Origin of the sequence: Sphingobium sp. EP60837 (genome assembly GCF_001658005.1) — a bacterium.
Classification (GTDB): domain Bacteria; phylum Pseudomonadota; class Alphaproteobacteria; order Sphingomonadales; family Sphingomonadaceae; genus Sphingobium; species Sphingobium tyrosinilyticum.
The window spans coordinates 115,343-230,685 of record NZ_CP015986.1; the positions used below are offsets into that span (position 1 = coordinate 115,343).

General features: G+C 61.6%; 97 protein-coding genes and 2 tRNA genes (2 of these 99 running past the window's edge). 57 read left to right on the forward strand and 42 right to left on the reverse strand.

The features are described 5' to 3' along the window. A protein-coding gene (gene pelF, locus EP837_RS00535) for a GT4 family glycosyltransferase PelF (protein WP_066523699.1) crosses the window boundary here: on the forward strand, positions 1 to 120 show its final stretch. 1,374 nt of this gene lie to the left of the window's left edge; only the last 120 of its 1,494 coding nucleotides appear in the window; its start codon lies off the left edge, out of view; its stop codon occupies positions 118 to 120. A 12-nt stretch (positions 121 to 132) separates the two neighbouring features. Here pelF and EP837_RS00540 read toward each other — a convergent pair whose 3' ends face one another. From EP837_RS00540 to EP837_RS00575, 8 genes are all read right to left on the reverse strand, one after another. After that, a complete protein-coding gene (locus EP837_RS00540; RefSeq protein ID WP_066523700.1) occupies positions 133 to 1,449 on the reverse strand; it encodes an HlyD family type I secretion periplasmic adaptor subunit in 1,317 nt (438 codons plus the stop codon). Positions 1,450 to 1,525: 76 nt separating this feature from the next. Continuing rightward, the gene (locus EP837_RS00545) at positions 1,526 to 3,271 is read right to left on the reverse strand and encodes a type I secretion system permease/ATPase (protein WP_082919512.1); all 1,746 of its coding nucleotides are present in this window, start codon (positions 3,269 to 3,271) and stop codon (positions 1,526 to 1,528) included. Positions 3,272 to 3,383: 112 nt separating this feature from the next. Then, positions 3,384 to 4,838, reverse strand: a complete 1,455-nt coding sequence (locus EP837_RS00550; RefSeq protein WP_066528415.1) for a cobyric acid synthase — start codon at positions 4,836 to 4,838, stop codon at positions 3,384 to 3,386. A 62-nt stretch (positions 4,839 to 4,900) separates the two neighbouring features. Beyond that, positions 4,901 to 5,122, reverse strand: a complete 222-nt coding sequence (locus EP837_RS00555; protein ID WP_066523702.1) for a hypothetical protein — start codon at positions 5,120 to 5,122, stop codon at positions 4,901 to 4,903. A gap of 26 nt (positions 5,123 to 5,148) precedes the next feature. Next, positions 5,149 to 6,408: an N-succinylarginine dihydrolase gene (locus tag EP837_RS00560; RefSeq protein WP_066523704.1), complete on the reverse strand. Its 1,260-nt coding sequence runs from the start codon at positions 6,406 to 6,408 to the stop codon at positions 5,149 to 5,151. Then, positions 6,405 to 7,424, reverse strand: coding sequence for an arginine N-succinyltransferase (locus EP837_RS00565; protein ID WP_066523706.1), 1,020 nt, complete (start codon positions 7,422 to 7,424; stop codon positions 6,405 to 6,407). The genes EP837_RS00560 and EP837_RS00565 overlap by 4 nt, the downstream gene beginning before the upstream one ends. Positions 7,425 to 7,437: 13 nt before the next feature. Then, entirely contained in the window at positions 7,438 to 8,643 is a 1,206-nt protein-coding gene (locus EP837_RS00570) for a hydrolase (RefSeq protein ID WP_066528416.1), read from the reverse strand. A 52-nt stretch (positions 8,644 to 8,695) separates the two neighbouring features. Further along, positions 8,696 to 9,181, reverse strand: a complete 486-nt coding sequence (locus tag EP837_RS00575) for an RNA pyrophosphohydrolase (protein ID WP_066523708.1) — start codon at positions 9,179 to 9,181, stop codon at positions 8,696 to 8,698. A 183-nt stretch (positions 9,182 to 9,364) separates the two neighbouring features. Between EP837_RS00575 and EP837_RS00580 the strand changes: the two genes are divergently transcribed. After that, positions 9,365 to 10,741: a cryptochrome/photolyase family protein gene (locus EP837_RS00580; RefSeq protein WP_066523710.1), complete on the forward strand. Its 1,377-nt coding sequence runs from the start codon at positions 9,365 to 9,367 to the stop codon at positions 10,739 to 10,741. 33 nt (positions 10,742 to 10,774) lie between these two features. Next, on the forward strand, positions 10,775 to 12,040 hold the full coding sequence (locus EP837_RS00585) for an SAM-dependent methyltransferase (RefSeq protein ID WP_066523712.1): 1,266 nt from the start codon (positions 10,775 to 10,777) through the stop codon (positions 12,038 to 12,040). 3 nt (positions 12,041 to 12,043) lie between these two features. On the opposite strand, the gene EP837_RS00590 is transcribed toward EP837_RS00585, so the two are convergent. Beyond that, positions 12,044 to 12,754 carry an SDR family NAD(P)-dependent oxidoreductase gene (locus EP837_RS00590; protein WP_066523714.1) on the reverse strand — a complete coding sequence of 237 codons (711 nt, stop codon included), beginning with the start codon at positions 12,752 to 12,754 and terminating at the stop codon, positions 12,044 to 12,046. A gap of 98 nt (positions 12,755 to 12,852) precedes the next feature. Continuing rightward, positions 12,853 to 14,331: an amidophosphoribosyltransferase gene (gene purF / locus EP837_RS00595; protein ID WP_066523716.1), complete on the reverse strand. Its 1,479-nt coding sequence runs from the start codon at positions 14,329 to 14,331 to the stop codon at positions 12,853 to 12,855. Between the two features lie 183 nt (positions 14,332 to 14,514). On the opposite strand from purF, the gene ccmC reads away from it, so the two are divergent. The 8 genes from ccmC to EP837_RS00630 all read left to right on the forward strand — a co-directional run bounded on the left by ccmC (position 14,515) and on the right by EP837_RS00630 (position 21,427). Then, a complete protein-coding gene (ccmC, locus tag EP837_RS00600; protein WP_066523718.1) occupies positions 14,515 to 15,237 on the forward strand; it encodes a heme ABC transporter permease CcmC in 723 nt (240 codons plus the stop codon). Positions 15,238 to 15,241: 4 nt separating this feature from the next. After that, a complete protein-coding gene (locus EP837_RS21845) occupies positions 15,242 to 15,373 on the forward strand; it encodes a hypothetical protein (protein WP_257784360.1) in 132 nt (43 codons plus the stop codon). Further along, on the forward strand, positions 15,370 to 15,816 hold the full coding sequence (ccmE, locus tag EP837_RS00605; RefSeq protein WP_066523720.1) for a cytochrome c maturation protein CcmE: 447 nt from the start codon (positions 15,370 to 15,372) through the stop codon (positions 15,814 to 15,816). The genes EP837_RS21845 and ccmE overlap by 4 nt, the downstream gene beginning before the upstream one ends. A 46-nt stretch (positions 15,817 to 15,862) precedes the next feature. Further along, positions 15,863 to 17,794, forward strand: a complete 1,932-nt coding sequence (locus EP837_RS00610; protein WP_066523722.1) for a heme lyase CcmF/NrfE family subunit — start codon at positions 15,863 to 15,865, stop codon at positions 17,792 to 17,794. Continuing rightward, positions 17,791 to 18,318, forward strand: coding sequence for a redoxin family protein (locus EP837_RS00615; RefSeq protein WP_066528417.1), 528 nt, complete (start codon positions 17,791 to 17,793; stop codon positions 18,316 to 18,318). The genes EP837_RS00610 and EP837_RS00615 overlap by 4 nt, the downstream gene beginning before the upstream one ends. Next, entirely contained in the window at positions 18,315 to 18,725 is a 411-nt protein-coding gene (locus tag EP837_RS00620; protein ID WP_066523723.1) for a cytochrome c-type biogenesis protein, read from the forward strand. Before EP837_RS00615 ends, EP837_RS00620 begins: the two co-directional genes overlap by 4 nt. Beyond that, complete coding sequence (locus EP837_RS00625) at positions 18,722 to 19,357, forward strand: tetratricopeptide repeat protein (RefSeq protein WP_066523726.1); 636 nt, start codon at positions 18,722 to 18,724, stop codon at positions 19,355 to 19,357. The genes EP837_RS00620 and EP837_RS00625 overlap by 4 nt, the downstream gene beginning before the upstream one ends. 141 nt (positions 19,358 to 19,498) lie before the next feature. After that, a complete protein-coding gene (locus tag EP837_RS00630) occupies positions 19,499 to 21,427 on the forward strand; it encodes a potassium transporter Kup (protein ID WP_066523728.1) in 1,929 nt (642 codons plus the stop codon). A gap of 61 nt (positions 21,428 to 21,488) precedes the next feature. On the opposite strand, the gene EP837_RS00635 is transcribed toward EP837_RS00630, so the two are convergent. After that, complete coding sequence (locus EP837_RS00635; RefSeq protein ID WP_066528420.1) at positions 21,489 to 21,953, reverse strand: Hsp20 family protein; 465 nt, start codon at positions 21,951 to 21,953, stop codon at positions 21,489 to 21,491. 455 nt (positions 21,954 to 22,408) lie between these two features. On the opposite strand from EP837_RS00635, the gene EP837_RS00640 reads away from it, so the two are divergent. Beyond that, complete coding sequence (locus tag EP837_RS00640) at positions 22,409 to 23,659, forward strand: lipoprotein-releasing ABC transporter permease subunit (RefSeq protein ID WP_066523733.1); 1,251 nt, start codon at positions 22,409 to 22,411, stop codon at positions 23,657 to 23,659. Continuing rightward, positions 23,652 to 24,341 carry an ABC transporter ATP-binding protein gene (locus tag EP837_RS00645; RefSeq protein WP_066523735.1) on the forward strand — a complete coding sequence of 230 codons (690 nt, stop codon included), beginning with the start codon at positions 23,652 to 23,654 and terminating at the stop codon, positions 24,339 to 24,341. Before EP837_RS00640 ends, EP837_RS00645 begins: the two co-directional genes overlap by 8 nt. Here EP837_RS00645 and EP837_RS00650 read toward each other — a convergent pair. Further along, the gene (locus tag EP837_RS00650) at positions 24,327 to 26,135 is read right to left on the reverse strand and encodes a diguanylate cyclase (RefSeq protein WP_066523736.1); all 1,809 of its coding nucleotides are present in this window, start codon (positions 26,133 to 26,135) and stop codon (positions 24,327 to 24,329) included. The two genes, EP837_RS00645 and EP837_RS00650, sit on opposite strands and share 15 nt — an antisense overlap. Before the next feature lie 190 nt (positions 26,136 to 26,325). Here EP837_RS00650 and dnaE point away from each other — a divergent pair, with 190 nt between their 5' ends. Continuing rightward, entirely contained in the window at positions 26,326 to 29,868 is a 3,543-nt protein-coding gene (gene dnaE, locus EP837_RS00655; protein ID WP_066523737.1) for a DNA polymerase III subunit alpha, read from the forward strand. Between the two features lies 1 nt (position 29,869). Here dnaE and EP837_RS00660 read toward each other — a convergent pair whose 3' ends face one another. The 4 genes from EP837_RS00660 to EP837_RS00675 are packed head-to-tail and all read right to left on the reverse strand — an operon-like array spanning position 29,870 to position 34,003. Next, entirely contained in the window at positions 29,870 to 30,937 is a 1,068-nt protein-coding gene (locus tag EP837_RS00660) for a PA0069 family radical SAM protein (protein ID WP_066523739.1), read from the reverse strand. A 44-nt stretch (positions 30,938 to 30,981) separates the two neighbouring features. Further along, the gene (gene moaB / locus EP837_RS00665; RefSeq protein WP_066523741.1) at positions 30,982 to 31,509 is read right to left on the reverse strand and encodes a molybdenum cofactor biosynthesis protein B; all 528 of its coding nucleotides are present in this window, start codon (positions 31,507 to 31,509) and stop codon (positions 30,982 to 30,984) included. Beyond that, positions 31,509 to 33,296 carry a lytic transglycosylase domain-containing protein gene (locus tag EP837_RS00670; RefSeq protein WP_066523743.1) on the reverse strand — a complete coding sequence of 596 codons (1,788 nt, stop codon included), beginning with the start codon at positions 33,294 to 33,296 and terminating at the stop codon, positions 31,509 to 31,511. Before EP837_RS00670 ends, moaB begins: the two co-directional genes overlap by 1 nt. Beyond that, positions 33,293 to 34,003: a uracil-DNA glycosylase family protein gene (locus EP837_RS00675; RefSeq protein WP_066523745.1), complete on the reverse strand. Its 711-nt coding sequence runs from the start codon at positions 34,001 to 34,003 to the stop codon at positions 33,293 to 33,295. Before EP837_RS00675 ends, EP837_RS00670 begins: the two co-directional genes overlap by 4 nt. Before the next feature lie 141 nt (positions 34,004 to 34,144). Here EP837_RS00675 and EP837_RS00680 point away from each other — a divergent pair, with 141 nt between their 5' ends. The 8 genes from EP837_RS00680 to EP837_RS00715 are packed head-to-tail and all read left to right on the forward strand — an operon-like array spanning position 34,145 to position 43,730. After that, the gene (locus tag EP837_RS00680; RefSeq protein ID WP_066523747.1) at positions 34,145 to 35,797 is read left to right on the forward strand and encodes an electron transfer flavoprotein-ubiquinone oxidoreductase; all 1,653 of its coding nucleotides are present in this window, start codon (positions 34,145 to 34,147) and stop codon (positions 35,795 to 35,797) included. Between the two features lie 16 nt (positions 35,798 to 35,813). Next, complete coding sequence (locus EP837_RS00685) at positions 35,814 to 37,445, forward strand: tetratricopeptide repeat protein (RefSeq protein WP_225870559.1); 1,632 nt, start codon at positions 35,814 to 35,816, stop codon at positions 37,443 to 37,445. Further along, complete coding sequence (locus EP837_RS00690; protein WP_066523749.1) at positions 37,432 to 38,301, forward strand: 4-(cytidine 5'-diphospho)-2-C-methyl-D-erythritol kinase; 870 nt, start codon at positions 37,432 to 37,434, stop codon at positions 38,299 to 38,301. The genes EP837_RS00685 and EP837_RS00690 overlap by 14 nt, the downstream gene beginning before the upstream one ends. Continuing rightward, complete coding sequence (locus tag EP837_RS00695) at positions 38,298 to 39,014, forward strand: N-formylglutamate amidohydrolase (RefSeq protein WP_066523751.1); 717 nt, start codon at positions 38,298 to 38,300, stop codon at positions 39,012 to 39,014. The genes EP837_RS00690 and EP837_RS00695 overlap by 4 nt, the downstream gene beginning before the upstream one ends. Positions 39,015 to 39,060: 46 nt before the next feature. Beyond that, entirely contained in the window at positions 39,061 to 40,782 is a 1,722-nt protein-coding gene (gene ilvD / locus EP837_RS00700) for a dihydroxy-acid dehydratase (protein ID WP_066523753.1), read from the forward strand. Beyond that, positions 40,763 to 41,137: a hypothetical protein gene (locus EP837_RS00705; protein WP_066523755.1), complete on the forward strand. Its 375-nt coding sequence runs from the start codon at positions 40,763 to 40,765 to the stop codon at positions 41,135 to 41,137. The genes ilvD and EP837_RS00705 overlap by 20 nt, the downstream gene beginning before the upstream one ends. Next, positions 41,134 to 42,525: an NAD(P)H-hydrate dehydratase gene (locus tag EP837_RS00710; protein WP_082919514.1), complete on the forward strand. Its 1,392-nt coding sequence runs from the start codon at positions 41,134 to 41,136 to the stop codon at positions 42,523 to 42,525. Before EP837_RS00705 ends, EP837_RS00710 begins: the two co-directional genes overlap by 4 nt. Then, the gene (locus tag EP837_RS00715; RefSeq protein WP_066523761.1) at positions 42,522 to 43,730 is read left to right on the forward strand and encodes a class I SAM-dependent RNA methyltransferase; all 1,209 of its coding nucleotides are present in this window, start codon (positions 42,522 to 42,524) and stop codon (positions 43,728 to 43,730) included. The genes EP837_RS00710 and EP837_RS00715 overlap by 4 nt, the downstream gene beginning before the upstream one ends. 68 nt (positions 43,731 to 43,798) lie before the next feature. On the opposite strand, the gene EP837_RS00720 is transcribed toward EP837_RS00715, so the two are convergent. From EP837_RS00720 to EP837_RS00730, 3 genes are all read right to left on the reverse strand, one after another. Then, positions 43,799 to 44,989 carry a type III PLP-dependent enzyme gene (locus EP837_RS00720; RefSeq protein ID WP_066523763.1) on the reverse strand — a complete coding sequence of 397 codons (1,191 nt, stop codon included), beginning with the start codon at positions 44,987 to 44,989 and terminating at the stop codon, positions 43,799 to 43,801. A gap of 148 nt (positions 44,990 to 45,137) precedes the next feature. Further along, a complete protein-coding gene (locus EP837_RS00725; RefSeq protein WP_066523765.1) occupies positions 45,138 to 46,310 on the reverse strand; it encodes a carboxynorspermidine decarboxylase in 1,173 nt (390 codons plus the stop codon). A gap of 130 nt (positions 46,311 to 46,440) precedes the next feature. Continuing rightward, a complete protein-coding gene (locus EP837_RS00730) occupies positions 46,441 to 47,646 on the reverse strand; it encodes a saccharopine dehydrogenase family protein (RefSeq protein ID WP_066523767.1) in 1,206 nt (401 codons plus the stop codon). 277 nt (positions 47,647 to 47,923) lie between these two features. Here EP837_RS00730 and EP837_RS00735 point away from each other — a divergent pair, with 277 nt between their 5' ends. Continuing rightward, positions 47,924 to 48,709, forward strand: a complete 786-nt coding sequence (locus tag EP837_RS00735) for a hypothetical protein (RefSeq protein ID WP_082919515.1) — start codon at positions 47,924 to 47,926, stop codon at positions 48,707 to 48,709. Positions 48,710 to 48,747: 38 nt separating this feature from the next. Here the strand turns inward: EP837_RS00735 and EP837_RS00740 are convergent, their stop codons facing one another. Next, entirely contained in the window at positions 48,748 to 49,098 is a 351-nt protein-coding gene (locus EP837_RS00740) for a GFA family protein (RefSeq protein WP_066523770.1), read from the reverse strand. A gap of 312 nt (positions 49,099 to 49,410) precedes the next feature. Here EP837_RS00740 and EP837_RS20910 point away from each other — a divergent pair, with 312 nt between their 5' ends. Next, the gene (locus tag EP837_RS20910) at positions 49,411 to 49,857 is read left to right on the forward strand and encodes a hypothetical protein (RefSeq protein WP_156518350.1); all 447 of its coding nucleotides are present in this window, start codon (positions 49,411 to 49,413) and stop codon (positions 49,855 to 49,857) included. Positions 49,858 to 49,860: 3 nt separating this feature from the next. Here the strand turns inward: EP837_RS20910 and EP837_RS00750 are convergent, their stop codons facing one another. The 4 genes from EP837_RS00750 to murI form a co-directional block, all read right to left on the reverse strand. After that, complete coding sequence (locus EP837_RS00750) at positions 49,861 to 51,444, reverse strand: cisplatin damage response ATP-dependent DNA ligase (RefSeq protein ID WP_066523772.1); 1,584 nt, start codon at positions 51,442 to 51,444, stop codon at positions 49,861 to 49,863. A gap of 103 nt (positions 51,445 to 51,547) precedes the next feature. Further along, on the reverse strand, positions 51,548 to 52,540 hold the full coding sequence (locus EP837_RS00755) for a ligase-associated DNA damage response exonuclease (RefSeq protein ID WP_066523775.1): 993 nt from the start codon (positions 52,538 to 52,540) through the stop codon (positions 51,548 to 51,550). Between the two features lie 320 nt (positions 52,541 to 52,860). Then, complete coding sequence (gene hemA, locus EP837_RS00760; protein ID WP_066523777.1) at positions 52,861 to 54,081, reverse strand: 5-aminolevulinate synthase; 1,221 nt, start codon at positions 54,079 to 54,081, stop codon at positions 52,861 to 52,863. A gap of 152 nt (positions 54,082 to 54,233) precedes the next feature. Further along, positions 54,234 to 55,037, reverse strand: coding sequence for a glutamate racemase (murI, locus tag EP837_RS00765; protein WP_066523779.1), 804 nt, complete (start codon positions 55,035 to 55,037; stop codon positions 54,234 to 54,236). Between the two features lie 300 nt (positions 55,038 to 55,337). Here murI and EP837_RS21490 point away from each other — a divergent pair, with 300 nt between their 5' ends. From EP837_RS21490 to topA, 4 genes are all read left to right on the forward strand, one after another. Next, complete coding sequence (locus EP837_RS21490) at positions 55,338 to 55,499, forward strand: hypothetical protein (RefSeq protein WP_225870611.1); 162 nt, start codon at positions 55,338 to 55,340, stop codon at positions 55,497 to 55,499. Between the two features lie 167 nt (positions 55,500 to 55,666). Beyond that, positions 55,667 to 56,266, forward strand: coding sequence for a glycerol-3-phosphate 1-O-acyltransferase PlsY (gene plsY, locus EP837_RS00770; RefSeq protein ID WP_066523781.1), 600 nt, complete (start codon positions 55,667 to 55,669; stop codon positions 56,264 to 56,266). Then, positions 56,263 to 57,345: a DNA-processing protein DprA gene (gene dprA, locus EP837_RS00775; RefSeq protein ID WP_066523783.1), complete on the forward strand. Its 1,083-nt coding sequence runs from the start codon at positions 56,263 to 56,265 to the stop codon at positions 57,343 to 57,345. Before plsY ends, dprA begins: the two co-directional genes overlap by 4 nt. Before the next feature lie 74 nt (positions 57,346 to 57,419). Further along, positions 57,420 to 59,969, forward strand: coding sequence for a type I DNA topoisomerase (topA, locus tag EP837_RS00780; protein ID WP_066523785.1), 2,550 nt, complete (start codon positions 57,420 to 57,422; stop codon positions 59,967 to 59,969). 143 nt (positions 59,970 to 60,112) lie between these two features. Here the strand turns inward: topA and era are convergent, their stop codons facing one another. The 3 genes from era to lepB all read right to left on the reverse strand — a co-directional run bounded on the left by era (position 60,113) and on the right by lepB (position 62,587). Then, a complete protein-coding gene (gene era, locus EP837_RS00785; protein ID WP_066523787.1) occupies positions 60,113 to 61,021 on the reverse strand; it encodes a GTPase Era in 909 nt (302 codons plus the stop codon). 73 nt (positions 61,022 to 61,094) lie between these two features. Then, a complete protein-coding gene (gene rnc, locus EP837_RS00790) occupies positions 61,095 to 61,766 on the reverse strand; it encodes a ribonuclease III (protein WP_082919517.1) in 672 nt (223 codons plus the stop codon). Beyond that, positions 61,763 to 62,587, reverse strand: a complete 825-nt coding sequence (lepB, locus tag EP837_RS00795) for a signal peptidase I (RefSeq protein WP_066523789.1) — start codon at positions 62,585 to 62,587, stop codon at positions 61,763 to 61,765. The genes rnc and lepB overlap by 4 nt, the downstream gene beginning before the upstream one ends. A gap of 179 nt (positions 62,588 to 62,766) precedes the next feature. Here lepB and pgi point away from each other — a divergent pair, with 179 nt between their 5' ends. Both pgi and gor read left to right on the forward strand, forming a co-directional pair. After that, positions 62,767 to 64,272, forward strand: a complete 1,506-nt coding sequence (gene pgi, locus EP837_RS00800) for a glucose-6-phosphate isomerase (protein ID WP_066523790.1) — start codon at positions 62,767 to 62,769, stop codon at positions 64,270 to 64,272. 94 nt (positions 64,273 to 64,366) lie between these two features. Next, positions 64,367 to 65,713, forward strand: coding sequence for a glutathione-disulfide reductase (gor, locus tag EP837_RS00805; protein ID WP_066523791.1), 1,347 nt, complete (start codon positions 64,367 to 64,369; stop codon positions 65,711 to 65,713). 37 nt (positions 65,714 to 65,750) lie between these two features. Here the strand turns inward: gor and EP837_RS00810 are convergent, their stop codons facing one another. Together EP837_RS00810 and EP837_RS00815 are read right to left on the reverse strand one after the other, a co-directional pair. Next, positions 65,751 to 66,467 (reverse strand): 2OG-Fe dioxygenase family protein, encoded by a 717-nt coding sequence (locus EP837_RS00810; RefSeq protein ID WP_066523792.1) that lies wholly within the window; start codon positions 66,465 to 66,467, stop codon positions 65,751 to 65,753. Positions 66,468 to 66,540: 73 nt separating this feature from the next. Next, positions 66,541 to 67,956, reverse strand: a complete 1,416-nt coding sequence (locus tag EP837_RS00815; RefSeq protein WP_066528432.1) for a helix-turn-helix domain-containing protein — start codon at positions 67,954 to 67,956, stop codon at positions 66,541 to 66,543. A gap of 123 nt (positions 67,957 to 68,079) precedes the next feature. Between EP837_RS00815 and EP837_RS00820 the strand changes: the two genes are divergently transcribed. From EP837_RS00820 to EP837_RS00840, 5 genes are all read left to right on the forward strand, one after another. Further along, positions 68,080 to 69,612 (forward strand): acyl-CoA carboxylase subunit beta, encoded by a 1,533-nt coding sequence (locus EP837_RS00820; protein WP_066523793.1) that lies wholly within the window; start codon positions 68,080 to 68,082, stop codon positions 69,610 to 69,612. A 61-nt stretch (positions 69,613 to 69,673) separates the two neighbouring features. Beyond that, positions 69,674 to 70,111 (forward strand): methylmalonyl-CoA epimerase, encoded by a 438-nt coding sequence (gene mce, locus EP837_RS00825; protein WP_066523794.1) that lies wholly within the window; start codon positions 69,674 to 69,676, stop codon positions 70,109 to 70,111. A gap of 165 nt (positions 70,112 to 70,276) precedes the next feature. Then, positions 70,277 to 72,430 carry a methylmalonyl-CoA mutase gene (gene scpA, locus EP837_RS00830; RefSeq protein ID WP_066523795.1) on the forward strand — a complete coding sequence of 718 codons (2,154 nt, stop codon included), beginning with the start codon at positions 70,277 to 70,279 and terminating at the stop codon, positions 72,428 to 72,430. Beyond that, complete coding sequence (gene bioB, locus EP837_RS00835; RefSeq protein ID WP_066523796.1) at positions 72,427 to 73,428, forward strand: biotin synthase BioB; 1,002 nt, start codon at positions 72,427 to 72,429, stop codon at positions 73,426 to 73,428. Before scpA ends, bioB begins: the two co-directional genes overlap by 4 nt. Positions 73,429 to 73,578: 150 nt before the next feature. Next, positions 73,579 to 75,564 carry an acetyl-CoA carboxylase biotin carboxylase subunit gene (locus EP837_RS00840; protein WP_066523797.1) on the forward strand — a complete coding sequence of 662 codons (1,986 nt, stop codon included), beginning with the start codon at positions 73,579 to 73,581 and terminating at the stop codon, positions 75,562 to 75,564. Positions 75,565 to 75,672: 108 nt separating this feature from the next. Here the strand turns inward: EP837_RS00840 and EP837_RS00845 are convergent, their stop codons facing one another. Beyond that, the gene (locus EP837_RS00845) at positions 75,673 to 76,758 is read right to left on the reverse strand and encodes an alpha/beta hydrolase (protein WP_082919518.1); all 1,086 of its coding nucleotides are present in this window, start codon (positions 76,756 to 76,758) and stop codon (positions 75,673 to 75,675) included. A 138-nt stretch (positions 76,759 to 76,896) separates the two neighbouring features. Here EP837_RS00845 and EP837_RS00850 point away from each other — a divergent pair, with 138 nt between their 5' ends. Further along, positions 76,897 to 78,489 carry an MFS transporter gene (locus EP837_RS00850; RefSeq protein WP_066523798.1) on the forward strand — a complete coding sequence of 531 codons (1,593 nt, stop codon included), beginning with the start codon at positions 76,897 to 76,899 and terminating at the stop codon, positions 78,487 to 78,489. A gap of 40 nt (positions 78,490 to 78,529) precedes the next feature. After that, positions 78,530 to 79,576 (forward strand): alanine racemase, encoded by a 1,047-nt coding sequence (alr, locus tag EP837_RS00855; protein WP_066523799.1) that lies wholly within the window; start codon positions 78,530 to 78,532, stop codon positions 79,574 to 79,576. Between the two features lie 60 nt (positions 79,577 to 79,636). On the opposite strand, the gene EP837_RS00860 is transcribed toward alr, so the two are convergent. Together EP837_RS00860 and EP837_RS00865 are read right to left on the reverse strand one after the other, a co-directional pair. Then, positions 79,637 to 80,809: an acetyl-CoA C-acetyltransferase gene (locus EP837_RS00860; protein ID WP_066523800.1), complete on the reverse strand. Its 1,173-nt coding sequence runs from the start codon at positions 80,807 to 80,809 to the stop codon at positions 79,637 to 79,639. A gap of 45 nt (positions 80,810 to 80,854) precedes the next feature. Next, the gene (locus tag EP837_RS00865) at positions 80,855 to 81,943 is read right to left on the reverse strand and encodes an alpha/beta fold hydrolase (protein WP_082919519.1); all 1,089 of its coding nucleotides are present in this window, start codon (positions 81,941 to 81,943) and stop codon (positions 80,855 to 80,857) included. Between EP837_RS00865 and phaR the strand changes: the two genes are divergently transcribed. Both phaR and proS read left to right on the forward strand, forming a co-directional pair. Further along, the gene (phaR, locus tag EP837_RS00870; protein WP_066523801.1) at positions 81,942 to 82,544 is read left to right on the forward strand and encodes a polyhydroxyalkanoate synthesis repressor PhaR; all 603 of its coding nucleotides are present in this window, start codon (positions 81,942 to 81,944) and stop codon (positions 82,542 to 82,544) included. The genes EP837_RS00865 and phaR overlap by 2 nt on opposite strands. A gap of 81 nt (positions 82,545 to 82,625) precedes the next feature. Further along, on the forward strand, positions 82,626 to 84,152 hold the full coding sequence (gene proS, locus EP837_RS00875) for a proline--tRNA ligase (RefSeq protein ID WP_066523802.1): 1,527 nt from the start codon (positions 82,626 to 82,628) through the stop codon (positions 84,150 to 84,152). A gap of 93 nt (positions 84,153 to 84,245) precedes the next feature. Here proS and hslU read toward each other — a convergent pair whose 3' ends face one another. Then, positions 84,246 to 85,547, reverse strand: coding sequence for an ATP-dependent protease ATPase subunit HslU (gene hslU / locus EP837_RS00880; RefSeq protein WP_066523803.1), 1,302 nt, complete (start codon positions 85,545 to 85,547; stop codon positions 84,246 to 84,248). A gap of 94 nt (positions 85,548 to 85,641) precedes the next feature. Next, positions 85,642 to 86,208, reverse strand: coding sequence for an ATP-dependent protease subunit HslV (gene hslV, locus EP837_RS00885; RefSeq protein WP_066523804.1), 567 nt, complete (start codon positions 86,206 to 86,208; stop codon positions 85,642 to 85,644). 172 nt (positions 86,209 to 86,380) lie between these two features. Here hslV and EP837_RS00890 point away from each other — a divergent pair, with 172 nt between their 5' ends. Then, the gene (locus EP837_RS00890; protein WP_066523805.1) at positions 86,381 to 86,569 is read left to right on the forward strand and encodes a hypothetical protein; all 189 of its coding nucleotides are present in this window, start codon (positions 86,381 to 86,383) and stop codon (positions 86,567 to 86,569) included. Positions 86,570 to 86,590: 21 nt separating this feature from the next. Here EP837_RS00890 and EP837_RS00895 read toward each other — a convergent pair whose 3' ends face one another. Further along, positions 86,591 to 86,716 carry an entericidin A/B family lipoprotein gene (locus tag EP837_RS00895; protein ID WP_066523806.1) on the reverse strand — a complete coding sequence of 42 codons (126 nt, stop codon included), beginning with the start codon at positions 86,714 to 86,716 and terminating at the stop codon, positions 86,591 to 86,593. 135 nt (positions 86,717 to 86,851) lie between these two features. Between EP837_RS00895 and EP837_RS00900 the strand changes: the two genes are divergently transcribed. From EP837_RS00900 to EP837_RS00920, 5 genes are all read left to right on the forward strand, one after another. Next, positions 86,852 to 86,926: transfer RNA gene (locus EP837_RS00900), tRNA-Val, on the forward strand. Positions 86,927 to 87,003: 77 nt separating this feature from the next. Then, on the forward strand, positions 87,004 to 89,238 hold the full coding sequence (locus EP837_RS00905) for a S9 family peptidase (RefSeq protein ID WP_197486291.1): 2,235 nt from the start codon (positions 87,004 to 87,006) through the stop codon (positions 89,236 to 89,238). Positions 89,239 to 89,337: 99 nt separating this feature from the next. Continuing rightward, positions 89,338 to 90,363, forward strand: coding sequence for an aspartate-semialdehyde dehydrogenase (locus tag EP837_RS00910; protein WP_066523807.1), 1,026 nt, complete (start codon positions 89,338 to 89,340; stop codon positions 90,361 to 90,363). Between the two features lie 9 nt (positions 90,364 to 90,372). After that, complete coding sequence (locus EP837_RS00915; protein ID WP_066523808.1) at positions 90,373 to 91,065, forward strand: DUF2238 domain-containing protein; 693 nt, start codon at positions 90,373 to 90,375, stop codon at positions 91,063 to 91,065. Further along, positions 91,062 to 91,823 (forward strand): alpha/beta fold hydrolase, encoded by a 762-nt coding sequence (locus EP837_RS00920; protein WP_066523809.1) that lies wholly within the window; start codon positions 91,062 to 91,064, stop codon positions 91,821 to 91,823. The genes EP837_RS00915 and EP837_RS00920 overlap by 4 nt, the downstream gene beginning before the upstream one ends. Before the next feature lie 38 nt (positions 91,824 to 91,861). On the opposite strand, the gene EP837_RS00925 is transcribed toward EP837_RS00920, so the two are convergent. Both EP837_RS00925 and EP837_RS00930 read right to left on the reverse strand, forming a co-directional pair. Beyond that, complete coding sequence (locus EP837_RS00925) at positions 91,862 to 93,316, reverse strand: AMP nucleosidase (RefSeq protein ID WP_066523810.1); 1,455 nt, start codon at positions 93,314 to 93,316, stop codon at positions 91,862 to 91,864. An 80-nt stretch (positions 93,317 to 93,396) separates the two neighbouring features. Beyond that, positions 93,397 to 93,879 carry a peroxiredoxin gene (locus EP837_RS00930; protein WP_066528444.1) on the reverse strand — a complete coding sequence of 161 codons (483 nt, stop codon included), beginning with the start codon at positions 93,877 to 93,879 and terminating at the stop codon, positions 93,397 to 93,399. A gap of 135 nt (positions 93,880 to 94,014) precedes the next feature. Here EP837_RS00930 and EP837_RS00935 point away from each other — a divergent pair, with 135 nt between their 5' ends. From EP837_RS00935 to trxA, 10 genes are all read left to right on the forward strand, one after another. Further along, positions 94,015 to 94,575: a YqgE/AlgH family protein gene (locus EP837_RS00935; protein WP_066523811.1), complete on the forward strand. Its 561-nt coding sequence runs from the start codon at positions 94,015 to 94,017 to the stop codon at positions 94,573 to 94,575. A 184-nt stretch (positions 94,576 to 94,759) separates the two neighbouring features. Continuing rightward, complete coding sequence (locus EP837_RS00940) at positions 94,760 to 95,296, forward strand: hypothetical protein (protein ID WP_066523812.1); 537 nt, start codon at positions 94,760 to 94,762, stop codon at positions 95,294 to 95,296. Positions 95,297 to 95,416: 120 nt separating this feature from the next. Further along, positions 95,417 to 96,826: an adenosylhomocysteinase gene (gene ahcY / locus EP837_RS00945; RefSeq protein ID WP_066523813.1), complete on the forward strand. Its 1,410-nt coding sequence runs from the start codon at positions 95,417 to 95,419 to the stop codon at positions 96,824 to 96,826. A 188-nt stretch (positions 96,827 to 97,014) separates the two neighbouring features. Next, positions 97,015 to 99,363 (forward strand): sensor histidine kinase, encoded by a 2,349-nt coding sequence (locus tag EP837_RS00950; protein ID WP_066523814.1) that lies wholly within the window; start codon positions 97,015 to 97,017, stop codon positions 99,361 to 99,363. Next, the gene (gene tsaE, locus EP837_RS00955; protein ID WP_066523815.1) at positions 99,356 to 99,814 is read left to right on the forward strand and encodes a tRNA (adenosine(37)-N6)-threonylcarbamoyltransferase complex ATPase subunit type 1 TsaE; all 459 of its coding nucleotides are present in this window, start codon (positions 99,356 to 99,358) and stop codon (positions 99,812 to 99,814) included. The genes EP837_RS00950 and tsaE overlap by 8 nt, the downstream gene beginning before the upstream one ends. After that, positions 99,811 to 100,797, forward strand: a complete 987-nt coding sequence (locus EP837_RS00960; protein ID WP_066528447.1) for an aminoglycoside phosphotransferase family protein — start codon at positions 99,811 to 99,813, stop codon at positions 100,795 to 100,797. Before tsaE ends, EP837_RS00960 begins: the two co-directional genes overlap by 4 nt. Then, positions 100,794 to 101,504: a nucleotidyltransferase family protein gene (locus EP837_RS00965; RefSeq protein ID WP_066523816.1), complete on the forward strand. Its 711-nt coding sequence runs from the start codon at positions 100,794 to 100,796 to the stop codon at positions 101,502 to 101,504. The genes EP837_RS00960 and EP837_RS00965 overlap by 4 nt, the downstream gene beginning before the upstream one ends. Continuing rightward, positions 101,497 to 104,472, forward strand: a complete 2,976-nt coding sequence (addB, locus tag EP837_RS00970) for a double-strand break repair protein AddB (RefSeq protein WP_066523817.1) — start codon at positions 101,497 to 101,499, stop codon at positions 104,470 to 104,472. The genes EP837_RS00965 and addB overlap by 8 nt, the downstream gene beginning before the upstream one ends. Further along, the gene (gene addA / locus EP837_RS00975) at positions 104,453 to 107,893 is read left to right on the forward strand and encodes a double-strand break repair helicase AddA (RefSeq protein ID WP_066523818.1); all 3,441 of its coding nucleotides are present in this window, start codon (positions 104,453 to 104,455) and stop codon (positions 107,891 to 107,893) included. The genes addB and addA overlap by 20 nt, the downstream gene beginning before the upstream one ends. 30 nt (positions 107,894 to 107,923) lie before the next feature. Further along, positions 107,924 to 108,244 (forward strand): thioredoxin TrxA, encoded by a 321-nt coding sequence (gene trxA, locus EP837_RS00980; protein ID WP_066523819.1) that lies wholly within the window; start codon positions 107,924 to 107,926, stop codon positions 108,242 to 108,244. 78 nt (positions 108,245 to 108,322) lie between these two features. Here the strand turns inward: trxA and EP837_RS00985 are convergent, their stop codons facing one another. Together EP837_RS00985 and argJ are read right to left on the reverse strand one after the other, a co-directional pair. After that, positions 108,323 to 109,135 carry an inositol monophosphatase family protein gene (locus EP837_RS00985; RefSeq protein WP_066523820.1) on the reverse strand — a complete coding sequence of 271 codons (813 nt, stop codon included), beginning with the start codon at positions 109,133 to 109,135 and terminating at the stop codon, positions 108,323 to 108,325. Next, entirely contained in the window at positions 109,135 to 110,361 is a 1,227-nt protein-coding gene (gene argJ, locus EP837_RS00990; protein WP_066523821.1) for a bifunctional glutamate N-acetyltransferase/amino-acid acetyltransferase ArgJ, read from the reverse strand. The genes EP837_RS00985 and argJ overlap by 1 nt, the downstream gene beginning before the upstream one ends. A 153-nt stretch (positions 110,362 to 110,514) precedes the next feature. Here argJ and secA point away from each other — a divergent pair, with 153 nt between their 5' ends. Next, positions 110,515 to 113,247, forward strand: a complete 2,733-nt coding sequence (gene secA, locus EP837_RS00995) for a preprotein translocase subunit SecA (protein ID WP_066523822.1) — start codon at positions 110,515 to 110,517, stop codon at positions 113,245 to 113,247. 132 nt (positions 113,248 to 113,379) lie between these two features. On the opposite strand, the gene EP837_RS01000 is transcribed toward secA, so the two are convergent. From EP837_RS01000 to EP837_RS01010, 3 genes are all read right to left on the reverse strand, one after another. Beyond that, a complete protein-coding gene (locus tag EP837_RS01000; RefSeq protein WP_156518352.1) occupies positions 113,380 to 113,796 on the reverse strand; it encodes a DUF983 domain-containing protein in 417 nt (138 codons plus the stop codon). A gap of 278 nt (positions 113,797 to 114,074) precedes the next feature. Further along, positions 114,075 to 114,311, reverse strand: a complete 237-nt coding sequence (locus EP837_RS01005; protein ID WP_066523823.1) for a hypothetical protein — start codon at positions 114,309 to 114,311, stop codon at positions 114,075 to 114,077. Positions 114,312 to 114,412: 101 nt separating this feature from the next. Beyond that, positions 114,413 to 114,502, reverse strand: a tRNA-Ser gene (locus tag EP837_RS01010). Between the two features lie 148 nt (positions 114,503 to 114,650). Here EP837_RS01010 and EP837_RS01015 point away from each other — a divergent pair. Next, positions 114,651 to 115,343, forward strand: partial view of a lytic murein transglycosylase gene (locus tag EP837_RS01015; RefSeq protein WP_066523824.1) — the 5' portion only. 354 nt of this gene lie beyond the right edge of the window; 693 of the gene's 1,047 nt are visible here — the first part of the coding sequence; it begins with the start codon at positions 114,651 to 114,653; its stop codon lies off the right edge, out of view.

The following is a 115,343-nucleotide window of genomic DNA, read 5'->3' on the forward strand; positions in this document are numbered from 1 at the left end:
ATGGGCGAGGCGCTGCGTGATCGCGTCTTTAGTGACTATGATCGCAGCGCCATTATCGCGGAATATCGCAAGATCTATGAGGAATTGGGCGCGGCCCCGCGCTTTCCCGAACTCCAATAGCTTTCAAACCGATCAATGCTCGCGGAAAGACAGCCAGAGCAGCTGCGTGAGCGGCTCGAACACATATTGCAGGGCGGTGCGCTTGCGCAGAGGTATCAGCGCTTGGACCGGCATCCCCGCGCGAAGCGCGAAATCGCGGCCCCGCACCTTCCGGATCGCTTCCAGTTCCTTGGGCAGGACGGTGATCTCGGCAGTATAATAAGACAGTCCCGTCTTCTCATCCTGGAAGCTGTCGGCGGATAGGCGTGTAACCTGTCCAGTCATGATAGGCAGGTCGCGCTCATGCAGACTGGCGAAGCGAATCTGCGCGTTCTGGCCCGTCCGAAGATCGTCGATGTCATCCGGCGCGATCCGCGCCTCGATCACCAGCCCGGCGCGATCGGGGACCACGTCCATCAGCTTTTGTCCGGCGCCGATCACCCCGCCCACTGTGAAGACATTCAGACCCACCACCGTCCCGGTTGCAGGCGCCCTAATCTGAAGGCGGGCAAGCTGGTCCTTGGCCGCCCGATATTTTGGAAAAATTTCGTTCAGAGAAAATTCCACATCCCGCAGTTCCGATGCGGCCCGTTCCTTATAGGCCTTGACCGCCTCGAGCGACTTCAGGCGGTTTTCACCCCCCTCCGCCGCGGACCGGGCGATGCTTGCCGAGTATTGGCCGGACTGCCCCATCAGATCTGCGCGCGCCCTTTCCAAGGCCCGTATGCGCGATTTCGAGACGAAACCTTTCTCGGCAACGCCGCGCAGACTTTCCAGTTCGTCATTAATGAGCCGCGCCTGCTCGGCTGACGCGTCCAGTTGTGAACGATAGCCGCGTGAGGTTTGCCGGACCTGATTTGCCTGTTCACGCAGTGCCCCTGTCTGTGCTGACAGGACTGCCGCGCGGGCTTGAAACTGTTGCATTTGAAGCGTCATGGCCTCCTGCGCGTCGGCCTTGTCTTGTCCGGTGAAACCAGCGAATTCCGCTGGCCAGTTAATTGTCCCGGTTCCCAGCTGCTCGGCGATCAACCGCGCCCGCTGCGCCTTGAGTTCAATCAATTGAGCGCCATACATGCGCGCCTGTGCTCGCACCTCGGCGGCGGCCAGCTCCATGAGAGGCTGTCCCTGCGTGACATGCTGTCCTTCCTTCACGAAGATTGCACCGACGACGCCGCCGTCCCGGTGCTGCACCGTCTGCCGCTGACCAGCCACCGTGAGCTTGGCTGGAGCATATGCGGCGGCGTCGAGGCGGGCAAATGTTGCCCAACCGAGCAGCAGAACGAAAAAAAGCACGGCGACGATGATGCCAGTGCGCATGTCGGGATCGGCCCGGTCATCAATGTCCGTCATTGTGCCGCTAGGACCAAGGGCAAGAGGCCGGACAGGCCCGGTGACATTGTTCACGGGCAATCTCCTTTGATCATCTTCATGCTTCCGCGACCTTGACCGGATTTTGATCATTGGATCGGATGGCCTTGAGACGGCCGAGCACCTCGTCCCGTGGTCCAAAGGTTTCGATCCGGCCGTCGCGCATCACCATGATCTTATCGACCACGCCCAATATCCCCATTCGGTGCGCCACAACGATGACAGACGCGTTCTTCTTCTTGAGATCCGCCAGCGTGGCGACCAACTGCACTTCGCCCTCCGCGTCCAGATGTGCATTCGGCTCGTCGAGGAAGATGATGTGCGGGTTCCCATATAGGGCGCGGGCGAGCCCGACCCGTTGCGCTTGCCCAGCGGACAAACCGCGTCCGCCCCAGCCCAGCATCTGGTTATATCCGCCGGATAGCCGGAGGATCATGTCATGCACGCCGCTTGCCCGGGCCGCTTCCACCACTGCGGCATCGATCGCGCTTTCGTCGTTGCTGAGGCAGTTCTGGAAACGAGCGATATTGTCCCTGATGGATCCCGGGAATAGCGACGTATCCTGCGGCAGATAGCCGACATAGGGAGCAAGGCGTTCAGTGTCCCAGTCGCGGATGTCCGCTCCGTCGAACCTGATCGTGCCCCGATGTGGCCGACTTGCCCCCGACAACATGCGCAGCAATGTCGATTTGCCCGCGCCGCTCGGGCCCACGATCGCGATGACTTCGCCCGGCTCGACGGCGAAACTGATGTCGGCAAGGATCGCCGCCTCTTGGTTCGCGCTCAGCAATGTCACATGTTCCGCGACAATCCGGCCGGCAGGCGCCGGCAACTGTGTGAGCGCGATATCCGCTTCGCGTGCTGCGAGAAGGTCGTTGAGCGTCTCATAGCTGCCACGCGCCTTCACGAAGCTGCGCCATGTATTCAGTAACTGATCGATGGGCGCCAATGCACGGCCGACAAGGAAAGACGCCGCGAAGATCGCTCCTGCTGAAATGGCGTTGTTAACGGCCAGCCAAGCGCCCAAGCCCAGTGCAAGTGACTGTAGCGAAAGCCGGATGAACTTGCTAAGCGCCACATGACGCCCGCCCGCAAAGCTCGCTTCGGTCTGGAGACGCAGCATCGTCTGGCGCTCGGCCAGATGGCGGTGAACCAACGCCTGCCGCATTCCCAGCGCACGGATGATCTCCGCTCCGGCGAGCGTTTGCTCCTGGCTCACATAAGCCTTGCTTGCTGCTTCATTGGCGCGGGTCAGCGGCTGGCTGGTCTGCCGCTCATTCCTGAATGTGATAAAAAGCAGCACCGCGCCGCCCGCCACCGCCAACGCGGCTATTGCCGGATGAATGATGAAGCAAATGATCACGTAGATCGGGCTCCAGGGGATGTCGAAGATCGTCAGGATCGTCGGCCCGGTCAACGCTTGGCGAAGCGTGTCGAATTCGCGCAAGACCTGCTTGTTCATTGTGTCCGCGGTAGGGCCGCGCCGCATCAGGGTGGTGTCCAACAGAACTCCGGACAGCTGCCTGTCGAGCCGCACGCTGGCCCGGACCAGCAGTCGCGATCGCACAAACTCCAGCAGAGACAGCGCCGCAAGGGAGATGAGGAGGATCAGCGTCAGGAATAAGAGCGTCGTCGTCCCATGCTCCGACACGACCCGATCATAGACCTGCAACATGTAAAGAACTGGCGCGATATAGAGTAGGTTGAGCAACGCGCTGAAAATCAGAGATGACAGGAAATGCCGGCGGCAGGACGAAAGCGCCTGGGCCATGATATCCGATGGATGACCAAGGTCCAGCATCATGCCCGGCCCCCTACTATGGAAATTGCCCCGAGAACAGGAATCATAATGAAAAGGGAAGGGCGGCAAAATATGCCTAAAAGGATAGTCGCTGGGCCAAATGGGTCAGAATGGGTCACTGGCCCGTGGCGATCGCGATCATAGCGCGAATATCGGTATGTTCTTCCAGTTGCGCTGCTATCTCGTCGAGTGCCTGATTAACGGAGGAGTCATAATTCTCTCGCGCAGACTGCCCGCCTATGGTCCCCATCATCGCCCTGCGGAGATCGGTACTGGCGAACAACCCGTGGACATAAGTGCCGGATATTCGTCCGTCAGCGCTGATTGCGCCATCGGATCGACCGCTGTCCAGTTCTGCGAATGGTCGTGCGCAGTCAGGTCCGGTGGTGATGCCGACATGCATTTCATATCCGCTGAAGCTCTGCTCAACGGCACGCCCGCTCACACGTTCCAGGGATTTGGAAGCGGCTAACCGCGTCTCGACATCGAGTAACCCGAGACCTTGGATCGTCTCAGGCGTGCCCTCGATACCCTCCGGATCAGTGATCGTTCGGCCAAGCATTTGATAACCGCCGCAGATGCCCAAGATGGGTTTTCCCCGACGATGATGAGCTAGGATATCGATGTCCCACCCTTCCGATCGAAGCGCTCGAAGATCGGCGATCGTCGCCTTCGATCCCGGCACGACAATCAGGCTAGCCTCCGCCGGTATGGGCTGGCCGGGTGGTACCATGACAAGATCGACTGCCGGTTCCAGCTTGAACGGATCAAGATCGTCGAAATTGGCGATGCGCGGCAGGATGGGGCACGCGATCACCAACCGCTCACCGCTCTTTTCATTTGCTCGCTCCAGCACGACCGCATCTTCGCTCGGTAGTCTAGCCGTCGCTTTCAACCAGGGAATTACACCCAATCCCCGCCATCCTGACAGTTCCTCGATCTGGCGATAACCGTCCTCGAATAAGGCAGGATCGCCGCGAAACTTGTTGATCAGGAATCCACGGATCATCGCGGCATCGGCGGGATCGATGACAGCCTTTGTCCCTGCAATCGCCGCAATCACGCCGCCCCGGTCTATGTCGCCGACGAGGACCACCGGCACATCGGCAGCGCGAGCGAAGCCCATATTGGCGATGTCCCCCGCCCGCAGATTGATTTCTGCAGGCGACCCGGCGCCCTCGACCACAACGATATCGCACTGCTGGCGGAGCCGGTGATAGCTCTCCATTACCGCCTCGAGCAATTCGCCACGCGCTGTCCGGAAGTTCCCTGCGCCTAGAGAACCGCGAACCTTTCCATGCACGACCAGTTGCGAAGTTCGGTCGGCCTGTGGCTTCAGCAGTACCGGGTTCATGTCGCTGTGCGGCTCCACGCCCGCCGCCAGCGCCTGCAAAGCTTGTGCCCGTCCGATTTCCCCACCGTCGATGGTGACGGCGGCATTGTTCGACATATTCTGGGGCTTGAACGGACGCACCCGAAAGCCGCGATGGACGAGGGCTCTGCACAGCCCTGCGACCAACACTGATTTGCCGACGTCGGACCCTGTCCCCTGAAGCATGAGCGCAGCCATGACGGGCTCCTGCATGTGCTTGTGCCGCAGGTCAACTGCCGCGCTATTTGGAAAGAAGCCCTTCAGCCAAGCAAATGGCGCTGCAAGTCCACCGCGTCCAGGATCTTGCCGCCCGCCATGAACACGGAGCCCGTGCACGCCAAGGCGAGAAGGTGCCCGCCGGTGCCGGGATATTGCTGCATATAGACGATACCGCGCTCGGTAGCGCCGAGCGCAAGCGCGTAGATGACCAGGAACGCCTCAAACTTCGTCTTGATCGTGAAGAGGCGCTTAATCCGTTCCATCGGTCCCACTCGAGCGACGATTGGCTCTAGGGAATTAAGTCGCCCGAAAGCTGCAAATGGTCAACAAGCATTAACCACGATTGTTCGATCTGGGCAATGAGGCGTGTGTCCGCCAGCTCATCCGGAGCGATCTCTTCCGGCCAGTAGCGCGCGACAATAGCCGCGATTTCGTCAAGCTTCCCTTCGTGCACCAGAAAGCGCGGATCGACATTGGCGGGGTCCGCTACCACCCGCAGTCTCAGGCAGGCAGGGCCGCCGCCATTCGCCATTGATTGCCGCACATCGACGGGGACCAACTGCCGGATCGGACCATTGCCAGCGACCATCTGCTCCAGCCACGTCCAAACATTTCCAACACTCTTCGCCTCCGTCGGCAGGATCAGTGCCATGCCTCCATCGGGCAGTGTGACCAGTTGGGCGTTGAAAAGGTAGCTTTGAATAGCGTCAGCAAGACTTATCGCATGGTCGGGCACTTCGATAATCTGAGCAGCTGGCAGCAGGCTTCGTAAATCAGCATAGAGACGTTCCTTGTCGGCAAAGGCCCGTTCATGTGCGAAAAGCACATGTTCATTGGCGACAGCGACCACGTCATTGTGGAAAGCGCCCGCTGCAATTGCGTCTGGCGACTGCATCGCAAAAATCGTGCGGGCCGGATCGAGCCGGTGTAGCCTCGCCACTGCCTTGCTCGCTTCGATATGCTGACGCGACGGATATGGCCCGCCGGATTGTCCATAGACAAATATCTCAACACCGCGCTCCGCGTGGCGTTCGCATAACCGCATGTGGTTAGCGGCGCCCTCATCGCCAAAAGGGGCAGGAATGGGGGGATGAACGGCAAAAGCCTGCCGATCGGAAAAGGCTATCCGCAGTTGTGCCAGAGTCTGCGGCCACTCGTGGCTGCGGTGGGGCATGGTGACAAGGTTGGCGGCGGTCAAATGCGTGCGGCCATCGTCCGTGTCGGCAGCGGGTGAAACCGTCGCGGCGTTGGCCGCCCACATCGAGGATGCAGATAATGCTGCCGCCCGGATAGCCGGTTCCGCGTCGCTGATGTTCGTGCCGAGAGAGTCCAGCCATCGGCCATCGGGCCTCCACTGCGGTAGAAATATACCTTGAGATAAGCCAAGCTGCAGGTTCGCGCGCATTTTTTCGATGCCCTGCAGGGCGGCCGCACGGGGATGTGATACGGCTTTTGCATTGCGGGTCGATGCTAGGTTGCCAAGGCTCAGTCCGGCATAATTATGGCTGGGGCCGATCAGACCGTCGAAGTTGATTTCGCGAACCGTCATGCGCGCGCCACCATCGTGAACCGTTGTCCAATTTCCAGTCCCAGTCGCGCGGCACTCTCCTTGTCGATTGATATTGCCTCGCCATCGTTTCGGCGGACAAAGCCATAGGTACAGCGAAAGTTGGCAAGCTGTCCGGCGGCAACAAGCTGTTTTTCTCCGCCGCTGTCGTGGACAGCTGCCAATGCGACGTCCTGTGCGTGAATGATGGTCTGAAGCGAGTTGATCTGACCAACCATGGTGGGACCACCGTCAAAAATATCGACATAGCCGGGATCGCTGAACCCTTCCGTCTCCAGCATCCGCATCGCAGCGCGGCCGTTGGGATGAGGCATGCCAATCACGGACCGAGCGCTGTCGTTGAGCATGGCGGTGTAGATCGGCGTCTTGGGCATCAGATCGGCGATGAATTGGTTCCCATGGATAGCGTTGAACTCGTCCGCCTCCTGAAAGCTCATGCCGAAGAAGCGCCCAGCAAGCCCATCCCAGAAGGGCGAGCCGCCTGCTTCATCAATGACGCCGCGCAATTCCGCAATCACTCGATCTCCGAAACGTGAACGATGGTTCCGAATATAGAGATATCGGCTGCGGGCGAGCAGCAAGCCTAGACCTTCGGCTCGCTCGCGCGGGTGCAGGAACAGGCCCCCGACTTCGGTAGAGCCCTCAAGGTCCGTGACCAGCGAGAGCATCTGCGCGCGGAACGTGCGCGACAGCTCCCGGCTATGTTGCGTCATGACGCCCAGGCGATAGGAATAGAAGGGCGAGCTTTGACCTACCTTGCTGAAGATCTGACAGGTGCCGCGAACTTGACCCGTCGCGCTGTTCTCCAGCACCAGCACGATCAAATCGTCTTCGACCTCGTCGGTGTCCCGGTCCAGAGCGATTTCTGTTCTTTTCAGCTTTTGCTCGAGTGCATGTCGATCCGCTGGCAGGTTGGTGAACCCGCCTCCCGTTATTTTCGCTAGTTCATACAGGGTTTGAAGATCATCCAAACGCGCCGTTCGCATAACGAAGCTCAAGCTGGTGTCCTCCCTACAATCTGCCCTGTGCGATACGCAGCAGGGTCAGCGCAGAAAGCTGTGCCCGTTCGGCCAAGCTTTCGACGATCAGATATTCGCCGTCGCTGTGAATAGCGCCGCCGCGCACTCCCATCGTATCTACGACCGGTACACCGCACGCAGCGATATTGTTTCCATCGCATACGCCCCCAGTATCGCGCCATTCGATTTGCAAGCCAAGGTCGGCGCCACATTGCTTGACGAGCTTGAAGAGGCTCATCGCCTTACCGTCCATTGGTTTGGGTGGCCGGCCGAAGCCGCCATGTACGCTCATGCTCACGTCATGTTCTTGGGACACATCGGCGATAGAGCGTCTGATAAGCTGCTGCGCCGCCTCTTCAGCGTCCGCTGTTCGCGGGCGGAAGTTGACGCGCAGGATGGCCTTGTCGGGAACGACATTATTAGGTCCGCCGCCGTCTATCCGCGCCGGATTGCAAGTGAGGCCGGAGCCGCTGCCCGCTTTCAAGCGCAAGGCGAGATCTGCCGCGGCTAGCAACGCGTTGCGGCCTTCCTCAGGATTGCGCCCTGCATGAGCGCTGTGGCCTGTGACTATTATAGAGAAATTGCCGCTGCCCGCCCGCGCTCCAGCCAATGTGCCATCGGGAAGCGCAGGCTCATAAGTAAGGGCGGCAACCTTGCCGCGCGCTGTGTCGCGGAGGAGCCTTGCTGAAGAGCCGCTGCCCAATTCCTCGTCACTGTTGATGACGACGTCATAGCCGATTTTCGTGAAATCTGCAGAACCTTCCAGCGCCCGTAATGCCGCCAGCATGACGGCGAGACCACCCTTCATGTCCGCGACGCCGGGGCCATTAAGCGTATCCGTATCAGCCCATTGAACCGTCTGAAAAGCGTGATCGGCTGCGAACACCGTATCCATGTGGCCCGTAAGAAGCAGCCGGAAGGGTACATCCGGTCGTACCGAAATCAGCAGATGCCGCCCGGGGTGCGAACGCTCCAAGTGACCAGCCGGGCTGATCGTTTCGACCTCATCTGGGTCGATCAACCGGGTTTCCCCCGGCAAAATCGAGAAGGCATCCGTCAGCAGACCGGCGACGGTCGCTAATCCCGCCAGATTGCGCGATCCACTATTGACCGCAGCCCATTCCTGCACCTGGTTAAGCATCGGCGCAGCCGAGGCGCGTTCCATTAGCTCGCATTCGGACGACGATAGGCCGTTCATCCGCGCGAGCTTATCAGACACAGTGCCTGCTCTCCAGCGCAGTGAGCCTTCTTCAAATCAATGCTTTAAATTCCTGCAGGATATCCCGGTAAAGCTTGCGCTTGAACGGCACGATAACGTCCGGCAACGCCTCTGGATTGATCCACTTCCACTCGGAAAATTCCGGTTCGTGGGTAGCGATATTGATATCATGATCGCCGCCCAGAAAACGGGCGAGGAACCAGATTTGCCGCTGGCCGCGGAATTTTCCACCCCAGAGCTTTCCGACAAGCTCAGATGGCAGGTCGTAGAAATGCTCGTCGCGCGCTTTCGCGATGATCTCGACATGGTCACGCCCGATGCCAGTTTCCTCGCCCAGTTCGCGCAAAGCGGCTGCCTTCTCATCCTCGCCATCGTCGATGCCGCCTTGCGGCATCTGCCAAGCCTCGACTTCGCTGTCGATCCGCTGTCCGACGAAGACCTTCCCATCCATGTTGACGAGCATCACACCGACGCAAGGCCGGTATCCAAGCTCCGAATCATTTGGCACTGACGCCATGATGTCCCCTGACGATTATCTCTGCCGCCCGCTTTCAACCGACGGCGTTGTGCAGTGCAATGATAATCCTTGAAATGACGCCAGTCCATTAGCGAAAAGTTGCACCGCTTTGTTCGGACAGCTTTTTGCGCTGAATTGGGGCGGGGGATTGGAACAGTGCTCAACCAGTGGCAAAGCTGATACATGCCCGGCCCCGTCATCCTCTGGCTCCGTCAAGATCTCCGCCTCTCTGACCAAGCTGCCCTCGTCGCAGCGGTGAAAGAGGGACCGGTGATCCCCGTATATATCCTTGACGATGCCGCCCCAAAGCAGTGGACAATAGGGGCGGCGCAGCGATGGTGGCTGCACTATAGCTTGAAATCATTGGATGAAGGTCTTCGCCAGAAGAGCTCTCGGCTCATTCTGCGGCGTGGCGATTGCGCAGCGGAATTGCAGCGGCTGGCTGAGGAAACGGGCAGCCGACGCGTGCATGCGCTATCCCATTATGAGCCGTGGTGGCGAAACATCGAAAGAACTGTAGCGCAAGAGCTTGACCTGCAACTTCACGAAGGGATGCTGCTATTGCCGCCCGGCTGCGTCCGGACATCGACTGGGGGGCTTTATCAAATCTACACCCCGTTTGCGCGCGCCACGATGCTCCACATGCCTCCTCCCGAACCTCAGCCTGCGCCATCGCGCATTGATCCGCCTTCTGAGTGGCCAGCCAGTGATTCGCTTGATGATTGGGACCTCCGTCCCACCCATCCTGATTGGGCGGCAGCTTTCGCTAAAGACTGGGAGCCTGGAGAAGCAGGAGCCCGTCGAAACGTCGCGTCCTTTCTCGACGAAGTGAAAGACTATGATGTGGCACGCAATCTGCCGTCGGTAGAAGGGACTTCGCGGTTATCGCCTTATTTGCATTTCGGGGAAGTGTCTCCGGCCTACGTCTGGCATCGGGTCAGCGCCGCGCCGGGCGACGCGACGACCTTCCTCAAGGAGGTGATTTGGCGTGATTATGCGCACACCCAGATATGGGCACTGCCCGCTTATGGCTCACAAAATGCCAGACCGGACTTCAACAGGATACCGTGGCGCGACCTGCGCGAGGCCAAAGGCGATTTCGTCGCCTGGAAGAAGGGGCGAACCGGTTATCCGATCGTCGATGCGGGCATGCGGCAACTTTGGGCCACTGGCTGGATGCACAATCGCGTTCGCATGATCGCGGCGAGTTTTCTCATTAAACATCTGCTCATTGATTGGCGTCATGGCGCACGCTGGTTCTGGAACACATTGGTGGATGCGAACTACGCCAACAATAGCGTCAACTGGCAATGGGTCGCGGGAAGCGGCGTCGATGCCAACCTCTTTTCACGCATCATGGCGCCGTTGACCCAGTCTCCAAAATTCGATGCTGCAGATTATATAAGGCATTGGGTGCCCGAACTGGCGCACCTCGATGACAAGGTGATCCACGATCCCGACTCCCATGACGTACGCCCGCCCGCTTATCCGTCCAAACTCATCGGTCACCGAGAAGCGCGTGAACGAGCATTGGCCGCCTACCGGCAGAGCAGGAGGTGACAGAATGAAAGATCAAGGGGCAGAGGTGAGGGCATGAATGCGATAGACCCTCGGCGTGGACGGCGCGCGCTATCCGTACGGCATTCTCCGGTCGAACGTTCGGAGGGATGGACCTCACGTCTGGTCGCTCCACATCTTCATCGCCTGCTGGACCGGATAGACGCGGGACTTGAGAAGGGCAGTTTGGAAGCGGTGCTGCCCGACGGGAGCATCCGGATACTGGGTGGACGTGCGGACGGCCCGGTCTGCCAGGTCCGCCTTGTTCGTTGGCGCGCTTTGCTGCGCTTGATAGCTGGTGGTTCGGCTGGCTGGTACCGGGCATGGGCAGCCGGCGAGTGGACGAGTCCGGATCCAGTTCCCCTGTTTGCATTGTTCATGGCAAATGCCGTGACCCTCGGCAATGTGGCGCGTCGGAATGGGCCGGGACGATGGATTGGCCGATTTTTGCACTGGGCGCGGCGAAATGATCGCAAGGGATCGCGCCGGAACATCGCCTATCATTATGATCTGGGGAATGATTTCTACAGCCTCTGGCTTGACCGGCAAATGCATTACTCAAGCGCTCTCTTCCGCGATCCGGATGACCCGACCGAAAGCCTGGAAAGGGCGCAGCAGCGGAAGGTCGATGCGATACTGGACCGGCTCGGCCTGAAGGACGGCGGCAGCTTATTGGAAATCGGTTGTGGCTGGGGCGGTCTAGCTGAGCAAGCGATGGCACGTTGCCGCATAAGCTATGACGGGCTGACGCTTTCGGCGGAGCAGGCTGCTTATGCGCGCGAACGGCTGGGGCCAAGCGCCAATATCCTGCTGACCGATTATCGTGACGCGCAAGGGCAATTTGATGCGATCGCCAGCGTTGAGATGGTGGAAGCCGTGGGCCAGGAATATTGGCCAGCTTACCTTGCCGCTATATCAAGGCTACTGAAGCCGGGGGGTAGGGCTGCTGTCCAATATATTTTGATCGATGACGCTATTTTCAGAAAATATGCCCGCAGCGCAGATTTCATCCAAACCTATATCTTCCCAGGCGGCATGCTGATTTCCGAGAGCCGCTTCCGTGCACTCGCGGCCGCTAATGGGCTCGCCTGGCACGAGGTGACCCATTTTGGCCTGCACTATGCCGAAACGCTGCGGCGTTGGAGGGAGCGATTCGATCTGATTGTCGATCGTGGCCTGCTCCCCCCTAGCTTTGACCAGCATTTTGTCGCGCTCTGGCGCTATTATCTCATGTATTGTGAAGGCGGCTTCCGGGGCGGCATGATCGACGTCGCGCAAGTGACGCTAGTAAAACCGAACTAAGCGTCAATCCACGCGGTGGTGGTAGCCGTTGGGCCGGTCGGTCAGGACAAGATCGACAATGGCTTGGCCGACCACTTCGGGTCCTTTGAGCGTCGCCGGATCTTCGCCCGGGAATGCGCGCGCGCGCATCGCGGTCCGCGTGGCGCCCGGATCGACGATATGCGTGCGAATCGCGGAGATATTTTTCACCTCCTCGCCATAGGCGCTGACCAGCGTTTCTAATGCGGCTTTGGACGCGCCATATCCGCCCCAATAGGCGCGCGGTGCGGTCGCGACGGATGATGTGACGGCGATCACGCGCGCATTGGCACTGGCGCGTAGCATCGGATCGAATGCGGCGATCAGCGCCTGTGGCGCAGCTATGTTGAGTGTCAGCAGCCGTGCAAATTCCTTCGCATCAATTGCGGGCACCGCAGCCAGACTACCCAGCGTCGCGGCATTGAGCACGAGAACGTCCAGCGCCTGCCAGCGGCCCGACACTGCCTGCGCAAGCCGCCCGATGCTTTCGCCATCGATCAGGTCGAGAGGCGCTATGGTGGCATTGCCGCCTGCGCTATGGATGTGTTCTTCAACTTCTTCCAGACCAGCGACCGTCCTGGCGGTCAGGATGACATGCGCACCCGCCGCACCCAAGGCTTCGGCGGTTGCCGCACCAATGCCCCGACTAGCGCCAGTTACCAGGGCAAGCTTACCGGAAAGAGGAAGAGTGGACATGAAGCATCCTGTTCGCCCGTCTCCACCGAGAGGGCCGGTTCGTTAGGTGAAATTGGTGGCTACTCAGAGCGAGCAGCCAACCCGAGTCGGATGAAGGATCAGACGACCCGCTCTGCCAGCAGTTCGAGCTGGTTCTGAACGACGACTTCGTCCTGATCGGTGAGCGTGGTCGGGTAGTCGCCCGTGAAGCAGGCGTCGCAATATTGCGGCCGAATGTCAGCCCGCTTCGCTTCTCCAAGCGCCTTGTAAAGCCCGTCGATCGAGATGAAAGACAGGCTGTCGGCATGGATAAAATCCTGCATCCCGCCGATGTCCAAGCGATGCGCCAGCAGCTTGGTGCGCTCCGGGGTATCGACGCCATAGAAGCAGCTGTGCCGGGTTGGCGGGCTAGCGATGCGCATATGCACTTCCTTTGCCCCAGCCTCGCGCATCATCTGAACGATTTTGAGACTCGTGGTCCCACGCACGATCGAATCGTCTATAAGGACAACCCGCTTGCCATCGATAAGCGCACGGTTGGCATTATGCTTGAGCTTCACCCCGAGGTGGCGGACCTTGTCGCCCGGCTGGATGAAGGTGCGGCCGATATAGTGCGACCGGATTATCCCCAATTCAAATGGGATACCGGACTGTTGGGCATAGCCGATCGCCGCGGGCACGCCGCTGTCGGGGACTGGAATGACCAAATCGGCATCCACAGGGTTTTCGACCGCCAACTGTGCACCGATTGCTTTGCGAACCGAATAGACGCTCGACCCATCGACTATTGAATCAGGGCGGCTGAAATAGACATGTTCAAAGATGCAGGGGCGGGGGTGCACTTCGCCGAATGGCCGGTGGCTACGAACCTGGCCATCATGAGTCACAATGACCAGTTCGCCGGGCTCGATCGAACGCAAATGCTCTGCGCCTACGACATCGAAAGCCACCGTTTCGGAAGCGAAGATGATGGAGTCTCCGAGTTTACCCATGACCAGCGGCCGAATGCCTAGCGGATCGCGGCATGCAATCATGCCTTCAGGCGTCGTGACAATAAGAGAATAGGCGCCTTCGACCTGCTTTAGGGCATCGATGAATTTGTCCAGCAGCGTCCGGTATGTGGAGGTTGCCACCAGATGGATGATGACCTCCGTATCGGACGTCGATTGGAAGATGGACCCGCGGCGAATAAGCTCGCGGCGCAGCTTCATCGCATTGGAAATATTGCCATTATGCGCGATGGCGAAGCCACCCGAATTGAGTTCGGCATAAAGCGGCTGCACGTTACGAAGCGAGGTTTCGCCGGTGGTGGAATAGCGGACATGGCCGACCGCTGTATCGCCGGGGAGCCCGCGAATCACTTCGTCGCGGTCGAAATTGCCTGCCACATGACCCATCGCTCGATGGGTATGGAAATCATGGCCGTCCCAGCTGGTAATACCCGCGGCTTCCTGTCCGCGATGTTGGAGCGCATGAAGGCCAAGCGCCACGATCGCCGAAGCGGTTTCGGCTTGAATGACCCCGAAAATGCCGCATTCTTCACGCAGCTTGTCGTCGTCGAACGGATTTGTCGTAAACATGGGTGCGAGCGGATCCATAGCCGATGCTGTACGCCTCAATTGGGCTGCTGCGCGCGCATATAGTGGTTCGATTGCGATTTGTCGCCTGCTAGTAACAAAAAAGCCTGCTCAGCTGTGTAAAGGGCGGGATTTTTCTGCGTCGGCAGGAGCAAAAAGGGCTACTGGCTTTGCGAGCGAGGCGCGGCTAAAGAGCCTGTCCAAATGCACCGCTTCGCCAATCCTGCCCGCTTCCTCAAGATCGCTCGGCCGCTCACTGTCTGGCTTTTCTGGCCCGGCCTCGCGCTGCTTGTGGCGGGAGCGACCTGTGGCCTGTTCATGACGCCCGCCGATTACCTTCAAGGCGAGACGGTCCGGATATTGTATATCCATGTGCCTGCGGCATGGCTGGGCATGGCCGGGTGGGCGGGCATCGCTATCGCGGCACTTATGCAGTTGGTCTGGCGGCACCCGCTTGCAGCCGTCGCGGGACGGGCGATTGCGGCGCCAGGAGCATTGTTCACTGCAATCTGCCTTGCCACAGGATCAATCTGGGGGCGCCCTACGTGGGGAACGTGGTGGGAATGGGATGGCCGTATGACGTCCATGCTTGTGCTCTTGTTCCTGTATCTTGGATATATTGCGCTCGGCAATGCGAGCGCTCGTCAGGGGCAGGGTGGGGTGAGTCCCGTTACGGCCATTTTTGGGCTCGTCGGAGCGGTGAACATACCGATTATCAATCGTTCCGTCGTGTGGTGGAACAGCCTGCATCAGGGACCCAGCATCACTTTAAGCGGTTCGAGTATCGATGTGTCGCTGCTTTGGCCGCTTGGCTTCACGCTTACAGGATTTTCGCTGCTGTTCGGCGCCATCGTCCTGATGCGGATGCGAACGATATTGGCCCGTAACAAGGTGGAAGCGCGCATGCAGCGGCTGGCGCGAGGATAGCGGCATGAACCAATGGGCCTTTGTGATCGGCGCCTATGCACTCACCTTTCTGGGCACGGCCGCGCTGTGCCTGTTTTGCTGGCGGTCCATGCGGAGCGCGGAAATGGCCGCGCAAAAATTGTCGGATAAGTCATGAAGGCCAAGCATCAACGTCTGATACTGGCCTTGGTCGCTTTGCTCGCCCTGATTGGTGCAGGTCTGCTCGCGGCATCCGCGCTGCGCGACGAAGCAGCCTATTTCTACGCGCCCGCCGATGTCCGCACCAAGGGTGTGGAGCCTGGTAAGGCCATTCGCCTGGGGGGCATGGTGGTTAGAGGCAGTTTAAAGCGCGCGGCAGACGGTGTGACTATCCATTTTGATGTAACCGATGGCCAAGCGACGGTTCCAGCGATCTTCAAGGGTATAGCGCCCGACCTCTTTCGCGAAGGATCGGGCGTGGTCGCAGAAGGCTCGTTCGACACCTCAGGCACTTTTGTCGCCACCAACCTGCTGGCCAAGCATGATGAGCGCTACATGCCCCGTGAACTGGAAGGCATGCGCTATAATGAGAAGACACATGAAATGAAGGCCGATCGGTGAACATGATCCATTCGGTAACCAATCGGGAAATATTCGGGGAGGGCGCATGATCGCGGAAGCCGGCTTAGCCGCGCTATGGTTGGCCGCCGCGCTGGCGCTGCTTCAATTGATGTTGTCGGGTCTTGGCCTTGCTGGAGACAAGCCGGAGCTATTAGGGGCCGTCCGTCCCATAGCTGTCGCGCAGGGTTTGCTGACCGCAATCGCATTTGTGTCGTTGATTACGCTCTTCATGCGGTCCGACATGTCGGTGTTGCTGGTTGCCACCAACAGCCATTCGATGAAGCCTTGGCTCTATAAGTTCGCGGGAACCTGGGGCAACCACGAAGGGTCGATGCTGCTCTGGGTGACCGTCATGGGGGTCGCTGGTGCGGCTGTGGCCTTATTTGAGCGGGCGCTGCGACGCGAGACGCATATGGCGACGCTCGGCGGACAGGCCGCTATCAGCCTCGGCTTCTATGCTTTCCTGCTATTCGCCTCCAATCCGTTCGCCCGGATCAATCCGCCGGCGGCGGACGGTCAGGGGCTCAATCCACTCCTGCAAGACCCCGGTCTTGCCTTCCACCCGCCCACTCTATATCTTGGCTATGTCGGCCTCTCCGTCGCGTTCTCTTTTGCCATTGGGGCTTTGCTCACGCGGCAGGTAGATGCGGCTTTCGCGCGCGCCATGCGGCCTTGGGTGCTGGCTGCCTGGATACTCCTGACGTTAGGGATCACTGCGGGGAGCTACTGGGCTTATTATGAGCTAGGCTGGGGCGGCTGGTGGTTCTGGGACCCTGTGGAAAACGCCTCGCTAATGCCTTGGCTTGCCGCCACGGCGCTGCTGCATAGTGTGACGGTTCTCGCGACCCGCGACGCGCTCAGGGCCTGGACCGTGATGCTGGCTGTGATCGCCTTCTCCATGTCGATGGTCGGGACCTTCCTCGTCAGGTCGGGCATATTGACCAGCGTTCATGCATTCGCCGTCGATCCGGAGCGTGGCACCTTCATTCTTGTGCTGCTTGGTGTCTATATCGGTGGGGCGCTCGCGCTGTTCGGTTGGCGCGTCGGTGCCGTTCGAGAAGGTGCGCCTTTTGAGCTCGTCAGCCGCGAGACGATGTTGGTTGTCAATAATTTGCTGCTTTCGGTCATTCTCGGCCTTGTCCTCATCGGCACTCTCTATCCGCTGTTGACCGAAGCTTTCGGGCATAAAGTGTCTGTGGGCGCCCCCTATTTCGATCGGATCGCCGGGCCGGTTGCCCTCATCCTGATGATCGTCATGGCGGCGGGGCCTCTTACGCGCTGGCGCCGGGACCGGTTCGGAGAGGTGTCCCGCCGCCTGATCGCCCCTGCAGTGATCGCCTTGCTCGTTGTTGCCGGCCTAGCGATGCTCGTCTGGGGAAGGATTGGCGTCCTGCCTTTCCTTGGGCTGGTCATCGCCTTGGCGGTAGGCGCAGCAAGTGTCGCGCCCCTGTGGAAGCGAAATCTGCGTCGCACCCCCATTTTTACCTGGGGCATGGTGATCGCACATTTAGGATGTGCCGTCAGCCTTGCTGGCATGGCGAGTGATTCCGCCTTCACGGTAGAGAAGCTTGCGGCCGTGCGACCCGGTGACATCGTCGAAGCGGCCGATTGGAAGCTGCGCCTCCTTCAGATTTCGCCGATAGCTGGGGATAATTGGACAGCCTTGCAGGCGGACATGGAGGTCAGCCGCAATGGCGGACCGCCCGTGATATTGCATCCTCAATCGCGCTTCTTCGCATCGCCGCCGACCACCACGACTGAAGCGGCCCTCCTCACGCGCTGGAATGGCCAACTCTATGTCGTTCTGGGTCAGGAGGCGGATCAGGGCCGCTGGCAGCTTCGTATATGGTGGAAACCCTTCGTGACGCTCATTTGGCTGGGTGGAGGATTGATCGCCCTGGGCGGTGCATTGGCATTGCTGGGCCGTGAGCGGCGGGGCTGGCTTATCAAGTGGCGGGGAAGGGCCGCCACGGCATGAGGAAGCTGCTGATCTGGCTACCCCTCGCGCTCTTTGCGGGTTTTTTCATATTGTTCGCGAGTGGCCTCCTCAAACCCGACGATAGGGTCATCACGTCGAAACTAGTCGGCAAGACGCTTCCGGTTTTCACTTTGCCAGCGGCAGCAAGTGATCGGCCCCCACTGGCGAGTACGCAGTTGGCGACAGGAAGGCCCCGCCTCCTGAACATATTCGCCAGTTGGTGCGTCCCCTGCGCCGCCGAGGCGCCGCAGCTCATGGCGCTGAAAGAGGCGGGAGTGGAAATCGACGCCATCGCGATCCGCGACGCACGACCGGATGTCGATCGTTTTCTGCAGCGTTACGGCAATCCCTATTCGCGCATCGGACTGGATGCGCGCAGCAGTGTCCAGATCGCGATCGGCTCGTCCGGCGTTCCGGAGAGTTTCATCATCGATGGCAGGGGGCGAATTGCTTATCAGCATATAGGCGACATACGCGCCGACGACCTGCCGATGATCTTGCAGCGCCTGAGGGATACACGATGAAGACGTTGCTGGCCTTGTTCGCGTTGCTATTCAGCACGGCGGTATCGGCGCAGTCGGCGCTTCCACCTGCCCCTTATGCCGATCGGCAGATCAGCGATCCCGCGCTTGAGCGCAAGGCGAAAGCTTTGATGGAGACCATTCGCTGCCTCACCTGTCAGAGTCAGTCGATCGCTGACAGCAATGCGAGCCTTGCAGGAGATATGCGTTCCCAGATCAGGGAGCGGATAATGGCTGGCGAAGAACCCGAACATATTCGGACATGGCTGATCGAGCGCTACGGCGATTGGGTAAGCTATGAGCCCACCGCTGATCCCGTCCTGTGGCCTTTGTGGGGCGCACCATTGCTGCTGATCGGCCTTGGCCTGCTGTTGCTGCGTGGCCGTATCAAGCGAGGAAAGCGGTCATGACGGGATGGATCATCGCGGTAGGACTGTCGATCGTCCTGATGGCGGCGTTGGTTGCCGTTGGCCGGATTCCTCGCTCGGCATGGGAAATCACGGCAGCTGCGTTGCTGCTGGGCCTTGCCGGCTATGCTTGGCAAGGGAATCCCGGATTGGCTGGGGCACCGAAAGAAGCCGGCGCCGCCAAGGCCTTACAGTTCGACGAGCAACTTGCCGAGCAGCGTCGCGGCATGGCGGAACGCTACGGCCAAGCGGGCCAGTGGCTCATGCTTTCAGACGGACTTGGCAGACAGGGCAAGACTAAAGAAGCGGCGAATGTACTACGCGCCGGATTGAAGCAGTCGCCGAATGACGCGAACCTCTGGTTAGGGCTAGGGAACGCGCTTGTGGCCCATGCTGATGGAGTTGTGTCGCCCGGTGCGGACTTTGCATATCGCCGGGCTATGGCGATCGATCCCGAGGCGCCTGCGCCCCGCTACTTCTACGGACTGGCCCTCGTTCGGGCAGGCCAGCTGCAAGCGGCCAAAGAGCTTTGGGCGCCTTTGGCTGCGAGCGCGCCGGAAGGATCGAAGATCAAGGCGGAACTGGACCTCAATATCGCGCGTATCGACGCGATGTTGGCTGCGGGTCCGCAGTAAGCGCCTTGAAACAGTGCTCCATCATTTGCGCTGCTCAATCAGGCGTGATAGGGCGCGGCGTTTTTCGGGGGCGAGCGAGACAATCTCGCAGGCTGCCTTGGCTCGGGTGTCGGACGATCATGACCATTCGGCGTTTCCTTCATGGCTGATCAATTGGTGAGCGGTGCAACGCATGCTGATGAGGAAGACGGCCAAGGACACAGCCATGCGGGACAGAAGGCGACCCTGAAGCTCGTCGTCGGCGCAATCGGGATTGTGTTCGGCGACATCGGCACCAGCCCGCTCTACGCTTTCCGCGAAACCTTCGCTGGGCATCATCACCTCGCGCTAGACCCGGACCATATTCTGGGCGTGATCAGCCTGATGTTCTGGTCGATGATGTTGGTAGTGACACTGAAATATGTCACCATCATCATGCGTGCCGATAACAAGGGAGAGGGAGGCAGCCTTGCTCTCCTCGCGCTGATCAACGGTCAGACGAAGACGCAGCGTTGGTCTCGTGGCATCGTCCTACTCGGCGTTTTTGCAACATCGCTCTTCTACGGCGATTCCATGATCACCCCGGCAGTGTCGGTTTTGTCGGCTGTCGAAGGGCTAGCCGTTTATAATTCAGCGCTCGCCCCCGCCATCCTTCCTGCAGCAGTCATAATTCTTGTGGGCCTGTTCTGGATACAGGGTCTGGGCACCACCCGCGTGGCGTCGCTTTTCGGCCCGATCATGCTGATCTATTTCGTCACGATCGCGACGCTCGGCGTTATCAGCATCATTAAGACGCCTGGGATTCTCTACGCCTTCAACCCTTATTGGGCCGTCATGTTTTTTGTGACTGACCCTTTGCCCGCTTTCCTAGCGCTAGGCGCAGTCGTGCTTGCTGTTACGGGCGCCGAAGCGCTTTATGCGGATATGGGGCATTTCGGCCGCAGCCCCATACGCGTGTCCTGGCTTTCCTTCGTGCTGCCAGCCCTAATGATGAACTATATGGGGCAGGGGGCCTTGCTGTTCCGTGAGGGCGCCGCAGCGCTACACAGTCCCTTCTATCATCTGGCTCCACAATGGGCGCAACTGCCGCTTATCGCTCTTGCCACCTTGGCAGCGATCATCGCCAGCCAAGCGGTGATATCAGGCGCATTTTCGGTCACTCAGCAGGCGATCCAACTGGGCTTCATGCCGCGCCTGCGCATCGCTCATACCAGCGCTTCGACGGCAGGCCAGATTTACATTCCCCTGATAAACTGGGGACTGATGGTGATGGTAATCCTGCTCGTTCTGGTGTTCCAGACATCGTCAAACCTGACCGCTGCCTACGGCATCGCGGTGACCGGCGCCATGTTCATCGACAATTTGCTCCTGACGGTGCTGCTCTATCGGCTGTGGAAATGGCGCTGGTATTATTCCGCGCCATTGCTGGCCGTCTTCTTCCTTGTCGATGGAGCTTACCTCGCCGCGAATTTTACGAAGGTTCCGGACGGTGGCTGGTTCCCGCTCTTGATCGGCTTTGTGGTTTTCACCTTGCTGACGACATGGTCACGCGGGCGCCGGTTGGTTCAGGATCGGCTTCGCGAGGCTGCCATGCCGATCCCGGTGTTCGTCGCTTCGGCCGCCAATAGTGCGGTGCGCGTACCCGGCACTGCGGTGTTCATGACGTCAACCTCGAACGGTGTGCCCCATGCGCTGCTCCATAACCTGAAGCACAACAAGGTGCTGCATGAGCGCGTGATTCTGTTGACCGTAAAAATCCGGGATGTGCCGGTCGTCGAAGAGGACGGCCGCTGCAAGCTGGAGGACCTAGGCAGAGGATTCTTCCGTCTGATCCTGCAATATGGCTTCATGCAGGAGCCAGATGTGCCCGCTGCGCTCAAGAATGTTACCGGCTGCGGTCAAGCATTCAGGATGATGGAAACCAGCTTCTTCCTGGCGCGCCAGACTCTGCTGCCTTCTGCCAAGCCTGGCATGCCGCTGTGGCGGGAAAAGATCTTCGCCTGGATGCTGCGTAACGCGGAAAGCGCGATGGAATTTTTCCGCTTGCCGACGAATCGCGTGGTGGAGTTGGGGAGCCAAGTCGAAATTTGACTTGCAAAAAAGGGCGCGGCCCACTGACCGCGCCCCGATTTCGTCTTTCAATATCAAGCAATCAGGCGGCGTCGCGATCGCTGCTGATCTCCACAAGCTGACCGCCATTGATCGCGATCTTCTTGGGTTTCATGGCTTCCGGGATTTCGCGGACCAGATCAACTATCAGCAAGCCATCCGCAAGATCGGCCTTTTCCACCCGCACAAAGTCAGCCAACTCAAAGCGCCGTTCAAAGCTGCGATTGGCGATACCCACATGCAGGAATTTGGAACGGTCCGAGCTAGCGCTGTCGTCTTTGCGTCCAACAACTTGGAGCAAGTTCTGCTGAGCGGTAATGTCGATTTCGTCAGGACGGAAACCGGCCACTGCCAGCGTTACACGGTAGCGATCCTCCGAAAGGCGCTCGATATTGAAAGGAGGATAGTTGTCGCCCTGCTGCAACCGAGCGTTATTTTCGATCAGGTCGAAAAGACGGTCAAAGCCGACGGTTGAGCGACGATAGGGGGTAAGATCAAAACCACGCATGTCATAATCTCCATCAGAGCAAAATGAACGTGCCGAACCCGAAAAGGCATCCGGCGATACGGTGCTTGGCCCCATAAGGCGGCCGAGCGTCGTTGATATGGTTGGAATGAAGACGGATTCAAGTGGACGAGAGCGGAATCAAAAGTGCCCGGACCGCGTTCCCACGATCCGGGCACTAATGGACGATTGCTCGTCTCCCCCTTGGCCTGCCTCGACCGCTTCTTAGCCCCCTAAGCTCGAAGCGGGATGCAGTATCCCTGAACCACGGCCATTAACCTGTGCTTCGCTGACTTTGCTATGGCTCCAGCAGGCTGCTGTCACGGCCTATTTCCGCAGCGGAAACTTTTCCCTCCGACCCTGTGGCTGAGGTGCAACAATCCGCAACGCTTGCCGTTGGATGAGACCCTGCTAGACGGGCAGGACTTAGTCCCACGTAAAAGGCCGTCTGCGCCATCATGATCTTATCTCGATACGAACGTATGATCGCCAAGCGCTATCTGCTGCCTGGCAAAGGCGAAGGATTCATCTTCCTGGTAGCAGGGATCAGCTTGGCAGCCGTGATGCTGGGGGTTGCGGCTCTCATCATCGTGATGAGCGTCATGAATGGATTTCGGGCGGAATTGTTCGACAAGATTGTTGGCCTGAACGGCCATGCCGTCGTCCAGGGCTATGGCGGGAGGCTGCCGGACTGGCGGTCCATCCTAAAGGAAGCGCAGGCGACGCCGGGTGTGACAAGCGCAACACCGTTGATCGAACAGCCGCTTCTCGGCAGCTTCCAGGGCCGTGTGGAGGCTGTGCTGGTCCGCGGCATGACGGTGAAGGACATCCGCAACAATTCAACGCTGAAAGCCAAGGTGCTTGCCGGAAGCTTGGATGACCTGACAGCTAATGGCGGCAAGGTTGGCATTGGATCGCGATTGGCTGAAAATCTCGGGCTCCGGCTTGGCGATAGTATCACGATCATCAACCCGGCTGGCAGATCGACGCCGTTCGGCACGGTCCCCCGGCAGGTTTCTTACCAAGTGGCGGCGATCTTCGAAGTCGGCGTTTATGATTATGACAAGGCCTTCGTCGTTATGCCAATGGAGGACGCGCAGACCTTGTTGTTGCTGGGCGATGTTGTTGGCATGATCGAGGTGGAAACGGTCGATGCAGATCAGGTGGGCGCAATATTGCAGCCTTTGGCAGGCAAAGTAGCTGGTCGCGCCGTCGTGACGGACTGGCGCCAGATGAACGCTTCCTTGTTCGAGGCGTTAGCCGTCGAGCGTGTCGCCATGTTCGTGGTGCTTTCGATCATCGTCCTTGTCGCGGTTTTCAACATCCTGTCCTCACTTATCATGCTGGTGCGGGCGAAGACACGGGACATTGCGATCCTGCGAACAATGGGCGCTAGCCGCGCCGGACTGGTCAAAATCTTCATGACCGTTGGTGTAACTATTGGTTCGCTTGGGATGGCGGCGGGAATGGTGCTGGGCTTCACATTCCTCTTCTTCCGCCAGAGCGTCGTGAACGCGATCCAGTTCCTTACTGGGCAGAATCTGTGGGATCCCTCGATCCGTTTCTTGACCGAATTGCCCGCCAAGCCTGACCCGATCGAAATCTCGATCATATGCCTTATGGCTTTGATCTTCAGTTTCCTGGCAACGCTTTATCCTGCCTTCAAGGCTGCCAATACTGATCCCGTCCAGGTGCTGCGTTATGAATGATATTCTGAAGGTCGCGGGCCTTAAACGTAGCTTCACCCAGGGTGGGGTGACAATCGAGGTTTTGCGCGGCGTCGATCTGACGGTGGGTGAAGGGGAGATCGTCGCGCTCCTCGGCCCATCAGGTTCGGGAAAATCGACGCTTCTACAGGCTGTCGGGCTGCTTGAAGGCGGCTTTGACGGATCGATACGCATCGATGGTCAGGAGGCGGCGCGCCTCGACAATGACGGCCGAACCCGGTTGCGCAGGGACGCGCTGGGGTTCGTCTATCAATTTCATCACCTGCTGCCAGACTTCAATGCTGCGGAGAACGTCATTCTGCCGCAGGTCATCCGCGACACGGACATGAATAAGGCGCGCTTGAGGGCGGAGTCGCTTCTTACGTCACTTGGCCTTGGCCACCGCCTTGATCATCGGCCAAGCCAGCTTTCCGGTGGCGAGCAGCAGCGCGTCGCTGTCGCCAGAGCCTTGGCCAACAGGCCAGCTCTTATTCTGGCCGATGAGCCTACAGGCAATCTGGACGAGCGGACCGCCGACATCGTTCTTGCAGAGTTTCTGCGGCTTGTGCGGGAGGAAGGATCGGCGGCCTTGGTCGCCACCCATAACGAACGGCTTGCGGAAAAAATGGACCGCGTGGTGCGGCTGCATGAGGGCTTCCTGGAAGAGGCGTCAGACCCGCGCTGACATTTCATCGCGAACTGTAGCTACCACAATCTGATCGCGTCCCTGCGCCTTCGCTCGAAGGAGAGCCGCGTCGGCGGTCTGAACCAACGTTTTAGGCTGGCCATGGTCCGGATATACCGCGAGACCGAAGGATGCGGTTATTGGGCCAAGCTCTTGGTGCCCATATTCCACGCGTAATTTCTGAATGCGATTTTGAACCTGCTGCGCACGGGCGAAAGCCTGATCTAGGGAGAAGCCCGGCATTAGCAGCACGAATTCTTCGCCTCCCAAGCGAAAGGCATAGCCGTCTTCACGGAGTGCTTCATCCAGCACTCCGCCTACAGCCTTCAGCACCGCATCTCCTGCGTCATGCCCATGTGCGTCATTGAAGCGTTTGAAATGATCGATATCCGCCATGAGACATGCGAGGGGAGAATGGTTACGGCTGCTGAGCGAAACCTCTTCCTCGATCGTCATGTCGAAGCGCCGCCGGTTCGCCAGACCCGTGAGCACGTCCACCATGGCCATCTCGCGCAATGCATCACGAAGCCGCAGGTTGGCAAGCGCCAAGCCGATATTTTCGGCCAGCATCTCCAGATATTTTTCGGTTCTCTCAATCTGATCGGCAATGATGTTTTCGGGCTTTTCGAAATAGAGCAGGCCGATGGTTTCGCCCTGCGCCGACAAGGGGATGCATATGGTCCCGACGCCAGACGGTTCCCCCAGATGATCACAGGGGATGTCGATCATGTTGCCGGCAGGGCGATGGATTTGACCGCGACGCAACGCCCAACAGGCGGAAGGGGGAAATTCTTCTTTCGATTGGACGGGCGATAGCCAGTCACATGCCTGGCGCATGGCATTGCGGCGGGCATCATGAATATAGAGCCGTCCGGCGAAACCCGGTGCGATTTCAGGAGCGAACCACCGGACCACATCGACAAGATCGGAACTACTGTCACACCCCTGAAGCCGCTGCGTCATTCGCGACAGAAGGTCCCGCATGATCCGATCCGCGTCCCGCTCCTTTTCCAGCCTCTGCCGTTCCAATCCATTCTCGCGGAAAATACGGATGGCCTGAGCCATGTCGCCAATCTCATCGACATGGGAAAATTCGGGTGGAATGGCGGCGAAGTCCTGGGCGGCCAAGCGCGTCACCACATCGCTCAGGCGAACCACCGGGTGCAAAATGCGCTGTTTGAGAATGAAATAGAGAACACAGAGAAAGAGCAGTGCAGTAGCGCCCAGCATGATTTCAGACATAGTTCGCCACTGACGGGCGGTTGCAGTAGCGCGGGCGATCGCGGCCTCGGTACGTTGATCGAGCATATACTGGAATTTGCCGATCTGAGCCGCAATACGGTCCAGTTCCCGGCCATACTCATCACCGAACAAGATGGTCCGCGCGGCGTCTCGATTGCCATCCGTGACGGCGCGTATCGCGGCTTCCTGTTCGTCGGTGAGTGCGTCTGCCCAATGCAGAGCATCGCGGAGCGCGGCAAGTTCGCCTTCCGTTGCGCCGGCATCCTGCAACAGTCTGATGCGATGCTCGATGGAACGAAGCGCCGCTTTCTCGCGGCGGTAGGCGATCACATGAGTCGGATCGGCCGTTATAGAAAAGGTCCTCGCCTGTTCGGTCTGCCGATAACTATCTTCGAGGAGAGTGGCGGTCAGCTGATCGAAACGCGCCCTTTGCTCAACGGCTGCGCGTTCAACCCTCTCCGCGCCCGACGCCATCAGCATTGTCGTGCCGGAGGCAAGTGTCAGCAGTACGGTTGCCCCATAAGCCCAGTTGGTGATCGTCGATAAACGCATACGCCGTCACCTAGGCGTGAGAAGTTGGAGATTGTTTAATGGCATGAAAAGCCAATCCAAAACGGCGATCGAACCACACCGGCCGAAAGGCCCGGAGCGCTGAGATTAGCGGCAGCGTCACCAGCGCTTATCCACAGCATTCCGCAGGAAGGGCTGGCGTCGAATCGCCTGTGCGGCCTATCACTGCGCCATGCCTCATGCCGGTTTCGTCCCTCTCCGCATTTTTTCCTCTTTCACCATGTTGGAAGGTGCGATCGAGCCCAAGAAGATCGCGAAACAGGCGCGGGCCCTGGGCTTTCCTGCGGCGGCGATCACTGACCGTAACGGGCTCTATGGCTCGATGGCCTTTTCGGACGCCTGCAAGAGCGAAGGGGTTCAGCCGATCATCGGTGCGATGGTCGGCATCTTGCGGCCGGGACGCCCCGCTAATGCGGCTCCGGTGCATGATTGGATCGCGCTCTACGCTCAGGACCAGATTGGATATGACAATCTTTGCGAGCTGGTCTCGCTTGCTCACCTCGATCGCCCGGTTGAAGAAGTTCCGCATGTCTCGCTCGACGCGCTGGAAGGCCGGACGGATGGCCTGATTGCCCTTACGGCAGGTGCCGAAGGGGCGCTCGCTCGCTTGTTCGCGGAGGATCAGCCCGCCGCGGCGCTGGATTATGCCACTGGGCTGGAGGCGCTTTTCCCCGACCGGCTGTATGTTGAGATTTGCCGCAGGCTGGACCCCATTGAAGGGAAAGCAGAGGCCGAACTGCTGGACCTTGCCTACAGCCGTGAATTGCCGCTGGTCGCCACCAATCCAACCTGCTTTGCCGAGCCCCACTTCCACCAGGCGCATGACGTCATGCTCTGCATTGCAGACGGCGCTTATGTCGAAACGCCCGACCGCCGGACCAGTTCGCCCGATGCATGGATGAAGCCGGCGGCGGAAATGAAGCGGCTGTTCGAGGATCTTCCCGAGGCCCTCGCAAACACGCTTCTGGTTGCGCAACGATGCGCCGTGGCCGCGCCAAAACGTAAGCCCATCCTGCCAAGCCTAGCTGGTGACATCGAAGGCGAAGCAAAGATGTTGCGTGAACAGGCGGTGGAAGGACTTGAGGCGCGTTTGGCAAAGGCGGCTATTGTCGATGACGAAGCCCGCAAACCCTATTTCGATCGGCTCCAATTCGAGACCGATATTATCATACAGATGGGCTTCCCCGGCTACTTCCTGATCGTTGCCGATTTCATTAAATGGGCCAAGGAACAAGACATACCCGTGGGACCCGGCCGCGGTTCTGGCGCAGGTTCTGTCGTCGCCTGGGCGCTGACGATCACCGATCTCGATCCGCTGCAACTGGGGCTTCTGTTTGAGCGCTTTCTCAATCCCGAGCGCGTCTCCATGCCCGACTTCGACATCGACTTCTGCGAAACGCGGCGGGGCGAGGTGATCCGCTATGTTCAGCAGAAATATGGCGTGGATCATGTCGCTCAGATCATCACCTTCGGTAAGCTGAAGGCGCGAGCGGTGCTGAAGGACACAGGTCGCGTGCTACAAATGAGCTATGGCCAAGTCGATCGCCTCGCCAAGCTGGTGCCAAACCATCCGACGGATCCCTGGACGCTGGAACGATCGCTGAACGGCGTTGTCGAGTTCAAGGCCGAATATGACAATGACGCTCAGGTGAAGCGCCTGATCGATTATGCCATGAAGCTGGAGGGCTTCCCCCGCCATAGCTCGACACACGCCGCGGGTGTGGTGATTGGCGATCGTCCGCTGTCGCAGCTCGTGCCTCTCTATCGCGACCCGCGCTCGGACATGCCCGTGACGCAATTCGACATGAAATATGTCGAGGGCGCTGGCCTCGTAAAATTTGACTTTCTCGGCCTTAAAACCTTGTCAGTCCTGCAGAAAGCGGTCCAACTGCTCGCGGGGCGCGGCGTTGAGGTTGATCTCAGCAGCCTGGGTTGGGACGACCCGGCGGTTTATGAATTGCTCCAGCGTGGCGACACGGTTGGCGTGTTTCAGTTGGAATCGGAAGGCATGCGCAAGACGCTTGCCGCCGTTCGTCCGACCAATTTCGGCGACATCATTGCGCTCGTTTCGCTGTACCGGCCCGGTCCGATGGACAATATTCCTATGTTCGGCCGTCGTAAAAACGGGCAGGAAGAGATTGAATATCCCCATATTCTGCTGAAGCCGATCCTCGAAGAAACCTACGGCATCTTCGTCTATCAGGAACAGGTGATGCAGGCAGCGCAGATCCTGGCGGGCTATTCGCTGGGGGACGCCGACCTTCTCCGCCGCGCGATGGGCAAGAAGATCAAGGCGGAAATGGACGCGCAGAGGGCGCGGTTTGTCGATGGCTGCGCAAAGAGCGACATTCCGGCCGCCAAAGCCAACGAACTGTTCGACTTGATCGATAAATTTGCAGGCTACGGCTTCAACAAGTCGCACGCGGCAGCCTATGCACTACTCGCCTACCAGACGGCATGGCTTAAGGCGCATTATCCGGCTGAATTTTATGCCGCCTCGATGGCCTTTGACATACATTTGACGGACAAGCTGACCGTCTTCGTTGACGACATGCGGCGTATGGGTCTTAGCTGTCTTGCGCCTGACATCAATCGCAGCCTTGCCGATTTTTCCGTAGAGCCGGTCGAGCATGACGGAGAGGATAACCGGTTGGGTTTCGCGGTGCGCTATGCCTTGGGTGGGCTCAAGGGCGTGGGCGAAAAGGCGATGGAGCAGCTCGTTGCTGAACGAGACGCTGGAGGACCATTCAAGTCGCTCGACGATTTTGCGGACAGGATCGAACCACGCCTGCTCAACCGCCGACAGCTTGAAAGCTTGGCTGCGGCAGGAGCATTTGACGGCATTCACGCCGACAGGGCAGGCGTTCATGCTGCAGCAGATATGATCCTGAGCGTCGCCGCCAGCGCCGCCGAGGCGCGGGAGAGCGGACAGGGCGGTTTGTTTGGCGATGTGGAAACGCCGCATGCCGATGTCCGCATTCCGCCGCACCAGACCTGGTCAACAGCTGACCGCATGGCGCAGGAGAAGGATGCGTTCGGCTTCTATTTCTCGGCCCACCCGGTTGATCGTTATCGGCATCTGGCTGAAGCGCGGGGGGCAAAAAGCTATGGAGCCATCTGTTCCGAGCCGGTCGCAGAGGGTGGGCGCGCCAATGCGGTCATGGCCGCAATGGTCGAGGAAGTACGTTGGCGGGAAACTCGGCGCGGTGCGCGCTACGCTGCGGCGACCTTCTCGGATAGCAGCGGTCAGTTTCAGGCTAGCTGCTTTGAGGAAGACGCTTGCAAGGCGATCGAGGCGATGGCGCGCGAAGGTGACTGCGCATTGCTGATGGTGGAACTGGATCGCATGCCAGGCGAGGAAAACCCCCGGGTTACGATACGAAGCGTTGAGCAGTTTCACCAGCTTGCCAGTGCCTCGCGCATGGAACTAGTCGTTGACGCTCAGGACACTGCCGCCGTCGAGGCGTTGGCCGAATTGCTGCTGAACGCCAAGGGCGGGCGGAGCGAGGTATTTTTGCGCGCGCCGATCGCCGGAGGCAAGGCGGCGCGGTTGTTTGTGGGGGATGATTATCTGATTGGCGCCGACCAGGTGGACGCCATCGCACTGATCCCTGGCATCGTTATCCATCGCTTCGAGCGGATGGAACCGAAAGCAGACGGCTATCGCGCGCGCAGCCGGCGGTCCGGGTTCAGGCTTGTTGCGGCTACCGCTTAAATCAAAAAAGTTGAAGCTGTCGCCCTTGCGGGCGGCGGAACAGGTCGGTTCGGAGAGTTAGTCGCTCGCCGGAGAAACCTGCTCGCTTCCGTGCTTTGATGAAGCGCGTTCGGATCAGGTCGGCCCAGACTCCTTGACCGCGCATTCGGGTGCCGAAATTCGGATCATTATCGCGACCACCCCTGATTTCATGAAGGATATGCATGATACGCGCGGATCTGTCGGGGTAATGTTCCTGTAGCCAGGCGCGGAAGAGGGGGGCGACTTCGTGGGGGAGGCGGATAGGAATGAACGTGGCGTCGCGGGCGCCGGCTGAGGCGACCGTTTCGATAATGGATTCGATCTCGTGATCAGTGATCGCTGGAATGATCGGCGATATGCTGGCGACAACGGGAACGCCTGCGGATGCCAACTGGCGGATGGCCTCGACGCGCCGGAGGGGATGGGCGGCGCGTGGTTCCAAGGTGCGCGCAACTTTCGGGTCCAATGTGGTGACCGACACCATGACCGCGACAAGGCGATCGCGGGCCAATCGGGTAAGCAGGTCGATGTCGCGCAGGACCCGGTCTGACTTCGTCGTTATGAAGAGAGGGTGGCCACATTCTACAAGTATTTCAATGCATTGTCGCGTAATCTTCCAATCTTTTTCTATCGGCTGATAGGGATCGGTGTTCGTTCCCATGGCGATGGGAGAGACATTATATGATGGCTTTGACAGTTCTGCTCTCAGCAGAGCCGGCGCATCGGGCTTCGCGAACAATCGTGTTTCAAAATCCAACCCAGGCGACAGGTCGTGATAGGCGTGGGTGGGCCGAGCAAAGCAGTAGATGCAGCCATGCTCGCAGCCCCGATAGGCGTTGATAGATTGTGTGAAGGAGAGGTCGGGGGACTTGTTGCGGCTGATGATGGTCCGCGGACGCTCTACGGTTACTTCTGTTCGGCGGCGCGGCTTTGCGCCATCGACCAGTTCCAGTGCATCGAGCCAGTCGCCGTCCGCGATATGTTCGGCAAGATTGAACCGGCGGCTTTCGCCGTTCAGCGTTGCGCCTCGTCCCTTCTCCGTAGCCATGAGGGATTAGAACATAAAGAGAACGCACGTGCAAGTGCGCTGTATCAACGCTCCATCAGACGGGGCATCAGTTCGACGAAATTACAGGGACGAAAGCGGCTGTCGAGCTGGCTGGAGAGGATGCCGTCCCACGCATCCTTGACTGCGCCGGTCGATCCGGGAAGCGCGAATATATAGGTGCCGCGCGCAACGCAGGCGGTGGCGCGGGACTGGATGGTGGAGGTGCCGATGGTCTGATAGCTGAGCCAGCGGAACAGCTCGCCGAAGCCGGGGATTTCTTTGTCCTGTACCTGTGCAAGCGCTTCTGGCGTCACGTCCCGCCCTGTGACCCCGGTGCCTCCGGTTGTGATGACGCAGTCGATCTGCGGGTCGTCGATCCAGCTGTGAAGGCGCGCAACGATCGCCGAGCAGTCATCCCGTTCGATGTGGCGCGTAGCCAATATGTGACCGGCGCTTTTTATCCGTTCAGCGAGTATGTCGCCCGATCGGTCTTCCGCCAGGCCGCGGGTGTCTGACACAGTGAGAAGCGCGATGCGTACCGGCAAAAATGGCCGGCCTTCATCGATCGGCATCAGTCGGAGCCGCCAGCAATGCTAGGCGCCGCCAAATTCCCCTTTTGCGTCAGGCGGACCATGCGCACGCCCTTGGCGGTGGGGAAGGCGGGCCACATGCCCTGCGCCATGCCGGTAAGGCATTCGGCGCTGCCCTTCGCCTGGATCTGATACATCCAGTAGTTGCGCATCACGGTGTTCACATAGGCCCGAGTTTCATAATAGGGCAGCGATTCGATGAAGAGCAGCGGGTCGCCATTGTCCTTCACTTCGCTGTTCCACCGTTCGACCGGAAGCGGCCCAGCATTATAGGCGGCCATGACCTTGGGCAGCAGCCCGCCGGTCGCGCTCATGTTGCGGAGATTTTCCAGATAGCGCTGGCCATATTCCATGTTGGTCGAGGGCACGAAAAGCTGTGCGGGGGACGCAAGTCCCATGTCGCTACCGGTGCCGGGTAGAACCTGCATCAGCCCGCGTGCGCCTGCGCTGCTAACCACATCGCTGCGAAAACCCGATTCCTGAAGCGTATGGGCGTAGATCAGCGCCGGATCGACGCGCCAGCCACCGTCCGGACGCCAATCAGGTGCAGGAAAGCGAGCGAAGCTGCCGGGTTGCTTGCCTGCAGGGCCATTATGGGCGAGCCAAAGCTGGGTTGCGGGCATGTTCAGCGCGTTCGCCAGCTTGAGCAGTGCATCATATTGACCTGCCCCACCGATGCGGGCCTGATGCCTTATAAACTGATCGGCCTTTGCTGTCTGGCCGATGGCGGCCATAGCGACGGCGGCGCGAACATTGGGGCTGTCCTTCAACTGCTGCCAGTCAGCCGAGCCGAAGCGCGACGTGACCTTGACGCCACCGACCGGCATCCCGAGCGTCTCGCGGGCGAGCAGACCATAGAAAGTTTCGTCTGAACGGGCTGCGGTCTTCAGCAGAGCTTCGACCTTTTCGGCCTGTCCGCAAACCATATAGGCGCGGGCGGCCCAATAGGCGCCTGCGGCGCGCATGTCGGCATTTCCGGCCATGGCGGCGACATTGGCGAAAGCAGGCGCAGCGGCGGTGCAATCATTCTGACGCCATGCGGCGAGGCCGGTCGTCCAGTGCGCCTGTACCGACCAATCGCCGCCCGCGCGCGTTTCGAGCGCCTTGGCGGCCATGCGGCGGGCGTTCGCGTCATCGCTTTCGATATAATAGGTCCAGGCGACACGCTGGCGCACCTCGGTCAGGCCCTCAGGAGTCAGGCCCATCTCACCTGTCGCAAGAAGCATTTCGGCGCCGGCAGGATCATCATTTTTGATGAAGGGGGTCATCTGCCCAACCAGCGCCTGAGCAGCCAGATCGGTCTTGGTAGTGGAGACATATTCGCGGCGGGGCGCGGAGCCGAGCCAGACCATCTTCTGCACCTGGGGCAGGATAGGCAGGATGGTCGCACCGCGCTTTTGCGCCATACGCGAAAGCTGATCGGCGCTGGGCAGCCAGGCCGACTTGTTGATGAGTTCCAGAAGGTCGAACAGCTCTACGCGCGGGGAATCCTTCGCAACATAAAGGTCCGAGAGGGCGACGGACCGGACAGGGTCCTGCGGATCGAGCGCCAGGATCATCGCCTTGGCTTCCGGCCATTGCTGACCCGACAGGGCGGCGAAAATGGCATTATACCGCGCCTTGTCTGCGTCATCGATCTGGAGTGGCGATCGTGCGCCGGGGGTCAAGGCGGCGGGAAAGGTGGTCGTATCCGCTTGGACGGGCAGGGCGGCGGCTGCGCCAACGGCGGCGAGGGCGAGGATGGATGATCGTGTAAGGGCGCGAATCACTTATGCATTTCCTCGACCAGGCGTTGCAAAGTCCTCCAACTTTCCACCTTCGCCGCAGGTTGTCCCAGCAACAGCCGCGGATGGAAAGTGGCAAGGGCAGGCACAATGCCGCCATCATGGTTAAAAAAGTGTAAATTATCCATTCCAGCCTTGTCTTGGACAGGAAGGAAGGTGCGGATCGTCCTGTCGCCCATAATCAACAGTCGATCGGGCGTAGCGAGCGAAACAAGGGTGCGCATGCGGTCCGCCGCGATGCTGAGGTCCGCCGCCTCCACCATGCCGCCTGGCGGGCGGGAGGAGAAGAGCGACGCGAGACAGATATTGTCGCGTGAAAGGCCGATCGCGGCCAGCATCGCGTCGAACAGGCGGCCAGCGCGATCCGCGAGCAATGATCCCGCTTCCATATCCGCAGGGTCCGGCATGTCGGTGATCACCATCAGCGGCGATTTGGTTTGCCCTTCCGGCAGGATCGGCACGCCGGGCCAGCGGCGTTCAGGCTGGTCGGGGGACTGGGCGAGCCATATTCTAAATTCTTCGAGTGTGGCGGGTCTTGCCTCTGCAGGCACTGCCGTAGGAGGCGAAGGCGAGAGACTGATTGCCGCCGGGCGCAGCCAGTTCACGGCTGCCTCATCGATCGCACAATCGACGCCTGCCATATCCCACCACGCCAGATAGGCGTTGGCGGCGGCCGCCATGTCTTCCTGCATTAATCCCCGCATCGATCTTCTAGGGCCAGAGGTTGACGCCGAGGTCAAGAATCTTCATCGGCAGCGAGTGGTAAATCGTTTGAGTAATGCGGCAGCCGGACAGGAGAGGGAAACCATCCGGTGCGCCGCGATGGAGGGACTATGAGCGAACGGGAATCGATGCCCTATGACATCGTCATCGTCGGCGGGGGACCGGCGGGGCTGTCCGCGGCGATCAGGCTGAAGCAACTGGCCAATGACGCAGGGCAGGAATTGGCCGTGTGCGTTCTGGAGAAGGGCTCGGAAATCGGCGCCCATATCCTGTCGGGCGCGGTCATCGATCCCAAGGCGCTGGACGAACTGTTGCCTGACTGGCGCGACATGGGCTGTTCGCTGGCAGATGTTCCGGTCCGCGACAATCAGCACTGGTTCCTGACGAAGCGCGGAAAGCTGCCCGTGCCGCATATTTCGACGCCGCGCTGGATGCATAACAAGGGCACCTACACCGGGTCGCTCGGCAATCTCTGCCGCTGGCTGGCCGAGCAGGCCGAAGGACTGGGGGTCGAGATCTTCCCGGGCTTTGCCGCCGCCGAAATCCTCTACAATGAGGATGGGTCGGTGAAGGGTGTCGCGACCGGGGACATGGGCATCGATCGCGAAGGCAATCGCAAGCCGGACTATCAGCCGGGCCTGGAACTGCACGCCAAATACACCTTCTTCGCCGAAGGTGCGCGCGGGCACCTGACCAAGATCCTGAAGCGCCAGTTCGATCTGGACAAGGATTGCGAGCCTCAGGTGTACGGCCTGGGCATGAAGGAATTGTGGGACATCGATCCCGCCAAGCACAAGCCGGGCCTCGTTATCCACACGCAGGGCTGGCCGCTGACGGATGCCTATGGCGGCGGGTTTCTTTACCACCAGGCCAATGGGCAAGTGGCCTTGGGCTTCGTCGTGGGCCTTGGCTACCGCAATCCCTATCTTTACCCGTTCGAGGAATTCCAGCGCTGGAAGCAGCACCCGGCGATCCGTGAATATCTGGAAGGCGGCCGCCGCGTGTCCTACGGCGCACGCGCGATCAACGAGGGTGGCTGGCAATCAGTCCCGAAGCTGGTTTTCCCCGGCGGCGCGCTGATCGGCTGCTCGGCGGGCTTCGTCAATGTGCCGCGCATCAAGGGCACGCATACCGCTATGAAGTCGGGCATGCTTGCCGCCGAGGCAGCGTTTGAGGCCATCCAGAATGAGCGCGCGCGCGATGTGCTGGACGATTACGACGCACGCCTGCGTTCCAGTTGGGTCGCTGACGAACTGACGCTGGTCAAGAATGCCGAGCCGTTGCTCGCCAAGTTCGGCAACACGATCGGCACGCTGCTCGCGGGCGTCGATATGTGGATGCGCACGCTGAAAATCGGCCTGCCCTTCACGATGAAACACAAGCCGGATTGCGAGAAGATCTGGCCCAAGGAAATCGGCCACAAGATCGATTATCCCAAGCCCGATGGAGTCGTCAGCTTCGACAGGCTGTCGTCGGTCTTCCTGTCGAACACCAATCATGAGGAGGATCAGCCGGTTCACCTGCAGCTGAAGGATCCGTCGATTCCGATCAGCTACAACCTGCCCCTTTATGACGAACCGGCGCAGCGCTATTGTCCTGCGGGCGTTTATGAAGTGGTTGGGCTGGAGGAAGGCAATCCTCGTTTCCAGATTAACGCGCAGAATTGCGTCCACTGCAAGACGTGCGACATCAAGGATCCGACGCAGAACATCAACTGGGTCGTGCCCGAAGGCGGTGGAGGCCCGAACTATCCCAACATGTAGGCGCCTGCTGCTGATCATGCTGCTGCCGATGCTGCCGGTCTTTCCGGCTGGCGCATCGGTGGACCGAACGAGCGCGCTGCATTCCTATGCGCGAGGAAGGCTGGCCGATAGCGATGGGGCGACGGCGATTGCGCTGCGCAACTATCGCGATGCGCAGGCTGCAGCACCGGCTAGCCTTGAAGTCGCCCGGCGCTCTTATCTACATAGCCTGATCAGCGGTGACATGCCGCTGGCGATTCGGTCGGCAAGGTTGCTCGACAGCAATGGCGTGCTGCCCAGGGACGGGACGCTGCTATTCCTGTGCGATGCGCTGATCCGCAAGGATTGGGGCGCGGCGCGGCAAGTGACCGACCGGATGGCGGCCGAGGGGAATTTCGGGTTCCTCGCACCGATCGTGCGCAGCTGGATTGCGCTGGGCGAGGGAAGGGTCGCGCCGCCTGCGATTGATCCGGCCAACCGTTATGCGTCCTTGGCCCGACGCTATATCGATGAACATGTGGCGCTGCAGGCGCTAGGGCGCGGAAAGTTGGTGGAGGCTGGTCCCGCGATCAATCGCGCGCTCGCGTTACGAACCGTGGACTTGCCAGAGCTCCGACTGACTTTCGCCGGACAGTTGGCTGCGCGAGGCGCGAGGGCGGAGGCGATCGCGCTGCTGATAGAGGGCCAAGCTGCTTATGCGCGGGCGCGCGCCGATGTGGCGCGTGGCCGCAGCGGTGGGACGGCAAGCGGCCCGCTAGCGCCCCGGCAGGGCTTTGCGCGACTGCTGGTGCGGCTGGCGGTGGACATTTCCTCCGACGATAGCACGCGTCTGCTAGGGATCAGGCTGGCCAGGATCGCGAGCTTCGCCAACCCGGAAGGGGCGGATGGCGCGTTGGCGCTGGCGCAGTTGCTGACCGACGCGGGCTATGCCGACCGTGGCGTGGCCGAAGCGCGGAAAGTTGCGACGGATGACTGGTTTGGTTCGCTAGGCCAGGCAGCGCTGGTCGATGCATTGGCCGCGTCGGGGAACCGAGCAGCGGCGATAGTGCTCGCTCGCTCGCTGGCGGAAGCGCCGGGCGCGGACTCCGAAAGGTTGGTACGGTTTGGGCAGTTGCTTGCGCAGGCGAAGGATTTTGGTGGTGCCGCCGACGCGTTCCGAAAGGCGGAAGGACGGTTCCCGGCAGACGCCGTGCCTTGGGCATTGCTGCTGTTTCAAGGGAGCGCGCTGGAGCAGGCGGGACGTTGGGATGAAGCGCGGGCAGTGCTGGAGCGCGCTGCGAAAATCGCGCCAGAAGAGCCCGCGGTGCTCAATTATTTGGGCTATGCTCAGGTCGAGCGGCGGAAAAATGTCGCCGCCGCGCTGGAGTTGTTGAAGAAGGCGAGCGCTCTCAAACCCGAAGACGCGTCAATCACGGATTCGCTTGGATGGGCGCAATTTATCACCGGCGATGTCGCAGCCGCTCTTCCAGTCTTGGAGCGTGCGGCAGAGGGTGCGCCTGCTGACGCTACGATCAACGAGCATCTGGGCGACGCGCTGTGGGCAGCAGGCCGCCGTTATGAGGCGCGCTATGCCTGGCGGGCGGCTGCGGTCTCCGCCGAGGGGCCCGCCGCCACGCGCCTGAACGCGAAGGCGAGAGAAGGGATGAAGCCTGAACATGCCGCTCCTTGACGCCGACATGCTGGTGGAAACGGCCTATGCGAAGGTGAACCTTGCCCTGCATGTCCGGGAGCGGCGGGCTGATGGTTATCACGCGCTGGAAAGCCTTTTCGTTTTCGCGCGTGATGGCGATTTGCTGACTGGCGAGGCGAGGGAGGACGGAAGCATCAGCTTGATGCTGGACGGACGCTTCGGGGCTGCGCTTGAGGCAGGCGAGGGCAATCTGGTGATGAAGGCGGCTCGCCTGCTGCAGGAGCGATTAGGCGAAAAGCGAGGCGCCGCGATCAGGTTGACGAAGAGCTTGCCGGTTGCCTCCGGCATCGGCGGAGGATCAGCGGATGCGGCAGCCGCGTTGCGGCTGCTCAACCGGCTGTGGGATGCGCAGCTGTCCACTCCCGAGTTGGAACGGCTCGGCTTGGCGCTCGGCTCTGACGTTCCCGCTTGCGTCAGCAGCGTCCCGCAGATGGTGCGCGGCCGGGGTGAGTTGCTGGAGCAGCGGGATGTGCAAGGATTGGCAGGGATGCCGATGCTGTTGGTCAATCCGGGCGTGGCACTATCGACGGCGCAGGTCTTCCAGGGTTGGGATCAGCAGGATCGAGGTCCGCTGGATGCTCATGGGCTGGAAGATATCATCGCCAAAGGGCGCAACGATCTGGAGCCTGCCGCGATCGAAGCGGCCCCGATAATAGCGGAAGTATTGGCGCTGCTGAGAGAACAAACAGGAGTCCGGTTCGCGCGCATGTCGGGATCTGGCGCGACTTGCTTTGCGCTGTTTGATGGGGTGGCCAGCAGGGGCGCGGCGGCTATGGCCCTCTGCGCGCTGAGGCCGGATTGGTGGATCATGGAAACGGAGATAGGCGGAGCGTGAGCGAGGCTTTCACTCAGATCAACTGCGGAGCGCTCGATCTGCTGATCATCGCCGACCATGCTTCGGCCCATGTGCCTGCCGATATCGACCTGGCTATCGATGCCGCATTGCTGACCAATCATATCGCCGTGGATATCGGGGTGGCGGAGGTCAGCCGCCTACTAGCTGAACAACTGGGATGTACGGCGATTTTGGGCGGCGTGTCCCGCCTGGTCATTGATTTGAACCGCGAGGATGACGCACCTGGCCTGCTTCCGGTGATGAGCGATGGCCATGTGATCCCCGGCAATCGCCAAGCGGACCTGGCAGAGCGGATGATCCGCTTCCACCATCCCTATCATCATCAGATCGGCCGGCTGTTGGACGGTATGACATCGCCCTTCATCCTGTCGGTGCATAGCTTTACGCCCAGCCTAGCAAGCGATCCTCATGCCGAGCGCCCGTGGGATATCGGCGTCCTGTATAATGGGGATGATCGCGCAGCCCGCATCGCCATTCCGTTGCTGTCGGAAGCGGGGCTGCTGGTCGGCGATCAATTGCCCTATTCGGGTAAGCTGCTCAATGCGACGATGAACCGCCATGCCGAAGCCAACGGTATCCCCTATCTCGGCATCGAGATGCGGCAGGATCTGGTGGCGGACGCCGACGGGCAGCGCCGCTTCGCCAGTATAATAGGCCCGATCGTGCTACAATGCCGCAATAGCCTTGCGTGACTCGTCCCTTTTTGGAAAGGAGACGCGCGCAAGAAGGGTAGGTTTTATGTCTCACACATTCGACAAGTCGAAACTGCCGAGCCGTCATGTCTCGGTTGGTCCGGAGCGGGCCCCGCATCGCAGCTATTATTACGCGATGGGCTTGACCGAGGAAGAGATTGGCCGCCCCTTCGTAGGTATCGCCTCCGCTGGTAACGACAGCGCGCCGTGCAACACGACGCTCGACATGCAGGCAGATTGGTGCCGCCAAGGCGTGAACGAGGCGGGCGGGATGCCGCGCCGTTTCAATACCATCACCGTGACCGATGGCATTGCCATGGGACATCAGGGCATGAAAAGCTCGCTCGCGAGCCGCGAAGTGATCGCGGATTCTGTCGAGCTATCGGTGCGCGGTCACTGTTATGACGCGCTCGTCACCTTCGCCGGGTGCGACAAGTCGCTGCCTGGCATGATGATGGCGATGCTGCGCCTCAACGTCCCGTCGATCTTCGTCTATGGCGGATCGATCCTGCCAGGCCGCTTCGAAAACCGCGACGTCACCGTCGTCGATGTGTTCGAGGTGGTCGGTAAATATGCCGCCGGCGCCTGCCCCCTGAAGGATGTGATCGCGCTCGAAAAGGTGGCGTGCCCTGGTCACGGCGCCTGCGGCGGGCAATATACCGCCAACACCATGGCCTGTGTCGGTGAAGCGATCGGCCTGTCGTTGCCCAACAGCAATATGGCGCCCGCGCCCTATAAGAGCCGCGAAGAGGTCGCGGTTGCCGCAGGACGCCAGGTCATGGAGTTGCTGGCGAAGAATATCCGCCCCCGCGACATCTGTACCCGCGAGGCGTTCGAAAATGCCGCGCGGATCGTCGCCGCGACTGGCGGATCGACCAATGGCGCGCTTCACCTGCCCGCCATGGCGAATGAGTGCGGCATCGACTTCGACCTGTTCGATGTGGCCGAAATCTTCAAATCCACGCCATATATCGCGGACCTGAAGCCGGGCGGAAAATATGTTGCCAAGGATATGTATGATGCGGGTGGCATCTACATGCTGATGAAGACATTGCACGACAACGGCCTTCTGCACGGCGACTGCATGACGGTGACGGGTAAGACCCTTGCCGAGAATATTGAGGAAGTGACCTGGAACCCGGACCAGAAGGTCATCTATGACGTCAAGTCGCCGATCACCCCGACGGGCGGCGTTGTCGGCCTTAAAGGTTCGCTGGCGCCCAACGGCGCGATCGTGAAGGTCGCCGGCATGCACCGGCTGCAATTCGAAGGGCCCGCCAGGGTCTTCGATTGCGAGGAAGATGCTTTCGCCGCCGTTGAGGCGCGCGACATCGCCGAGGGTTCGGTGATCATCATCCGTTATGAAGGCCCGAAGGGCGGCCCCGGAATGCGCGAGATGCTATCCACCACTGCGGCGCTCTACGGCCAGGGCATGGGCGAGAAGGTGGCGCTGATCACCGATGGCCGCTTCTCGGGCGCTACGCGCGGCTTTTGTATTGGCCATGTCGGGCCTGAAGCAGCCGAAGGCGGCCCGATCGCGCTAGTAGAAAATGGCGATATCATTGCCATCGACGCAGAGGCGGGAACGATCGACCTGAAGGTCGCCGAGTCCGTACTGGCGGAGCGCCAGAAGAATTGGAGACCCCGCCAGAATGATTATCAGGCGGGTGCGCTGTGGCGCTATGCGCAGAATGTGGGTCCGGCTTACAAGGGAGCGGTGACGCATCCCGGAGCGAAGGCCGAAACCCATGTCTATGCGGATATCTGACAAGATTGCCGGGGCGGGGCTTCTGTGCCTCGCCCTGGCAGCTTGTGACTCCCAGTCGGCAGCTTTGCCCGACGCCACGCTCGGGCGCGCCGCCGTGGCGGAATGCGCCATTGGGCCGCGGGCGGAGTGGACACGGAATTGCTTGGTGGAGCAGAGCGGAAAGCTCCTCACCGTGCGCCATGGGGATGGCGGCTTTCGACGCTTCACCATATTGGAAGATGGGCGCGGGCTGGCTGCGGCGGATGGAGCCGAACCGGCAAATGTCGCCATCGTGGGTAAGGGTCAAATCGAAGTCAGCGCAGGCGAGGAGCGCTACCGACTGCCTGCCACCATTGCCGGAGCGACCAAGCCTTGAGCGGACTGGCCATATTGACTGCCGCTCAGATGCGGGCGGCTGAGCAGGCGGCGATCGCCAGCGGCATTCCAGAATATGAACTGATGGAACGAGCAGGCGCGGCGGCGGCGGAGATCATCTGGCGCGCAGGCGCCAAGCGCGACCTTCTAGTGCTTTGCGGTCCTGGCAATAATGGTGGAGACGGCTTCGTCATCGCTCGATTGCTGCGAGCGCGCGGCGTCCCTGTTCGCGTCGCTGCCTTGGGTGAAAGCAGAACCGAATCCAGCCTAAAAGCGCGAGCAGCTTGGAATGGGCCTGTGGAGCCGTTTGACCAGGCAGCTCCTGCCACGCAGATCGTTGACGCGCTGTTCGGCACCGGACTGTCCCGAGGATTGGAGGACGCTGTCGCAGATCGACTCTCCTCCCTGACGGCGCAGGCGAGCTTCAGCTATGCGGTTGATTTGCCGAGTGGGGTTGATACCGACAGCGGGGCATTGCTGTCACACGCTCCGCTTTTTGGCGTCTGCATCGCCCTGGGATCGCTGAAGCCGGCCCATGTGCTGCATCCAGCCGCGGGGCTCTTTCGCAGGCTGGTTTGCGCGGACATCGGCATCGTCGCCTCGGATCAGGTGCACCGTCTGTCAACGCCGCATTTGACGCGGCCGCTCACATCGGATCACAAATATAGCCGAGGATTGGTGGCCGTCGTTGGCGGCAGCATGGCGGGCGCCGGGCGGCTTGCGGCTCGGGCCGCTGCACGATCGGGTGCAGGCATGGTGCGTTATCTGGCTGCTGCCGAAGCCGCCGCCGGACTGGATGCGATCGTCACGGTACAGGCTAAGACAATAAGCGAACTGGAGAGCAGTTTGGTCGATGGCAGATTGGCGGCCGTGGTCGCAGGGCCTGGGCTGGGCAGCGACGAGCGAGCGAAAGAGCGGCTGGCAGCGGTGCTGGCTTGTGGGCATCCGTTGGTGCTGGATGCGGATGCGCTGACGCTCTTGGGGAGTGGGGCGGCAGAGGGCATCCCGCCCGGCTCGATCCTAACGCCGCATGAAGGAGAATTTGCTCGCCTTGGCTTCAACCTGCGGGGAGATAAGATCAGCCGCGCTACGGAGGCAGCCCGGCGTACCGACGCTGTCATCGTCCTCAAAGGGGCAGATAGCGTCGTGGCTGCGCCAGACGGGCGCGTAGCGGTTTCAAGTGGCGCTTCGCCTTGGCTGTCCACCGCTGGAACGGGTGATGTGCTGGCGGGACTGGCAGCGGGAAGATTGGCGGTAAGTGGCGATCCGTTTAGCGCAGCGTGTGAGGCGGTTTGGCTGCATGGGGAGGCGGCCAGGCGCGCTGGGGAGGCCTTCGCAGCGGACGATTTGATTGCAGAGCTACCAGCGGCTATCGCCTCCCGCTTGTGACTGAGATCGACACAGATATTATCGTCCGTATCGCCGCCAAAGGCGACGGCGTGACCTCCGACGGCCGGCATGTGCAGTTGGCAGCACCGGGTGACCGGCTGACGGGGGATGGTCGGCTCTTGCCCGGCCCGCATCATATCACGCCGCCTTGCATGCACTTTCCGGCATGTGGTGGATGCGAACTTCAGCATGTCGATGAGGAGAGCTTTGCTGCCTTCGCAACGGCGCGTGTTACCGGCCCGTTGGCGGGCCAGGGCATTACGGCTGAGACGGTGCTACCCGCACATGTCTCGCCACCCAGAACCCGCCGCCGGGCTTCGTTGCGGGCTGCGCGCGAGGGGCGGCGGATCGTCATCGGCTTCGCTGAGTCGGGCAGCCACAAGCTGATTGATATCGCCATGTGCGAGATATTGGACCCGCGGCTTTTTGCGCTGGTGCAGCCGCTTCGCGAGGTGCTGCCCCTGATCCTGCCGGACAGGCGTGCGGCGCATGTCCGCATGTCCCTGGTTGATCAGGGTGTCGATCTGCTGCTCGAGAGGGTCCGCGTCGAAGGGCTTGCGGCGGACGAGGCGCTGCGGGACTTTGCGGACACCTGGAAGCTGGCGCGGCTGACCATAGATGAGGGCGATGGGCAGCAGGTGCGCTGGGAGCCTGAGCCTGTGACGGTAAGTTTCGGGGGCGTGGCCGTGGGCTTCCCCTCCTTCGCGTTCCTTCAGGCGACGCCGGATGGGGAGGCGGCGCTGGTGGAGTTTGTCCGTGAAGCTTTGCCTGGGCGGGGAGCGGTGGCCGATCTCTTCTGTGGTCTTGGCACCTTTGCGCTGGCGATCGGTGAGGGGCGGCCCGTCTATGCTGCCGAAGGTGCGCGCGATTTGGTCCTGTCGCTGAAGCTCGCGGCTAACCGTGCACAGCGGCGGATGGTGGTGGATCATCGAGACCTGTTCAGGAAGCCGCTGACGCCCGAGGAGCTAAATAGATTTGCTGCCGTGGTGATCGACCCGCCCCGGGCGGGTGCGCGGGAGCAGGTCATGCAGTTGGCGGCGTCGGCTGTGCCCCTGATCGCCTATGTATCGTGCAATCCGGCGAGCTTTGCGCGGGATGCGGCGCATCTGGTCGCTGGCGGCTATGTGCTGGAGAGCGTCAAGCCGGTGGGGCAGTTCCGATGGTCAACGCATGTCGAACTGGCTGCGACTTTCCGGCGGAGATGAAAATTGTCCCTCGCCGCATATTTGCGGCGAGGGACAGGCACCCTCTCCAAAGGGGAGCTTGAGCCTTTTTAGCCCAGCTTGATGACAGTTGCGCGACGGCGCGCAGGGACGGGTTCGGCATAGAGGCTGGCCATAGGCTCATCCTCTACCTCAATGATCGCTTCCGATGTGAAACCGTTGAAACCCGTACGCATCGCCGCGCCATAGGCCCCGAGCATTCCAATTTCGATATAGTCGCCCGCAGCCACATCGTCCGGCAGCATGAAGGGGCCGACCATATGGTCCATGTCGTCGCAGGTCGGGCCGTAGAAGGAAAAGCCGGTCAGTTCCGCCTCGCTCTCTTCTTCACGTAGGAGCGCCACGGGGAAACGCCAGCCGATATGTGCAGCGTCGAACAGCGCGCCATAAGCGCCATCATTGATGTAGAGCTCGGTGCCGCGGCGGCGCTCTACTCGCACGATGATGGAGCTATATTCTGCCGATAGCGCGCGGCCAGGCTCGCACCATAGTTCCGACGAATAGCTGACCGGCAGGCTCTCGAAGCCGCGATGGATAGCGTCGAAATAGGCTTCCAGCGCCGGGGGTTCCATGCCGGGATAGACTGACGGGAAACCGCCGCCGACGTCGATGATATCGACCGTTACGGCCGCATCGACGATCGCGGCGCGGACGCGTTCGATGGCGTCGCTATAAGCCTGCGGACTCATCGCCTGGCTACCGACATGGAAGCATATGCCGAGGGCATCGGCCGCCTGACGCGTGGCCATCAGCAATTCGCGGGTCTCGCCCAGTTCGGCGCCGAATTTGGACGCCAGGCTCAGTTCCGAATGTTCGGACGAGACGCGCAGGCGCACGCACAGTTCGAGGTCGCTGGCGTCATCGGTGGCGCGCAGGATCTTTTCCAGCTCGTCGATCGTGTCGAGCGAGAAGGTGCGCACGCCATGGACGTTGTAAGCCTCCGCAATGGCTTCCTCAGCCTTGACCGGGTGCATGAAGCACAGCTTGGCTTGGGGCAGCGTCTGCGCGACGAGGCGAACCTCCGCGATCGACGCAACGTCATAATGCGTGATTCCGCTGTCCCACAAAGTCCGGAGCAAGTCCGGCGAGGGATTCGCCTTGACCGCATAGAGGGAACGCCCCGGAAACTTCTCAGTGAAGAATCGGGCGGCCCGGGCTGCAGCCTGGGGACGAATCAGCGTTACCGGTGCTGCCGGTGTGAGGGCGGTCGCTACCCCCAGCGCGCTATGGTGCTTGTGCAACTCAAGGGACCTCCAGTGTAGTTCAGGGCATTCAAGCTGCCTTGCGGTGGAAGTCCCATGGGGCAGCGGAAGGGCGATATATGCGGCAGGTGCCCCCCTGTAAAGCGCGCGTGTAAATTTTGTTGCGCGGGCGGCTATGAAACGTGCGTCAGGAGAGGCGGGACTTGAAGTCCTCATAGGAGAACTGGCGGATTTGCTTGAGTTCGTCGGTTTCCGAATTCCACAGCCAGATGGCAGGCAGGGGCACGCCATTGAATGTGTTGGTCTTTACCATCGAGTAGTGAGCCTGATCGAGGAAGGCGATCCGCCGCCCCGGAGTCGCGCCGCTGGGGACTCGATAGTCGCCGATGATGTCGCCCGCGAGGCAGGATGGGCCGCCGAGTCGAGTGACGGGACCATCGGCTTCCTCATGCAGCATTGCTGGGCGGTAGGGCGCTTCGATCACGTCGGGCATGTGGCAAGTGGCCGAGATGTCGGTGATGGCGACGGGCATGCCGTTGTCGATGACGTCTAGGATTTCGCCGATCAGGATGCCCGCGTCGAGCGCCATGGCTTCACCGGGTTCGATGTAAAGTTCGAGGCCGGTTTCAGCCTTGAGGCGATGCAGGAACGCAATCAGGTCATCGATCTGGTAATCGGCGCGGGTGACATGGTGGCCGCCGCCGAAGTTCAGCCATTTGAGGCCGCGGACATGCGGCATGACGCGCGATTCGATCGCCGCCCAGGTGCGTTGGAGCGGCAGGAAATCCTGTTCGCAGAGATTGTGGATGTGGAGGCCATCTACGCCGTCCAGATGTTCGGGGCGAAGCTGGTCGATGGGGAAGCCCAGGCGGCTGTGCGGTTGCGAGGGGTCATATTTGGGTACTTCGCCCTCTGCGTGGAGGGGGTTGATGCGCAGGCCGATGTCGAAGTTCACACCGTTCACGCGCGCTTCGTCGATGACGGGCTTCAGGCGTGCGATCTGGCCGGGGCTGTTGAAGATGACATGGTCGGAGATTTTGAGGATTTCGGCCAGATCTTCGGGTTTGTAGGCGGCGCAGTAGGTCGCGATCTCACCGCCATATTCTTCGCGACCGAGGCGGGCTTCGTAAATGCCTGAAGCGCAGACGCCGTCGAGATATTCCGCGACGACGGCGCCGAGGGACCACATGGAAAAGGCTTTGAGGGCGCCGAGGACCTTGATGCCTGCGCGGTCGCGGATGTCAGCCAGGATTGACAGGTTGCGGCGCACCGCGGCCTCGTCCACCACGAAGGCAGGCGAAGGGACGCGGTTCAGGTCGAAATGCGCGAAGGCGGCGGGATCACCGGCTTTGGTTTCCATGGGTCGTTCCACTCCAGGCTACTCCACCGTCACCCCGGGCTGGACCCGGGGTCCCGCTGCCTGAAACAACGGTGGAGAAGAAGCGGGACCCCGGCTCAAGGCCGGGGTGACGGTCCGTCTAACGGGACCGTCAGAAATCCAGCGGCTTATCCAGCTCCTTCACCTGCCAGGGTAAGCCGTGCTTGTTCAGCATGTCCATGAAGGGATCGGGATCGAACTGTTCGATGTTGAACACGCCTTCACCCTTCCAGGCACCGGTCAGCATCAACGCCGCGCCGATCATCGCGGGCACGCCGGTGGTGTAGCTCACCGCTTGATTGCCGGTTTCGGCATAGGCGTCCTCATGGTCGCAGACGTTATAGACATAGACGGTCTTCTTCTGCCCGTCCTTCTCCCCGGTCGCGATGTCGCCTATGTTGGTCTTGCCCTTGGTGGTTGAACCCAGGCTCGACGGTTCGGGCAGCACGGCCTTGAGGAACTGGAGCGGGATGATTTCCTGCCCGTTGTAGATGACCGGATCGATGCGGGTCATGCCGACATTCTGGAGCACTTCGAGATGCTTCAAATAAGCGTCGCCGAAGGTCATCCAGAAACGGATACGCTTAATTTCCGGGTAGAATTTGGCGAGCGATTCCAGTTCCTCATGATACATGAGGTACATGTTCTTTTCGCCGACCTGATCGAAGTTGAAGGCCTGTTTATGTTTCAGAGCCGGGCCTTCCACCCACTTGCCGCCTTCCCAGTGGCGCGAGGGCGCGGTGACTTCGCGGATGTTGATTTCCGGGTTGAAGTTGGTGGCGAAATGCTGGCCATGGTCGCCGCCATTGCAATCGAGAATGTCGAGCGTGTCGATCCGATCGAGCAGATGCTTCTTGATGTAGCTGGCGAACACGCTGGTCACGCCGGGGTCGAAGCCCGAGCCCAGCAACGCCATGATGCCAGCTTCCTTGAAGCGGTCCTGATAGGCCCATTGCCAGCCATATTCGAACTTGGGCGTATCGCGCGGTTCGTAATTGGCGGTGTCGAGATAGTCGGTCTTGGTCGCAAGGCACGCGTCCATGATCGCCAAGTCCTGATAGGGGAGGGCGAGGTTGACTACCAGCTTGGGCTGGACCTTCTCGATGAGAGCGATGGTTTCCGCGACATTGTCGGCATCGACCTGCGCCACATCGATGGTGACGCCGGTGCGCGCCTTGACCGATTCGGCGACCTTTTCACAGCTGATGATGCGTCGGCTGGCGAGCGTGATGTGGCTGAAAATGTCCGGGTTCATCGCCATCTTGTGAACCGCGACAGACCCGACGCCGCCCGCGCCGATGACCAGAACCTTGCTCAATTCAACTGCTCCATCACTTTAAGCGCGCGTGAGGCGCGAAAGCGTCCATATAGGGAGTTGGCGTTACAGCGCAAAGTCAGACTATCAGAGGCCTGCGCAGGCATTAAACCCGAGCCGTGGAACGCCCTAGCATAACCCCAAATATCGTTTCGGGTAACGATTGCGTTCTTTTCCTCGGAAGCCGCTCAAGTTAGTTTGAAGGCGGCGCATGCTACCGGATGGCGACAGCTGGAAGGTGCATCGCTCAGCAGCCGGAATCTCATGGGGGAGATAATGGATGGCAACGCTTAGCGGCAGTGTTTCGCCGGACCACGGCTTTCAGAATAGCGAGCGGCATTTTTTCCGGGTCATGGCGACCATAATGGCGGCGATCGTGGTCGCTGGATTTGCGGTCAACCTAGCCATGGGGCGATCGACCTTCGCGGTGCCGGTGGTCTATCATGTCCATGCCTTCGTCTTTTTCGGCTGGGTCGCGCTGTATGTCGCGCAGAATTGGTTGATCGCAGGCAATCATGTCAGCTTGCACCGGAGGCTGGGGCTGGTGGCCTATGGCTGGGTGCCGCTGATGGTCGTGATGGGCTTTGTCATCATGATCACGTCGCTGCGGCGCACCGGCGGACCGTTCTTCTTCGACCAGAATGAGTTTCTGTTCAGCAATTCGATGCTGCTGATCTTGTTCGGCGCGATGGTGATGGTGGCGCTGCGGCGACGCCGTCACAGCGGATGGCACAGGCGGTTGATGCTGACGGCCATGTCGATCCTGACCGGGCCGGGATTGGGACGGCTGCTCCCGATGCCGCTGTTCATCCCCAATGCCTGGCGCATCATGATGGTGGTCACCCTGATCTTCCCCGTCGTGGGCATGATTGCCGATAAGCGGCGTCACGGCAAAGTCCATGCGGCATGGTGGTGGGGCGTGGGCGCGATCGTGGCGACACAGATCATTGCGGACGTCATAGCCTACAGCAGTTGGGGTGCAGCCGTCACGCGGGCCGTGGTCGAGGGAACCGCTGGAAGCGCGAGGCCGATGGCGGCATTTCTGCCGCCGGACCTTGGGTCCTGATCCTTTTAAACGGACGCTCGGGAGCGGCTGCTTAGCTGTCAGAAGCTCGCGCCGTCCATCTTGTTGATCTTGAGGGCGTCGAGGTCGATGTCCGGCACGCAGCGAAGGTTGACGGCCCGCGTGGGTGATCCGTCCGGGCCGGTTCCTTGCGCAAATGCCTGCGTGCCACAGGTATCGCAGAACTGATGCGTGATCCTGTGCTTGTAGAATTGATAGTCGGTCAGCTTGTCCGCACCGCTGTCGAGCGTGAACTGGTTGGCGGGCACGAAGGTCAGCAGGAACCCCTTGCGGCGGCAATGGGAGCAGTTGCAGGACATGGCTTCTGTGGGTGCGTCGGCGGCTACGGTGAAGGTAACCGCGCCGCAGTGGCAGCTTCCAGTGTAGGGCATGGGGCTCTCCTGTGAGACACTTACGGTTTTCATAATGCAAACAGACCAGTATCAGTCGAAAAACTTCATCTGGGCGGGGCAATGAACAAGTCTGTGATCCTATCCATCATGCTGATTTACTCTTCATCTGCCATCAGTCGGACGGGAACGATACTGCCCGAAAAAGCAGCGGTCATACCTTCTGACCAACGGATCAGGTCAGATGATAGTCGCAAGATCCTGAATGATTATGCCGCCTGTACAATTGATGAGTCGCGCAAGCGGGTCGAGGATTTTTTGGCTATGGCGCCGGGGTAGGCCGACGCAGAAAAGTTGCTGCTCAAGGTCGCGATCAACTCATGCCTGTTAAACGGGAGCATGACCCTCAATAGCTCCGCATATCGCGCTGCAGCTTACGACGTGTTGTATCATCTGGACTTCAAAAAAGAAGCGCCTCTAGATTTTTCTTCCATAACGCCAATTGAATATGTCCAGCGTGGTAAGGGGATGACAGCGGAGGATGCCGCGGGACAATCCGTGCTTCGCAAACTAGCCGATTGCGCGGTTCGACATGGGCCATCGGACGCACGTCAACTCGTTTTAGCGCCTATCGGTAGCGTAGCCGAGACAAGCGCATTCGGGGCCCTCACCCCTCACTTGTCCGCATGCATGACCAATGACGTCACGCTTAAATTTTCGAAGTTCACCCTGAAGGGTTATATAGGAGAGGCGCTTTATCGCTTGTCGATCGCCGCGCGTTCGGCCGTGAAGAGTCGCTGACTTTCAACTCACCAACCGCCGCAACCCCGCCACCGTATCCGCCTCCTGCGCAGGCTTGTCCCTGCGTATCCGCGCGATGCGGGGAAAGCGCATCGCAAGCCCCGACTTATGCCGCTTGCTTTCATGGATGCTGTCGAAGGCGACCTCCAGCACCAGCGACTTTTCGACCTCGCGCACCGGGCCGAAGCGGTTGATCGTATTCCCTCGCACGAAGCGGTCGAGCCATTTCAGTTCCTCATCGGTGAAGCCCGAATAGGCTTTGCCGACGGGCAGCAATTCGCCTTCCTCCGTCCAGCAGCCGAAGGTGTAGTCCGAGTAGAAGGATGAGCGTTTGCCGTGGCCGCGCTGGGCATACATCATGACGCAGTCGGCGGTCAGGGGATCGCGTTTCCATTTGTACCAGAGCGCGGCCTTGCGCCCGGCGACATAGGGGCTGTCCCGGCGCTTGAGCATCACGCCTTCGATGGCAGCGTCGCGGGCGCCTGCGCGGATGTCGGCGAGGGTTTCGAAGTCGGGGGCTTCGATCAGGGCGGAGATGTCGAAGCGGTGGGGATCGAGTTTGGGGATGGTTGTTTCGAGGGCGCCGCGACGCTGTTCCCATGGGAGGGTGCGAAGATCTTCGTCGGCGTCGAGCAATATGTCGTAGAGGCGGACGAAGGCGGGATATTCGTCCATCATCTTCGCCGTCACCGCCTTGCGGCCGAGGCGTTGCTGGAGGGCGTTGAAGCTCGCCGCTTCCCCGCCCTGAAACTCGCCTTTGACGAGCAGTTCGCCGTCGAGGACTGCATGCGCGGTGAAGGCTTGCGCGATCTCTGGAAAGCTGCCGGTGATGTCGTCTCCGGCGCGGCTGTAGAGGCGGGTTTCCGTGCCGGTGCCGACGATTTGGATGCGGATGCCGTCCCATTTCCATTCGGCGGCATAGTCGGTGAGATCGACGCGCTCAGCTTCCAGCGGGTGGGCGAGCATGAAGGGGCGGAAGAAGGGCGTGCCTGCTGGGTCGGGCCGGTCTGCTTTCCCTTCGGCCCATGCGAAGAGTGCCGCATAGGGAGGGGCGAGCGCGTGCCAACATTCCTCCACATCATCGACGTCGAGCTTGAAGGCTTGCGCGAAGCCGGTCTTGGCAAGTCGGGCGGAGATGCCGACGCGCAGGCCGCCGGTGGCGAGCTTCAGCAGGGCGAAGCGGCCGGAGGCGTCGAGATGATCCATCATTTGCGCCAGGGTCGCAGGCGCGGCGGCTCGGCTGACGGCATGGAGGCGGTCTATGATGCTGGATAGGGTGAGGGAGCCGTCGTCTATTTCCTGCGGCTGATCTTCCGACTTTGGCCAGAGGAGGGCGACGGTTTCGGCGAGGTCGCCGACATAGTCGCGGCTCATTTCGAACAGGACCGGATCGACGCGGGAACGGGTCATTTCTGCAATGGTGGAGGCTTTGACAGCCTTTATGTCGAGATTGCCGGTAAGGGCGGCAAGGGCCCAGCCGCGATCTGGGTCGGGGGCCTGACGCATGTAGGACGCGATGAGGTCCAGCTTGCCGTTGCGGGATCGGGTATAGACGAGGCCGTCCAGGAGTTGGGAGAATTGCCTCATCCTTCCTTCTCCTCCCCCGTTCGGTTCGAACTTGTCGAGAATAGTTGCGCACAAATTATCGACATGCTCGAACCGAACGGAGGCAGGGGGATCGGCTTGGGCATTACCCTTCATCCTCATCTTCGCGGCCCACCAGTTCCAGCGCTCTCGCGCGCATCTGGTGGGTCATGCACCAGTGGAGCAGGGCTTCCTCGCGGCCGTGGGTGATCCAGGTTTCGGAGGGAGCGACTTCGCGGATGGTGCTGGTCAGTTCGTCCCAGTCCGCATGGTCGGAAATGATCAAGGGCAGTTCGACATTGCGCTGGCGGGCCCGCTGGCGGACGCGCATCCAGCCTGACGCCATGGCGGTTATCGGGTCGGGCAAGCGGCGGCTCCAGCGGTCGTTGAGGGCGGAAGGCGGCGAAACGATGATGCGGCCGCGCATCTCTTTTGCCGGGAGGCCCGTGGCCGGACGCAGGTCTCCCATGGCGACGCCGAACTGCTCGTAGAGGGCGCACATCCGTTCGAGGGCTCCATGGATGTAGATCGGGTCGTGGTGCCCCCTGGCGCGCAGTTCGCAGATGAGGCGCTGAGCCTTGCCGAGCGCATAGGCGCCGACGAGGACGCAGCGATCGGGATTGGCATGAAGCGCTGTGAGGAGGCGATCGACTTCGCTGCCGGTGTCCGGGTGGCGAAAGACGGGAAGGCCGAAGGTCGCTTCAGTGACGAAGATGTCGCAGGGGACGGGTTCGAAGGGCTTGCAAGTCGGATCGGGGCGGCGTTTGTAATCGCCGGTTACGACCACGCGTTCGCCAGCGTGGGTGAGGAGGATTTGGGCAGAACCCAGGACATGGCCCGCCGGTATGTAGCTGATCGTGACGCCGTTCATGCGGATATCTTCGCCATAAGGGACGGCTGTGCCGGACGCCGTGCCGTAGCGAAGGGCCATGATGGCGAGGGTTTCCTCCGTCGCCCAGACATGACCGTGGCCGCCCCGCGCGTGGTCGGCGTGGCCATGGGTCACCAGCGCCCGTTCGCGCGGAACGGAAGGATCGATCCACGCATCGGCGGGGCGGACATAGATGCCGGTCGGGTGCGGTTCGATCCAGTGGGCCATGGTACAAAAAGATGGGATGGCCCGTAACGGTTCCGCAAGGGCTGCGGCGGGAAGGGCTTCACACTTGCATCGCTGCTTGCCCGGCAACGGACTTGCGCCCCTCGGGCAGCAGGAGGTGCGCTATGACTTTGGCGGATGATCAGAATTTAATGCGCGCGCTGCTGCGGCACTTGGCGAAACGGGAAATTGCCGGAGCTTATCGCAGCTACGGGGCGAGGAGGCCGGTGATCAGGGCGAGCGTGGCCTTCTTAAGGCAAGCTGGAATCTCAGGCGCCTTAACCTGTTGTCAGAAAATCCCAGCTTGCGCTGGGATCACGACATCAAGCCGCCTTCTTGATTTCCAGTTCCAGGCGATCCCAAATTTCGACCAGCGCGGAAACGAGGTCCTGCATCATCTCGGCGCTGTGCGCCGGGCCGGGCGTGAAGCGCAGACGCTCCGTACCGCGAGGGACGGTGGGATAATTGATCGGCTGCACATAAGCGCCATATTCAGCGAGCAGAATATCGCTGATCCGCTTCGCCTTGACCGGGTCGCCGACCATCAGCGGGACGATGTGCGTGACGGATGGCATGACGGGCAGGCCCGCTTCGGTCATCAAGCGCTTAAGGGTTGCGGCGGCGGCTTGCTGACCTTCGCGTTCCTCGTTCGACTGTTTGAGATGGCGGACGCTGGCGAGGACGCCTGCGACGAGCACGGGCGAGAGCGAAGTCGTGAAGATAAAGCCGGGCGCATAGCTGCGGATGACATCCACGATCATCTGGTCGGCTGCGATGTAGCCGCCCATCACGCCGAATGCCTTGCCCAGCGTACCTTCGATGATTGTGAGGCGGTCTGCGACTTCATCCCGTTCGGAAATGCCGCCGCCATGGGCGCCATACATGCCGACCGCATGAACCTCGTCGAGATAGGTCAGCGCGTTGAATTCGTCGGCGAGGTCGCAGATCGCGGCGATGGGAGCGACGTCGCCATCCATCGAATAAACGCTTTCGAAAGCGATCAGCTTGGGCGCGTCGGGATCTTCGGCGGCGAGCAGTTCGCGCAGATGTTCAACGTCATTGTGGCGGAAGACACGCTTTTCGCAGCCCGAATTGCGGATGCCCGCGATCATCGAGGCATGGTTGAGCTCGTCGGAAAAGACGATGCAGCCAGGCAGCAGTTTGGCGAGGGTGGCGAGCGTCGCTTCGTTCGAGACGTAGCCCGAGGTGAAGAGCAGCGCCGCTTCCTTGCCATGGAGGCTGGCCAATTCGGATTCCAGATCGACGTGATAATGGGTGTTGCCGCCGATATTCCGGGTGCCGCCCGAGCCTGCGCCGACATCGTGCAGCGCCTCTTCCATAGCCGCCACCACCTTGGGATGCTGGCCCATGGCAAGATAGTCGTTGGAGCACCAGACGGTGATCGGCTTTGGACCATTATGGCCGTGGAAGCAGCGCGCATTGGGAAAGGCGCCCTTGTTCCGAAGGATATCGATGAACACGCGATAGCGACCTTCGCTGTGAAGCCGGTCGATCGCTTGCGCGAAGATATGCTTGTAGTTCACGTAACGCCCAGTCCCTTGTGGCCCGCATCCTTCCGGCGGTGCGTTTACCTGCTGCGGCCCGCTATTACCAGCGATAACCGTTCGCAGCGCCAGGGAGAAATACCTATCACAATGATAGATGAAATTGGGAGTGGACTAAAGGTCCTACCCTGTCACAGCGGCTCCATCTGGGTGAGGCCAAGTTCGGCGAGGGCCGGGGCAAGCGACGCTACGCTGTTGTCCAAACGCGTGAAAACGGCTTTGCCGGACGGACGTGACGCAGGCCATTCCTGCCCCTGAGTCAAATAGGCGATGCGCCGGGCGATGCCTTCGCCACCATGCACGAAAGTGAGCGGCTGCGGCGCGGCTGCGGCCAATTCGGCTTCCACCAGCGGGAAATGGGTGCAGGCAAGCACGACCGTATCCATGCGCTTGCCGCCGGGCTGGTCTATTAGACCGGCAAGGGCGTCTCGGGCAATATTTGGGTCTAGCGGTTCGCCGCGCAGCTTGGCTTCGGCCAGTTGAACCAAGGCGGCGGAACCGTGGCGTAGAACAGTGCAGTCCGCGCCAAATTCGGCGGTGAGGCGGTCCACATAGGGCTGCCGGACGGTCGCATCGGTGCCCAGGACGCCGAAGACGCGGCTTTTGGACAGAAGAGCCGCAGGCTTGATCGCAGGAACGGTGCCGACGACCGGGATGTCGAGCGCGGCTCGCACGGCGGACAGCGCGATGGTGGAGGCCGTGTTGCAGGCAATGACGGCAAGCCGCGGGCGATAGCGCTCGACCAGGCGGCCGAGCAGCGCTGGGACGCGGGCGGCGATCTCCGCCTCGCTCTTGGTACCGTATGGGAAACCCGCGCTGTCAGCCGCATAGATGATAGGGGCGTTCGGCAGCGCTGCCCGGGTCGGGGCGAGGATGGAGAGCCCGCCTACGCCGGAATCAAAGAAGAGCAGGGGAGCGGTTGGAGCGACTTTCATTATGGGGCACACATGTCGCGATAGGAGGGAAGGCTGTCAACAGGGCCTTGGCCGCACGTGGTCGGGTTAGCTCCTCCTGTTCCGCCCGAACCCGGGGCGCTTAAAATCGCCCGCAGGCTGAGCGCGTTCTGGGGCCTGATAAGGTTGATTCGCGGACTCGGATGAACTGCGGACCACGACAGGATCGATGCGATCGTCCAACCGGACGCCGAACGCGCGCCTCGCACACCATGCGACCTGGCCTGGGACCGGGGCATGGGCGGGTAGGCAAATGGTGACGGCCTCACCTGCGATAAGACCGTGATCGCATTTGCCGCCGATTCCCTGAACGGAAACGTCGCGGATGACGATATCGATTTTGCCGTGACGGGGATGAATCATGTGCGCTTTGAGCAGGCGGCGCTGGCGTTCATCCGCGCGCTTATGCTCAACAGCGGAATCCTTATTGTCTCTCATTCTTGAGCACTTTTGAGCGGGCGACCATTTCTATCCTTGGGTTATACCGGGGTGAGGGCGCACGGCAACAGGCAAGACTTTGGGTGTCGCGGACGTAACGAGGCTTTCGCCTTTGGCATTGCCCCTGACCGCCGGAACGCTATGGTCGCGCCGCAATTCATTTCGGCGAGATCATGAACCCTCCCTGGCTACTCCCCGCTTTCGTCCTGCTGATTTCCTATCTGCTGGGCTCGATCCCCTTCGGGCTGCTGCTGACGCGCTTCACCGGTGCGGGCGACCTGCGCCAGATCGGATCAGGGAATATCGGCGCGACCAATGTGCTGCGGACGGGGCGGAAGGGGTTGGCGGCGGCGACGCTCCTGCTCGACCTGCTGAAGGGCGTGGCGGCGGTGCTGATCGGCGCGGCGCTGGTCGATGGCGCCGGGCCGATGGCGGGCGCGATGGCCTTTATTGGCCATTGCTATCCTATCTGGCTGCGCTTTGCAGGGGGCAAGGGCGTGGCGACGATGATGGGCGTCGTTACGGCGCTGCATTGGCCTGCCGGGATTGTCTATGCCGTGGTTTGGCTAGGGGCGCTGTTCGGGACGAAATGGTCATCGGTCGGCGGCATGGCGGCGGGGATCAGTGCGCCAGTCGCCTTATGGTTCATGGGCCGGATCGACCTGGTGCCCGTGACGCTGGGGCTGGCGTTGATCCTGCTGTGGCGGCACCGGGCGAATATCTCGCGGCTCGCCAAGGGAACAGAACCCAAGATCGGAGCGGCGAAAGGGTGAGTGAGCAGGAGCGGTTCGATCGCCTGCGCCTGATCCGTTCGCCTCGCATCGGTCCGGTCACATTCCGGCAGTTGATGGCGCGTTTCGGCAAGGCGGGCGATGCGTTGCAGGCAGTGCCGCAGCTGGCCGCGCGCGGCGGGGGCAAAGCGAAAGTGGCTGATGCTGGTGCCGTGGAGCAGGAGATTGCGCGCAGCAAGGCTCTGGGCGCCCGCTATCTGCTGATGGGCGATAAAGACTATCCCTTTCTGCTGGAACAGATGGATGGGGCACCTCCAGCGCTGATCGTGCGGGGGGACGCGACGTTGGCGGCGCGGCAATGCGTCGCGATGGTAGGCGCGCGCAATGCATCTGCCGCCGCTTGCCGATTTGCCCGCAGCCTGGCGCAGGAATTGGGTCAGCAAGGCGCGGTCGTGGTGTCCGGGTTGGCGCGGGGGATCGATACGGCTGCGCATCAGGGATCAGTCGTGACCGGAACCATCGCGGTCATCGCCTGCGGTTTGGACGTGGTGTTTCCGCCGGAAAATGGCGATCTGCAGGAACAGGTGGCGACCGAAGGCCTGCTGGTGACGGAGCATCCTCCAGGCACACAGCCGCTCGCCCGGCACTTTCCGGCGCGTAACCGGATCATTGCGGGGCTGGCTGCAGGAACCGTGGTGGTGGAGGCCGCGCCGCGATCCGGATCATTGATTACTGCGCGGTTGGCGGTGGAAGCGGGGCGCGAGGTGATGGCCGTGCCCGGATCGCCCGCCGATCCGCGCGCGCAGGGATGCAACCAGCTCATTCGCGAAGGCGCCACTTTGGTGCAAAATGGCAATGATGTGATCGAGGCGATCGGTGGGATCGACAGCCGGATGGTGCGGCAGGGGTCACTGGATTTTGCTGGCGAACCGGTTTCGTCCGATGTGGCGGGGCGTGAGCGGGAGGCTGTGCTGGGCCTGCTGGGTCATGCGCCGGTGCCCGTGGACGAGATTATTCGCCTGTCCGCCTTCAGCCCCGCTATCGTGCAGACGGTGTTGCTGGAGCTGGAACTTGCAGGCCGTCTCGAACGCCATGCAGGCGGAAGGGTGAGCCTGTCGTGATGGTCTTGACGCGGGGCGTCGCCGCCTTCCAGACTCGCGCGTGTACGTGAGAGAACTCAAAAACCGGGGCTTGAATGCAGCTTGTCATCGTTGAGTCGCCTGCCAAGGCGAAGACAATCGAGAAATATCTGGGCGGGGATTTCCACGTTCTGGCCAGCTATGGTCATATCCGCGATCTGCCTGCCAAGGACGGATCGGTGGACCCGGATCATGGTTTCGCCATGAGTTGGGAAAATTATGGCGACAAGGGCAAGCAGCTCAAGGCCATTACCGATGAGGCCAAGAAGGCGACGCGCCTGATCCTGGCGACTGACCCTGATCGCGAAGGAGAAGCGATCAGCTGGCATGTGCAGGAAGTGCTGCGCGCCAAGAAGGCTTTGCCGCAGACCGTGGATCGGGTGACGTTCAATGCGATCACCAAGGCCGCGGTCCTGGACGCCATGGCCAAGCCGCGTGCACTGGACGAGGATTTGATCGACGCCTATCGGGCGCGGCGAGCGCTGGACTATCTGGTGGGCTTCACGCTGTCGCCGGTTCTGTGGCGCAAGCTGCCAGGCGCCAAGTCGGCGGGGCGCGTGCAGTCGGTTGCGCTGCGGCTGGTGGTCGAGCGGGAGCGCGAGATCGAGAGTTTCGTCGCCCAGGAATATTGGTCGGTCGCGGCCGAGATGGAGCAGGGGGGGCAGGGCTTCACCGCGCGGCTGGTGCGCTGGAAGGGCGAGAAGATCGACCGGCTGACCATCGGCAAGGAAGGCGATGCCATGGCCGCGAAGGCGGATGTGGAGGCCGGGCGTTTTACCGTCGAGAAGGTCGAGACGAAGCCGGTTTCGCGCAACCCTCCGCCGCCGTTCACGACCTCGACCCTGCAGCAGGAGGCTGCGCGCAAACTCGGCTTCTCGGCCAGCCATACGATGCGGATCGCGCAGCAGCTCTACGAGGACGGCGCGATCACCTATATGCGTACAGACGGCGTGCAGATGGACGGGAGCGCCATTTCTGCCGCGCGCAAGGCGATCGCCGAGCGCTATGACGGTGGTTATCTGCCGGAAAAGCCGCGTCAATATCAGACCAAGGCCAAGAATGCGCAGGAAGCGCATGAGGCCATTCGTCCGACCGAGTTCGGGCGGGACAAGGTTGGCAGCGGCGATCATGCGCGGCTTTACGACCTGATCTTCAAGCGGGCTCTGGCGAGCCAGATGGCCTCGGCACGGCTGGAGCGGACGACAATCGACCTGGTGGATGGCACAGGCCAGCATGCGTTGCGCGCGACCGGGCAGGTGGTGATCTTCCCAGGTTTCCTGGCGCTTTATGAAGAGGGGCGGGACGACAGCGAGGATGATGACTCCAAGCTGTTGCCGCGCATGGCGGAAGGCGATGCGCCGGCCAAGAAGAAGGTGACGGCCGAGCAGCATTTCACCCAGCCCCCGCCGCGTTATTCGGAAGCTTCACTGGTCAAGAAGCTGGAGGAATTGGGGATCGGGCGTCCGTCGACCTATGCCTCTACGCTGCAGGTGCTGAAGGACCGCGACTATGTGCGGATCGAGAAGAACCGCTTCTTCGCCGAGGAGAGCGGGCGGCTGGTGACGGCCTTCCTCGAACGCTTCTTCGAACGCTATGTGTCCTACGACTTCACTGCGGGGCTGGAGGATGAACTGGACGATATTTCCGGCGGTCGTGCCCAGTGGCAGGCGGTGCTGGAAGCCTTCTGGAAAGACTTCAAGCCCAAGACCGCCGAAGTGATGGAGCAGAAGCCTTCGGACATCACGGCTGAACTGGACAAGTTCCTTGAGCCGATGCTCTTCCCGCCCAAGGCGGATGGGTCCAATCCCCGCGCTTGTCCGATGTGCGGCGATGGGCAGCTGTCGCTGCGCGGCGGGCGTTTTGGGGCGTTCATCGCCTGCTCCAACTATCCGGAGTGCAAATATACGCGGAAGTTCGGCCAGCCGGGCGGCAAGGAAGGCGAAGATACGGGACCCGAGGTGCTGGGCCAGCATCCCGAGACGGGGCAGGATATCGTCAAGAAATCCGGGCGCTTTGGACCCTATATCGAGATGGGCGAGGGTAAGGAAGCGAAGCGCGGATCGATCCCCAAGGACCTGCCAGATGGCGAGATGACGCTGGATTGGGCGGTGAAGCTCTTAAGCCTGCCGCGCGAGGTCGGGCTTCATCCCGAGACGGGGAAGCCGATCGTCGCCAATATCGGGCGCTTTGGTCCCTACCTGCTGCATGACGGCAAATATGGGCGGCTGTCATCGACTGCCGAGATATTCGAAGTCGGCATGAACAGCGCCGTCGCCAAGCTGGCCGATGCGGCGAACAAGGGCGGCCGTGGCGGAGCGTCGCGGGAGCCGCTCAAGGTGCTCGGCAAGCACCCGCGCACCGAGGCCGAGATCAAGCTGATGGCGGGGCGCTATGGGCCTTTTGTCACCGATGGCACGACCAATGCCACGCTGCCCAAGGCGGTTGAGCAGGATGCGTTGACATTGGAGGAAGCGGCGCAACTGATCGATGCGCGCGCTGCGGCGGCGCCTGCGAAGAAGGGGAAGAAGGCTCCGGCGAAAAAGGCGGCTGCGAAGAAGCCTGCTGCCAAGAAGGCGCCGGCCAAGAAGAAGGCGGCGGCGGAGTAGTTAACGACCTCCGTTCGTCCTGTTTGAGCGAGGCGCTTGCCTCGCTCAAATGTCGAAGGGCTTGCCTTATCTTCGAAGAGAAGCAGGGCTTCGACAGGCTCAGCCCGAACGGGGTCGGGTCGGCTTGAATGGCGACGGGTTCTTTACTCCACCCAATCCAGGCCGATGTCCCGGTAGATAAATCGGTCGTCTTCCCAATCTTCCTTCACCTTGACGTGGAGGTAGAGGTGGACCTTGACCCCGAGCAGGCTCGCCAACTCGGCACGGGCCTTTGAACCTATTTCCTTGAGGCGCTGGCCGCCCTTGCCGAGCACGATGGCGCGCTGGCTGGAACGGCCGACCAATATCTGCTGGTGGATTTCCACCGAGCCGTCCTCGCGCTCGCTATATTTTTCCGTGTCCACGGCTGCGGCATAGGGTAGCTCGGCGTGAAGCTGGTGATAGAGCTGTTCGCGAGTGATTTCGGCGGCCAGCATGCGGTCGGTGGCGTCGGAAACCTGATCTTCCGGGAAGTGCCACGGACCTTCGGGCATGGCCTTGGCGAAGGCGGTTTTGAGTTCCGCAAGGCCATCCCCGGTGGCGGCGGAAATGAAGAAGGTCTCCTCGAAACCGATCCGCTCGTACAGCCTTTGGGTATGAACCAGCAGCTTTTCCTTGATCGCAATGTCCACCTTGTTGAGGATCAGCCACTTGCGCTCCGGCCGATGTGCAAGCGCCTCGACGATCGGTTCGATCTTGGGGCCGAGGCCCGCCTTGCCGTCAACGATCAGCGCGATGAGGTCCGCGCCCTGCGCGCCGCCCCATGCGGCCTGCACCATGGCGCGGTCGAGGCGGCGCTTGGGCTGGAAGATGCCAGGGGTATCCACAAGGACGATCTGTGCGTCGCCTTCAATCGCGACGCCCATGACGCGGGTTCGGGTGGTCTGCGCCTTGGGACTGGTGATAGCGACCTTCTGGCCGACCAGCGCGTTCACCAGTGTGGATTTGCCCGCATTTGGCGCGCCGACGATGGCGACAACTCCGCAGCGTTGGGATTCAAGATCAATCGTCAAACAAAACTCCGTTCACCCCTGCCGCTGTCGGAGGGACTTCCTTCCTAATCCAAAATAAGTTCAGGCGACAGGCTCAGTTGGCCAACTTATCCAGCAGCGCCTTGGCCGCGGCCGTCTCCGCCTCTTGCTTGGACCCCCCGGTGGCGCTCGCTTCGCCAGCGCCCTTGATCGACACCGTCACCGTGAACTTCAGCGCATGGTGAGGACCGGAGCGATCGGTCATGGCATATTCGGGCGGTTTGCGGCGGTTGGCGGCGGCCCATTCCTGCAGTGCGGACTTGGGGTGCTTGGGCGCGCTTTCCTGCGTATCCACGCGGCTGCTCCAAAGGCGGCGGACGAGCGCGCGGGCGTCGTCCAGCCCGGCTTCAAGATACAGTGCGCCGATCAGCGCCTCCATCACGTCGCCAAGCACATTGTCGCTGTCAGCCGCGCCATCATCGCGTGCTTGTTTGCCAAGGACAAGATGCGCGGGAACGCCCACAGCCCTTGCGACATCGGCGCAGGTTTCGCCGGACACAAGCGCGTTGAAGCGTCGGGAAAGCTTGCCCTCCGGTTCCCCGGCGAAACGGTCATAGACCCACTCGGCCATCACCAGCCCGAGCACCCGGTCTCCTAGAAATTCCAACCGTTCATAATTGACGGCGTTCGCGCTGCCATGGGTCAGCGCCTGCAGAAAAGGCACGGCGTCCTTCGGCGCTCGCCCGATCAATGCGGCGAGCCAGCCAGCCGTGTCGGGCTTGCTCAAAAGCCTTCCCCAATGCGGTCCCAGCGTGCGGCGGTGAACCAGGTCCAGGGAAGCAGCCAATTGGCGCTGCCATCGGTGGAGAAGACTGATATCATGGCCTTGCCCACCAGATTTTCCTCCGGCACCAGGCCGATGCCGCCGCCTTCGACTGCGGGAAAGCGGCTGTCGGCGCTGCGGTCCCGATTGTCGCCCATCATGAAGAGATGGCCTTCGGGCACCAGTACCGTGTCGCGGTCGTCTGCGGCGCCATCCTGCACAAGATCAAGGACATTGTAGCTTTTGCCGCCAGGCAGGGTTTCGCGATATTGCGGATAGCGGCACTGACGACCGCCGGCTGGCGCATCCTCCTCGAATTTCGGGCGATAGCAGGGGGATGGGCTGCCCTCCTTGGCAGCGGCGTCCAGCATGTTAGGGGTCACCGGGATGACCAAATCGGCGACACGCTGCTTGGGAATCGCCTGACCGTTCAGATAGACGGTGCCACCGCGCACGGAGATCATGTCGCCGGGCAAGCCGATCACGCGCTTGATATAGTCATTCTTCTGGCTTGGCGGCGCCTTGAACACGACAACGTCCCCGCGCTGCGGCGTGGACGCGAGGATGCGGCCAGGAATGAGCGGCAGATTGAAGGGCAGGGAGTAGCGCGAGTAGCCATAGGGCCATTTCGCGACGAGCAGATAATCGCCGATCAGCAGGCGCGGCTGCATCGATTCGGACGGAATATTGAACGGAGAGACGATGAAGCTGCGCAGAATGAAGACGAAGACCGCCAGCTTTGCGAGGAACCAGATGAAGTCCCGCGTTTCGGATTTTGCGCACATGCCTGCTCGTCTAGTCCTTCAATTTGCCTTGAAAACAGGCCGCTGCGGCTTTTGCTGCGTTGGAAACCTGCCGTCAAGCGCGTGGCCCGGTGCATTGGCCGTTACGCTTGAGTAAGAGGAAGAAGAATCGACAGGTGCAGCGTCGGTATCGATCAACGGAAAAGAGGATTTACCCTTTCATGTCCAGCCCTGCACTGGAGGCAATCGCCGCCCTCCCGCAGCCCGAATTAAAGTCCGTCTTCGCGGCGGACCCCAATCGGCTGAGCAAGTTCACGCTTACGCAGGGGCCGCTTCGTTTTGATTGGTCCAAGACCCATCTGACGAGCGAAACGCTCGACGCGTTCCTCGAACTGGCGAAGGACATGGATTTCGCCAGGTGGCGCGACGCCTTTTTCGCGGGCGAGCCCATAAACGGCAGTGAAGGGCGCGCCGCTGAACATCCCGCCGAGCGCGGGGAGGGCAATGCGGAAAGCGTGTCGCGCGCCAAGATGCTGCACGCCCGGATGCGCGCGCTGATCGATGCTATTGAGGGCGAGGCGCTGGGGCCGATCCGGCATATATTGCATATCGGCATCGGCGGTTCGGCGCTTGGCCCGGACCTGATCGTCGATGCGCTGGAAGGCAACGGCGCGCGCTATGATGTCGCGATCGTGTCGAACGTTGATGGCACGGCGCTGGAGCGAGCTATTTCGCGCTTCGACCCTGAAGCCACGCTGATCGCGGTGGCGTCGAAAACATTCACCACGACCGAAACGATGCTGAACGCCGCGAGCGCGATCAATTGGCTGGTCGAGGCGGGCGTTGAAGACCCCTATGGCAAGGTCATCGCGCTGACAGCCAGCCCGGACAAGGCGATCGAATGGGGCGTCGATGAGACCCGCATCCTGCCGTTCGCCGAAAGCGTCGGCGGTCGCTATTCGCTTTGGTCCTCTATCGGTTTTCCGGCGGCGCTGGCGCTTGGCTGGGACGCGTTCGAAAGCCTGCTGGAGGGCGCGGCGGCGATGGATCGGCATTTCCGCCTGTCCGATCCGGCGCAGAATGCGCCGCTGATCGCGGCCTTTGTCGATCAATATTATACGCGAGTGCTTGGGTGCCAGACGCGGGCGCTGTTCGCCTATGACGAGCGGTTGAGGCTGCTCCCCTCCTACCTTCAACAACTGGAGATGGAGAGCAACGGCAAGAGCGTGACGCGGGACGGAAAGCCGGTGGACGGGCCTACCGCGCCGATCACCTGGGGTGGCGTCGGCACGGACGCGCAACATGCCGTGTTCCAGCTGCTGCACCAAGGCACGATCCTGACGCCGGTGGAGTTCGTCGCTTCGATCGAGCCGGGGCATGCGCTCGACCCGGCGCATCACCGGGCGCTGCTGGTGAATTGCTTTGCCCAGGGTGCGGCGCTGATGCGGGGCAAGGAGAATGAGGCTGATCCAGCGCGGGCCTATCCGGGTAATCGGCCTTCTACGACAATCCTGCTGAATGACGTGACGCCTGATGCCCTGGGGGCGCTCATTGCCTTTTACGAGCATCGGACCTTCGCCAATGCCGTGCTGATGGGGATCAACCCCTTCGACCAGTTCGGCGTCGAACTGGGCAAGGAGATTGCGAAGTCGATCGAGACGGAAGGCGCGAAGGGGTTCGATCCTTCGACGATGGCGTTGATCGATTTGGCGCTGGGTGTGGTTTGACTCAGAGCTAGTCCTCCTCTCCACGGAAGGGCCAAGGTGATTGTATCTCGGCCAGTCTCCCGCCATATCGCGCCACATCCACAGGGAGACCGGCATGAGCGACTATGATTTCGACCTTTTTGTCATCGGTGCGGGATCGGGAGGCGTTCGCGCCTCGCGTGTGGCGGCGGCGCATGGGGCGAAGGTTGCGGTCGCGGAGGAATATCGGGTCGGGGGCACCTGCGTCATTCGCGGATGCGTGCCCAAGAAGTTGCTCATCTATGGCGCGCATTTCGCGGAGGACCTGAAAGATGCGCGGCGGTTCGGCTGGAATGTGCCGGACTGCGATTTCGAATGGAAAGTGCTGCGCGACAATGTGCTGGCCGATGTCGATCGGCTGGAGGGGCTCTATAAGAACACGCTTTCCAGCCATAGGGTTGAGTTGATTTCTGAACGGGCGACCATCACCGGGCCGCATAGTGTGAAGCTGTCGAGCGGACGGGAGGTGAGCGCCAAATATATCCTCATCGCCACCGGCGCATGGCCGGCCCTTCCTGAGATCGAAGGGGCCGAGCATGGCATCACGTCCAACGAAGCCTTCCACCTCGAGGACGCGCCCAAGCGGATCATCATCGTCGGCGGCGGCTATATCGCCAATGAATTTGCGGGGATATTCAACGAATTCGGTAGCCATGTGACGATCGTAAACCGATCGGCCACTTTGCTACGCGGCTATGATGAGCAGATCCGCGACCGGCTGATGCAGATTTCGACGATGAAGGGCATCGTTTTCCGCTTCAACGCGAAGATGGAGCGGATCGAGAAGAATGAAGACGGGACGCTGTGCATGCATTTCAGCAATGGCGATCCTATCCCCTGCGACACGATCATGTTCGCGACCGGCCGCCAGCCTCATGTCGAGGGGCTGGGTCTGGAGAGTGCGGGCGTCGAGTTGGACGACAAGGGTGCGATCAAAGTTGATGACTATAGCCGGACCAGTTGCGAGAGCATCTATGCGGTGGGCGACGTCACCAATCGCTTGCAACTGACGCCTGTCGCCATCCGTGAGGGCCATGCTTTCGCCGACACGGTGTTTGGCGACAATCCGCGGACCGTGGATTATGACTGCGTGCCTTCCGCCGTGTTCAGCCACCCGCCGCTGGCTGGCGTTGGCCTGACCGAGGCGCAGGCGAAGAACAAGCTGGGTACCGTCAAGGTCTATACATCCGACTTCCGCCCGATGAAGAATGTGCTGGCCGGGCGAGAGGAGCGGGCGCTTTACAAGATGGTGGTGGATGCGACGACCAATCGGGTGGTGGGACTGCACATGATCGGGCCGGATGCGCCAGAGATTCTGCAGGCTGCAGCGATCGCGGTGAAGGCAGGGCTCACCAAGCAGCAGTTTGACGACACGGTTGCGCTGCATCCCAGCATGGCGGAAGAGCTGGTGTTGTTGAAGTGATGCCAAGGTCCGTTCGGTCGATACGAAGGACCGCAGTTTAGCTTTCCTCGGCGAACGTCACCACCAGCGCGTCCCGCCAAGCTGGAAGATTTGGTTCGACCGCGTGGATTTCGGTGACGCCGTGCAGGATGCGGTGGTCGTCGATCAGCACCGCGTCGCCGGGCGAAGCGAGCGTGAATTCGCCAAGCGCTGAACCGTCGGGCGCTCCGATGCGGGTCACGCCTTCGCGAACATTGCGGCGCTCGATCAGCATGACAAAGACCCAATCGACCCCGTCGCGGTGCAGGCCCTCCGGTGTTGGGCGGCCGACTTGGCCCTCCTGCGCTTCGATGCGGAACTGGTGCATTTCGACATGCCAAGGCTGCGCGCCGGTCGCACCGAAGCTGTCTGCGCAGAAAGCGAAAACGGCTTGCATCACAGGGTTGTCGATCGTCTCCTGATGCACGGCTTCGAACCAACGCTGCACGTCACCGTTCAAGGGATTATAGTCGCGGCTTTGGAAATGGGGCTGGTGGGGCTTGCGGATGAATTCACCCTGCTGGCAACGGAAGGCAGCATGACGCCGCCGCCGATAGCGGCCGCCATCGGCCATATAGAGGTCAGGGCCAAGATCATCCCAGCTACGCGCAAACTGCTGCCAGGCCGGTTCCTGGGCGCCCAGCGCAGCCAGCATTTCACGCCCGCCGGCACGTGCAAAGCCGCTGTTCGTCAGGTGCGTCCGGATATCGCCGCGCAAAGAAATATCGTCGATCATGTGTCCAGCCTAAGCGCTTGAGGAAACGAGCGACAGGGCCAGTTTCCGCAAGCTGGGACCGCTTGCCTGCCGTTCAGCCGATCCAATAGGGAACGATCTGCCGATTGTCCGGATCGACACGGATCGGGCGGTCTGCGGGAGGAAAGGCGCGCTGGTCGCATCCCTGGCGCGAACAAAGGCGGCATGTGATGCCGATCGGCGTCGCCGCGCCCTCCATCTCCAGCTGGAGGCCATCGGCATAGACGAAGTTCGCGGCATGGGCGATTTCGCAACCCAACACCACGGCATAGCGGCGCGGCGTGCGCGAATAGCTGCCTGACGGCTTTACCAGCCCCTTGGCCATGGAGACATAGCGCACCCCATCGGGCGTTTCGCCCAGCTGCACATTGATCCGGTCGGGAATGGCGACGGCTTCATGGACGTTCCACAAGGGACAGGCTCCGCCGAAGCGGGCGAACTGCAGGCGGGTGGCGCTGTGCCTTTTGGTGATGTTGCCCGCCATATCGACGCGGCAGAAGAAGAAGGGGATGCCGCGCAAGCCGGGTCTTTGAAGGGTGGAGAGCCGGTGGCACGCCTGTTCAAAACTGACTCCGAAGCGGCGAGCGAGGCGATCAATGTCGTGGCGCACCTCGCGGGCAGCTTCCCGGAAAGCCGCATAAGGCATCAACAGCGCGCCCGCGGCATAATTGCCCAGCCCGATCGTCAGCAGACGGTCGGCTCCCTCGACCGGCAAGGCGGCGCGATTGACGACATCGGCGATGACGGCCTGCCCTTCCAGCATCATGAGCTGGTGGGAGAGCATGAACTTGCGGCTTTCGGTGGGCAGAGCGGCGTTGATAAACAGTCTGCGATCACTTGATGAATAGGCGCGCAGCGCGGAATCCGGCGTGTCGGCAATCAGCGTTTCGATGCCATGCCGCCGCGCCAGCGCCTCGACCAGCATGCCCTCATCAAGCGCCTGTCCGGCGGTGAAGCTCTTCGCCATGTCCTCTGCCAGGCAATCGAGGGCATGGACATAGTTGCCCGCCTCGTGGAACCAGTCGCGAGCCGCTTCCCAGGGAAGACGGGCCTGAACTTCATGATCGTTGGCGATCGCCTCCTCGATCATGTTGATGCGCTCGTTGGCGCGCATATGGGCATTGTAGAGGTCGATATAGCGGGCGGCGAACTCAGGGAACTGGAGGTGCAGCTTTTCAACTCGCTCGGGTTCCATCAGAGGGCCCGGCAGTTCGGGGTGGGCAAGCGCATAGGTGAAGGCGCCCAGCAGTTGCTCCTCCTCCCGGCTGTCGAAACTCGCCCAATCGGTGGGAAAAGCGCTGGCCACCGCGGCCTTCACTTTAGCCGTCAGCGGCCGGTCGTCATTTTCCAACTGGCTGAGATAGGATACGGAAATACCGAGCGCCTGCGCCATGGTGGCCTGATCCATCCGGTGGTCCAAACGCAGTTGACGGAGCCGCGGACCTGCGAAAATGCGATTGCCTCTTGCCATGCGGCGTCCATAATTTGCGAAATGGTGATTTGCAAATTGGCAAATTTGCATTTGCGAAAATGTGGAAAGAAGGGAAAGGGGCAAATGTAGCCGTCCGTGTCGTTACCCGGAGAGATATTCTTTATGTCGAAGCTCGCCATTATCGAACAGCTGGAAGCCAAGCGCGAAGCCGCGCGCCTGGGTGGTGGCCAGCGCCGCATTGATGCCCAGCATGCCAAGGGCAAGCTGACGGCGCGGGAGCGGCTTGAAGTGCTGCTGGACGAAGACAGCTTCGAAGAAGTCGATATGTATGTCGAGCATAACTGCATCGACTTCGGCATGGATCAGCAGCATATTCCCGGCGACGGCGTCGTCACGGGTTCTGGCACGATCAACGGCCGCCTCGTCTTCGTCTTCAGCCAGGACTTCACCGTCTATGGCGGCGCGGTGTCCGAACGGCACGCCATGAAGATCTGCAAGATCATGGACATGGCGATGAAGGTCGGCGCGCCCGTGATCGGGCTCAACGACTCCGGCGGTGCGCGGATTCAGGAAGGCGTTGCTTCGCTCGCCGGTTACGCGGAAATCTTCCAGCGCAATGTGCTGGCGTCTGGCGTGGTGCCGCAGATCAGCGTGATCATGGGGCCGTGCGCGGGTGGCGCTGTTTACTCGCCCGCCATGACCGACTTCATCTTCATGGTGAAGGATTCGAGTTTCATGTTCGTGACCGGCCCGGACGTGGTCAAGACCGTCACGAACGAGATCGTCACGCAGGAAGAACTGGGTGGCGCGGTCACGCACACTACCAAGTCGGGCGTGGCCGACCTCGCCTTCGAGAATGACCTTGAAGCGCTGCTGTCGGTCCGCGACTTCGTCGATTTCCTCCCTGCCTCGAACAAGGAGCCGGTTCCGGAGCGTCCCAGCGCCGATCCCTGGGACCGCGCCGAAGAAAGCCTGGATACGCTGATCCCGGCGAACGCGAACCAGCCCTATGATATGCATGAGCTGATCCGCAAGGTCATCGACGAGGGAGACTTCTTTGAGGTGCAGCCGGCCCATGCGGGCAACATCATCTGTGGTTTCGGCCGGGTCGAAGGCAAGACGGTCGGCATCATCGCGAACCAGCCGATGGTTCTGGCGGGCGTTCTGGACATCAACTCGTCCAAGAAGGCGGGCCGCTTCGTCCGCTTCTGCGACGCGTTTGAAATTCCGATCGTCACCTTCGTCGATGTGCCGGGCTTCCTGCCGGGCACCGCGCAGGAGCATTCGGGCATCATCAAGCATGGCGCAAAGCTGCTGTTCGCCTATGCCGAAGCGACCGTTCCAAAAATCACCGTCATCACGCGCAAGGCCTATGGCGGTGCCTATGACGTTATGTCCTCCAAGCATCTGCGCGGGGACCTCAACTATGCCTGGCCGACCGCCGAGATCGCGGTGATGGGCGCAAAGGGGGCCGTCGAGATCATCTTCCGCGGCAAGACGCCCGAAGAGATTGCCGATCGCACGAAGGAATATGAAGACCGCTTCGCCAACCCCTTCGTGGCGGCGAGCAAGGGCTTCATCGACGAGGTGATCCAGCCGCATTCGACGCGCAAGCGGATTGCTCTGGGCCTGCGCAAGCTGCGCAACAAGGCGCTGGAGAATCCGTGGAAGAAGCACGACAATATTCCGCTCTAACGGGCATTGCGCCTCATGAGACCCCAGCTCTTCGCCGGGGTGACGAGCTAGGTGAAGTGAAATGAAACTCGGCCGCTTGAACCATATCGGCGTTGCAACGCCTTCGCTGGAATTCAGCATCGCTTATTATCGCGATGTCATGGGCGCGACGATCACGCATGAGCCTTTCGACCTGCCCGCGCAGGGGGTGAAGGTGTGCTTTGTCGATACGCCGGGCGAAAATGGCACCGACGGCACACAAATCGAATTGATCGAGCCGCTGGGCGAGAACAGCCCGATTCATGGCTTCATCGCCAAGAACCCGGCAGGCGGGCAGCATCATATGTGCTATGAAGTGCCCGATATTCATGAAGCCAAGGCTTGGTTTGAAGGGCTGGGCAAAAAGGTGCTCGGGGAACCGCGCATCGGGGCGCATGGCACGCTGATCTTCTTCGTCCATCCCAAGGATATGAACGGGGTGCTGACCGAGATCATGGAGACGCCGAAGGGCGACCACTAATTAGCCTCGCCCCTTTAGGGGAGAGGCAGCGAGATTGGGGTCTGCGAAGTAGGCCCTAGTCGCAGCGGAGAGGGGCTCTCCCCCTCTCCAACCTCGGCTAGTCAGACGAACTGGCAAGCCTGCGTATCCTCTCCCCCCGACGGAGAGAGGAAAGGAATGGGACGAATGACCGAGAAGCCGACGCTGGATCAGTGGGCCACCGCCGCCGCCAAGGAGGTGAAGGGCAAGGACCTGAACTGGGAGACCCCCGAGGGGATTACGGTGAAGCCGCTTTATACGGCCGAAGACGTAACCGTCGATCCGGGCCTTCCCGGCTTCGCGCCTTTCACCCGGGGCGTGAAGGCATCCATGTATGCGGGCCGCCCCTGGACCATCCGGCAATATGCGGGCTTTTCGACTGCGGAAGAATCCAACGCCTTTTATCGCCGCAATCTGGCTGCGGGCCAGAAGGGCCTCAGCGTCGCCTTCGATCTTGCCACCCACCGCGGTTATGACAGCGACCATCCCCGGGTTCTCGGCGACGTCGGCAAGGCGGGCGTGGCGATCGACAGCGTAGAGGATATGAAGATCCTCTTCGACGGCATCCCGCTCGACCAGATGTCGGTCTCCATGACCATGAACGGCGCGGTCATCCCGATCCTCGCCTTTTTCATCGTCGCGGGTGAGGAGCAGGGGGTCGAGCGCAAGCTGCTCGACGGGACCATTCAGAACGACATTCTGAAGGAGTTCATGGTCCGCAACACCTATATCTATCCGCCTGAACCCTCGATGCGGATCATCTCGGACATTTTCGGCTATACCAGCCGCGAGATGCCCAAGTTCAACAGCATCTCCATCTCCGGCTATCATATGCAAGAAGCCGGGGCGACGCAGGTGCAGGAACTGGCCTTCACCATCGCGGACGGCATCGAATATGTGAAATATGGCGTGGCTTCGGGCCTCGACATCGACAAGTTCGCTGGGCGTTTGAGCTTCTTTTTCGCCATCGGCATGAACTTCTTCATGGAGATCGCCAAGCTGCGCGCCGCGCGTGTGCTGTGGCATCGGGCCATGACGAAGCTTGGTGCGAGGGACGAGCGGTCCAAGATGCTGCGCACCCATTGCCAGACCTCGGGCGTCTCGCTGACCGAGCAGGACCCCTATAACAACGTCATGCGGACCACCATCGAAGCGATGGCGGCGATGCTGGGGGGCACGCAGTCGCTCCACACCAACGCGCTGGACGAAGCGATCGCGCTGCCGACGGACTTCTCCGCCCGCATCGCCCGCAACACGCAGATCGTCATCCAGGAAGAGACCGGCATGTGCAATGTCGTCGATCCGCTGGGTGGCAGCTACTATGTCGAGTCGCTGACCCAGCAACTGGTCGATGCCGCGCAGGAGATCATCGACCGCGTCGGGGCCGAAGGCGGCATGGCCAAGGCGGTCGGCGCAGGCTGGCCCAAGGCAATGATCGAGACGGCGGCCGCTGCGCGCCAAGCACGTGTCGATCGGGGCGAGGACGTCATCGTGGGCGTCAATAAATATCGCCTTGCGAATGAAGACCTGCTGGAAACGCTTGAGGTCGATAACAGCAAGGTTCGCGAGGCGCAGATCGCGCGTATCAACCGCGTCAAGGCAGAGCGTGACGAAGCACAGTGCCAGGCTGCGCTGGAATCGCTGCGTCAAGCTGCCGCTGGTCAGCAGTCGATCGAAAACAATCTTCTTGCCCACGCCGTCGAAGCGGCGCGCGCCCGTGCCACGTTGGGCGAAATTTCCTCCGCCATGGAGGATAGCTTCAACCGCTATGGCACTGTGCCAACGCCGGTGAAGGGCGTCTATTCCAAGCCCTATGGGCATGACAGCCGCTGGAAACAGGTTCTTGACGGTGTGCAGGCCGTCGAGCGGCGCCTCGGTCGCAAGCCGAAACTACTCATCGCCAAGATGGGGCAGGACGGCCACGACCGGGGCGCCAACGTGATCGCGTCGGCATTTGGAGACATGGGTTTCGATATCGTGTCGGGCCCGCTGTTCCAGACGCCTGAGGAAACGGTGGTGCTGGCGCTGGAAAGCGGCGTGGACGTGGTTGGGGCTTCCAGCCTCGCGGCGGGTCACAAGACGCTGATCCCCGAACTCATCAAGCAGCTTCGTGAAAAGGGCCGCAACGACATCAAGGTGATCGCCGGCGGCGTCATTCCGCCGCAGGATTACGACTTCCTTCGTGACGCGGGCGTGCAGGGCATTTATGGACCCGGCTCGAACGTCGTGGAATGTGCGGCCGATGTGCTGCGCCTCCTCGGCCACAACATGCCCCCTGCGGGGCTGGAGGAAGCCGCTTGAACACCCAGACGCCCCGCACAGATTGGACCCGCGACGAGATCGCTGCGCTGTTCGACCTGCCCTTCAACGATTTGATGTTTGAAGCGCAGTCGATCCATCGCGCGAATTTTCCGCGCAATGAAGTGCAGCTTTCGACCCTGCTGTCGATCAAGACTGGCGGCTGTCCGGAAGATTGCGGCTATTGCAGCCAATCGACCGAGGCGGAAAGCGGCCTGAAGGCCACCAAGCTGATGGACGTGCAGGCGGTGCTTCAGGCGGCAGCGCAGGCGAAGGATCACGGCTCAGGCCGTTTCTGCATGGGTGCGGCGTGGCGCAATCCCAAGGAACGGGACATGCCCAAGCTCATCGAGATGGTGAAGGGCGTGCGCCAGATGGGCATGGAAACCTGCATGACGCTGGGCATGCTGTCGGCAGATCAGGCCAAGCAACTCGCAGATGCGGGGCTCGACTACTACAATCACAATATCGACACCTCGCCGGAAAATTACGCCAACGTCATCACCACCCGGACCTTCGAGGACCGGATCGAGACGCTGGAGAATGTCCGTGATGCGGGCATCAATGTGTGCTGCGGCGGGATCGTCGGCATGGGCGAGACGCGGAGCGATCGCATCGGCTTCCTCCATGCGCTTGCCACCATGCCGCATCCCGAAAGCGTGCCGATCAACGCGCTGGTGCCGGTGGCCGGGACTGTGCTGGGCGACATGCTCAAGGACACGCCGCTCGCCAAGATCGACGAGGTGGAGTTCGTGCGCACCGTCGCTGTGGCGCGGATCGTTATGCCGCAGTCGATGGTGCGGCTTTCCGCCGGGCGTGAGAGCATGAGCGAAGCCTGTCAGGCGCTTTGCTTCATGGCGGGCGCGAACAGCATTTTCACCGGCGACAAGCTGCTGACGGCGGCCAATGCCGGCGACGACAAGGATAGCGCACTGCTTTCCAAGCTCGGGCTGACGCCGATGATGGCGCAGCCGCATGGGCATCTGGAGGCGGCGGAGTGATTTTTCCAAACCGTTCGTGCTGAGTAGGGACTGAGCTTGGCGAAGGCCCGTATCGAAGCATCCTTCGATACGCCATTTCGACTTCGCTCAATGGCTACTCAGGACGAACGGGGGTGAACAATTTTGATAGGACTGGGGCAAGGACAGAAGATGGCAATCACCAAGATCCTGATCGCGAACCGTGGCGAAATTGCGTGCCGCGTCATCCGCACGGCGCAGAAGATGGGCATCAAGACAGTCGCGGTCTATTCGGATGCCGACGCCCGCGCGCCGCATGTGCTGATGGCGGACGAAGCCGTCCATATCGGCCCGTCGCCCGCTGCTCAATCCTATCTGATTGCCGAGAAAATCATTCAGGCGTGCAAGGATACCGGCGCCAATGCCGTGCATCCGGGCTATGGCTTCCTGTCGGAGCGTGAGAGCTTCCGCAAGGCGCTGGACGCCGAGGGCATCATCTTCGTGGGCCCTCCGGCCAACGCCATCGCCGCCATGGGCGACAAGATCGAGTCCAAGAAACTCGCCAAGGCCGCGGGCGTCAATGTCGTCCCCGGCTATGTCGGCGTGATCGAGGACACCGAGCACGCCGTCCGCATCTCGAACGAGATCGGCTATCCGGTGATGATGAAGGCCTCGGCCGGCGGCGGCGGCAAAGGCATGCGCCTTGCCTACTCCGAGCAGGATATCCGCGAAGGCTTCGAGGCGACCAAGCGTGAGGGCCTGAACAGTTTCGGCGACGACCGCGTGTTCATCGAGAAGTTCATCGAAAGCCCGCGCCATATCGAAATCCAGATCCTGGGCGACCAGCACGGCAATATCGTCTATCTCAATGAACGCGAATGCTCGATCCAGCGCCGTCACCAGAAGGTGGTGGAGGAAGCGCCATCGCCCTTCGTATCCCCCGAAATGCGTAAGAAGATGGGCGAGCAGTGCGTCGCCCTGGCGCGCGCGGTCGGCTATTTCAGCGCGGGGACGGTCGAACTGATCGTGTCGGGCGCGGACAAGACCGGCGACGGCTTCTACTTCCTGGAAATGAACACCCGTTTGCAGGTGGAGCATCCGGTCACCGAAGAGATCACCGGCCTCGACCTAGTTGAACAGATGATCCGCGTCGCCAATGGCGAGGAACTGTCCTTCCGTCAGGAGGATGTGAAGATCAACGGCTGGTCGATCGAGAACCGCGTCTATGCCGAAGACCCCTATCGCGGCTTCCTGCCTTCGACGGGTCGCCTGATCCGTTACAATCCGCCGGCAACGGGCGACGGCGTGCGCGTCGATGACGGCGTGGTCGAAGGCGGCGAGGTCAGCATGTTCTACGACCCGATGATCGCCAAGCTGATCACCTGGGCGCCGACCCGTCTGGAAGCCATCGACAAGCAGATCGCTGCGCTCGACCAGTTCGAGATCGAGGGGCCGGGTCACAATATCGATTTCGTCTCCGCGCTGATGCAGCATGAGCGTTTCCGCTCGGGCAACATCACGACCGGCTTCATCGCCGAGGAATATCCCGAGGGCTTTGCTGGTGCTCCGGCCTCGGAGACGCTGCTCAAGAAGCTGTCGGCCATCGGCACCTTTGCCGCCATGGCACAGGCGGACCGGGCGCGTCGGATCGACGGTCAACTCGGCAAACGCCTCGCTCCGCCGACAGGCTGGCAGGTGAAGATCGGTGACGCTATCCATGACGTCGTGATCGATGGCGACGACGTGACCGTCGATGGCGAGGCGATCGACATGGCGCTGGAATATACGCCCGGCGACCGGCTGATCGAGGCGGAGTTCGGTGAGGAGCAGTTGGCCGTGAGGATCGCGCCGGTTCGCGCTGGCTTTATCCTGACTGCTCATGGCGCGAGCCACAAGCTGCGCATCCTGCCCGCCCATGCCGCGCTGCTGGCCAAGCACATGATTGAAAAGATCCCGCCGGATCTCTCGCGCTTCCTGATCTGCCCCATGCCGGGCCTGCTGGTCGCGCTGCATGTAAAGGAAGGCGACAAGGTCGAGGCCGGTCAGCCGCTCGCCGTGATCGAAGCGATGAAGATGGAAAATATCCTGCGCGCGCAAAAGTCGGGCGTGGTGAAGAGCGTGTCGGCGGCGCAGGGCGAAAGCCTGCCTGTGGACGCCATCATCCTTGAAATGGAATAAGACTGTTGCGTGCTCCCGCCATGTTAGGCGGGGCACCGATTTTTGTCTTGGATGCTCGACCGGTGACGACAGCCCCGGGTCGGCCGAGCGAGGCTGTCATCACGTGGATCAGCTGGCGGGCCAGCGCCCTTTCAACCATTTGCGTGTGTCTGTCAGGACAGCGGCATCCTCCGGGGTCTGCTTGCCAAAGCCGCTGTGCGGCATGGCTTCGGCGACATAGAGATCAGCCTCCACGCCAGCAGCCCTGAGCGCAGCATGCATCCTGACCGTGTCGGACAGCAGACGGTCCCTCGTCCCGGTGACGAGATGGGTAGGCGGAAAGGCGCTCCCCAAATCGCCGAATAGCGGTGAAAGATATGGATGATGCGGGTCGTTGCCGTTCAGGTAAAGCTGGGTTGAACCAACGCCGTCCGCGTCCCGCAATATGGGATCGAGACCGTTCAGCACCTCCCAGCTATCGCCAGAATTTGTGAGGTCGGTGATGGGAGTTTCAAGAACAAGGGCGCCCGGCTTCTCCAATCCCGCGTCTCTCACCTTGTGCATTAATGCAGCAGCGAGATTGCCGCCTGCGGAGCCGCCCGAAACCAGGATGTTCTTTGCGCCGTATTCTGCGAGCAGAGCCTTATACACGGCGAAACAGTCATCAAGACCAGCGGGATAAGGATGATCGGGCGGCATGCGGTAATCCACGGCAAAGGTGACGCCGCCGAACTGCATCGCCGTGACCTTCGCCAACGCCATGGCGGCGCGGCCGCCGAACAATATCCAGCCGCCCCCATGAATGCTCAGATGCGCTTTGCGCCGTTCCGCGCCCGAAATGCCGCGGCGGGTGGCGACGTAGCAGGTTGCGCCACCGATTTGCTGCGCTTCGACATCCACTCCGGGCATCTTCAATATGGCGTCCGCCGGGAGCGATTGGTTCCCTTCGGCGATATATGCGTGCCAGCCTTCCCGGTCAGACGGCTGCGGAACAGGTCGGGGTGGCGGCTGCATCGCGCCTTTCCTCAGATAATCTTGCGCCGCCTTGCTGATCGAACTGGGAGGAGGGAAAGTTCGCGCCGCAGGGCAGTCTGAAGAGGCGGACGCAGGCGTTGTCGCCTCCGCCGTTCCAGCCACAGCAGCCGCCGACAAAGTGATCGAGGCAGCGCCGGACATGATCTCTCTGCGGCTGAAAGAGCCTGGCTCAACGCTCATATTCACCCCTCCCTTATATTAAAGAACGAATATGTTCGATTATCCTAATCATGATCCTCTGCAAAGGTCATCCCATCCTTGCCGAGGGGCGGCATTACTCTAAAAGAATTTGCCAACACACAGGGGGAATGAAGGGGGATGAGGGAGGGGGTGGCCGACAGCGGCTATGTCATGGACGCAAGGCGAGACCGGCTGGTCATTTCCGCCTCCGCGCTCGGCACTGTGTTCGAATGGTATGATTTCTACATCTATGGCGTGCTTGCGCCTATCATCGGCCGCACCTTCTTTCCCACCGATAATCCGACGGTTGAACTGCTCTATTCGCTGGCGGGCTTTGCAATAGGCTTCGGATTTCGGCCTTTGGGTGCAGCATTGTTCGGTTATCTCGGTGACCGCCTGGGCCGGAAATATACCTTTCTAGCGACGATCGTCCTGATGGGCGGAGCAACGGCGGGCGTGGGGCTGACCCCATCCGCAGCCAGCATCGGGGCTGCCGCTCCCATCATCCTCATCCTGCTGCGGATCATGCAAGGGCTTGCGCTGGGCGGGGAATATGGCGGGGCGGCCATCTATGTCGCGGAGCATGCCCCAGCGGGGAAGCGCGGCTTTTACACCAGCTTCATCCAGGCCGGGGTCATCGGGGGCTTCATCCTGTCGCTGGTCGTCGTCGTCGGAACGCAGATGATTGTGGGCAAGGCCGCGTGGGAAGCCTGGGGTTGGAGGCTGCCTTTCATCTTCTCGCTCGCACTGCTGGCCATTTCGCTCTGGATGCGCCTGATGCTGCGCGAAAGTCCGGTTTTTACCGCGATGAAGAAGGCGGGTGAGCAATCCCGCAACCCGCTCAAGGAAGCCTTCACCTATCCGGGCAACAAGCGGCGCATGCTGGTCGCGATGATCGGGATCGCGGCGGGCTTCACCGTCATCGCCTATACGGTCATGTTCCAGGCGCTCTATTTCCTGCAGAGCGGCCTGCATGTGTCGCCGGGCACAGCGCAGCTGCTGGTGGGCGGCAGTGCCTTCGTGGGCATGGGAGCGTTCATCTTTTTTGGCTGGTTGTCCGATCGGGTCGGCCGCAGAAAGCCCATCATTATCAGCTATGCGCTCGTCCTGCTGCTGCTCATGCCGCTTTACCATTTCATGGGGAGTGTCGCGAACCCAGCCCTCTATCAGGTGGCGGAGCGCGCGCCGGTGGTCGTGTCGGGACCGGATTGCAGCTTCGACCCATTTGCCAAGGTGCAGCCGAGCGCGTGCGGAAAGCTACTCGATCATTTTTCCAAGCGCGGCATTCCCTATGACAAGCTAGCTGGTGATCGGCCTGCGGTGACGATCGGCGGCACGACTGTGACCGACCTGAGCACAGACGGGCTGGATGTAGCCCTGACGGCGCGCGGTTATGACTTCGGCGTCGTCAAGCCCGACTGGCCGCGAGCCATGCTGCTGTTCCTCGCTCTCCTGCTGCTCTGGACATTGTCGGGTGCTACATACGGCCCGGTGGCTGCGCTGCTGTCAGAATATTTCCCTGCCCGCATCCGCTACAGTTCGCTGTCGATCCCCTATCATATCGGGACCGGCTATTTCGGCGGTTTCCTGCCGCTCGTCAGCCAATATATCGTGGCGCGGACGGGCGATCCTTATGCGGGCCTATGGTACACCATCGTCGTGGTGGCCGTCGCACTACTGACCTGCCTGATCGCACTGCCGGAAACGCGCGGCGCCAAGCTGAGCGCGTGACGGCTCGACGCTTGCGGAGGATGCCGCTATCGCGAGGCGGATGACCGTATTTTCCGCTCCCCTGCGTCTGCGCCTCGACAGCCGCGCCCTTGTGAATAATTGGCGCTGGCTACAACAGCGCAACGGCGCTGCAGCCTGTGGCGCTGCGATCAAGGCGGATGGCTATGGCGCCGGCGCTGTCGAGGTAATGCGACGCCTGCTGGATGCAGGATGCCGCGACTTTTTCGTGTCGAATTGGGCCGAAGCAAGGCCGCTTGAACCGTTGTTGGAAGAAGGGATTTCGCTCGCGGTGCTGCACGGCGTGCGAGCTGAGGACATGGAGGTCGCGCTGGCTTCACGCGCGCGCCCCGTTCTGTGCACGCCCGATCAGATCGTGCGCTGGAAGGCTGCCGGCGGCGGCATTTGCGACCTCATGGTGGATACGGGAATGAACCGGCTGGGGCTCGATTGGCGCGGCGATTCCTTGGCTGAGATCGAGGGTCTGACCGTCGATACATTGCTCAGTCACCTCGCTTCCGCTGACGAGGATACGCGGCTCAGCCAGCTTCAATTGGAGCGGTTTGGAGCGTTGAAAGCCAGTGTTCCGGCGCAGCGATACAGTCTGGCGAACAGCGCGGGCATTTGTCTTGGACCGGACTATGCTTTCGATCTGACACGGCCTGGGCTGGCGCTCTATGGCGGCGTGCCACGGGCGGAAGCGGCGGGAAAGATCGCGCAGGTGGTCTTCCCCCAGGCTCAATTGCTGCAAAGGCGGCATGTGCCAGCGGGCGACAGCATCGGTTATAATGCAACCCATGTAGTCGTGCGCGACATGGACATCGCTGTGCTGAACATCGGCTATGCCGACGGTTATCTGCGGGCGTTTTCCGGCCGGGGGATTGTGAAGGCCGGAGACATTGCCCTGGCAGTCGTCGGACGCGTTTCGATGGACCTGGTTGCTGTGGATGTTTCCGCCCAGCCTTCACTGGTCGAGGGCGATTGGCTGGATATCGACTATGCGCTGCCTGAAGCGGCGGCGCTCTCCGGCCTGTCTCAATATGAATTGCTGACGGGGCTTGGCGATCGCTTCGATCGGCTTTGGGAGTAATCGCAACGGAAAGGCCGCCGACTTATCCACCGGCGGCCTTGTTCATGGCCGAAGCCTAGCTCAGCGTTCTATGCACATGGCCACGCCCATGCCGCCCCCGACGCACAGGGTTGCGAGGCCCTTCTTCGCGTCCCGCTTCTGCATCTCATAGAGCAAGGTCGTCAGTACGCGCGAGCCCGATGCACCCACGGGATGACCGATCGCGATCGCGCCGCCATTCACATTGACCTTTTCCGGGTCCCAGCCCAGCTCCTGCCCGACGGCCAGCGCCTGAGCGGCGAAAGCTTCATTGGCTTCGATTAGGTCCAGGTCGGCGAGCGACCAGCCGGCCTTCGCCAGAGCGTTGCGGGACGCCGGTGCGGGGCCGATGCCCATGATTGCCGGATCGACACCGCAGGTCGCAAAGCTGGCGATGCGTCCCAGAACGGGCGCATTGCGTTGCGCAGCATCGGCTGCCGTCATGACCACAAGGGCGGCCGCGCCATCATTGATGCCGCTGGCGTTCCCCGCCGTCACTGTGCCATCCTTCTTGAACGCCGGGCGCAATCCTTGCATCGCCTCTAGCGTGGCGCCTGCGCGGATATATTCATCCGCATCGACGACCGTGTCGCCCTTGCGGCCCTTGATCGTCACAGGGACGATTTCATCCTTGAAGCGGCCCGATGCACGCGCAGCTTCCGCCTTGTTCTGGCTGGCGACGGCGAACTGGTCCTGCGCATCGCGGCTGATCTGGTACTTCTCCGCCAGATTTTCGGCGGTGACGCCCATATGATAATGGTTGAACGCGTCCGTCAGCCCGTCATGCGTCATCGTGTCGATGAACGAGATCGGGCCCATTTTCGCGCCGCCACGCAGATATTGGGCATGCGGAGCGAGTGACATGCTTTCCTGACCGCCTGCGACCATGATGCGCGCGTCTCCAGCCTTGATCGCCTGCGCGGCAAGGGCGACGGCGCGCAGGCCCGACCCGCACAGTTGGTTGAGGCCGATCGCCGTCCGCTCTACCGGGATGCCCGAGTTTACGGCTGCCTGGCGCGCAGGGTTTTGCCCTTGGGCCGCGGTCAGGATCTGGCCCAATATGACTTCATCGACTTCCTCGGGCGCAATCCCTGCTTGAGCCAGCGCCGCGACGATCGCGGTGCGGCCGAGTTCATGTGCCGGGGTCGATCCGAACGCGCCCATGAAGCTGCCGACAGCAGTGCGCTTGGCGGCGGTGATGACGATGTCTGACACTATCCTGATCCTCGCTGAAGAAACCGGCCTGTTGCCGCAATATCATCATCCCCCATGGCTTGAAAGCCAAAGGGAGAGCGGGTCCCACAGCAGTTCCTGGGCGCGGCTGCCCACTATCATCCCGACATGGCCGAGTTGCAGGGTGACGCCATCCGCAAGTTCGGGCGCGGCGCTGGCGGGCACGATCCGGTCGGTAGCGGAGCGCACCGACAAGGCCGGGCAGCGCAGCCGCGCCGGATCGACCTTGGCGCCATCAACCTGCCATTCGGCAAGGCCCGTGACGTTGCCGCCATAGAAGGTTTCGAACAGCTCGCGACCGGCGGCGAAGGTGAGGGGAGGGCCGCCATTGGCCCAATCCTCCACGGCGAGGAAGGCGCGCTCAGCCTCTGAACCCGGTTCCATGTTCATGAAGGCGGCATATTTGCGGATCGTCCGCGCGGGGTCCATCGCCCAGAAGCCAGACTGCAAGACCTCCATGGGGACATAGCCGAGCCTTTCGCTCGTCGCCTTTGCGCCTTGCCAAAGTGAGCCGATGAGGTTGCGATCTTCCGTGGGAAAGCCGTCAAACTGCCATGGTGCGGCGATAGTCGCGATGGCGGTCACATCGGTGACGGACGCCGCGCCTAGGGCCAGGGTTCCGCCCAAACAGTAGCCCACAAGGATGGGCGGCCGAGGCAGGGCCTCCAGCATCGGCAAGAGCCGTTGGGTTACATGATGATCAAGACCCAGGCTCGCATCCTTGGCTGACGGCTGGCCCCAATCCACTAGATAGGCGTCATGCCCTGCTGCAGCCATGTGGCGCAGCATGGAACGTCCCTCGGACAGGTCGAGAACTTGGGGCGGGTTGATGAGCGAGGGTATGAAAACAACCGGCGCCCGGCCATTTTCCCTGCCGTAGTGCAGCAATTTGGCGCTGCCAGAAGCCGCAAATGATGCAGGGCTGGGAGGAGGAGCGGGGCGCTCTGCGGTCTGATATTTACGTAAACCTTGGAAGGCGAGCCTTCGAAGATCAGGATCATTCTCCGTTTCGCGCCATAAAATGCTGAGAAAGAGGGGTAATGGCCGCGGTCCATGTTGCGGTGCGGCAACCCCCTGTGCTAATGCGGAATGTGCAGGTGTGGGAGAGGAATCCATGGCCAAAACCAAGACCGCCAATGAATCAGAGCCGGTCATCATAAAGAAATATGCGAACAGGCGTCTCTATAACACGGAAACGTCGAGTTACATCACGCTGGATCTGTTATCGCAAATGACTCGTGAGGGGCGCGAGTTTGTGGTCGTGGACGCCAAGACCGGAGAGGATATTACGCATAATGTCCTCACGCAAATCATCATGGAGGAGGAGCAACGGGGCAAGAATATGCTGCCGGTCAACTTCCTGCGCCAGCTGATCGCCATGTATGGCGATTCCATGCAGTCCATGGTGCCGCAATATCTGGAAGCGTCGATGGAAGCGTTCCGCAAGAACCAGATGCAGTTTCAGGAGGCGATGAAGGGCGCGTTTGGCGGGGGGCCGCTGGCCGAAATCGCCAAGCGCAACATGCAGATGTTCGAAGCCGCTGCCACCGCGTTCGGCGGCGTTCCTGGCATGCCGGGAATGCCTGGGATGCCCGGCATGCCTGGCGTGTCGCCGGCGCCAGCTACCGCAGCATCCGGCGACGACAAGGATGACGAGATTGCGGACCTGAAGGCGCAGCTTGCTGCACTGAATGCGAAGATCGACAAGCTGAGCTGAGCCCGAGCGTTCGGGCTCGACGGGACGGCGCGCTTGGCCTATGGCGCGCCTTCTTTAAGACATAAGAACAAGGCCCGATCCGTGAAGCACGCCCTTTCCGTTACCCGCGAACAGGATTTCGCCGCCTGGTACCAGGCTGTCGTTTCCGAAGCCGATATGGCTGAGGAAAGCGGCGTGCGCGGCTGCATGGTTATCCGGCCCTGGGGCTATGGCATCTGGGAACGGATGCAGAAGTTGCTGGACGATCGCATCAAGGCGACCGGCCACGAAAATTGCTATTTCCCGCTCTTCATTCCGCTTTCCTATTTTGAGAAGGAAGCTGAGCATGTGGACGGCTTCGCCAAGGAAATGGCGGTCGTCACGCACCATCGCCTGATCCAGAAGGACGGCAAGCTGGTGCCCGATCCGGAAGCGAAGCTGGAAGAACCGCTGGTCGTCCGTCCGACTTCCGAAACGGTGATCGGCGCAGCATTTTCCCGCTGGGTGCAGAGCTGGCGCGACCTGCCGGTGCTGATCAATCAGTGGGCCAATGTCGTCCGCTGGGAAATGCGCACCCGTATGTTCCTGCGCACGGCCGAGTTCCTCTGGCAGGAAGGCCACACGGCTCACGCCACCGTCGAAGAGGCGATGGAAGAGACGATGAAGATGCTGGAAGTCTATCGCAGCTTCGCGGAGGAGTGCGTCGCTCTCCCCGTCGTAGCTGGCGAAAAGCCGGAGAATGAGCGCTTTCCCGGCGCGGTCGCCACCTATTCGATCGAAGCGATGATGCAGGATGGCAAGGCGCTGCAGGCCGGGACGTCGCACTTCCTGGGCACTACCTTTTCCAAGGCGCAGAACATCAAGTTCCAGAACGCCGAAGGTAGCCAGGAACTGGCACAGACCACCAGCTGGGGCGTCTCCACCCGGATGATCGGGGGCCTCATCATGGTGCATGGTGACGACGACGGTCTCCGTGTGCCGCCGCGGCTTGCCCCCTATCAGATCGTCGTCGTGCCGATGCTGCGCGACAATGATGAGGATACGGCGATCCTGGATTATTGCGGCGATCTGGTCGCGGAGTTGAACAAGAAGGACGCGTTCCGCGAACCCGTTCGCGCGCTGCTCGACCGGCGCCCCGCGAAGGCCGCGAACAAGCGCTGGGGTTGGGTCAAGAAGGGCGCTCCGATCGTCATCGAAGTCGGTGGCCGCGATGTTGCGGGCGGCAATGTGTCCGTGCTACGCCGCGACCGCCTCTATCGCGAGGATGGCAAGCTCGATAGCCAGATCGTGGCGAAGGGTGATTTCCTGGGCGCGGCGACGACCATGCTGGAGGAGGTCCAGCAGGCCCTGTTCACCGACGCACAGGCGCGGCTGCAGGGCAATATCGACACATCAATCACCGCGCTTGATGCGCTGAAGGCTTATTTTGCTGCCAGCAAGAAACCTGGCTGGGCGCTGGTCCAGTGGGCCAAGCCAACCGGCGCGGCGCTGGACAAGGTGATCGAGTGGCTGAAGGGTGAGAAGCTGACGCTGCGCAATGTGCCGCTAAATGCGGATGCGGCGGATAGCAGTTGCATCTTTACCGGCGAGAAGGCGGTGGAACGGGTATTGGTGGGCCGGAGCTACTGAACGATTTCCCCTCCCGTATGTGGGACGGGATTAAGGGTGGAGCCGCGCCACGCACGCGCCCACCTCCCAGCCCCTCCGCATGCGGCAGGGGGGCTAGAGTACATATTTGCTAAGGTCGGTATTCCGCGCAACTTCGTTCAGTTGCTTGCCGACATAGGCTGCATCGATCACCAGCGTTTCACCCTGGCGGTCCTCTGCGTCGAAGCTCACATCTTCCAGCAGCTTTTCCATCACGGTCTGAAGGCGGCGTGCGCCTATATTCTCAACCTCGCTGTTGACCTCCGCTGCGATCTTCGCCACCGCGCGGATGCCGTCCGGCGTCAGATCGATGGTCACGCCCTCAGTCGCCAGCAATGCGCGATATTGCGCAACAAGGCTGGCTTTCGTGTCGGAGAGGATGGCGACGAAATCATCTTCGGTCAGCGCCTTGAGCTCCACGCGGATCGGCAAGCGGCCCTGAAGCTCAGGCAGCAGGTCGCTAGGCTTCGCCACATGGAACGCGCCCGACGCGATGAACAGGATATGGTCGGTCTTGAGCGGGCCATATTTGGTCGAAACCGTTGTGCCCTCGATCAGCGGTAGCAAATCGCGCTGCACACCTTCGCGGCTGACAGAGCCGCCGCGTACATCGCTGACCGCGATCTTGTCGATCTCGTCCAGGAAGACGATGCCGTTCTGCTCGGCGCTGGCGATAGCGACGCGGGCGACATCATCCTGGTCGAGCCGCTTGTCCTGCTCTTCCTCGACCAGCTTGTCCCAGGCTTCCGCAACCCGCAGCTTGCGACGCTTCTTCTGCGTCTGGCCGAAAGCCTTGGACATCATGTCGGACAGGTTGATCATGCCGATCTGGCCGCCCATGCCGGGAATTTCCATCGGCATGGAGGGGCTGTCGGCAACCTCTACCTCCACCTCGACGTCATTCATCTGGTCATTCTCGATCCGTTGACGGAAGGAGAGGCGTGTCGCCTCGCTCGCTTCCTTGCCTGTGAGCGCGTCAAGCAGGCGGCCCATGGCGGCCTCGGAGGCAGCCTCGCGCACGGCCTCGCGGCGGCGGTCCTTTTCCAGGCGAACGGCTTCTTCGACCAGGTCGCGGACGATCTGCTCGACGTCGCGGCCGACATAGCCGACCTCGGTGAACTTGGTGGCTTCGACCTTTACGAAGGGTGCGTCGGCCAGCTTCGCGAGGCGGCGGCTGATCTCCGTCTTGCCGCAACCCGTGGGGCCGATCATCAGGATGTTCTTGGGCGTCACTTCGTCGCGCAAATCGGGTGAGAGGCGTTGACGCCGCCAGCGGTTGCGCAATGCCACGGCGACGGCGCGCTTGGCATCGGCTTGCCCGATGATGTGCGCGTCCAGCGCGGAGACGATGGCTTTGGGGGTCAGGTTGTCGTTCATGTCTTTGGAAATCCGTTCGCCCTCAGCTTGTCGAAGGGCATTTCTTTAAGTTGAAGAGAAGGGAAGAGCTTCGACCAGATCGACCCGAACGGAGTTAAGTTACCGAGGGCAATTCCTCGATCACCAGTTGGTCGTTGGTATAGACGCAGATATCCGCCGCCACGGCCATCGCCTTGCGGGCGAGCGTTTCCGCATCCTCTTCATACTCCACCAGCGCGCGGGCGGCGGCGAGGGCGAAGTTGCCGCCTGACCCGATCGCCGCGACGCCGCCCAGCGGCTCCAGTACATCGCCATTGCCAGTCAGGATCAGCGTTACTTCCTTGTCGGCGACGATCATCATCGCTTCCAGGTTGCGCAGATATTTGTCGGTGCGCCAGTCCTTGGCCAACTCCACGGCGGCGCGCATCAACTGGCCGTTATGCCGTTCCAGCTTTGCTTCCAGCCGTTCAAACAGGGTGAAGGCGTCAGCCGTCGCGCCTGCAAAGCCGCCAATGACCGACCCGTCATGCAGGCGGCGGACCTTGCGGGCGTTCGGTTTCATGACGGTCTGGCCCATGGAAACCTGGCCGTCACCGGCCACGATCACCTTCCCGTTCTTACGTACCGACATGATGGTGGTGCCGTGCCAGACCGGCATGGCGCTGGAGCGTTGGTCGTTCATGGCGCGGCATATGGGAGCGAATGGGCTACCGCGCAAGCATAGTAGCCCGGGGCGCTGGATCGTGGCATTTTCTAGACGGAATTATGACAATTCGTTCAGGAACCAATTCCGGTTAATTGACTTTGTGCGGAGCAGCACGGATCATGAAGACTGGTGAACGGGAGGAAATCCAATGTCTCTGAAGGCCAGAGCGCGGGAAAAAGTCGAGCGCGCGGGGATCTCCAACTACACCTTCGACCATGATGTTCTGGTGATGTGCGGCGTCCGCTACACCCTCGCCGCGTGCAACTGCGGCGAACCGGATTGCGATGGCGTCCGGCTGGAAAGAAACGCGGCCATGGGCAGCCGCGTTCTTCAGTAATTCAAGCGATGATCGCTCAGCTTACATAGCGCGGTCGCCTGCGCGACCGACGGATTCAATATCGCGGCCCACACCCTGAACGGTGTTGCAGGCTGCCAGGCCGGAGAGAAGAAACCCGGCAATCACGAAGGCAATGGTTTGACGCATAGACAGTCACTCCCTTTCTGGTCTCGCAACTAAAGCGGCCCCACAAAAAGGCAATAAGCCCAATTTACGATTTCGGTTTCACCCCTGCTTGACAGGAGCGGTGACGGGTGCCAATGGCCGCATCCTCCTTTCAGGGGGCGCGTAGCTCAGCGGTAGAGCACACCCTTCACACGGGTGGGGTCACAGGTTCAATCCCTGTCGCGCCCACCATGACCTCCCTTGGTCGTGGTAGGAAAGATTATTTCCCTACATTGATCTTTTCAGCTCCCAGGCGCTAACTTCGCCGAATGACGATTTCCTCTTATGCGAAGGGTGGCGCGGCCATCGGCGCGCTGCTGGCGACCGCGACGGTTCCAGCCGCAGCCGAGCAAAAGCTGACGCTGGAGCGCGTCTTTGCCAATCCCGATCTATCTGGGCCTCAGCCGCGCGCGTTGAAATTGTCGCCGGACGGCAAGCTGGTCACATTGCTGAAACCGCGGACGGATGAAAAGGAGCGGCTCGATCTCTGGGCGATCGACAGTTCGACGGGGGTCGAACGGATGCTGGTCGATTCGAAGAAGGTGGGGAGCGGTGCGGAATTGTCCGAGGCCGAGAAGATGCAGCGCGAACGGGACCGCTCGATCGCTGGAAATACGGGCATCGTCAGCTACGACTGGGCGCCCGATGGCAAGAGCATCCTGGTCCCTGTCGATGGCGATCTCTTTTTGGCCGCGCTGGATGGTCGCGTCACACGGCTAACCAACACACCCGAAGGCGAGTTGAATGGGATCGTCAGCCCCAAGGGCGGCTTCGTTTCCTTTGTGCGCGAGGGTAATCTCTTCGTGCAGCCGATCGGTGGACGGGAACGCCAACTGACCCAAGGTGCGAGTGACACGGTAAGCTGGGGCGTCGCCGAGTTCGTCGCACAAGAGGAAATGGATCGCCGCACCGGCTATTGGTGGTCCCCGGATGATGCGATGATCGCCGTCGCTCGCGTCGATGAGGGGCCGGTAGGTATCGTCACGCGGACCGCCATCGGTGGCGAGGGAACGAAGGTTTATCAGCAGCGCTATCCCGCCGCCGGAACGCCTAACGCGCTGGTCGATCTCTATGTCATAAAGCCGGATGGATCGAGCCAGGTGAAGGTCGATCTGGGGCATGAACGCGACATTTATCTGGCGCGCGTTGATTGGTCGAAGGATGCCAGGACTCTCTATGTCCAGCGTCAGAGCCGCGACCAGAAGACGCTGGACCTGCTCGCGGTCGATCCCACCACGGGCAAGGCCAAGGTGCTGCTTGCTGAAAGAGCAAAGAGCTGGGTCAACCTCAGCAACAATTTCACGCCGCTTGGTGATGGCAGCTTCCTCTGGTGGTCTGAAAAGAGCGGTCATGGCCATCTCTATCATGTGCGCGACGGCTCCTGGACGCCGCTGACCAGCGGCCCGTGGGAGGTGCGCGATGTTGTCGCCGTCGATGAGAAGCAGGGCCTCGTTTATTTCACCGGCAATCGCGAAACGCCGCTGGAACAGCAACTTTATGCCGCGCCTCTGTCGGGCAAGGGCAAGCTGCGCCAGTTGACCAGCAATGGCTGGTGGAACGACGCCGTCATGGACGCCGCCGCCACCCGCGTCGTGATCGCCCGCAGTAACACGGATCAGCCGAAGCAGGTCTATCTGGCCGACACCGGCGGCAAGCGGCTGCAGTGGCTGTCAGAAAATGCAGTGGCGGACGGCCATCCCTATGCGCCTTATCTCGGCAGCCACGTGAAGACGCGCTTCGGCACGATCAAGGCAGCGGACGGATCGACGCTTTACACCCGCATCATGACTCCGCCGCTGGAAGCAGGGAAACGCTATCCGGTCTTCATGCTGCATTATGGCGGACCGGGTGCGGGCCGGATCGTGACCAATCAATGGAGTTCGCCGCTCTACCAATATCTGGTGGATAGAGGCTGGATCGTCTTCGCGGTGGATAATCGGGGCACGCCCGATCGTGGCAAGGCGTTCGAGGATCATCTTTACCGTGCGATGGGCACGGTCGAGGTCGAGGATCAATTAAAAGGCGTCGAATGGTTGAAGGCTCAGCCCTATGTCGATCCTCAGCGGATCGCGACCTATGGCTGGTCCTATGGCGGATACATGTCCGTGAAGCTGTTGGAGAAGGCGCCCGGCGTCTTTTCCGCTGCGATCGCTGGCGCTCCGGTCACGCGATGGGAATTGTATGACACCCATTATACCGAACGCTACCTCGGCAAGCCGCAGGACAAGCCTAGCGCCTATCCCCACTCGGGCGCGATCGATGACGCCGTGAAGATCAAGGACCCGCTGCTGCTGGTCCACGGCATGTCGGACGACAATGTCGTGTTCGACAATATGACGGCCCTTATGGCGAAGATGCAGGCGGCCGCCGTGCCGTTTGAATTGATGGTCTATCCCGGCCAGACTCATCGTGTGGGCGGTCCCGGCATCAGCGTCCATCTTTGGCGCACGATTGAGGATTTTCTGGCTCGCCACGGGACGGCGCCCGATGCTCCGTCGAAATAGGAGAGCTTTGCCGCGGTGTAGCCGCTTCATGCTGGACAATTACCGCAGCGGCGCTATGGCGCGCACTCCGCAATTTTGCATGGAGTGGAGTCTTTAGTCATGGGTTACAAGGTCGTCGTCGTTGGTGCCACGGGCAATGTGGGCCGCGAAATGCTGACCATTCTCGCCGAGCGCGAGTTTCCTATTGACGAGATCGCGGCGGTTGCATCGCCCCGGTCGCAGGGTTTGTCCGTCGATTTCGGCGACACCGGCAAGACCATCAAATGCCAGAATATCGAGCATTTCGACTTCAGCGGATGGGACATCGCCCTGTTCGCGGCGGGCTCCGGCCCGACGGCCGAATATGCGCCCAAAGCGGCGGCCGCCGGTTGCGTGGTGATCGACAATTCGTCGCTCTACCGCATGGACCCGGATGTACCGCTGATCGTGCCCGAAGTGAACCCAGACGCGATCGACGGCTACAAGAAGAAGAACATCATCGCGAACCCGAACTGCTCGACCGCGCAGATGGTGGTGGCGCTCAAGCCTTTGCATGACGCCGCCAAGATCAAGCGCGTCGTCGTCGCCACCTACCAGTCGGTGTCTGGCGCGGGCAAGGCGGGCATGGACGAGCTGTTCGAACAGTCGCGCAACATCTTCGTCGGCGATCCGGCGGAGGCGAAGAAGTTCACCAAGCAGATCGCCTTCAACGTGATACCGCACATCGACGTCTTCCTGGACGATGGTTCGACCAAGGAAGAATGGAAGATGGTTGCGGAGACCAAGAAGATCCTCGATCCCAAGGTGAAGGTCACGGCGACCTGCGTGCGCGTCCCCGTGTTCGTCGGCCATTCCGAGGCGCTGAACATCGAGTTCGAGAATGAGATTTCGGCCAAGGAAGCGCAGGACATCCTGCGCGAAGCGCCGGGCATCATGCTCGTCGATAAGCGCGAGGATGGCGGCTACGTCACCCCGGTCGAATGTGTCGGCGACTATGCGACCTTCGTCAGCCGCGTCCGTGAAGACTCGACCGTCGATAATGGCCTGTCGCTCTGGTGTGTCAGCGACAATCTGCGCAAGGGCGCGGCGCTCAACGCTGTGCAGATCGCCGAACTGCTGGGCCGTCGTCACCTCAAGAAGGGCTGAGCCCATCGGATGATATCCGGTGCTGCTGCCGTCTGGAAAAGCCTTCCGATAGCGCAGCGCCGGATGATCCTGCTTTTGCTCGCGGCCATCGCCGCCGCGCAGATCAACCAGCCTTATCCCGAACTGTCACCGCTGCAACATGGGCCAACGCTGGTTTTGGCGTTCGTTGCCCCCTGGCTTCTGAGCCGCTGGCCGCTGACGAACGGCGCTGTCGCCTGCATATTAGCCTTCCTGCTGCTGCACACCTTGGGTGGCCGCTACATCTATTCCTATGTGCCCTATGATAACTGGGCGCGCGCTATCACTGGTCATGATATTTCCGGCACATTCGGGTGGCGGCGCAACGGCTATGACCGCCTTGTGCATTTTGCTTTCGGCCTGCTGCTGACACCACCGCTCACGCAGTTCGCGCGGCGTTGGGGCGGAATGTCTCTGGGGTGGAGCCTGCTGTTTGGCTTCGTCGCAATCGGCTTCGTCGGCGCACTTTATGAAATGTTCGAATGGCTGCTGACGCTGATGGCCGAGGGAGAAACGGCCGATTGGTATAATGGCCAGCAGGGCGACGTGTGGGACCCGCAAAAGGACATGGCGGCGGCTCAGGCGGGCGCGCTAATCTCGATATTGTTTCTGTGCGTGCGCCCGTCTCGACAAGGCGGGGCTGACGCCATATCGCACCCGGCTACATCTACGGAGCGACCATGACGGACCTTGCAATGGAAAAGCTGGAGATCAAGGGGCTTGGTGGTTTGCCCATCGCCGTGCATGTCGCGGGCGAAGGGCGCGATTTGGTCCTGATCCATGGCTATTTCTCCAACGCTTACACGAATTGGGTACGCTATGGCCATGCCGCCCGTTTGGTGGAGGCTGGCTTCCGCCTAATCCTGCCTGACTTGCGTGGCCATGGTGAGAGCGGAAAGCCGCATGACGCCGCTGCCTATCCGCCCGACGCGCTGACCGATGACAATCTGGCTGTGATCGAACAGCTGGGGCTGACTGACTATGATCTGGGCGGTTATTCGCTAGGCGCGCGCACCACGGTGCGGATGCTCGCACGGGGCGCAACCCCGCGCCGCGTTGTCCTGGCGGGCATGGGCTTGCGCGGCCTCGTCCACACCCTCGACAAGGGCGGCTACTACAAGAAGGTCCTTACCAACCTTGGTACGTTTGAGCGCGGTACGTCCGAATGGATGACGGAGGCGTTTCTCAAGACCACCAAGGGCGATCCGGTGGCAATGCTCCACATCCTCAACACCTTCGTCGATACGCAAGCCGAGAAGATCGCGACTTTCACCCAGCCGGTGGAAGTCATCTGCGGCGCGGACGATCAGGACAATGGCGTCGCACAGGAACTTGCCGACGCGCTACCCAACGGCCGTTATGTGGAGATTCCCGGCAATCACATGAATGCCGTGACCCGGAAAGAGTTGGGGCAGGCTATACTGGATTTTCTCAGCGTCTAAGTGCCTGACCGCGAACGTGCAAAGTCGATGGGCTGTGCTTAGCGGAACGGGGGTTCGTTGAAGGCCCGCAGCTTGCGACTATGCAGCTTGGGCCCTTCCTGTCGCAGCAATTCGCAGGTCATCAACCCGACGCGCAAATGCCCAGAGATCGCTTCTTCATAAAATCGGTTTGCCTGTCCTGGCAATTTAAGTTCGCCATGGATCGGCTTGTCTGAAACGCAAAGCAGCGTCCCGTATGGCACCCGGAAACGATAGCCTTGTGCCGCAATGGTGGCCGACTCCATGTCAATCCCGACGGCGCGCGATAGGCTGAAGCGCAAGGCGGAACTGGAATAACGCAGCTCCCAATTGCGGTCGTCGGTGGTTACGACCGTGCCCGTGCGCAAGCGCCGTTTGAAATCCTCTTCGTCATTACCGCCCAACACCGCCTCGGCCGCTTTCGCTAGGGCGACCTGCACCTCAGCGATGGCTGGCACCGGAATCTCGGGCGGCAGCATGTCATCCAGCACCTTGTCATCGCGCAGATAGGCATGGGCCAGCACATAGTCCCCGATCCGCTGGCTGGGACGCAGGCCGCCGCAATGGCCAATCATCAGCCAAGCTTCCGGGCGCACTACCGCCAGATGGTCGCATATAGTCTTGGCGTTGGCCGGTCCAACACCGATATTCACAAGCGTTATCCCGCTGCGGTTCGGCGCGATCAGATGATAGGCGGGCATTTGGTGCTTGCGCCAGGCGCTGTCGGCGATCATCCGGGCCGGATCAGCCGTCTCGCGCGTCACATAGACGCCACCCGCGCCAGACAGCGCCGTGTAGGGCGCGCCTTCCCGCCGCAACTCCGCGCAGGCCCAGTCCACGAATTCGTCCACATAGCGGTGATAGTTGGTGAAGAGGATATAGCGCTGAACATGTTCCGCTGGCGTGCCGGTATAATGTTTCAGCCGGGCCAGAGAGAAATCGGTACGCAACCCGTCGAATAGCGCCAGCGGCCGGTGTCCTTCCGCATTCGCCATGAAGAGGCCGTCCGCAATCTCATCGCCGATCTCAGCCAACTCAGTCGCCGGGAAATGCCGCGCCAGTTCGGTCGGCGGCGTCCCATCCAGCGCGCTGATGTCGAGGCCATCGAGCACATAGGGAAAGGGAATTTGCTGGTCGCTGATCCCCGTTTCGACCGCGACGCCATAATCCCGGACCAGCAGGTCGATCTGTTCCGACAGATAGTCGGCAAACATGCCTGGCCGGGTAACGGTGGTCACATAGAGGCCCGGTTTCGACAGGCGCGCGAACGATCGGCCGGGCGGCGGCGCGTCGGTCTCCGCATTATGCGTGATGCGCAGTTCGGGATAACAATATCGGCGGTCGGATTTCGCCTCTGGCGGAGGCACGCTGCCATCGCGGCCATAAGCCTGCATCGCCTCGCGCAGATTTCCGATGGAGGCCTGATATATCCGGTCGAGTTGCGCAACCGCCGCGCTGCCGATGCTTTTGGTCATCGACCCTTGCTACCGCAGATATGTGACGGAAGAAAGCCGAGGCCGCGCGGCAAAGAGGATGCCGCGCGGTCTTTTTAAGTTCAGAGCTGGCCCAGAAGATGGTCCGCCGAAGAAACCTGGAAGCTGCCCGGTTCCTCGACATTCAGTTCGGCAACCACGCCGTCCTTGACGATCATCGAGAAACGCTGCCCCCGCGTGCCCATGCCGAACTTGCTGCCGTCCATGGTGAGCCCGAGCGCCTTCGCAAAGTCGCCATTGCCGTCCGCCAGCATGGTAACCTTCTCATCCGCGCCGGCAGACTTGCCCCAGGCGCCCATCACGAAAGCGTCATTGACGGCGGTGCAGGCGATTTCATCGATGCCCTTTTCCTTCAACACTTCGGCTTTTTCGACGAAGCCGGGCAGATGCTTGGCCGAGCAGGTCGGGGTGAAGGCGCCGGGAACGGAAAAGAGCGCAACAGTCCGGCCTGCGAAATACTCGTCGGAGGAGACCTGCTCCGGACCATTATCGGTCATCTTGGTGAAGGTGGTGGCGGGGATGCGATCCCCCTTGCTGATGGTCATGTTCTGTCTCCTGCCGTTGTAGCGCGGGAGGTCGGCGCTGCCGCGCGCTCTGTCAAGGGCACGAATGTGCCGCGTTGCCTCCTGCGAACGACAGCCCGCCATTGGCAAAGACGCTGGGCGGCGTATATTCGCACCATGAACCAGTCCCGCTCCTATGCCGGTCAGTTCCTGCTCGCGCTGCCGGGCATGGAAGATATGCGTTTCGATCATTCGGTCGTGGCCATTTGCGTCCATGATGAAAATGGCGCCCTGGGCATCTCGGTCAGTGACGAGATCGAAGGGGTGGGGCTGCACGACCTGCTCGACAGTTTCGACATCGACGCGCGTAATGTGCCCGACCTGCCGGTGCTGCGGGGAGGGCCAGTCGAACCCCGCCGTGGCTTCGTCCTCCACTCGCTCGATTGGAAAGGGCATGACATGGTGGAGGTCGGTCCTGATTGGGGCCTGTCCGGCTCGCTCGAAATCCTGAAAGCCATTGCAGAAGGCACCGGCCCCAGCCGGTATATCGTCGCGCTCGGCTATGCAGGGTGGGGTGCTGGTCAACTGGACCGGGAAATGAGCGGAGAAAGCTGGTTCCCGGTGGATTGCACCGCGGACATTCTATTCACCGTCCCGGCGGAAAAGAAATGGGCCGCCGCTTATGCCGCGGCCGGAGTCGATGCTTCTCATCTTGTGAGCGGCGCGGGTTCGGCCTGACGCGGCGCCAGATTTTTCTGTGGTCATTTCCGATGCCGCCGCGCAACGATGGCGGTTAGCATGGCTTGTTTCTGCATCGTAACTGAACCGAATGCGGTAAAATTCCGCTAACCCTGTCTGTTGACGATGCGGCAAGCGGACGGGCGCACCCTCTGGCACAGGATATTGCACGGGGGTTTACATTATGAAGAAGTTTGTGGCGGCAGTCATTGCCGCGGCGATGCCGCTTGCGCCAGCCAGCGCCTCAACTTGTTGGAAGCCGGTTGCTGTAGAAGCCGCGCAAATCCGCGATTTTGAGATGATGCTGATGGTATCCGCGTTGCGCTGCCGCTCCACCGGCAGCAATTTCCTCACAGCCTATAATCGCTTCATCCGCGAAAAGCGGGAGGCCCTGACACAGGTTAACGATGAACTGCGTGAACATTTCCGCTCGGTGGCTGGGCCTGTCGGTGCGCTGGGGGCCTATGACAATTATGTGACCCAGCTCGCGAACGTCTATGGGGCGGGAGCCGATGGGCTTGCTTGCCGGGATCTTCAGTCAATCACGGACGCCGCCAACGCGCTGCCTGCGACCCGCTCGGCTCTGCTGGAACTAGCCGACGCGGCCGGAGTCACCCCTCATTTGTCGGGCGCCCGCTGCGATGTGGTGATGGCGATCGCTGGTAAGGAAGTGGAGAGCAGGGCATCTGTCGCCGTCGCTGCGCGGGACCCGCAGGACTGACATAAAGAAAACTTTATATTGAGTTGCCATCAACGGCGGCGATTGGTAAAGCGCAGCCCATCGCCGCCGTTTCGCTCGTCGAGCGGCTCCGGCACATTCTAGACCAATGGAGACCCGCTCGTGGCCACCGCACCCGCCGCTCAGGCGCAGGATTATGTGATCGCCGACATCAGCCTTGCCGCTTTCGGCCGCAAGGAAATCGAGATCGCCGAAACCGAAATGCCCGGCCTGATGGCGCTTCGTCAGGAATTTGGCGCTGCCAAGCCGCTGAAGGGCGCGCGCATCACCGGATCGCTGCACATGACGATCCAGACCGCCGTGCTGATCGAAACGCTGGCCGAACTGGGCGCCGAGATCCGCTGGGCCTCGTGCAACATCTTCTCGACCCAGGACCATGCCGCCGCCGCCATCGCCGCGCGCGGCATCCCCGTCTTTGCCGTCAAGGGCGAGACGCTGGAAGAATATTGGGACTATGTCATCCGCATCTTCGAATGGGGTGACACGACCTGCAACATGATCCTGGATGACGGCGGCGACGCCACCATGTTCGCTCTGTGGGGCGCGCGTGTCGAAGCTGGGGAAGAGCTGTTCACCCCCGGCAATGAGGAAGAAGAAATCTTCGTCGCGACGCTGAAGCGTTACCTCGCCGAGCGTCCGGGCTACCTCACCAAGACCGTCGCCGCGATCAAGGGCGTCTCGGAAGAGACCACCACCGGCGTTCACCGCCTCTATGAACTGGCGAAGAAGGGCAAGCTTCCCTTCCCGGCGATCAACGTCAACGACAGCGTCACCAAGTCGAAGTTCGACAACCTCTACGGCTGCAAGGAATCGCTGGTCGACGCCATCCGTCGCGCCACCGACGTCATGCTGGCTGGCAAGGTCGCCGTGGTCGCTGGCTTCGGTGACGTGGGCAAGGGTTCGGCCGCCTCGCTCCGCAACGGCGGCGCCCGCGTGCTGGTGACCGAAGTCGATCCGATCTGCGCGCTGCAGGCGGCGATGGAGGGCTATGAAGTCGTGACGATGGAAGAAGCGGCGACCCGCGCCGACATTTTCGTCACCGCGACCGGCAATGAAGACGTCATCACCGTCGATCACATGCGCGCGATGAAGAACATGGCGATCGTCTGCAACATCGGCCACTTCGACAGCGAGATCCAGATCGCTGGGCTCAGCAACATGAAGTGGACGGAAATCAAGCCACAGGTCGATGAAGTCGAATTCGCTGACGGCAAGAAGATCATCGTCCTCGCCAAGGGCCGCCTTGTGAACCTGGGCTGCGCCACCGGCCACCCGAGCTTCGTCATGTCGTCCAGTTTCACCAATCAGGTGCTGGCGCAGATCGAACTGTGGACCAAGTCGGACACCTATAAGAACGACGTCTATGTGCTGCCCAAGCATCTGGACGAGAAGGTCGCCGCGCTTCACCTTGAAAAGCTGGGCGTGAAGCTGTCCAAGCTGACCCCCAAGCAGGCCGCCTATATCGGCGTGACCCAGGAAGGGCCATTCAAGCCGGACCATTACCGCTACTGAGCGAACAGGGAAGGGGAGGCCAACGCCTCCCCTTTTTGTTGGTGGCCGCCAGGAGTTGTGGCCGCGCCTCAAGCGTATCAATGATAATTCTTTCCCTCTGACCGCTTCACGCTGCCTGCGAGTTGGGTTAGTCCCCTGATAATCATGCAAAGGGGCTGGCAGGTCGTGACGAGGGGTAAGCAGACGCAATGACGTCATTGACCCCTCTTGCCGCCACCATATTGGGAATCGTGCTCGCCGGATGGCTCGCCGCCGGCGTCTGGGCCTTATCGACGGGCCAACGCATGCGGCGAGAAGGGACGCAGGCGCAGGGCAAATTCGACCGCTTGTCGAGCCTTCTGGCATCCGCGCCCGCTGCGCCCGTCATTATCCATGCCGACGGCCGGATCGAAGCCGCAGATCGCCTGGCCAAATGGCTGGGCAAGGACCGTGTTCCCACTTTTGTCTCTGAACTGACCGCTTCCGATGGGGGCCTGGAACCAGAGGATGCCGCCGCCCTTGCGCAGGAAATCGCCGCCGCTCAGCGTGCCGGGCGCAGTTTCGCGCTGCCGGTCCGCGGCGAAGGTTCTTCGCGCCTGCTCCTTGTTCGTGGCGCGCCTGCGGGGCCGGTCCTGGCGGAGAGCGGCGGCGTGGTCCTCTGGATTTTCGACGCGACCGACAGCCAGTCCGAAATCCAGGCGTTGACGAGCAAGGTTGAGCAATTGCGTGACGCGCTGGAGGCGCTGGCTGGCCTAGTCGAAGCCGCACCCTTCCCGATGTGGCATCGCACCCCGGACATGCGTCTCAGCCTCGTCAACGCCGCTTATGTCCGTGCGGTGGACGGGGACAATGCGGCCGACGTTATCGCCCACGGCACGGAACTGGTAGAGGCGGTTGGCGGATTGAGCCCCGAAGCGGCGGCCGAACAGGCGCTTGCAGAAAGCCGCGCTGTAGAACGGATGGTGCCCGCCACCATCGATGGTGAGAGGCGCACGATGCGCGTCGTGGATGTGCCCCTGGGCGATGCTGGTGTCGCAGGTTTCGCGATGGACCAGAATGAACTGGAGCAGGCCCGCGTCGAGCATCGCCGCCTGGAAGACGCGCAGCGCGACTTGCTTGATCGTCTTTCCGCCGGCGTGGCGCGCTTCGGCCCGGACCGGACGCTGCGCTTCTGGAACCAGCCGTTCATGAGCCTGTTCGGCCTTGATCAGGACCATCTTGCCGACCAGCCGGTGTTCGAGCGCGTGCTGGACCGCATGCGGGAAGCGCGCCGCCTGCCGGAACATCGCGACTTTCCCGCTTGGCGCGCGGAACGCCGCGAATGGTTCCTTTCGCCCGATCCCCGCGAGGAAAACTGGCTGCTTGCCGACGGCACCCATTTACGCGTCTATGCCCAGCCGCTGCCGGACGGCGGCTTGCTCCTCATCTTCGAGGATCGCACCGAGCAGGTGCAGCTTTCCAGCGCGCGCGACACATTGCTGCGGGTCCGTACCGCGACCTTCGACAATCTGTTCGAGTCGATCGGCGTCTTTTCCTCCGACGGCCGCTTGTCTCTCTGGAACAGCCGGTTCCGCACGATCTGGGACATTTCCGAAGACCTGCTGGCCCAGCATCCGCGCATCGACGAACTGCTGCGCGCCGTTCAGTCGCGCCTAGCCAAGCCGCAACAGGCCAACCTCGTTCGCGAACTGGTTCGTGCGGCCACGGTTGAGCGTAAGCAGCGCGTCGGCCATGTCGGTTTTGCGGACGGCCGCATCTTCGAATTCGCCGCTATCCCGTTGCCTGATGGGAACGCGCTTTTCACCATGCTCGATGTCACCGACAGCCGCCGCGTCGAACAGGTGCTGCGCGACCGCAACGAAGCACTGGAGCAGGCCGATCGGGTGAAGACGGCCTTCGTCACCAATATGAGCTACGAATTACGCACGCCCCTCACCACCATCGCGGGCTTCGCCGAGATGATGAGCGCAGGTTATGCGGGCGAGATCAGCGAGTCGGCGAAGGAATATGTCGATGGTATCTTGCAGAGCACCAACCGGCTCTCGATGCTGATCGACAATGTTCTGGACCTGACCCAGGGCGAAGCGGGAACACTGCCGATTGATCGCAGTCCGGTCGATCTTGCCGAATTGGCGAAGGAAAGCGTCGCGCGCATCAAGGGCGAAGCCACGGCTAAGGGGATAGACCTGGCCCTATCGCTTCATGAAACGCTGGGCCAAGTCGAAGGTGACCGCCGCAGGATCGGCCAGGCGCTCGACCACCTGCTGGAAAATGCCGTCTGCTACAGCGGGCGTGGCGCGCGCGTGCTGCTGCATGGCGATGGCAGCGAAGACAGCGCTCGGCTGGTCGTATCAGATAACGGTCCCGGCATCACGGTTCAGCGTCAGGCAAGCCTGTTCGATGCCGCTGCCCGTGCGGAGCAGGCGCGCAATGGAGAGAAGGCGGGTATCGGCCTGCCGCTGGCCAAGCAGTTGGCCGAAGCGCACGGCGGAAGCCTGCAACTTGTGTCCGAGCCGGGGCAGGGCACCATGGCCGTGATTGAGCTTCCCCGTGGCTGAACCGGCCGTCGCCTTGGCGAATGAAGCGGACATGCTGGCGCTCGGCCGCCGCCTCGCCGATCTGGCGCGCATTGGCGACGTCATCGCGCTGGAAGGCGGCCTCGGAGCGGGCAAGACGACGCTGGCGCGCGGAATATTGGAAGGGCTGGGCCTCGAAGGGGAAGCTCCGAGCCCCAGCTTCGCCATCGTCCAGCCCTATGACGTGCCCGAAGTGAAGCTGCCCGTCGCTCATGTCGATCTCTATCGTTTGGATCATGCGGAGGAAGCGGAGGAGCTGGCGCTCGATGACTATCTCATGGACAGTCTGCTGATCGTCGAATGGCCCGACCGTTTGGGTCCGGACACCTGGCCCGATGCGCTGCGGCTCCACATCGACATCGAACCCAACGGCGCTCGGCGCTTGACAGCGCGCGTGCCGGACGCTTGGACGGAGCGATGGTCGCAGATATGATCCCGCCCGCCGCCGCTCCCGCGTTCCTCTCAGCTGCAGGGTGGGAGCGTGCGGCGATCGTTCCGCTGGCGGGTGACGCCTCTTTTCGCCGCTATTTCCGCGTCGTCGATGGCGCCCGCCGCGCCGTGCTGATGGATGCGCCGCCGCCTCATGAGGATCCGCGTCCCTTCATCGCCATTGCCGAGCATCTGGTGGGGCAGGGTTTTGCAGCACCCGCCATCCTGGCGCGCGATCTTGATGAAGGCTTGGTGCTTATCGAGGATTTCGGCGACCTGCGGGTCAAGGAACATCTGGACGATCGTCCCGTCGATGAGGTCGAGGTTTATACGCGCGCCGTCGAACTGCTCGCCGACCTCCACCGCCTGCCCGCCGCAGACTTGCCGCCCTACGACCGCGAAGTGTATCAGCGGGAGGCTGGCCTGCTCACCGAATGGTATTGCCCGGCCATCGGTCTGCCCGTGAATGCGGACGCCTATGTTCGCGCATGGGACGCTGTGTTGCCGATCGTCGAACAGTCCGCCAGTTCCAGGGTCACCGTGCTGCGTGACTATCATGCCGAAAACATCATGCTGATCGATCGGCCTGAAGCACGCGGCCTGGGCCTTCTCGACTTCCAGGACGCGCTGGCGGGCCATCCAGCCTATGATCTTGTGTCGCTGCTCCAGGACGCCCGGCGCGATGTGCCGCCGGCCGTAGAAGCTGCGATGCTCGACCATTATCGCGTGATCGCCAATCCGCCAGCCGACTTCGACGCCGCCTATGCAGTCCTTGGCGCTCAGCGCAATGCGAAGATCATCGGTATCTTCACCCGCCTTTGGAAGCGTGACGGAAAGCCGCGCTATCTTTCCTTCCTGCCCCGCATGTGGGACTTGCTGGAGCGCGATCTCGCCCATCCCGCCCTTGCGCCGGTCGCAGAATGGTTTGCCGGGAATATCCCGGCAGACAAGCGCCATGCCGCTCTTCAGGATCAGGCCCCGGCATGATCGACACGGCAATGCTGATGGCGGCAGGGCTCGGCAAGCGGATGCGTCCGCTCACGGCGACCCGGCCAAAGCCGCTGGTCAAGGTTGCAGGCAAGCCCTTGATGGATCATGCGCTCGCCCGGCTTGCGGCGGGTGGGGTCCGCAAGGTCGTGGTGAACGTCCATTATCTCGCCGACACCGTGGAGGCGCATCTGCATGCGCAATGCAACGGCATGCAGGTGCTGATTTCCGACGAGCGGGCCAAGCTGCTGGAGACGGGCGGGGGGCTCATCCATGCCCGGCACCTGCTTGGGGACAAGCCCTTCTTTTGCGCCAATAGCGACAATCTGTGGATCGACGGCCCGCAGGAAACATTGGGCATGATGCAGCGCCTGTGGGACCCCGATCGGATGGATGCGCTGCTGTTGCTGGTGCCGCTGGCCAGAGCGCACTGTCATACGGGTCCTGGTGACTTCCACATGGACGCAACCGGCCATCTCAGCCGGCGCAAACCCGCCCATGTCGCGCCCTTCGTTTTTACAGGTGTGCAGATCCTCTCGCCCAGCCTGCTGGTCGATCCGCCATCGGACGTCTTCTCCACCAACATTTTCTGGAATCGGGCCATAGAGGCGGGCCGTCTCTATGGCGTATCGCACCAGGGCCTCTGGTTCGATGTCGGCACGCCGCGCGCCATTCCGATTGTAGAGTCTATGCTCGCTCATGGGTGATCGCACCCGGCCTGCGTTGTTTAACATCCCGGCGCACCGTGCCTTCTCCGACGCGCTGGCCGCAGGCATCATCGCCCAGCATGGGGGCGACGCCATGGCTTTGGCACAGGGCATGATCCTGCTGCCGACCAACCGCGCCATCCGCGCGGTCAGCGACGCCTTTGTCCGCCGGTCAGGCGGTGGATTGCTGCTGCCGCGACTGGTCGCGATCGGTGATCCGGACCTGGGAGAGCAGGCCGGCGGGGCGCTCGATCCGCTGGGCGAGGGGGAAGCGATCCCGCCCGCGATCGCGCCGATGCGGCGGCAAATGATCCTGGCCCGTATGGTGCAGCAGGCGTCCAGCCCGCCCATCGATGCGGCCCAGGCGATCAAGCTCGGACAGGCGCTCGGCGCCGTGCTCGACCAGATGCAGGTGGAGCGGGTGCCCGTCACGGCGCTCGGCGATCTGTCCCTTTCCGACGAGCTTTCCGGCCACTGGCAGCGATCGCTCGATCTCTTTTCCATCCTCATCCGTCGCTGGCCGGAGGAACTTGCCCGGCTCGGCCTCATCGACCTTGCCGATCGGCGCAATCGCTTATTTGATCGACTGGCTGCGCGCTGGGGCGAGGAGTCGCCGTCTGGCTTCGTCATCGCCGCAGGGATTGCGACAACAGCGCCCGCCGTCGCCAGCCTCCTCCGGCAGATCGCAATTCTGCCGCGCGGCAGTGTCGTGTTCGCCGGGCTGGATCAGGAAATGGACGATGTGGCCTGGGACGCGATCGGCCCATACCCAGCGGACCCGATCACAGGCCGTGCCCCGGCAGGGCATGAAAGCCACCCCCAATATGCCCTGAAGCGTCTGCTCGACCGGATGAGCGCGACGCGCGACGATGTGGCGCTGTGGCGCTGGGGCAGCGAGCATGACGCGCGGGCAGTCCGCAACCGCAACATCTCGAACGCGATGTTGCCTCCCCGCCTCACCAGCCGCTGGCGCGATCTCAAGACGGCCGACCGTTCGCTCGCTGGGGTGGAGGCGCTGGAAGTGGCGACACCCGGTGAGGAAGCGCAGGCAATCGCTATAGCGTTGCGCGAAGCCATCGAGACGCCGGGCCGCACCGCAGCCTTGGTCACCCCCGACCGTCAACTCGCGACTCGTGTCTCCGCCCACCTGGCGCGATGGGGCATCGCGGCCGATGATTCCGCTGGTCTGCCACTGTCGCGCCTGCCGCCCGGCACGTTGCTCATCGCTCTTGCCGAAGCGGTGGCGGAACGCTTCGCGCCCGTTGCCATGCTGACATTGCTGAAACATCCGCTGGTGATGCGCGGCGATCAGCGTTTGCCTTGGCTGGAGGGCGTGCGCGGGCTGGATTTATTGCTCCGCGGTCCGCGTCCTCCCGCTGGACTCCAAGGCATCGACATTTTGCTCGCCGCGCGGGAGGGAGAGGACCGCCAGCGCAACCTGCGCGCGCAAGTGCTGCAATGGTGGCAGACAGCCCGCGCGCTGCTCCTTCCCTTGGAGCAGGTCTTCACTACCGCTCCGTCCTTCTCGGCTCAACTCGCCGCGATCCGGGAGCAGGCCGGGATATTGACCGGCGACGCAGTCTGGTCGGGCGTCCAGGGCCGCGCCGCCGCCGATCTTTTCGCCGAAATGGAGCAGGCCGCCGCTGAAGGGCCGCAGCAGGCAGATGTCCGCTCGCTCCCGACCCTCCTCGACCATATGCTCGGCGGCCTGTCCATCCGTCCGGTGCAAGGCGGCCATCCCCGTATCGCCATCTTGGGTCTCATCGAGGCGCAGCTTGTGCAGGCTGACGTCATGATCCTGGGGGGCCTCAACGAAGGCACTTGGCCTGGCCTGCCATCGCCCGACCCCTGGCTCGCTCCCCGGATCAGGCGGGAGCTTGGCCTTCCGGGGCTTGAGAGCCGTATCGGGCGCGCTGCCCATGACTTTGCGAGCGCGCTCGGCGCTCCCCATGTCCTCATCACCCGCGCCAGAAGAGGTACGGGAGGACCTGCTGTCGCCTCCCGCTTCTGGCTGCGGCTAAAGGCCATGGCGGGGCCTCAGTGGAAGAGCGCGGACCGCTACGCCGCGCTCGCGCAGGCGCTCGACCGTCCAACCAGCCACAAGCCCAGCCGCCGTCCGGCGCCAGTTCCGCCCGGGTCCGTCCGCCCAAAGCTGATCGCCGTCACCGACGTCGATCGCCTGAAAGCGGATCCCTACGCCTTCTACGCCAAGCGCATCCTGCGGCTGAACCGCCTCGATCCGATCGATGCCGACGCGGGGCCGGCATGGCGGGGCACAGCCGTTCATGAAATTCTCCAGCGGTGGGCCGAGGCTGGGCGTCGCGACCCGGCTGATCTTGAAGCTCGTGCCCGCGCCATGTTCGACCGGCCCGATGTTCACCCGCTGCTCAAGGCCCTGTGGCAACCCCGTCTTATCGAAGCGATCCGATGGATCGCTGTGGAGGTCGCCGCCGATCAGGCCGCGGGCCGCACGATCCTAGCCGTGGAAACCGACGGCCGCGCCGATATCGCTGGCGTCACCCTGACAGGCAAGGCCGATCGGATCGATCGCATGCCGGGCGGCTCGCTCGCCATCGTCGATTACAAGACGGGCAAGCCCCCCAGCGCCAAACAGGTGAAGGCAGGCTATTCGCTGCAATTGGGCCTGCTCGGCTTGATTGCGGAGCAGGGCGGCTTCCCTGCAATCGATAGTGCGCAGACGGCAGGCTGTTTCGAATATTGGTCGCTCGCCAAGAAGAATGACGCATTCGGTTATCGGGACAGCCCGGTTGATCCGATGGGCAAGCGCGACAAGATCGTGACGGCCGACTTCACCTCCTTCGTCCATGCCCGGTTCGAGGAGGTGGCTGGCGCTTATCTCACCGGCCAGGCTCCCTTCGACGCGCAGGTAAATCCTGAAGTGGCCAGCTATGGCGATTATGACCAGTTGATGCGGCTGGAAGAATGGTATGGGCGCGACGATGGCTAGGAAATCAAGCGCTCTCCAGCCGCTCGCCGGCGCGCAGGCGCTGGCCGCCGCGCCTGACGCGCATGTCTGGCTTTCCGCCTCGGCCGGAACGGGCAAGACCCATGTGCTGACTGCTCGCGTCTTTCGCCTGCTGCTTCAGGGCGTGCGGCCGGAAAATATCCTCTGTCTCACCTTCACCAAGGCTGGTGCGGCCGAAATGGCCGACCGCATTCATGATCGCCTCGCCGCCTGGGTCCAGATGGAGGAGGGCGAACTTTTCGCGGATCTGGAGGCGCTTCACGAAGAATCCGGTCCGGAGGCGCGCGACCGCGCTCGTCGCCTCTTTGCCGAAGTGCTGGAATCCACCGGCGGCGGTCTTCGCATCCAGACCATCCATGGCTTCTGTCAGCAGTTGCTGACCGCCTTTCCGCTAGAGGCCGAACTATCCCCCGGTTTCCGTCCCCTTGACCAGCGCGAACAGGCGCATCTAGCCCGCCAGACGCTCGCGGACCTCGTCGTGCGCGCGCAGGAGCAAGGCGACGATGCACTGATGCAATCGCTGCAGGCGATCAGCTTGCGCTTGGGCGAGGGCGGGGCGGAGCAATTCCTCATCCGCTGCGCTGCGCACCTCCCGGCGCTTGAACAGTTGCCGGAAGGCATCGCCCCCTGGCTCTACCGCGAACTCGGCCTGCCCGAAGGCGATATTATCGCCCACATCGCCAGCGAATGCGACGACGCGCAGTTTGATATGCGTTCTCTCGCCTGGGTTGCGCAGGCCAATGCGGATTGGGGCACAGGTCGTGCGCTCGAACGTTGCGATCGCATCGCTCGCTGGCGCGCCCTCGACGCCCTTGGGCGAGCCGAGATGCTCGCTGATCTGCACGCGGCCTGGGCGAAGGCGGACGGCGACATCATCTCCGCCAAGGGCTGGGTGCCGCCAATCGATGGCTATGGCGAAGCAAGCGCGCGGCTCCATTCCCGCTGTGCCGAGCTGTTGAGCCTCAAGGCGCTGGCCACCTATGCCGACCTGCTCGCCCAGGGGCTGCACGCCGGACGCGCCTACGCCCGCGCCTATGGCGAAGCGAAGCAACTCGCCGGGGCCGTCGATTTCAACGACCTGATCGCCCGCACCGCGGGCCTTCTGTCGCAGCCCGGCATTGCCGACTGGATCCGCTACAAGCTCGATCAGCGCATCGATCACATCATGGTCGATGAAGCGCAGGACACCAATGTCAGCCAGTGGCAGATCGTCGGCGCCCTCGCCGCCGAGTTTTTTGCTGGCGAGGGCGCGAAGGGCGACAGGGTTCGAACCGTCTTCACCGTGGGCGATTTCAAGCAGGCGATCTTCGGATTCCAGGGCACCAGCCCGCAGGCATTCGCCGCCGCTCAGATCCTGTTTCAGCGTCATGCCGAGGATGCCGATCATCCCTTTCACGACCTGTCGCTGGAACGCAGCTTCCGTTCCACCCCCGCGGTGCTGGATGTCGTCGATCATACTATCGCCACCTTGAACGCCGAAAGACTGGGCCTCCCTCAAGGCGATGTCCGCCATATCAGCGCTAATCGCTTTCCCGGCGAGGTCCTGCTCTGGAAACCGGCCATCGCGGGCCTGTCTGATGACGCGGAGGGGGAGGAGGATTGGGTCGCCGATCAGGAACGCCTGCTCGCTCAGAATATCGCCCGCCAGATCCGCCAATGGATCCATGACCGCATGATGCTCGAAAGCCGCGGCCGACCTGTCACCGCCGGCGACATCATGATCCTCGTCCGCCGCCGCAGCGAACTCGCGCGCCTGATCGTCGCGCGACTTTATGAGGAGGGGGTCGCCGTTGCCGGTATCGACCGCCTGCGCCTCAACGCGCCGCTTGCCGTGCGCGACCTGCTGGCGGCGTTGCGCTTCGCCGTACAGCCCGAAGATGATCTGAACCTCGCCGCGCTCCTCGTCTCGCCGCTGATCGGCTGGTCGCAGGACGATCTGATGATCCGCGCCATGGGACGCCGGATCGGCTTGTGGCAGCATCTTGCGCGCACGTTGGACGACGATTTGCTCGCGCCACTCCGCACCCTGCTGGGCCGCGCGGACCTCACCACGCCCTACCGTTACCTGGAAGCAATCCTGTCCGGCCTCATGGAGGGACGCCGCCGCCTGATCGAGCGGCTGGGCATCGAGGCCACCGACCCGATCGAGGAATTGCTGAACGCCGCGCTCGCTTTCGAGAGCGACGACCATCCCTCGCTCCAACGCTTCGTCGATTGGTTCGACCGGGGCGAGGTGGAGATCGTCCGCGATGCTGCGGCGCAGGGCGACTCGCTTCGTCTGTTGACGGTCCATGGGGCAAAGGGCCTCCAGGCGCCGGTCGTCATACTGGCTGACGCCTGCCTCGATCCGGATGCCGGAACGCGTAGCGACTCGCTGGCGTGGAATGGCCTGCCGATCCTCGCCCCGCGCAAATCGGAGCGGCTTGGCCCCATAGGCCAGGTGCTGGAGGACGCCCGCGCCGCCGAGCGGGAGGAGCATTGGCGGTTGCTCTACGTCGCGCTTACGCGTGCAGAGGAAAGGCTGATCGTTACCGGCTCGCTCGGCCCCCGCGCCAGGGGGCTGTCTCAGCCCGAAAGCTGGTTCAGCGCCGTTGAAAATGCGCTCATCGCTTTGGGCGCCGAGTGGGAGGATGACCCCCTATGGGGCGCCCGCCGCCGCTGGCAAGGTAGGGAAGTCCTGCCATCTCGCGCACCCGAAACCTCAACGGTCAGCGAAAGCGCAGTCCATGCCGAACCGGTCTGGCTGCGCCAGCCTGCGCCGGAGGAAGCGCGTCCGCCCCGGCCCCTGGCGCCGTCCGCGCCGGTCGAGGATGACGTTCCCTATCCCCCGCCTACGCCCGCCATGCGTGCCGCCAGCGAACGCGGCCGATGGCTGCACGCGCTGTTCGAACGCTTGCCCGATGTGCCCCCAGGCCAGCGCAGGGAGCGCGCAGACCGGTGGCTTCAGCAGCAGGGTGCTTCGGACTCCGCGTTGCGTCATGACATCATCGCTCAGGCGTTGCGGGTGATCGAAGACAGCGATTTTGCGCCTCTCTTCAAACCCGGAGCCTTGGCCGAAGCCCCGGTCGCGGCGGTCGTCGGCGAGGTGGTCGTTGCAGGAACGGTGGACCGCCTTTGCGTCTCTCCGGATCTGGTGCAGGTCGTGGATTTCAAGACTGGCCGCATCGCCCCCCTGACGCCGGAGGAAGTGCCGTCCGCCCATGTGCGCCAGATGGCCGCCTATGCCGCCGCGCTTCAGGTGATTTTCCCCAACCGCCGCATTGAGGCGGGGCTCCTCTATACCAGCGCGCCGCGCCTGATCACGCTTCCCGATGATCTGCTGGCAGCGCACAAGCCCGGCTTCTACCCCGCGGAGGAGAATTTGCCGCTTTCACCCGTTGAGACGGGTGCGTCATCATCCTAGATATCCGCCCAACTGAAGGAGATATATAATATGGCTACCAAGGCAGTCACCGACCTTAGCTTTCAGGCGGACGTGATCGACGCCGACAAGCCCGTGCTCGTCGATTTCTGGGCAGAATGGTGCGGCCCCTGCAAGATGATCGGCCCAGCCTTGGAGGAAATCTCCGACGAACTGGCAGACAAGGTCACGATCGCGAAGATCAACATTGACGAGAATCCGGAGGCCCCCGGCAAATATGGCGTGCGCGGTATTCCGACGATGATCCTGTTCAAAAATGGCGAAGCCGCCGCGACCAAGGTCGGTGCGGCTCCCAAGAGCGCGCTCAAGGGCTGGATCGAAAGCGTCCTGTAAGCCATCTCGTCCGTTCGCCCTGAGCTTGTCGAAGGGCATCCGCTTCATTCGAAGAAGAAGGGCTGGGCTTCCACAAGCTCAGCCCGAACGGGCTTCACCGAACAGCGTCTCGGCCGCTGCGTCCCACAGGCGCGGCGACGATGCACCCAGCAGTCCCCGGCGCAAATCGCCTACCATGTAAGGCGACCCGTCCAGCCGCTGGCAACAGCCGCCTGCTTCATTGAGCAATAACGTCCCTGCCGCATGATCCCATGGCAAGGTGCGGGCAAATACTGACACGTCATTCTGCCCAAGGACCAGGCGCGGATATTGCTCGGCTGCGCAGCGCGGAATGTCCACCAGCGTGAAATTCCCGTCCGCACGCGCCTGAATGTCCGCGCGCTCCTCAGGCGTCATGAAATAGACCGCGAGCGCCGCGATCGGCAGCACGTCACCGCTTTCCCGCGCTTGCACCCGCTCGCCGTCGATATGGCTGCCAGCACCGAGAATGGCGTGGCACAGCCTTCCCGTCAGCGGGTCCAATATCCATCCCGCCAACGTGGTGCCTGCATCCGCCAATGCGATCATGATGCCGAAAGGCGGCCGCCCCGCCGCAAAATTCCCGGTGCCATCTATGGGGTCGATGATCCAGTTCAGCCCGTCACCGGCCCGTTCGAGGATCGCCGGGTCCGCTGCACAAGCTTCCTCGCCGATGATCCCGGCTTCCGGCAGGATGCTCGCCAGGCCCTCGGCCAGCCTGATCTCGCTTTCCTTGTCCGCGATGGTGACAAGGTCATCGACGGCTTTCTCGCTGATCTCCTCGGCCCGCAGATTCTGATAGCGCGGCATGATCACATCCCGCGCGACCTCGCGCATCAGAGCGACGACCGGATCATGCAGTTCGATCGGCATCAGCTGCGATAATCCGCGTTGATCGAGATATATCCGTGCGTCAGATCGCAGGTCCACACTGTCGCACGGCCTTCGCCCAGGCCCAGGTCGACGCCGATCTCAATATCCTGCCCCTTGAGGTGTGCCGCTACGGGTGCTTCGTCATAGCCTTCAACGGCGAGGCCAGCCGAAGCGACCTGCGTCACGCCGAAGCGGATGGACAGCTTGTCCCGATCAGCGGGCTCACCCGCCTTGCCCACGGCCATGACGACGCGGCCCCAGTTGGCGTCTTGGCCCGCAATCGCGGTCTTCACCAGGGGCGAGTTGGCGATCGATAGCGCGATGCGATGCGCGCTTGCGTCACTGTCCGCACCTTCGACATTGATTTCGATGAACTTGGAAGCGCCCTCGCCGTCACGCACCACCAGATGCGCCAGTTGCAGGCAAAGGTCGCCAAGCGCAGCCTGGAAGGCGTCCGCGCCCGCATCATCCATCGATGCAAGCGGGGCATTGCCCGCCTTGCCCGTCGCGAAGGCCAGAACCGTGTCGCTGGTCGAAGTATCGCTATCGACCGTGATGCAGGAGAAGGTCCGCTTGTTCGCGGCCGACAGCATCTGCTGCAGCAGCTTGGGCTCGATCGCGGCGTCCGTGAAGATATAGCCGAGCATCGTCGCCATATCCGGCGCGATCATGCCCGAACCCTTGATGATCCCCACCAACTCGACCCGCGTGCTGCCGATCATCGCACTTGCGCGTGCGCCCTTGGCATAGGTGTCGGTGGTGCCGATCGTGTTCGCAGCTTCTTCCCAGCCGCAAGCAGGTGCGGTGAAGGCTGCTTCCAGTCCGGCCTCCGCCTTGTCCACGGGCAGCGGCACTCCGATCACTCCGGTCGAGGAAATGAACACGTCCGAGGGCAGGCATCCCAGATGGTTCGCAACCTTCGCCGCGATCGCCTCGACGGCGGCCCGGCCGCGATGGCCAGTGAAGGCATTGGCATTGCCCGCATTCACCACCAGCGCGCGCGCTGAGCCCAGCGGGATGGCGTCACGGCACCATTCGACCTCGGGGGAAGGGCACTTGCTCTGCGTCGTGACACCCGCCACCACGGTGCCCTCGGCCAGCTCGGCATAGGTCAGATCACAGCGGTCCCAATTCTTATACCGGGCCCGCGCCACGCGCATGGTCACCCCAGCAATGGGAGGAAGATCGGGAAAAGCTTCGGGGGCAAGGGGAGAACGCTGTGTCATTGGGGCGGATTAGCGGATATGCGGCGGCGGTCAACATTCGCCCGCGTCAACTGCTCTCAATTGACTATCTTCCGCCCAAACCCTAAATCGCCGCGCATATCCGTGCGCGTCACCTTGAACAGGGTGCGCGACCCCCTTTTGTCAGGAACTTGCATGTTCGGCGCACTCGCCAAGTCAGTCTTCGGATCGTCCAACGACCGCTACGTCAAGTCGCTGGGCAAGATCGTCGATCGCATCGCTTCCTTCGAGCCGGCCATTTCCGCCATGAGCGACGAGGAACTGACGGCGCAGACCACCAAGTTCCGGGAACGCCTGGCTCAGGGCGAAACCCTGGACGACCTGCTTCCCGAAGCCTTCGCCACCGTCCGCGAAGCCGCCAAGCGCACGCTGGGCCAGCGCCATTATGATGTCCAGATGGTCGGCGGCATCGTGCTCCATCGCGGCGAGATCGCCGAAATGCGCACTGGCGAGGGTAAGACGCTGGTCGCGACGCTCGCCACCTACCTCAATGCGCTGGAAGGGAAAGGCGTCCACGTCGTCACGGTGAACGACTATCTCGCCAGCCGCGACTGCGACTGGATGGGCCAGGTCTATCGCTTCCTTGGCCTGACCACCGGCGTGATCGTCCCCAATTTGTCGGAGGATCAGCGCCGCGAAGCCTATAATGCCGACATCACCTACGCGACGAACAACGAACTCGGCTTCGACTACCTGCGCGACAATATGAAATATGACCGCGCGTCGATGGTGCAGCGGCCCTTCAACTTCGCCATCGTCGATGAGGTGGACTCGATCCTGATCGACGAAGCCCGTACGCCGCTGATTATCTCGGGCCCCACTGACGACAAGTCGGAACTCTACGTCGCTGTCGATGCGATCGTGAAGCGCCTCGACGAACCCGACTATGAGAAGGATGAAAAGCAGCGCACCGTCACCCTGACCGAGGATGGCACCGAAAAGATTGAGCGCATGCTGGAGGATGCGGGCCTGCTTGAGGGCGCGAACCTCTATGATTTCGAGAACACCGCCGTCGTCCACCACGTCAATCAGGCGTTGCGTGCGAATGTCATGTTCCGCCGGGACATCGATTACATCGTAAAGGATGGCAAGATCATCATCATCGACGAGTTCACTGGTCGAATGATGGAAGGTCGCCGGTGGTCGGACGGCCTGCATCAGGCTGTGGAGGCCAAGGAAGCCGTCCAGATCGAGCCGGAGAACCAGACACTCGCTTCGATCACTTTCCAGAATTTTTTCCGCATGTACCCGAAGCTCGGGGGCATGACCGGCACGGCCGCAACGGAAGCGACCGAATTCTACGAAATCTACAAGATGAACGTCGTTACCATCCCGACCAACCGGCCGGTGCAGCGTGTCGATGAGGAAGACAGCTTCTACAAGAATCTCGAAGACAAATTCCGCGGCATCGCAAAGACCATCAAGGTCCATGCGGAAAAGGGGCAGCCGGTCTTGGTCGGCACGGTGTCGATCGAAAAGTCTGAAATGCTGTCCGAGTTCCTGAACCAGGAAGGCGTCGAACACGCGGTCCTCAACGCGCGTTTCCACGAAAGCGAAGCCCACATTGTGGCGCAGGCGGGCCGCAAGGGCGCGGTGACCATCGCCACCAACATGGCCGGTCGCGGCACCGACATCAAATTGGGCGGCAACCTGGAAATGCGCGTCGAGGACGAGCTGCGCGATGTGCCGGAGGGCCCGGAGCGCGAGGCCGCCATCGCCCGGATCGAGGCGGAGATCGAGGCCGAGAAGGCCGAGGTGCTCGCTGCCGGTGGCCTGTTCGTGCTTGCGACCGAGCGCCACGAGAGCCGCCGCATCGACAACCAGTTGCGCGGCCGCTCGGGCCGTCAGGGCGATCCCGGCCTTTCGCGCTTCTATCTCAGCCTCGACGATGACCTGATGCGCATCTTTGGGCCGGACACGATGTTCGCGAAGATGATCCGCTCGAACCTGGAGGATGGCGAAGCGCTGCCCCCCTCCAAATGGCTCAGCAAGGCGATCGAAACCGCGCAAAAGAAGGTCGAGGCGCGCAACTACGATATCCGCAAGCAGGTCGTCGAATATGACGACGTCATGAACGACCAGCGCAAAGTCATCTACGAGCAGCGCGCCGATATCATGGACGCCGACACGGTGGATGATGTGGTCACTGACATGCGCCGTGAAACGGTCAATGACTTGGTCGGCGCATCCTGCCCGCCCGGCACCTATCCCGAACAATGGGATATCGACCGGCTCAAGGCGCGCACTGCCGAAATCCTTGGCCTGGAACCTGATTTCGACGCCTGGCTCTCCGAAGACGCCGTCGATCCGGAGATGATCGAGGAACGTCTGAATGCGCTGGCCGACGAGTCAGTGGCGGAGAAGGTGAAGGAGATCGATCCGGAAAACTGGCACATGATCGAAAAGTCGATCCTGCTCCAGAGCCTTGATCACCATTGGAAGGAGCATCTCTCCACCCTCGACGCCCTCCGCCAGGTCGTTCATCTGCGGGCCTATGCGCAAAAGACGCCGATCAACGAATATAAGCAGGAAGCTTTCGCCCTGTTCGAGCGCATGCTCAGCAATATTCGCGAGGACGTAACCGGCTCGATCGCCCGCGTTCAGTTCCGGATGGAAGAACCGCTCCCCGAGTTCGATTTGCCCGTGCTGCCCGACTTCATCACCACGCATATCGACCCCTTCTCGGGCGAGGATAATAGCAGCGACATTGATGCAGGCCAGCTCGGCGGCATTACAACCACCCTGCCGCGGCCACCTGTCGGGAATGCACAGCCAGGCGACTTCGCCAATCTCGATATCAGCCGCAATGCGCCATGCCCCTGCGGTTCCGGACAGAAATATAAGCACTGCCACGGCGCCTTGGCCTGATTACCAGCGGGTCCAAAATCATTCACTCGTCACCCCGGACTTGATCCGGGGTCCCGCTTTGTCCTGGGGTTCGCTAAGCGATACGAAGGCCCCGGATTACCTCCGGGGTAACGGATCAAAATCAGGAGACGCTCACCCCCCGCGATCATCCCCATGCAACTTCGCCCAAAGGTCGGCGGTCCCGGCCTCCTGCGCCTTCGTCACATATTGCGCCGCCACCAGCCAACCCTTGATCGGCCGCAACGGTAGCACGGTCGTCAAGATCAACACCGGAATGCCCACCGCGATGTGCACCCACAGCGGCGGGCGGGCCAATATCTCCAGCATCACGATGAAGATCACGCCCGGAACGCAGGCGAACAACTGCACGAACACCGCCGGGCCATCGGCAGGGTCCGCGAAGGAATAGTCCAGCCCGCACACCTCACACCGGTCCCGCAGCGTCAGGAAGCCTCGAAAAATATGCCCCTCGCCGCATCGCGGGCATCGCCCCAGTGCTCCGGTCTCGATCGGCGACCGGCGCGGCCAGTTCTTGGCGGGTTGAGCCATGTCTTGTTTTCCCTTGTCCATCATCTGGCCTTTGCTTTGCATGGCCCCATGTGAGGACAACGCGTTCGAATTCAATTGGCCTTTTTGTCCCACTCCCGCGCGAGGTCAGCTGAGCCAATCAGGCCGTGATTGTCTGACGCTACGGAATAAGGGATCTTCCGGATTGCCGCGCCCCATGTCCTCTGCTACACGGCGACGCGATTTGGATGCCCGACAGCATACAGGTCACGCCCCCGGCATCCCTTGCGCGGGGGCGTTTTCTTTAAAGATCTGCCGGCTTAATGCGCGGACTTACCGGCGCCTCGATCGCCCGGCATGTCGAAATTTTCCATGGCGTCGTGCAACACCTGATCCGGGCAAGAGGCCGCCAGCGCCCTTACCTTGTAGCGCAGCGCCAGTTCCCGATGTGCAGCGACCTCCTCGGCAGAAGCATGCCGGGCCAAGGCATTGTTTGCCTTGGCGGCTTCCTCCCGCGCACGCCGGAAAAGATAACGTGCGTCTGTATTGCCAGTCATCGCAAACCTCCCGATCGAGAAATTCGATGTTAGCATGATGATGACCGCTACTCCTTAACGCTGGTTAAGCAGCAGGCAGCCCCGTAACGATCGTCAAGATGTGGCGGACAGGGTGGGATTCGAACCCACGGTGAGCGTAAACCCACGGCGGTTTTCAAGACCGCTGCCTTAAACCACTCGGCCACCTGTCCGTGCGGAGCTTCCTAGCGAACCTTGTGGCCAAGCCAAGCGCAAAATGACCAAAATGGCGTTTCGGCGCGTTCTTGGCTGATGATGGCGATGACGGGGATTTCGCCTCCCCGCTTCACTGTGCCACAAAGGGGCGAGGGAGATTCTTCAATGCGTTCAACCATTCACTCGCTTCTGCTGCGTTTCGCCGTGATCACGGCGGGAAGCCTGATGGCGGGCGCTGGCATGACGCAAGACATGGGGCAGGACCCGGCTTTCCGTTCTTATCTGGAGTCCCTGCGGCCCAAGGCCACCGCCATGGGCATTCGTCCCGCGACATTGGATTCCGTGTTCCCGACGCTCACGCCCAACCCCCGCGTGGTCCAGCTGGATCAGAGCCAGCCGGGGGGAGGGGCCTATTCGCCTATCCCCAATTTCGAACCCTATCGCCGTCAACATGTCGATGCGGCCCGCATCAGCCGGGGGCGGACAGCCTATCTCGCCAACCGGGCGCGGCTTTCCAGGATCGAAGCGGAAACTGGCGTGCCTGAAGAAATCATGGTCGCGATTTACGGCCATGAAACCAATTACGGCTCCTATGTCGGCGATTTCGACCTGATCCGATCGCTCGCGACCTTGTCCTATGAGGGCCGGCGCCGCAGCCTGTTCGAACCTGAATTGCTCGCCACGCTCAAGATGCTCGACAATGGCGTATCTCGCAGCCGTTTGGTCGGCAGTTGGGCAGGCGCTACCGGCTATCCGCAGTTCCTTCCCAGCGTCTATTTGCGCCTTGGCAAGGATGGGGACGGGGATGGCCGCATCGATATCTGGAACAGCGAAGCCGATGCGCTCGCCTCGATCGCC

Excerpts from the sequence above, each read along its gene's own strand:
- EP837_RS00840 (WP_066523797.1), top strand. The coding sequence starts at position 73,579 with ATGGCAATCACCAAGATCCTGATCGCGAACCGTGGCGAAATTGCGTGC.
- dnaE (WP_066523737.1), top strand. The coding sequence starts at position 26,326 with ATGCCTCATGCCGGTTTCGTCCCTCTCCGCATTTTTTCCTCTTTCACC.
- ilvD (WP_066523753.1), top strand. The coding sequence starts at position 39,061 with ATGTCTCACACATTCGACAAGTCGAAACTGCCGAGCCGTCATGTCTCG.
- EP837_RS00865 (WP_082919519.1), bottom strand. The coding sequence starts at position 81,943 with ATGGATTCCTCTCCCACACCTGCACATTCCGCATTAGCACAGGGGGTT.
- moaB (WP_066523741.1), bottom strand. The coding sequence starts at position 31,509 with ATGCCGATCGATGAAGGCCGGCCATTTTTGCCGGTACGCATCGCGCTT.
- topA (WP_066523785.1), top strand. The coding sequence starts at position 57,420 with ATGCAGCTTGTCATCGTTGAGTCGCCTGCCAAGGCGAAGACAATCGAG.
- EP837_RS00635 (WP_066528420.1), bottom strand. The coding sequence starts at position 21,953 with ATGCGTGGTTTTGATCTTACCCCCTATCGTCGCTCAACCGTCGGCTTT.
- lepB (WP_066523789.1), bottom strand. The coding sequence starts at position 62,587 with ATGTGCGCAAAATCCGAAACGCGGGACTTCATCTGGTTCCTCGCAAAG.
- EP837_RS00810 (WP_066523792.1), bottom strand. The coding sequence starts at position 66,467 with ATGATCGACGATATTTCTTTGCGCGGCGATATCCGGACGCACCTGACG.
- EP837_RS00570 (WP_066528416.1), bottom strand. The coding sequence starts at position 8,643 with ATGAACGGCCTATCGTCGTCCGAATGCGAGCTAATGGAACGCGCCTCG.
- EP837_RS00610 (WP_066523722.1), top strand. The coding sequence starts at position 15,863 with ATGATCGCGGAAGCCGGCTTAGCCGCGCTATGGTTGGCCGCCGCGCTG.
- EP837_RS21845 (WP_257784360.1), top strand. The coding sequence starts at position 15,242 with ATGAACCAATGGGCCTTTGTGATCGGCGCCTATGCACTCACCTTTCTG.
- addA (WP_066523818.1), top strand. The coding sequence starts at position 104,453 with ATGGGCGCGACGATGGCTAGGAAATCAAGCGCTCTCCAGCCGCTCGCC.
- EP837_RS00905 (WP_197486291.1), top strand. The coding sequence starts at position 87,004 with ATGACGATTTCCTCTTATGCGAAGGGTGGCGCGGCCATCGGCGCGCTG.
- ccmC (WP_066523718.1), top strand. The coding sequence starts at position 14,515 with ATGCACCGCTTCGCCAATCCTGCCCGCTTCCTCAAGATCGCTCGGCCG.
- EP837_RS00690 (WP_066523749.1), top strand. The coding sequence starts at position 37,432 with ATGCCGCTCCTTGACGCCGACATGCTGGTGGAAACGGCCTATGCGAAG.
- hslV (WP_066523804.1), bottom strand. The coding sequence starts at position 86,208 with ATGAACGACCAACGCTCCAGCGCCATGCCGGTCTGGCACGGCACCACC.
- EP837_RS00935 (WP_066523811.1), top strand. The coding sequence starts at position 94,015 with ATGAACCAGTCCCGCTCCTATGCCGGTCAGTTCCTGCTCGCGCTGCCG.
- EP837_RS00685 (WP_225870559.1), top strand. The coding sequence starts at position 35,814 with ATGCTGCTGCCGATGCTGCCGGTCTTTCCGGCTGGCGCATCGGTGGAC.
- EP837_RS00625 (WP_066523726.1), top strand. The coding sequence starts at position 18,722 with ATGACGGGATGGATCATCGCGGTAGGACTGTCGATCGTCCTGATGGCG.
- EP837_RS00645 (WP_066523735.1), top strand. The coding sequence starts at position 23,652 with ATGAATGATATTCTGAAGGTCGCGGGCCTTAAACGTAGCTTCACCCAG.
- EP837_RS00590 (WP_066523714.1), bottom strand. The coding sequence starts at position 12,754 with ATGTCCACTCTTCCTCTTTCCGGTAAGCTTGCCCTGGTAACTGGCGCT.
- EP837_RS00725 (WP_066523765.1), bottom strand. The coding sequence starts at position 46,310 with ATGGAAACCAAAGCCGGTGATCCCGCCGCCTTCGCGCATTTCGACCTG.
- pgi (WP_066523790.1), top strand. The coding sequence starts at position 62,767 with ATGTCCAGCCCTGCACTGGAGGCAATCGCCGCCCTCCCGCAGCCCGAA.
- gor (WP_066523791.1), top strand. The coding sequence starts at position 64,367 with ATGAGCGACTATGATTTCGACCTTTTTGTCATCGGTGCGGGATCGGGA.
- EP837_RS00575 (WP_066523708.1), bottom strand. The coding sequence starts at position 9,181 with ATGGCGTCAGTGCCAAATGATTCGGAGCTTGGATACCGGCCTTGCGTC.
- plsY (WP_066523781.1), top strand. The coding sequence starts at position 55,667 with ATGAACCCTCCCTGGCTACTCCCCGCTTTCGTCCTGCTGATTTCCTAT.
- EP837_RS00640 (WP_066523733.1), top strand. The coding sequence starts at position 22,409 with ATGATCTTATCTCGATACGAACGTATGATCGCCAAGCGCTATCTGCTG.
- EP837_RS00965 (WP_066523816.1), top strand. The coding sequence starts at position 100,794 with ATGATCGACACGGCAATGCTGATGGCGGCAGGGCTCGGCAAGCGGATG.
- EP837_RS00920 (WP_066523809.1), top strand. The coding sequence starts at position 91,062 with ATGACGGACCTTGCAATGGAAAAGCTGGAGATCAAGGGGCTTGGTGGT.
- EP837_RS00630 (WP_066523728.1), top strand. The coding sequence starts at position 19,499 with ATGGCTGATCAATTGGTGAGCGGTGCAACGCATGCTGATGAGGAAGAC.
- EP837_RS00950 (WP_066523814.1), top strand. The coding sequence starts at position 97,015 with ATGACGTCATTGACCCCTCTTGCCGCCACCATATTGGGAATCGTGCTC.
- EP837_RS00815 (WP_066528432.1), bottom strand. The coding sequence starts at position 67,956 with ATGGCAAGAGGCAATCGCATTTTCGCAGGTCCGCGGCTCCGTCAACTG.
- EP837_RS00850 (WP_066523798.1), top strand. The coding sequence starts at position 76,897 with ATGAGGGAGGGGGTGGCCGACAGCGGCTATGTCATGGACGCAAGGCGA.
- EP837_RS00910 (WP_066523807.1), top strand. The coding sequence starts at position 89,338 with ATGGGTTACAAGGTCGTCGTCGTTGGTGCCACGGGCAATGTGGGCCGC.
- EP837_RS00915 (WP_066523808.1), top strand. The coding sequence starts at position 90,373 with ATGATATCCGGTGCTGCTGCCGTCTGGAAAAGCCTTCCGATAGCGCAG.
- EP837_RS00555 (WP_066523702.1), bottom strand. The coding sequence starts at position 5,122 with ATGGAACGGATTAAGCGCCTCTTCACGATCAAGACGAAGTTTGAGGCG.
- EP837_RS00735 (WP_082919515.1), top strand. The coding sequence starts at position 47,924 with ATGGCAACGCTTAGCGGCAGTGTTTCGCCGGACCACGGCTTTCAGAAT.
- EP837_RS00540 (WP_066523700.1), bottom strand. The coding sequence starts at position 1,449 with ATGACGGACATTGATGACCGGGCCGATCCCGACATGCGCACTGGCATC.
- EP837_RS00545 (WP_082919512.1), bottom strand. The coding sequence starts at position 3,271 with ATGATGCTGGACCTTGGTCATCCATCGGATATCATGGCCCAGGCGCTT.
- EP837_RS00650 (WP_066523736.1), bottom strand. The coding sequence starts at position 26,135 with ATGCGTTTATCGACGATCACCAACTGGGCTTATGGGGCAACCGTACTG.
- EP837_RS00550 (WP_066528415.1), bottom strand. The coding sequence starts at position 4,838 with ATGGCTGCGCTCATGCTTCAGGGGACAGGGTCCGACGTCGGCAAATCA.
- EP837_RS00940 (WP_066523812.1), top strand. The coding sequence starts at position 94,760 with ATGAAGAAGTTTGTGGCGGCAGTCATTGCCGCGGCGATGCCGCTTGCG.
- phaR (WP_066523801.1), top strand. The coding sequence starts at position 81,942 with ATGGCCAAAACCAAGACCGCCAATGAATCAGAGCCGGTCATCATAAAG.
- alr (WP_066523799.1), top strand. The coding sequence starts at position 78,530 with ATGACCGTATTTTCCGCTCCCCTGCGTCTGCGCCTCGACAGCCGCGCC.
- EP837_RS00960 (WP_066528447.1), top strand. The coding sequence starts at position 99,811 with ATGATCCCGCCCGCCGCCGCTCCCGCGTTCCTCTCAGCTGCAGGGTGG.
- EP837_RS00930 (WP_066528444.1), bottom strand. The coding sequence starts at position 93,879 with ATGACCATCAGCAAGGGGGATCGCATCCCCGCCACCACCTTCACCAAG.
- scpA (WP_066523795.1), top strand. The coding sequence starts at position 70,277 with ATGACCGAGAAGCCGACGCTGGATCAGTGGGCCACCGCCGCCGCCAAG.
- EP837_RS00895 (WP_066523806.1), bottom strand. The coding sequence starts at position 86,716 with ATGCGTCAAACCATTGCCTTCGTGATTGCCGGGTTTCTTCTCTCCGGC.
- trxA (WP_066523819.1), top strand. The coding sequence starts at position 107,924 with ATGGCTACCAAGGCAGTCACCGACCTTAGCTTTCAGGCGGACGTGATC.
- mce (WP_066523794.1), top strand. The coding sequence starts at position 69,674 with ATGAAACTCGGCCGCTTGAACCATATCGGCGTTGCAACGCCTTCGCTG.
- EP837_RS01000 (WP_156518352.1), bottom strand. The coding sequence starts at position 113,796 with ATGGCTCAACCCGCCAAGAACTGGCCGCGCCGGTCGCCGATCGAGACC.
- purF (WP_066523716.1), bottom strand. The coding sequence starts at position 14,331 with ATGGATCCGCTCGCACCCATGTTTACGACAAATCCGTTCGACGACGAC.
- EP837_RS00675 (WP_066523745.1), bottom strand. The coding sequence starts at position 34,003 with ATGCAGGAAGACATGGCGGCCGCCGCCAACGCCTATCTGGCGTGGTGG.
- EP837_RS00615 (WP_066528417.1), top strand. The coding sequence starts at position 17,791 with ATGAGGAAGCTGCTGATCTGGCTACCCCTCGCGCTCTTTGCGGGTTTT.
- EP837_RS00740 (WP_066523770.1), bottom strand. The coding sequence starts at position 49,098 with ATGCCCTACACTGGAAGCTGCCACTGCGGCGCGGTTACCTTCACCGTA.
- EP837_RS00585 (WP_066523712.1), top strand. The coding sequence starts at position 10,775 with ATGAATGCGATAGACCCTCGGCGTGGACGGCGCGCGCTATCCGTACGG.
- murI (WP_066523779.1), bottom strand. The coding sequence starts at position 55,037 with ATGAAAGTCGCTCCAACCGCTCCCCTGCTCTTCTTTGATTCCGGCGTA.
- EP837_RS00925 (WP_066523810.1), bottom strand. The coding sequence starts at position 93,316 with ATGACCAAAAGCATCGGCAGCGCGGCGGTTGCGCAACTCGACCGGATA.
- EP837_RS00755 (WP_066523775.1), bottom strand. The coding sequence starts at position 52,540 with ATGGCCCACTGGATCGAACCGCACCCGACCGGCATCTATGTCCGCCCC.
- EP837_RS00705 (WP_066523755.1), top strand. The coding sequence starts at position 40,763 with ATGTCTATGCGGATATCTGACAAGATTGCCGGGGCGGGGCTTCTGTGC.
- EP837_RS00580 (WP_066523710.1), top strand. The coding sequence starts at position 9,365 with ATGCCCGGCCCCGTCATCCTCTGGCTCCGTCAAGATCTCCGCCTCTCT.
- EP837_RS00890 (WP_066523805.1), top strand. The coding sequence starts at position 86,381 with ATGTCTCTGAAGGCCAGAGCGCGGGAAAAAGTCGAGCGCGCGGGGATC.
- EP837_RS00680 (WP_066523747.1), top strand. The coding sequence starts at position 34,145 with ATGAGCGAACGGGAATCGATGCCCTATGACATCGTCATCGTCGGCGGG.
- argJ (WP_066523821.1), bottom strand. The coding sequence starts at position 110,361 with ATGACACAGCGTTCTCCCCTTGCCCCCGAAGCTTTTCCCGATCTTCCT.
- EP837_RS00560 (WP_066523704.1), bottom strand. The coding sequence starts at position 6,408 with ATGACGGTTCGCGAAATCAACTTCGACGGTCTGATCGGCCCCAGCCAT.
- EP837_RS00750 (WP_066523772.1), bottom strand. The coding sequence starts at position 51,444 with ATGAGGCAATTCTCCCAACTCCTGGACGGCCTCGTCTATACCCGATCC.
- EP837_RS00620 (WP_066523723.1), top strand. The coding sequence starts at position 18,315 with ATGAAGACGTTGCTGGCCTTGTTCGCGTTGCTATTCAGCACGGCGGTA.
- EP837_RS00985 (WP_066523820.1), bottom strand. The coding sequence starts at position 109,135 with ATGCCGATCGAACTGCATGATCCGGTCGTCGCTCTGATGCGCGAGGTC.
- EP837_RS01005 (WP_066523823.1), bottom strand. The coding sequence starts at position 114,311 with ATGACTGGCAATACAGACGCACGTTATCTTTTCCGGCGTGCGCGGGAG.
- EP837_RS00845 (WP_082919518.1), bottom strand. The coding sequence starts at position 76,758 with ATGAGCGTTGAGCCAGGCTCTTTCAGCCGCAGAGAGATCATGTCCGGC.
- EP837_RS00820 (WP_066523793.1), top strand. The coding sequence starts at position 68,080 with ATGTCGAAGCTCGCCATTATCGAACAGCTGGAAGCCAAGCGCGAAGCC.
- ccmE (WP_066523720.1), top strand. The coding sequence starts at position 15,370 with ATGAAGGCCAAGCATCAACGTCTGATACTGGCCTTGGTCGCTTTGCTC.
- EP837_RS00660 (WP_066523739.1), bottom strand. The coding sequence starts at position 30,937 with ATGGCTACGGAGAAGGGACGAGGCGCAACGCTGAACGGCGAAAGCCGC.
- addB (WP_066523817.1), top strand. The coding sequence starts at position 101,497 with ATGGGTGATCGCACCCGGCCTGCGTTGTTTAACATCCCGGCGCACCGT.
- hslU (WP_066523803.1), bottom strand. The coding sequence starts at position 85,547 with ATGAACGACAACCTGACCCCCAAAGCCATCGTCTCCGCGCTGGACGCG.
- secA (WP_066523822.1), top strand. The coding sequence starts at position 110,515 with ATGTTCGGCGCACTCGCCAAGTCAGTCTTCGGATCGTCCAACGACCGC.